Genomic DNA, 102,740 nt, shown 5'->3' with positions numbered 1-102,740 from the left:
GAGCCAGACACTTACACCTATCGGTTATTTGGTTTGTTTAAAGAGCGGTGCTGACTTCGTTTCGTTTGCGTCGTCAGCTGAGGAGGCGAACTATACCCACCCCGCCCTGGGCCGTCAACACTTTCTGCGAGAAAAATCACAAATACTTGCATTTATTTTATAAGTATATGACTTATATGGATGTAAAAAAGCCGCCCATTCGGGCGGCTTGCTAGGAGTAGCCGTTATGGCTAGTGGCCTGCAGCCGGCGCCGCGCTCATACCGGTTGCAGCATTAAAGAAATTACCGGCTTTGGTGAGGGCTGCCAGCTTGGCCGGGTCGGTTTCACCATTGATATTGGTGATGATCAGCTTGCCCTTGCCTTGCTTGAAGTCGTTGCGGAAGTCGTAGAAGGCGCCGATGACGGCCAGCTTGCCGGATTCGACTTCACCACCGAACTTGAGCATGGCAGCGTCTACCTGGTTATTCACGTTCATCAGCGCCCCTTCGTTGACGTTGATGCCTTTAGGGATGTTGATAGTGAGCAGCTCTTTCTGGATCGGGCGTTCCAGTTTGCTGAAGTCACCACTGGCGGCAGCCACGGCACCGCATACGGCATGACCGACAAACATCAGTAACGGCGTGTTGAGGTGCCGCACGCCGTACTCGACCGAACCTTCCGAGGTGGCCAGCTGGTTACCGATATTGCGCACCATGAACAGGTCGTTGACGGCGTCGCCGTGGAAGGCGTTGCTCTGCACGCGCGAGTCGGCACACGTCACCACCATGGCGCGCGGTGTCTGCTTGCTGGCGAACTTGTCGAAGTAGGCGCTGTTATTGCGCTTCATATAGTTGCTGTTGGCCGCCAGCATGGCTTTGACCAGGTTTTGCACCTTGCCAACTTCGCCACCGTGGTCGTGATCGTCATGCGCCGCGTGGCTGCGGTGCACTGCAGCCGGCTTGTGGGGACGTGTCTTGTGACTGGCGGTTTTGTTGCTGCCGTGTGCCGGGGCATGACTGCTGGTACGCACAGGTGCCGCAGCGTGCGCCACCTGCTTACGAAGCGGGTGGATGGAAGGCTGCAGGGTTTCCGGTGTCTTGCTCGCGTGCGTAGTATCTTCTTTGATCGCGGCCGGGCCATGGTTGGCCGCGCTCGCTGGGGCCGGTGCTGCTTTGTGGACAGCGGCAGGGGCATCGCTAGCGATGGCCGTAGTGGCGGCAAGGCTCAGTAATGCAGCCAGCAGCGTGTTTACCATCGCGGGGTATTTCATATGTGTACCTTCCAGGTTAACGGGTCTGTTGTCAGTATCGGCAGCAGAACGAAAAACTCAATTGCCGGATATCAGGCTTTTTCACTTTTACCGCGCCATTGACTGAGCAAGACACCACCCAGTACCAGCAAGCTGGCCAGTGCTTGTACGCCATTGAGACGCTCGTCAAGAAACAGCCAGGCGAGTAACAGCGTAAACAGCGGGATGAGGTTGATGAAAGCGCCAGCCAGCGCCACGGGTACTTTACCGACGGCCCAGGTATACATGCCGTAGGCGCCCAGCGTGATACAGGCCCCGAGGTACACCACCCACAGTACGGCGTCGAGCGGGAAATGCTGCGGCCAACTGGCCCACGGCGTCAGCAGTGCCGCGCCAAACCAGACGCTGCCCATCAGCGTCTGGGTGGCGGTAATGACCAGCGCCGAATAGCGGCTGGACAGTTTCTTGGCGATCAATACGTAGCCGGTGGCGCACACCATGGCCAAGAATTCCAGCAGGTTGCCCAACGCCGGGTTGGGTGCACTGGCGTCGGCCTGGCTGCCGCCGGTCAACAGCAGTACGCCGCCCAGCGACACGCCCAGACCCAGCCATACGGTGCGCGGTTGGCGGTCGCGCAGCAGGAAATGCGCGCCGACGGCCACCAGCAACGGCAGCGTGGCGGTGATCATGCCGGCTTGCGACGCACTGGTATACAGCAACGCCTGCGCCTCGAACAGGAAATACAGGCAGGGCTCGCACAGCCCCATCAGTAGCAACCAGCGCCAGTCACCGGCTTGGTAACGCCAACGTTGGCCGCGGCCTAGCAGAAAGGGCAGCAAGCAGATGCTGGCGATGATCATGCGGCAGAACAGCACGAAGAGCGGGTCGAAGACGGCAAACACCGTCTTCAGCGCGATGAAGGAACTGGACCACAGCAGCATGGCGGCGGTGAGGGCGATATAGGGCAACATGGTGACGCCTGTCATACATGAGGCTGAGCAGTGTGACGCAGCAGCATGCCGGCGTCAAAATGACCGCGGCCAACCCGCCGGGGTTGGCCGCAAGGTGGTACCGCGGTAGCGGTGCTACAGCTTGTAGGCCGATACCGTCTGCTGCATCAAAGCCGCCAGTTCGCGCAAGCGCCCGGCCTGGGCCGACGCCTCGCTGGCGGCCATCGCGTTATCGTTGGCCATGCTGGCCACGGTTTCCACCTGGTGGGCGATGCCGTCGGTGGCGGCCCCTTGCTCGCGAATGGCCAGCGTGATTTCACCCACCAACTCGCAGCTCTGAGACGCGCTGCCCACGATGTCGCCCATCACTTCGCTGGCGCGGCCGGCTTCGGTGACGCCGCTTTCCACCCGCTCCACCGCCGCCTGCATGCGCGCAACAGCACTACCGGACACACTCTGGATGGCGCTGACGCTGGCCGCAATTTCCTGGGTAGACAGCGCGGTGCGCTCGGCAAGCTTGCGTACTTCGTCGGCCACCACGGCAAAACCGCGCCCCATCTCGCCGGCACGGGCCGCCTCGATGGCCGCATTCAGTGCCAGCAGATTGGTCTGGTCGGCCACATCGCGGATCACCGACACCACGCTGGCGATGTCGCGGCTGCGCTCGTCCAGCTGCGCCATATTGCCGGACGCCTCGCCCACGGTAGTGGAAATGGCATGAATGCTGGCCACGGTATTGTCGATCACCTGGCGGCCACCGCTGGCGCTGTTACCGGCGGTGCGCACCAGCTGGTCGGCTTCCTGGGCGCGATCGCCAACATGGTTGATGCTGACTGTAATCTGCTCCAGTGCTGCCGCCATCGCCGCCGCCGATTCCGACTGCGCATCGGACCCGTGTGCTACTTTCTGCGCTGCACCGGCGACGGCCTCGGAAGCCTCGTTGATCTGACGGGCACCATCCATGATGCGACCAAGACTGCCACGCAGGCTGTCGATCAGCTGGTTAAGCGCTCCGAGCATCTGGGCGATCTCGTCATTGCCGCGCACCTCGGCACGACGCGTAAAGTCCAAGTTGGCCGCAATGTCCTGCATCAGTTGACGGGCACCACCCAAACCGCGATCAACCTGGCGATAAACAGCAAAGCCGATCAAGGCCACCAGCAAGGTACCCAACAGCGTCAGGCCGATGGTGATCCCCAGCGACTGATTCTGGATGGCAACCGAGCTGATCTTGTTTTCTTCTACATAGGTGTTGTTGTATTTGGCGTGCTTGTCCAGCGCCTCTACCGCCTGCTTCACAGCCGGCAAATTACTCTCATACTGCTGGCGAGCCTCTTCGCTGCGCTGCTGCGAAGAAAGGGAAATGATATTGTCGTAATAACTCCATACTCGCAGTAACTTCTGACGCTCGTCATCCAGCAAGCGCTGGTCTTCCGGGTCGGCTACCAACGACTCATACGACTTCAGCGCGGCGTCGATCAGCCTGCGCTCTTCTTTCAGCTCGGTTTCTATCGCCTGGCGACGACTGGCATCGGTACTGACCACATGCAGCAGCACCAAACCGTTGTAATCGAGAAAGTTGGCTCGCGCGTCGGCCAGCAGCTGGATGCTGGCAATGGTGGTCTCGGAGTCATCCAGTAACGCCTGGAAGCGTTTCAGCTGCCAGATGGCTCCGCTGCCCAACACCAGCATGCCGATCACGGTGATCAGTACTAGTAAGCCTAGTTTGTGTACGATCTTCATCGCGCGCCCCCCTGCCCGTATTAATTATTGAAACAATGTATGAGTCAATAAATAGTATGCACAAGTCAGCCCGTAGTGAGGTGAAATAGCCGTGATGTCTGTATGTTTTACGATGGCCTGTAGCGCGCAGGTTGAATACCGTAGCGTGCCAGCTTGTCGTACAAGGTTTTGCGGGCAATGCCCAGTGCCTGGGCTGCAGCGCTGACGTCTCCGCCGACGCTCAGTAATACCGATTCGATGGCCCGGGCCTCGAACTGCTCCACCTGCTGCGGTAGGCTGCCACTCGCCGTGGCGGTCAACTCGTCCTCCAGACCCAGCACCCAGCGCTCGGCGGCATGCGCCAGCTCACGGACATTGCCCGGCCAGCGGGCCGCCAGTAAGGCAGCAAGGTTGGCCGAGGCCAGCGCCGGCAGCGGGCGCTGAAAACGCGCTGCGGCGCGCTGGGCAAAATGCAGGAACAAGCGCGGAATGTCTTCGCTACGTTCACGCAGCGGCGGCAAGCGCAGGGTAATCACGTTCAGGCGGTAGTACAGGTCGGCGCGAAAGCGGCCGGCGTCGCTTTCCTGCTTCAGGTCCAGCTTGGTGGCAGCCACCACGCGGCAACGCACCGGCTGGGCGCGGTTACTGCCCAGGCGCTCTACGCTACGGGTTTCCAGTACCCGTAGCAGCTTGGCCTGGAGTGACAGCGGCATGCCTTCGATCTCGTCCAGAAACAGGGTGCCGCCGTCAGCGTGCTCGATCTTGCCGATGCGCCGCTTGCTGGCCCCGGTATAGGCGCCGGGCTCGGCACCGAACATCTCGCTCTCGAACACCGTTTCGGGCAATGCCGCGCAGTTGATGGCCACAAACTCGCCGCGGGCTCCAGGCCCGCTCTGGTGCAGGGCGCGCGCAACCAGCTCCTTGCCGCTACCGGTTTCGCCCAGTACCAGCACATCGGCATCGGTTGCCGCCACCGTTGCCAACCGGGCCTTGAACTGGCGGATAGCCGGCGAGTCGCCCAGCAGCAAACTGTCGATGGTGCCGTGCTCGGCCCGCAAGCGGCGGTTTTCCAGCTGCAGGCGGCGCTGGGCCAGCGCGCGCGACAGCACCTCCAGCAGCCGCTCGCGCTGCCATGGCTTTTCCAGAAAGTCCCACGCACCGTCGCGCATGGCCTGCACGGCCATGCCGACATCGCCGTGCCCGGTGACCAGCGTAACCGGCAGCTCCGGGTCGGCCTGCCGCAATGCGGCCATGAGCTGCAAGCCATCCATGCCGGGCAAGCGCACGTCGGTCAGCACGATGCAGTCGGGGTGGCGGGCAAAGTGCTGCAGTGCCGCTTCGGCACTGTCGCAGGCGTGGACGGCGTAATCGGCCAGCTCCAGCGTCTGACAGCAGGCCTCTCGCACGGAAGGGTCGTCTTCGACCAGCAGGATATAGGGCGTCATGGGCTGGCAGTATCGGCTAGCGGCAGGCGCAGGGTAAAGCAGGCGCCTCCTTGTGGCAGGTTGGCCGTGGCGATCTCGCCACCGGCATCGCGCACGATGCCGGAAACAATGGCCAAGCCCAGCCCCAGGCCCTGGCCATACGACTTGGTGGAGTAAAACGGCTCCAGCACCCGTTGCGGCTGCTCGGCCGGCAAACCGGGGCCGTTGTCGCTGACTTGCAGGATGGCCTGGTCTTGTTGGTAGTACAGCTGTACCGTCACCTGCCGCTCCGGCTGCGCCGCCAGCGCATCAGCGGCATTGCGTAACAGGTTGCCCAGCAGTTGCTCGGCCGCCAGCGGGTCCAGCGGCAGGCTGTCGTCGCTGGCCAGCTGCCAGTGGCAGGCGACACCCCGGCCAAGCAGCATCTCGTCCAGCGCCGGTTGCAGGCTTTGTAGACGACAATGGCCGCGCACCGGGCGGCGGGTAGCAAACAGTTTGAGTTCGGCCGTCATCGCGGCCAGCTTGTCGGTTTCACGCAGGATGCGACCCAGGTTGGCGTCGGCGTCGTCCCAGCGTGATTTGGCCAGAAACAGGCGGGTGTTATCGGCAAAACTGCGCAGTGCGGCCAGCGGCTGGTTCAGTTCGTGGGCAATGCTGGTGGCCATGCGGCCCAGCGCGGCCAACTTGCCGGTACGGATCAGCTCGGCCTGAGTGTCGCGCAGCGCCTGTTCGGCTTGCAATCGCTCGGCCACTTCGTCCTGCAGGCGCAGGTTGGCCGCAGCCAGCTCGGCGGTGCGCTCGGCGACCGTGCGTTCCAGTGTCAGCTGCGCCAGTTGACGTTCGCGCATGCGGCGCCATTGCAGCCGCAGGTACAGCGCGCCCAGCGTCAGTGCCAATAGGGCAAGGCTGGTGACGGCACCGGTTAGCCACGCTTGTTCGCGCAACGGGGCACGATCGCCCAGCAGCAGCATGCGCCAGCCGATGCGGCCCACCGGACGGCTGGCCAGCAGGTAATCCTGCCCGCCGATACCGACCACGTCACGCCCCTGCCAAAGGAAGGGCAGCGTTTGCAGCGGCGAGGTGTAGTACTGGCGGGTGGCGGCCAGACGGCTACGAACCGATTGTGCCAGCGGCCACAAGGTAGCGAACTTCCACGCACTGCTGCCAGCCAGCGTCACCACGCCTTGCTGGTCGGCCACCAGCACCTTTTCACCACTGTGTGCCCACGCCGCTTCCAGCCCGCCCAGATCGATCTTGGCGACCACCACACCCAGGATGCGGCCATCCTGCCTGACCGGTCGGGCAATGAACATGCCCGGTAAACGCGTGGTGGCACCCACACCGTAAAACCGCCCGGTACTGCCTGCCAGCGCGCTGCGGAAGTAGGGGCGAAAAGCGTAATTGTTGCCGACCAGGCTGTCGCTATGCTGCCAGTTGCTGCTCGCCAGGGTCGTGCCATGCACGTCCAGCAGAAACAGCTGGGCGGTGCCGGACTCCTGGTTCACCGCAGCCAGATAGCGGTTGATGGCGGCCTGCAGGCTGCTGTCTTGTGGCCGTTGCAGCAAGCCTGCCACGTTGGGGTCACGCGACACCACGTAAGGCAAGGCTTCAAAGCGGTCCAGCTCGGCGTCCAGGGCGGTGGTGTACAAGGCCAGGCGCTGCGACAAGGCCTCGCGCAACTCGTCTTGCCCCAGACGCCAGGCGTGCCAGCCAGCCAGCACGCCAAGCAGCACCACCCAGCCCAGCCAGAACAGCAGGCGGGCAGTGGTGCGGGACGGCGGTCGCGCGGGCATGGCAGTCACGGTTCAATCCTCGCAGGGCAACATACGGGTAACAGTATCGTCCGCCGGCAGCCAGTGCCACATCGGACGACACGGTTCACCGGGCAGGCACAGGCGGTAGTCGGGTACGTAGCGGCTGCGGGTAAGCAATACCTGTGGCACCGCCAGTTGCGGCTGGTAAGTCCAGGCACCGTCGTGCCAGCGGGCACCGTCGGGCACTTCCATGCCGGCCCCGCTACCGCGGATGGTGGCCGCGGCCAACCACAGGCTGTTTCCCCTTACCTGCCACTGCTCCTGCCAGTCTACCTTTTCGATAGAGTGCGTCCACACCAGCGTGAAGGTGGCCACCGCCAGCTTCACGCTGGCGGTGGCGGTTGCCAGACACAACGCCATCAGGCTTGCTGCAGCAGGGGCTGACGACGGTGGCGGTACAGATGCCACACCACAAACGCGGCACTGCCGGCAAAACCCAGTTCATCGGTCAGCGGCAAGGCCACCACCAGCAAGCAAGCGGCAACAAAGGCCAGCAAGCGCTCGCCCAGCAGCAAGTGACGCTGCCAGTAGCCAATGGCGACCACACCCCACAGCGACACCGCCAGCAGCGCTTTACCAAAGGCATAGCCTGCGGCCAACCAGTCGGCCTCGCCATTGAACTGCAACATCAGCGCCGGGGCATACACCGCCATGTACGGCACGATGAAACCGGCAATGGCGATCTGTACCGCACGAATGCCGATCTTCAGGCCGGACTCCCGCGCGATCGGTGCCGCTGCAAATGCAGCCAGCGCCACCGGCGGTGTCAGGTCGGCCATGATGCCGAAGTAGAACACGAACATGTGCGACACGATCAGCGGCACCCCCAGGTCCAGCAGTGCCGGCGCAGCAATGGCACTGGTAATGATGTAGTTGGGGATGGTGGGAATGCCCATGCCCAGCACCAGGCAAGTGAGCATGGTGAGTACCAGCGACAGGAACAGGCTATGGCTACCCAGCGCCACCACGTAACCGGCAAAAGTGGTAGCGATGCCGGTTAGCGTAATGCTGCCGATGATGACCCCCACCAGCGCGCAAGCCACACCCACCGGCAACGCATGCAGCGCCCCGTCTACCAGCGCGGTGTGCGCCGTCTGCAATACCGGACGGCCATCACGCTGCAACAGCAACAACACCGCCAATACCGCAATCAGCGCCATCGGCACGATGATGCCGCCCTTGGCAAAGCCCGCCGTCAGCAAACCCAGCCCCAGCCAGAAAATGACCCGCAACGCGGTTCCGCGAATGCGCAGCGCCAGTGCCGAGCCGAAGATCAGGATCACCGTCAGCACCAGCCCCATCATGCCGGAGAACAACGGCGTGAAACCGGCAAACAGCAGGTACACCAGGCCCAGTAGCGGCAGCAGCAAGTACCACTGTTCGCGTACCGCTTTCCACGGGTTGGGGCAGTCTTCCTTGGGCAAGCCCACCAACCCGGCGCGGCCAGCCTCCAGGTGCACCATCCAGAACACAGTAAAGAAGTACAATACCGCCGGCAGCAAGGCCGCCTTGCAGATATCCACGTACGGCACGTTGATGGTTTCCGCCATGATGAAAGCCACGGCACCCATCACCGGCGGCATGATCTGGCCCCCCATCGAGCTGGTCGCTTCCACCGCACCGGCAAAGTCGGCCCTGTAGCCAAACTTCTTCATCAGCGGAATGGTGAACTGGCCGGTGGTCACCACATTGGCCACGCCGGAACCGTTAATGGTGCCCATCAGGCCGGACGAGATCACGGCCACCTTGGCCGGGCCGCCACGGGTGTGGCCCACGGTGCCCAGCGCAAAGTCGTTGAACAGGCGGATCATGCCGGCCTGCTCCAGAAAGGCACCGAACAGGATGAACAGGAAGATATAGCCGGACGACACATAAGTAGGCGTGCCATAGATGCCTTCGGTACCGAAGGTCAGCTGGCCAATGATCTGGTCCAGCCCGTAACCGCGATGCGCCAGATCACCGGGCAGGTATTCGCCAAAAGCGGCGTAGCCCAGAAAAGCCAGACAGATCAGCGGCAAGGCCAGCCCCATCACCCGCCGCGCCCCCTCGAACACCAACAACAGGGTCACGATGCCCACGCCCATGTCCAGCGTAGTCATGTCACCGGCACGCTGGATCAGGTCGGCCTCGAATACCCAATGGTAAAAAGACAGCGCAAACGCCAGGCCAGCCAATACAAGGCCGGCCACACCGCCGCCAGCACCGCGCTGGCCACGCGCGTTGTACAGCTGGAACACCAGCAGCAGCAAAAAGCCCACGTGCAGCGCGCGTACCACGCTGCTGGAAATGGGGCTGAACGCGGCGGTAATGATCTGGAACACCGAGAACAGCAGCGCCGTCAGCACGATGCTGCGCGGCAGGCTGCCGTGTTGCGAGGTATCACTCATGAAACCACTCCTGCAAAAACCCGGTGCTGGCACACAGCATGCAACGGCAGGCCAACCCCCGTTGTACCTGCTGCCGCAACACGCTGCGGCCACACCGGCAAGACGTTGAAGCGGCCGCCGCCATTTGCCGCCTGACAATCGACGGCAAACGGGTGGACGCGGACCATGTGGCTTACTTCAGCAGGCCGGCTTCGCGGTAGTACTTTTCGGCGCCCGGGTGCAAAGGCATCGGCAGGCCCTTCAGCGCATTGGCCGGGTTGAAGGCCTTGATGGCGGAGTGGGCGTTGGCCAGCACCGGCAGGTTGGTGAACAGCTGCTTGGTCATCATGTAGACGGTGGCATCCGGCACCTTGTCATGCGTCACCAGCAGGTTGCTGATGGCCACGGTCGGCAGGTCGGCCGGCAGATCGTCATAGGTTTTGGCAGGAATTTTGGCCGGCTGGTAAGCCGGGTCACCAATACGGGCCACCACGTCGGCCGGTACCGGCACGAAAGTCACCTTCAGCGCATTCGCCAGGTCGCGGATGGAAGCCACCCCCAGGCCGGACGACTGCAGCGTGGCATCCAGCTGACGGTTTTTCATCAGCTCCACCGACTCGCCGAACGGCAGGAACTCCACCTTGGCAAAGTCTTTGTAGCTCAAGCCGGCAGCCTTCAGGATGGCGCGGGCATTCAGCTCGGTGCCCGACTTGGGCGCCCCCACCGAAATGCGCTTGCCCTTCAGGTCGGCCAACGTCTTCACCCCCGATTCGCTACTGGCCACGATCTGGATGTAGTTGGGGTAAATCGACGCCACCGCACGCAGCTTTTTCAGCGGCTGGGCAAAACCGGCCTCGGCATCCCCTTTCCAGGCGTCGGCAGCCGCATCAGCCAGCGAGAAAGCGATTTCGCCACGTCCTGCCTGCAACAGGTTCAGGTTTTCCGCCGATGCCTTGGTGGCCTGTACCGATACCTTGGCATTGGGCATGGCTTTGCCGTACAGCTGCGACATCGCCACCCCTACCGGGTAATAGACACCGCTGGTCCCACCAGTCAGGACGTTGATGAATTCTGCACCGTGGGCAAACGGGCTCAGGGCCAGGGCCAGGCCAAGGGTGGCAATGGGCTTTTTCATGTTGTCTCTCTCCTTTGTCGGGCGGCGTTACCGGCCCTGTCGTGTTGTGCAAAAGCGCGACAGACAGAGCAGACCGTGTGCCAGCAGCATCAACAATCTGAAAAATCACATCAAAACAATGATTTAACAAAAAAGCCGGCCACCCCTATACCGCTACCGTGTATGGAAATCCGCACACCACCTGCGCAGCTGTGCGGCCAACCGCACAGGCCGGGTAGCTACGCTTTACCCAAGCGCTGGCAGGCAGTACAAAGCCGGCAAGGAGACCACACCATGGACACAATCGATACCATCGTCATCGGCGCCGGCGTCGTCGGCCTGGCTTGCGCCCGGGCGCTGGCGCAAGCCGGCCGCGACGTGATGCTGGTGGAGCAGGAAACCGCCATCGGCCAGCACACCAGCAGCCGCAACAGCGAAGTCATCCACGCCGGCCTGTATTACGCCGCCGGCAGCCTGAAAGCACGGCTATGCGTGGCCGGGCGCGAGCAGCTGTACCGCTACTGTGCCGAGCGCAACGTGCCGCACCGGCGCATCGGCAAGCTGCTGGTGGCGGTGGACGCCGCCGACGCCGACAGGTTGGCCGCACTGCAGCGCCACGCAGCCGGCAACGGCGTGGCCCTGCACTGGCTGGAGCAGGCTGCGCTGCGCGAACGCGAGCCGGCGCTGCAGGCACACGCCGCGTTGCTATCGCCGGAGACCGGCATTGTCGATAGCCACGCGCTGATGCTGGCGCTGCTGGCCGACGCCGAACAGGCCGGGGCCCAGCTGGCGCTAGCGTCGCCAGTGCAGGCGGGCCGGGTGTGCGCCGACGGCATCGTGCTGCAGCTGGCCGACGGCTACGAGCTGCGGGCACAACGGGTGGTAAACGCGGCCGGCTTGTGGGCGCCCGCGCTGGCTACCGCGCTGCACGGCGTTCCACGTGAAACCGTCCCCGCCCCCTACTTCGCTCGCGGCGTGTACTTTGCGCTGCAAGGGCGCTGCCCGTTCTCGCAGCTGATTTACCCGTTGCCGGAAGCCGGTGGCCTGGGCACACACCTGACGCTGGACCTGGGCGGCCAGGCGCGCTTTGGCCCGGATGTAGAATGGATAGACGGGGTGGATTACACGGTGGACGCTGGCCGCGCAGAACGCTTTTATCGCAGCATCCGCCGCTGGTGGCCGGCGCTGGCAGACGGTGCACTGGCACCCACCTACAGCGGCGTACGGCCGAAGATCGTGCCGCCAGGCGCGCCGGATGGCGACTTTATCGTGCAGGGGCCGGCACAACACGGTGTACCGGGGCTGGTGAACCTGTACGGCATCGAATCGCCGGGGCTGACCGCCAGCCTGGCGCTGGCAGACGAGGTGGCGGCCTTACTGGCCTGAGGATGGCTGCGCGAGCTGCACGCTCAAGGCTGTGGCTCGGCATCGTACTGGCGGAAGATGGCGTTGTAACGGCCATCATTCTTCATCTCGCGGATACGGTAATCAATGCGCTGGCGCAGCGCCGGGTCGCGCCATAACACGGTTGCCTCGCGCGGTGGCAGGATGGCAAACACGTCAACCGGCTGGCGGGCATCGATTTGCACATCGTTACGCAAGCGCTTGCGGTACCAATCCAACACCAGACGGTCGGCCAGAATTACATCGACACGGCCGGCATACAGGCTTTTCACCTGCTGGCGCTGGTCGCCGGTTTCGCGGTAACGGCCGTGCGCCACCGCCTCTACGGTATCGAAGCTGTCGGGCAAGTCATTCTGGGCACCATCCCAGGCAAGAATATTCAGCCCGATCAGGTCCGCCGGTTTGTCCAGTTTGAAGTTGCGCTTTTGCAGCGCCAGCACCAGGTTGTCAAAAGAATGCAGGGGCCGGCCTAGCGTGCCTGGCAGCTTTTCGCGCTTTTGCGTCGTGGCCGACACGTCATACAGCGCGTCCACCTCGTTACGGCGGTAAAGCGCCAAGCGGCGGGCATACGGGTAGAACACCGGCTGTAGCGCCAAGCCCTCGGCCTGCAGTGCCTCTCGCAGCAGGGTGACAGCAATGCCGAGCTTGCTGTCGGCGTTAACCCACGGCGGACTGTGTTCGATAAAAGCGATGCGAATGACGCCTGCTGCCTGGGCTGGCAGCCACTGCACCCCCAGCACCAGCCCCAACCACACAAGTTTGTGCTGAACCATGGTCTTAATCGAATGCCAGCCGGCTTTCCAATACTGTCACCTCATCGCCCACCCGCAGCACGCCGCGGTTGCGCGCCACCAGGTTGACGCCGAAACACACCCCCTCTTCCAGCCGGCGGTAACCGATCAGCGTAGCCAGCGGCTGCTTGTCGGGGTGTGGCACGGCGCTGTCCGGGTCGATGGTGGTAAAGATGCAGCGCGTACAACGGCTGACTACCTCGAACTCCACCTCACCGATGCGGATGCGTTGCCATTCGTCTTCCTCAAAGGCAAACGCATCGTCCACCACCAGGTTGGGGCGGAACTGGCGCATGGAAACCGGGGCGGCCAACCTTTGGTTCAAATCATCCAGCGACGCCTGGCTGATCAACAAAAACGGCGCGCCGTCGGCAAACGACAGCGGCGTTTCGCCGTCCTTGTAACGGCGCGTAGTCTGCCCCAGCCACAGCAGCTGTACCGGCTCGCCCAGCCACTGGCTGAACCAGGCGTCGGCGGCGTCGTCACCGCTCAGTGCGGTGAATTCGCTTTGCCATACCTGGGCACGATGCGGCTGCTGAAAACGGGCGGTATCGGTAGCCAGCAGCGCTTGGCCCGGCGCGCTGAACTGCCAGCTGCCCTCCCCGCTGCCCGCTGCTTCCACCTGCACCAGGCGCGGGTGGGTGCGCGCGGTGATCTGGCTACCGTCGGGGCGTACCACCAGCCAGACGCGGTCGTCGGCCAGGCCTTGCAAGGTCACACTGGCCTCGGCCACGGCTTGGCCGCGACAGGATTTCAGCGGATGAATGAACAGCTGCGTCAGCGCCATGACCGATGCCCTATAAAAAGACGCCCTAGGCTAGCGCCGGGCCATGTAATTGGCAATGTTCTTGAACGGTATCAGTGCCACAGTATTTTTATAGAAATGAATAATACTGGTTAGATGATGGTTATTAAAATGCCAAGCACGCTACGCTGACCTGACCACCCTGGCAGCGGCTTCACCTAAAGAAAGCGCCATGTTCAATACCAAGCTGAAACAAGAAAACGCCCGTCTGCAGGCCGAGCTTGCTCAACACCAGGCTATCGAATCTGCACTGGCGCGTTCCAGCGCCATCGTACGTTTCGATCTGGATGGCAAGGTCATCGACGCTAATGCCAACTTTCTGCGCACCCTAGGCTACAGCAGCCTGGAGCAGATTGCAGGCAAGCCACACAGCACTTTCTGCGACAGCGCCACCGTAGCCAGCACCGAGTACCGGCAATTCTGGGACGCGCTACGACGCGGCGAATACTTCAGCGGCCGCATCAAGCGCATCGGCGCCCAGGGCCAGACCATCTGGCTGGAAGCCACCTATAACCCCATTCTGGACACAACCGGCACGGTGAGCGGCTTCATCAAGTTTGCCACCGACATCACCGCCCGGGTGATTGCTGCGGCACGCGACCGCGCCACACTGGCGGCACTGAACCGCGCCATGGCGGTGATCGAGTTCACCCCCGACGGCCATATCGTGCAGGCCAACGACAATTTCCTGCAAACCATGGGCTACAGGCAAGATGACATCCAGGGCAAACACCACCGCATCTTCTGCGACAGCAGCTTTAGCAACAGCCCCGAATACGAGCAGCTCTGGCGCACGCTGCGCAGCGGCCAGTTTTTCTCCGGCCAGATCGAACGCCTGACCAGCCGTGGCGAACGCCTGTTTCTGGAAGCCAGCTATAACCCGGTGCTGGATGGAGATGGCAACGTCATCAGCATCGTGAAGTTCGCCACCGATATCAGCAGCAACGTGCTGCAAATGCAAAAAGAACGCGATACCGCGCTGTTTGCGCTGAGTACCTCGCAGCAAACCCAGCAGCTTTCCGATAACGGCGTGCAGAATATCCAGCAAAGTGTGGCCGATATCCGCGCCATGGCTGGCAGCATCGAACAAGCCAGCCTCAACATCCAGACGCTGGGTGAACGCTCTCAGGCCATTACTTCCATCGTGCAGACCATCAAGGACATCGCCGACCAGACCAACCTGCTGGCACTGAACGCTGCCATCGAAGCCGCCCGCGCCGGCGAAATGGGCCGTGGTTTTGCCGTCGTGGCCGACGAAGTACGCAAGCTGGCCGAACGTACCTCGTCATCCACCGCCGAAATTGCCGGCATGGTGGGCGATATCCAGCAACAAACCCGCACCGCGGTCAGCAATATGGACCAGTTGCTGGATCAGGCACGGCACAGTGTTGAACTGACGCAAGGCGCCGGCGACACCATGCAACAGATACGCGATGGTGCAGAAAAGGTGGTGCAAGCCATCGGCCAGTTTGCCCACCTGAAAAACTGATTCAACGCGCCGCACCTAAGCCAGATGGCAGCGGCCACATTCCCGACAAAATTAGTCAACAATTTTATCCCCAACACCGCGCAGCGTCTGTCCGGCTGCGACCTGGCTTGTGGATAAGTTGGCCGCCCTGCCCTGCTGGCTAACGAACTCAGATTTCTCTATCACCCGGCTGCGGGTTGGCAAAAAACGCACTGGGTGCCACGCCAAACTGGCGGCGGAACATGGCGGTAAAGGCGCTGGGGCTGGCGTTTGGCTGGCCGACCACGCCGGCATCATCGCCGCACTGCTGCCAGAGCTGCGCAAAGCCCGCTAAACGCCGGTGATAAAAAAACGTTGGCCGCAGCAAGGGCGGCCAACGTTTCACACACCGACAAACTACTCTTCAACATTTACCGTGTGCGGCAAAGCCGGACAACACCACGTAAACTTTTGAATTCGCAGCTTTAGCGCTTATGCGGCTAGGCTTACTTCAGCACTTCCACCAGTTTGACGTCGATTTCCGGGCTTTCCAGAAAGTCTTTTTCCAGCTCGCCACGAATGCGTACCCGTGTTTTGTCATTAATCGGCTGACGCGGGAATACAGCGCTGTCGATCTCGACACGGATTTGCTGCTTGCCATCGGAGAACAGGTATTTGTCGGCAGTAAGCTGGCGCACGATAAAACCGGTCATATCCACTACGGCGTCGTCCTTGGCCGCTGCTGCGGCGGCAACCGACTGTACCGGCGCCTGGGCACCGGGGCCGGTGTACTGCGCCGCCGCCGGCAGCGACAATATGGCCAGCAAGGGCAGCACGATACGGTAAGCCATCTGTTTCTTCATGAAATTGCCTTTCTGTTGAACAAACTCGCAGCCAACACTGCAGGCATCTGGACGGCTGAGCATCGCGCTTGGTTCCCGCCAGCGTGTCTCCGGATAAACCGGTACATCAGACCAGCGCCACCCCGGCCACCAGCATCAGCAGCGCATAGCCTGCCAGCGGCAGCTGCAAAAACCACCAGAGTGCGCGGCGCTGGTTCACCGCAAAGCTGCACGCCGCGCGGTACGACACCACACACGACCACACCGTAAACAGCAACATCAGCACGCCCCAGCCCGCACCGGCCAGGTGCGCAGCCGCAGGCCCGGCGTACAGCGCCGTCTGGCACAGCGCCAACAGCAACAGCGGCAGGCTCTGTACCAGATCCTGATACACGTATACCAGCCGTGCCTCCGCTACCGGCACCTCGCCCGCGCCGCACCAGCGCAGCCGCAGCCGGAACCACCAGCCACCCAGCCAGCGCAGGATCACACCATTAAGCGCCCCCACCGCCAGCACCAGCAGCCAGTACACCACCCACGATTCCGCCAGCCAGCTCGCCAGCGCCGACGCCTTGCCCGCCTCGGCCTGGCCCAGGTACTTACCCACCCGCGCCATGGCGTAGCTGATGCCACACAGCCACGCTGCCAATAACGCCTCCGGCCGCAGATGCAGCCAACCATGGCTGGCGAAAAACGACGTTGGCCGCATGAACAGCACCAGCAAGGCACGCGGCGACAAAGGCGATAGCCGCGTGGCCGCCGGCTGCGGCGTAGCCGACGCCAGCGCATCGCCCAGCTGTGCCAGCGCCGCCTCGGCGTACAGTAGCGCACCGTCCGGCTGGCAATTGAGCAAGCGCGAGCGACTACGGCTGGCGTTGAGGTCCAGCGGGTTCGGCTCCACCACCTCGGACGCCTCCATCAAGCCCATGCCCTGTGCCAGCGCCGCGTCCACCGCCTGCCAGAACACCGCCAGCCGGCCATCGGAAAACCGCTGTTCCAACATGGCGCGCACGTGCGGGTCGCTGTCGGCATCGCGGCGCAAGGCCTGTAGCGAGGCATAAGGCAGGTACACGCCAGCGCAGTAATTGTGCGTAAGCACATTATCAAACTGGCCCTGCCGATACGCTGCTGGCACCAGCGTGCGCCAGTCGCCGATATAGCGCGCCATCACCGGGTCGTCGGCCAGAAAGGAAAACGCGCCGCCACGAATATAGTGATGCGGCCGCAAAAAGCCAGTGACGATGGCCACATAGAACGCGTGCCCGCTATTGAACGGCGCATCCGGCGGCAGGCTTCTGGCCTCGTCCAGCCGCAAAGCCAGGTGCGCGGCGTCCTCCTCGCCCAGCCCGGCCTGCGCCGCCAGCTGTTGCGCCGCCTGCGGGTTGTCCAAGGCGGCGAAATACAGCTCGCTTACGTCGTTTTCACCTAGCGGGTGATAGCTGATATCCCAACCCATGAACTGGCCTTTGCTGAATATGATTGGACAATGCGGCCAACTATTGGCCGGTGGTGGTTAAAAAGCGTGGCCGGGGTAAGCCGGTGGTGCATTCGTGAAACTTGCGGTGAAAAAAGCCAGGGCTTTGCGGCTTTGGATAACAGCCCCGGCTGCGGCTGTGCCTTATCCGGGCGACGGTTTGCGCGCGGTAAACGTTGGCCGCAAGGTGGCCAAGGTGAATATCACTGGCACCCGGTACATCGTCACCCGTAGCCCGGATAAGCCAACGGCGCATCCGGGGAAACTATGCAATAAAAAACAGCCAGCCCATTGCGGCTTTGGATAGTAACCCCGGATGCGGCTACGCCTTATCCGGGCTACGGGCTACGGGCTGACAGGCGCCCCCCCATTGCGTCTATCCAGATCGTATAATCGACAACAGATCACATCTGTGCCGGGAGGCTCCTTGAAACTTATGCTTGCCAAAATCAAATCCGCCGTCAAGCCCCACCATATTTTTGCAGGGTTGTTTTGCATGGTTGTCCTTGCTTGGTCTTGCTATCCCTATATTTTGATGTGGCTGTTTTCTCCCGATGCTACACTGGAGAAGCTTGGCCCATTCGGTGATTTGTATGGTGGGCTTAATACTCTGTTTTCTGGTATGGCGCTGTTGGGTTTGGGGGTGAATATCTATATGCAGGGTGTGCAGATCCAAAAACTGGAAGCAAAAGAGGACCAGAACGAAAAGTTGCTGAAGGCTCAAGTCGAAGCGGTAAGCATCACAACTTTACTTCAGCACATCGATAAGAAAATAACTGATATAGAACCAAAAAAGCTGGCAGCAAAATCTAATTTTGATAAGCTTAATTCCAGACTGAGCGTGTTAGCACAAGAGCTAAGTGCTAGCACACAAAATTTTGAAAATATACGGACTCGACTTGAATCGCACGAAGAGGTGTTCGAAAACCTTAAATCTGAATTAATGGCACTAATCAAGGAAAAACCCGAAGATGCTATAGTAAACACCCAAAACCTTGCCCTATTCAAAGATCTGAATGAACCTACCATAAACCTGTTAAAGCATCAATTTGACGCACTCACATCAAAAATAGAGCATCTGAAAAAAGATAATATTGAACTACATGCGGAGTGCAAGGTTTTTGAGCATCACTACAATGCCTTGAAACTCGAACTTGGCAGAATGATTGAAAGAAGAGACGAATTGATTTATCGACTAGAGCAACTATGTGAATAAAATTAATTTAATCAAAATTGTAGCCCGGTAGGTTGGGTTGAGCGCAGCGAAGCCCAACGTTTACCGCGCCTCACGCCCCTGCCTCTACTCATCCAAACCCAACATCACCGCTGCGCCCGCCCAATCTGCCGGCAATAAACCCTGACGTACGTAACGGTGAAAACTCGAAAACGGCCAATCGGCTACGCACCGGACATAGCCATGCTTCACCGGGTTGAAGTGCAGGTAATCCACATGCGCCTGTAAATCGGCCTCGTCCCTGATCTGGTGTTCCCAATAGCGGCGCTGCCAGATACCGCGTTCGCGCTTGGCAAGGCGGCTATCGCGGATACATTCGGTTTTGGGCAGGCTGCGTGAAAATGTGGACTTGATCAGCGCCCAGCGCCGCGGGTAATCGGCATCCCCAGGCGGTAGCGTCCAGATGGCGTGCAGATGGTCCGGTAACACCACCATGGCAATTATCTCGAACGGATGGTGGCTGCGTGTCTGCCTGACGGCATGTCGCAAAACATCAATATGGCGAGTCAGGTAATCTTCGCGGCGGTCCGCCAGATTGACTGTAAAGAACCAGGTGCCACCCGCTAATGCAGAACGCCGATAACGCATGTCTGCCTCCGTGCTAGGCGCGGTAAACGTTGGGCTTCGCTGCGCTCAGCGCCAACCTACACGATGTGCCCATTCATCATACACACCGCCCATGACAAAAGGGCAAGCCCTCATCAGGCTTGCCCTTGTTCACGTCTGGCTGCGGCCAACCTTGGCCGCATTCCGCTCTCTGCTTACAGCGACGGCAGCAGGCCGGGGATGGCGAAGCGGTTGTACTCGGCGCGCTGGATCAGGGCGCAGGCTTTTTCGATGTCGGGCGCGAAGTAGCGGTCCTTGTCGTAGAAGCTTACCTGTTCCCGCAGCACGGCCTTGGCGTCTTCCAGCGCGTCGGCGGCCTTGTTCGGGGCGCGGAAGTCCACGCCCTGGCAGGCGGCCAGCAGCTCTACCGCCAGGATGCCGGCGGTGTTGTCGGCCATGTCGCGCAGGCGGCGGCCGGCGAAGGTAGCCATCGACACGTGGTCTTCCTGGTTGGCGCTGGTGGGCAGGCTGTCTACCGAGGCCGGGTGGGCCAGCGATTTGTTCTCGGACGCCAGCGCGGCGCCGGTGACCTGGGCGATCATGAAGCCGGAGTTCACGCCGCCGTTGTTCACCAGGAACGGGGGCAGCTTGGACAGGTTGCTGTCGATCAGCAGCGCCATGCGGCGTTCGGACAGCGAACCGATTTCGGCAATGGCCAGCGCCAGGTTGTCGGCGGCAAACGCTACCGGCTCGGCGTGGAAGTTGCCGCCGGACAGGATGTCGTTATCGTCGGCAAACACCAGCGGGTTGTCGGATACCGAGTTGGCTTCCACCAGCAGCACTTCGGACGACTGGCGGATTTGCGTCAGGCAAGCGCCCATCACTTGCGGCTGGCAGCGCAGGCTGTACGGGTCTTGCACCTTGCCGCAGTTGGCGTGGCTGTCGGCGATTTGCGAGCCGGTGCCCAGCAGCGCGCGGTATTGCGCGGCGGCGTCGATCTGGCCTTGGTGGCCGCGTACCTGGTGGATGCGGTCGTCGAACGGGGTGCGGCTGCCCTGGGCGGCTTCTACCGACATGGCACCGGCTACCGAGGCGGCCACGTACAGGTCTTCGGCGGCAAACAGGCCTTCCAGCGCAAAGGCGGTGGACGCCTGGGTGCCGTTCAGCAGGGCCAGGCCTTCTTTCGGGGCCAGGGTAATCGGTTCCAAACCGGCGCTGCGCATGGCCACGGCGCCCGGTACGCGTACGCCGTCTACAAAGGCTTCGCCTTCGCCGATCAGCACCGCGCTCATGTGCGACAGCGGGGCCAGGTCGCCGGAGGCGCCGACGGAGCCCTTCTGCGGGATCACCGGGTAGATGCCCTTGTTGAACAGGGTGATCATCGCGTCCAGCACCAAGCGGCGAATGCCGGAAAAACCACGCGACAGCGAGTTGATCTTCAGTGCCATCACCAGGCGTACGGTGCTGTCCTGCATCGGCTCGCCGATACCGGCGGCGTGCGACAGCACGATGGAGCGCTGCAGCAGCTCCAGTTCGTCGGCGGCGATCTTGGTGTTGGCCAGCAGGCCAAAGCCGGTGTTGATGCCGTATACGGTGCGGTTTTCGGCCAGCACGCGCGCCACGGTGGCGGCGGAGGCGTCGATGGCGGCGTGGGCGGCCGGGTCCAGCGCCAGCTGGGTAGCCGGGTTGCGGGCGATCTGGCGCAGCTGGGCCAGGGTGAGCTTGCCCGGGGTAATGGTGATGGTGGTCATGGTGGTACCTTTTTCTGTCGGCCACGAAAACCACGAAACAGCACGTAAAATCTTTATATTTGCCACGAAAAAACGGAATAGCAACTGACAGCCTCGCTGCCCGCACTCCAGGGGGTCAAGATGGAGGCCGCCTCCTACAAGCTTGGCGGGTTGGATGGGCATCCTGCGCTTTATCCACCCTATCGGCCTGCCACCTATTCGTAGGGTGGGCTAAGGCCTGAAGGCCGTGCCCACCGCAAGCTTGGCGGGTTTGGTGGGCACGCTACGCTTTGCCCACCCTACCGGCTGAAAACCGGTCGGCGGGCAGTATGAAACGATGGCCCGATGCTGCTGTTGCGATGTCCGTGTATGCGGTGTGCTTCCGCGGCTAAAAGATCCTGTACGTGCCCTTTCGTGGTTTCCGTGGCAAAAATTCTGGCCCCTGCGGCCAACGTTGGCCGCAGGGTACGGGTTTACTTGATCATCGGCAGTTTGAGGCCAAAGCGCTTGGCGGCGGCCACGGCTTGCTCGTAACCGGCGTCGGCGTGGCGCATCACACCACTACCGCAGTCGTTCACCAGCACGCGGGCCAGGCGCTCGGCGGCGGCATCGGTGCCGTCAGCCACAATCACCATGCCGGAGTGCTGCGAGTAGCCCATGCCCACGCCGCCACCGTGGTGCAGCGATACCCAGCTGGCGCCGCCGGCGGTGTTGAGCAGCGCGTTCAGCAGCGGCCAGTCGGACACGGCGTCGGTGCCGTCCTTCATGGCTTCGGTTTCGCGGTTCGGGCTGGCGACCGAGCCGGTGTCCAGGTGGTCGCGGCCGATGACGATCGGCGCTTTCAGCTCGCCGTTCTTCACCATTTCGTTAAACGCCAGGCCGGCGAGGTGACGCTCGCCCAGGCCCAGCCAGCAGATGCGCGCCGGCAGGCCCTGGAAGCTGATGCGCTCGCGCGCCATGTCCAGCCAGCGGTGGGTGTGCTTGTTGTCCGGGAACAGTTCCTTGATCTTGGCGTCGGTCTTGTAGATGTCTTCCGGGTCGCCGGACAGCGCTACCCAGCGGAACGGGCCCTTGCCTTCGCAGAACAGCGGGCGGATGTAGGCCGGCACAAAGCCCGGGAAGTCGAAAGCGTTGGCCACGCCCTGGTCGAACGCCACCTGGCGGATGTTGTTGCCGTAATCGACGGTGGGGATGCCCATGGCCTGGAAGTCCAGCATGGCCTGTACGTGTACGGCGCAGCTCTTGGCGGCTTCGGCGGTCAGGCGGGCGTGCAGTTCCGGCTTGGTCTGCGCGTCTTTCCATTGTTCGACGGTCCAGCCCAGCGGCAGGTAACCGTTGATCAGGTCGTGGGCGGAGGTCTGGTCGGTCACCAGATCAGGCTTGATGCCGCCGGCCTGGGCGCGGCGTACCAGCTCCGGCAGTACCTCGGCAGCGTTACCCAGCAGCGCGATGGACACGGCTTCCTTGCGCGCGGTGTGTTCCTTGATCAGTTCCAGCGCGTGGTCGATGTCGCGCGCTTGTTTGTCCACGTAGCGGGTACGCAGGCGGAAGTCGATGCTGCTCTGCTGGCATTCGATGTTCAGCGAGCAGGCACCGGCCAGCGTGGCGGCCAACGGCTGCGCGCCACCCATGCCGCCGAGGCCCGCGGTGAGGATCCAGCGGCCGGACAGGTCGTTGTTGTAGTGCTGGCGGCCGGCTTCGACGAAGGTTTCGAAGGTGCCTTGCACGATGCCCTGGCTACCGATGTAGATCCAGCTGCCGGCGGTCATCTGGCCGTACATGAACAGGCCTTTGCGGTCCAGCTCGTTGAAGTGGTCCCAGTTGGCCCATTTCGGTACCAGGTTGGAGTTGGCAATCAGCACGCGCGGCGCATTGGCGTGGGTCTTGAACACGCCTACCGGCTTGCCGGACTGCACCAGCAGGGTTTCGTCTTCGTTCAGCTCTTTGAGGCTGGCCAGGATCTGGTCGAAGCACTCCCAGTTACGCGCCGCACGGCCGATGCCGCCGTACACCACCAGACCTTGCGGGTTTTCCGCCACGTCCGGGTCCAGGTTGTTCTGGATCATGCGGAAGGCCGCTTCGGCGATCCAGTTCTTGCAATGCAGGTCGCTGCCGTGCGGGGCACGGATAACACGGGAAGCATCAAAACGCGGGTCGTTCATGGGAGTCTCTCCTCTAAAAATCTGTGTTGGCCGCGAAAAAACAGTAAAAGCCTTTTTTAGCCACGAAAGCACACGAAAAACACGAAACTTTTAATAGCTGCCGCGGATTTGCATGCGTACATGGTTTTCTCATCAGGTTTCGTGTTGTTTCGTGGCTTTCGTGGCAAAGGGCTGTTAACTGCTCTCGTGGCTGAAAATCAAATCAACGGCGCAGCTGGCGGGTAATACCCCAGGCCAGGCGGGCGGCGGCTTTGGCGCCGTGGCTGTCCTGGTCGAAAGCGGGGTTGAATTCCACCAGGTCGGCGCCGATCAGCTTGCCGCTGCGGGCCAGTTTGGCCACCAGCGCGTCCACCACGGCGATGTCCACGCCGTAGCCGGCCGGGGCCGACACCGCCGGCATTTGCGCGGCGGGCAGTACGTCCAGGTCGATGGTGAGGTACACCGCGTCCACGCTATCGACGAACTCGGCCAGCTGCTGGCGCGCTTCGGCCAGGTGCCACGGCGTCATGTCGCTGTCCAGCCGCCATTCGGCGCCCAGGCGGGCGGCGGTGTCGAACAGCGCACGGGTGTTGGCGGTTTCGGCCACACCCAGGCACAGGTAGCGGAACGGCTGGCCCAGCGTGTGGCAGGCCGCGGCGATCTGGGCAAACGGCGTGCCGCTGGTGGCGGTGTCGGCCTGGCGCAGGTCGAAATGGGCGTCAAAGTTGACGATGCCGATGCGCTTGCCGGCGTGGGCGCGGGCCAGGCCCAGCCAGTGGCCGTAGGCGGTTTCGTGGCCGCCCCCCAGCACCAGCGGCAGGTGGCCGGCTTGCACGATGGCGCTGACGGCTGCGGCCAAGCTTTCGTGCGCGGCGTCCAGGTCGCCGTCGTCGCAGCGCACGGTGCCGGCGTCGTACAGCGGCAGCGTGGGGTGCCAGGCCAGGTTGGCCAGCGCGCGGCGCAACGCCAGCGGGCCGTCCACGGCGCCGGTACGGCCCTGGTTGCGGCGCACGCCTTCGTCGCAGGCAAAGCCGAGGATGGCAATGCCGGGCGCGGCGCCCGCGGCCAGCGGCTGTACCGCCTGGTGCCAGCGACGGGCGGCGTCGCCTTCGGCGGCATCAACGCGGCCGGTCCACATGCTCATGTCTATCGTCATTTGAAAATCCTTTTTGCCATGAAGGCGTAAAACCTGTTCTGGCCACGAAACCCGCGAAAAAACACGAAAATGATTGAAAACGCTATGGCTCAAGGAAACAGTGGAAAACCCAAGTGCTTTTAAGTGCACGGCGTTGCCATGCTTTTTACTTTTCTTGTTTCCGTGTTTTCCGTGTGTTTCCGTGGCCAAAAATCATTTTATCTTTCGTGTTTTTTCGTGGTTTTCGTGGCAAAAGCGCTGTTGCCTTTTCTAGCCCGGTCTAATCAATGTGCTGCGCCACCCCACGGAACACGCGCTGCTTCAGCGGGTTGGTGCCCAGGCCGTACACGATTTCGGCCGGGTGCTCGATGTCCCACAGCAACAGGTCGGCCACGCAGCCGGCGGCCAGCTTGCCGTGGCTGTGGCCGCGCCCCAGCGCCTGCGCCGCGTGGCGGGTAGCGCCCAGCAGGGCCTCTTCCGGCGTCAGGCCGAACAGCACGCAGGCCTGGTTCATCGCCAGCCGCAGCGAGGCAAACGGGCTGGTGCCGGGGTTGAGGTCGGTGGATACCGCCATCGCCACACCGGCCGCGCGCAGTTTGTCTACCGGCGGTTTCTGCGTTTCGCGCAGGAAGTAGTAGGCCCCGGGCAGCAGTACCGCCACGGTGCCGGCCTGCGCCATGGCGGCCACGCCGGCGTCGTCCAGGTATTCGATATGGTCGGCCGACAAGCCGCCACACTCGGCCACCAGCGCGGCGCCGTGCAGGTTGGACAGCTGCTCGACGTGGCCTTTCAGTTGCAGGCCATGGGCGCGGGCGGCGTCGAACACGCGGCGGGTTTGCGCCGGCGAAAAACCGACCCCTTCGCAGAACACGTCCACCGCTTCGGCCAGGCCTTCGGCAGCGGCAGCCGGCACGATGGTGTGGCACACATGATCGATATAGGCGTCGGCCTGGCCGGCGTACTCCGGCGGCAGCGCGTGCGCCGACAGCAGCGTGGTGGCCACTTCTACCGGCAGCGCGGCGGCCAGGCGGCGTGCGGCGCGCAGTTGCTTCAGCTCGTCGGCCAGCGTCAGGCCGTATCCGGACTTGATCTCGACGGTGGTCACGCCTTCCTTCATCAGCGCTTTCAGGCGCGGCAAGCTGGCCAGCGCCAGCTCGTCTTCGTCCAGGCTGCGGGTGGCGCGCACCGTGGAAATGATGCCGCCGCCTTCGGCCGCGATTTGCTGGTACGGCACGCCGGTGAGGCGTTTTTCCCATTCCGCGGCGCGGTTGCCGCCGTACACCAGGTGGGTGTGGCAATCCACCAGGCCGGGGGTGAGCCAGCGCCCTTGCGCGTCGTGCACGCTACCGGCCTGGCCGAAAGCCTGCAGCGCCTGGGCTTGCGGCAACACGGCGTGGATGCAGCCATCCTTCAGCCATAGTGCGTGGCCTTCCAGCGCACCGTACGGCGCGGGGTTGGCCGCATCGCAGGTGGCGAGGCGGGCGTTGATCCACAAGGACTGGTCGGGCTGGTGCATGGCGGAATCCGGTTGCGCGATTAATTGTATATACATTTAGACCATGCACGCGCTGGCGTCAAGCAGCTTTTATTGCCGCGCCGCAGCAAGACCGGCATGCCAATGCGTAAAAAAACCATAAAAAACAACAGGCCACGTCAAAACGTGGCCTGTGGCGGGGTGTGGCTTAAATGTATATACAATTACGTTTTGCGTACCCGTGTCTGCGAGCGCAGCTTGTACTTGCTGCCGGGGTGCAGCAGGCGGGCAAAGCTGACCAGGTGCTTGCCGGACCAGGTACGGCGCAGCACGCGCAGGCACGGTTCCGGCAGCGCGAGCGCCAGCAGCTGCTGTTCGTCGGCGCCTGGCAGTACCGCTTCTACCGTGTGCTCCACGTCGGTGAGCGGGCAGGTGCGCATCAGGTAGGCGTTGGGGGTTTCCTGCTCGAAGGCCTGCGCCAGGTAGTCCGGCGCCCACTGCGGGTTGACGTAGCGGTCTTCGATCTGGATCGGGCTGTCGTCTTCGTGGTGCACGATCAGCGAGTGGAACACCGTGGCGCCGGCGGCCATGCCCAGGCGCAGCGCCACTTCCTCGCTGGCCGGCTCGGCGCGGGCAAACAGCACCTGGGCGCGGTAGGCGTGACCACGTAGTGCGATTTCTTCGGCGATATTGTTGACGTCGAGCAGCGGCGACTCGGCCTTGCGCTCGGCTACATAGGTGCCGTCACCGGCGTAACGCAGCAGCACGCCAGCCTCGGCCAGGTCGCGGATGGCCTTGTTGACCGTCATGCGCGACACGCCGAACTGGCGCGCCAGCTCCACTTCGGGCGGAATCTTGGCACCGGGGGCGAAGGTGCGCTGCTTGATGCCGTCGAGGATGAAGTCGCGGATACGCAGGTAATGGGGCTTGGCGGCGGGTTTGGGCGTGCTCATGCCGTGATTGTAACGCGGCACTGGTCAAAGCGCTTGGCAGCGGTTAGCTTAGAGCCGAATGGCATGCATGCACGCATGCCTGGCCTGCTTCCCTACCCTTACCGATGGAATCGCCATGAGTCATCCCGTACACCCCGACCTGTTACCCGCTGGCGTACGCGCCATCGAACTGGCCCCCGGCGTACCCGGCCTGGCCTTTACCCACCCGGCGTTCAGCGCCAGCCTCAGCCTGTACGGCGGCCAGTTGCTGGGTTTTACCCCGCACGGCGGCCAACCCCTGTTTTACCTGTCGCCGGCCGCCATACTTCAGCCTGGTAAAGCCATTCGCGGCGGCGTACCGCTGTGCTGGCCGTGGTTCGGCAAGCACGCTAGCGACGCCAGCCTGCCGCAGCACGGCGTGGCGCGTACCGCGCAATGGACGGTGAATGCGGTAGCGCGCAGCGAGCGCGGGTTTCACGTGAAACTGAACGGCCCGCGCTACGGCGAGCTGTCGTCCAGCCTCAGCCTGGTACTGGAAGACAACGGCGTCAGCCTGGCGCTGACCACCCGCAACCACGGCAAAACCAGCGCCAGCGTCAGCGCCGCGCTGCACAGTTACATCGCGGTAGGCGACCTGCGCCAGGTGGCGCTGAGCGGCCTGGAAAACGCCCCCTGCCACGACAAGCTGACCGACACCCATAGCACGCTACCAGCCACGCCGTGGCGTTTCGCGGCGGCCACCGACGCCGTGGTCAGCAGCGGTGCGCCACTACAGTTGCACGATGAAGCCTGGCAACGCACGCTGGCGATCAGCAGCAGCGGCTCGGCCAGCACCGTGGTGTGGACGCCGTGGCAAAGCGGTGCGGCAGCGATGGCCGACTTGCCAGACGACGGCTGGCAGCACTTTTTGTGCGTGGAAGCGGCCAACGCCGGTGCCGACCGCCGCGACATCGCCGCCGGCGACAGCCACACGCTGGCCCAGCATTTGCGCCTGCAGCAGGTATAATCGGCGCTTTACCGCCGCTGTGTTGACGAGTACCGCATGATTCAACCCGACAGACTGGACCGCTTCTTTCCGATCAAGTACCCCAATGGCGCCACGGTCAGCCGTTTTGCCAAGCACTGCCCGCACTGCAAACAGCTGGTGAAGGCATCGTCTATGGAAGGCATGGCGCTGCTGCTGCAGGACAAGGTGTTCGTGCTGGCCGAGGCACGCTGCCCGCACTGCCAGCACGGCTTTACCGTGAAGTGCGTGATCGACGAGCACAAACAGGTGCACCCGGTGGGCCTGCCGGCCTTCCTGTACCGCATGATGCTGCAGTGGGGCGCGCGCAAGCAGGTGCACACCTTCCGCCAGCAAGCCGACTGGCGGATGGCGCAGCAAGCCGCTGACGACGCCGAGGCGGCGCAGCCGGCGGGCACCCAGCTGCCAGACAGCGCGCTGGTGCAGAAGTCGGAAGACATCCTGGGCAATTTCATGGGGCAGCCTATCCACGCCTGGATCCTGCACAACGGCCAGCGGCTGGTGTACGACCGTGCCGTGCCGCCGGGCGGGCAGTTCCGGCTGGCGGCAAACGAGGTGCTGTTCGACAACCGCCTGATTTACCGCCCGGCCTGATCGCCGGCGCAGCAACAAAAAACCCCGTCAGCTTGTGGCGGGGTTTTGTTTTTGGCGCGCTGGTGGCGGGGTCAGTTCAGCCGGATGCGGTACAGGCAGGCGTCGTCGTCGTCACCGCCATCCACCATGCCCAGGCGCTGGCACAAGCGCCTGGCGGCCAGATTGGCCGCGTCGGTGCGGGCAAACACCTCCTGCGCCCCGTACGGGCCGAAAGCCAGGCTCAGCACGCTGTCCATTGCTTCGGTATACAGCCCGATGCCCAGCCAGTCCGGGTGCCCCCAGAACCCCAGCTCCCAGCAGTGTGCGCTGCGCAGATGCAGCTCGGCACAGCCGACGACCTCGTCGCCCAGCCATAACAGCGCGATCTTGTCCTGCCCTTGCGGCCACACCAGCGCCACCCGCTGGCACCAGGCCTCGCTGGCGTGCACATCCTGCGGTGCCTGCGCCCACGGCAAGCTGTCCGGAAAGCGCCGCAACAAGGGCAGGCTGACTTCGATTGCCGCCAGCAAGGCGGCACCGTCGCCCGGCTGCGGCGCGGCCAACCTCAGGCGTGGCGTGTGGTAGCCGTCCAGCAAGGGGTCGGCCAAGGCTAACGGTTTCATGCATCCTCCCGACCCTGATGTACAGGGCAAGGCTACGGGTGGGCGACGGCGGGCTCAGCCGCCGTCCAGCACCGCGGCCACCAGCGTGGCAATGCGTTCGCTGGCGCCTTGGTGGGCGCGGGTAAAGGCCAGGCCGGCCTCACGCATGCGCTGGCGCGCGGCGGTGTCGGCCAGCAGCTGCAAGGCGCTGGCCACCAGCTGCGGCGCGTCGGCCACCTGCTGCGCGGCGCCGGCCTGCAAGGCCAGCGCGCTGGCCTCGGCAAAATTATAGGTGGATGGTCCCAGGAGTACAGGTACGCCGACGCTGGCCGGCTCGATCAGGTTTTGCGCGCCGAAATCCAGCAGCGAACCGCCGACAAAGGCCACGTCAGCGGCGGCGTAGTAGGCAAACAGCTCGCCCATGCTGTCGCCTACCCACACCTGGGTTTCGGCGGCCACCGGCCTCTGGTCGCTGCGGCGCTGCACGGCAAAACCGCGGTCTGCGGCCAACTGTGCCACCTCGGCAAAGCGCTCCGGGTGGCGTGGCACCAACACCAGCAAGGCTGGCTGCGGGCCGGCAGCGCGCCAAGCGTCCAGAATCAGTGCTTCTTCGCCATCGCGGGTGCTGGCGCACACCCACACCGGGCGCTGGCCGATCGCGGCGCGGAACGCCTCGCCCTGCGCCAGCTTGTCGGCCGGCGGCGTGAAATCGTACTTGGTACTGCCGCACACCTGCGGCGCCGGCGTGCCCAATGCGGCCAACCTTGCCGCGTCAGCGGGGCTTTGCGCCGCCACCGCGTTCAGGCGTTGCAGCGCCGGGCGTACCAGGCGGGTAATGCGGCGGTAACCGGCGGCCGATTTTTCCGACAGCCGCGCGTTCACCAGCAGTACCGGCACGCCGGCGTCGCGGCAGGCATGGATCATCGCCGGCCAGATTTCGGTTTCCATCAGCAGCAGGCAAGCCGGCTGCGCGGCGGCAACAAAACGGCGCATCCAGCGCAGGTTGTCGTACGGCAGGTAGTGCACCTGGGCGTCGGGGTACAGCTCCTGGGCGATGGCGCGGCCGGTGGGCGTCATCTGGGTAATCAGCAGGCTGGCCTGTGGATAACGCGCGCGTAGCGCTTTCACCAACGGCAGCGCGGCGCGGGTTTCACCCACCGACACCGCGTGCAGCCAGATCTGCTGCCCGCGTGGCTGCGGCAGGCTGCGGCCGAAGCGCTCGTCCCAATGCGCCAGATACGCCGGCGCCTGGCGGGCGCGTTTTTTCAGGTAACGCTTGATCAGCGGCGTCAGCAGCGGCCACAACGCAGAGTACAGGCGCAGCAGCATCAGGCCGCCCCCCGCACACGCGCCAGCAAGGCCAGCACCGCGTCTACCGGCGGGATCTGCCCTGCCCGGCCGATGTTGGCCGCACGCGCGGTTTCCACCACGCCGGTCAGCGCCGGGTCGGTGTCGGTATAGATGGCCACCAGCGGCACGTCCAGCGCGTTGGCCAAATGGGTCAGGCCGGTATCCACCCCCACCACGGCCGTAGCGTGGCCCAGCAGGGCGGCAGCCTCACGCAGCGGCATGCGCGGTGCCACCAGCGCGCCCGGCATGGCAGCAGCCAGGCGTTGCGCCCGTGCCTGCTCGCTGGCGTTGCCCCACGGCAGTACCGCGTACAAGCCTTGCGCTGCCAGCTCGGCGGCCAGTGCCAGCCAGTGCGGTTCCGGCCACAGCTTGCTGTCGCGGCTGGTGGCGTGCAGCAGCACCACGTAAGGGCCGGCCGGCAGCCAGCCCAGGCGGTGGCCGGCACGGATGCCGAACACCGGCGCACCGGCCACTTCATAACCGAACGCCGCCGCAAACAGGCGGCGGTTGCGTTCGATGGCGGAAAGCTGGCGGCTCACGGCGTAATGCCGTTCGTAAAACCGCGCCGCCAGCGGTTCGCGGATGCTGGCCGCGTCGTAGCCGGCCAGCGGGCCGTTAGCCAGCCAACCGGGCAGCGCACTTTTCAACAAGCCCTGTGCGTCCAGCACCAAGTCCCAACGCGTGCCTTGCAAGGCCTGCTTCAGCGTTGCCATCTGCTGCCAGGTCTCGCGCGCCAGCAAATGCTTGCGCCAGCGGCGCCAGGCGATGGGCAGGGTGGCCTGTACCTGCGGGTGCAGGCCGGGGATATCCACAAAAGCTTCTTCGGCCAGCCAGGTAATGCGGGTGTCGGGCTGGTGTTGCGCCAGCTCGGTCAGTGCCGGCCAGGTGTGGATAAGGTCGCCCATCGACGATGTGCGCAGCAGGAGGACATTTTTCATGCGCGGAATTTTACGGCTGCCCCTGTGGTTAACCAAGTAAAATCGCCGCGACCCGAATGTGGATAAGGCGCTGTGGATAAGCAGGCTGAAAGTTATCCACAATTCGTCCTGTTGCGGCCAGCCCGCTTTGCCATGCAAGCGCACACAAGGCAACACCTTGAAAATAGGTATTTTTTCAAGGTTATCCACAACAATGTGGCCTCTATATCATTGTCTTCAATATAAAAAAGGGTAAACAGGGAAGGTTGGACGAACGACCAAGCGTCTACTGCAAAACCGTCAAAAAAACCGTCTGTAACCACTGCTAAATGGGATGACTGCCGACCGCCACCCTGCTGCAGACCAAACGACGCTACGTCATGCACAGCGACAGAGGTAAACTGGCGGGCAGAATTGTGGACAACCGCCTGTTGGCAAAAAGCGGGATATTTATCCACAAGACGTGCACCCGCTAACAGGGGCGCAGGGCACACGAAGCCATATCTGGCAAAGCATTGAAAAAAAAAGGAAAAGCAAGGTTATCCACAACATGGCCTAGCCTTCATCTGCCCTTATCAATATATAAATGGACAGTCAGGAAAACATGTCTGAACCGATTAGCGTGGTGCTTATCACCAAAAATGCGGCAACACAGCTGGAAAAATGTCTGCAAAGTTGTGCCTTTGCTGACGAGATCGTGGTGGTGGATTCGGGAAGCAGCGACAGGACATTGGCAATAGCTTCTGCCTATAAGGCTAAAGTTATCCACCAGGACTGGCTGGGATTCGGTCCGCAAAAGCAATTTGCGGTGGCACAAGCACGCCACGACTGGGTGTTGTGCCTGGATGCCGACGAGTGGCTATCGCCAGAATTGATACATGAAATCAAGACCTTGATGCAAAAACCCACAGGCCATGCCTGGCGTTTTGCCCGTAGCAACAAGTTCATGGGTCGTTTTCTGAAACACGGCGAGGGCTACCCCGATTACAGCCTGCGCCTGTTTCACCGTCAGCACGCCGGCTGGTCGGACGACCTGGTGCACGAGTACGTGATCGCCGATGGCGAGATCGGTACGCTGAAAGGCGACCTGATGCACGAATCGGGCGAAGACATCGCCCGCTACCTGGAAAAACAGAACCGCTACACCACGCTGCAGGCCGAAGCGCTGTTCCAGCGTGGCAAAAAAGCCGGTATCGGCAAGCTGGTGTTCAGCCCGCTGCTGCGTTTCATCAAGTTTTACCTGGTACGGCAGGGTTTCCGCGATGGTTTGCCCGGCCTGGTGCACATCAGCATTGGTTGCTTCAACAGCTACATCAAATACGCCAAGCTGATCGAGCTGTATCGGCTGGCGGCCAACCGCCACTAAGCGCAGCCAGCGGCAAACGGTAGCGCGGCTGTGGATAACCGCCGCTGCAACAGCGCGTTATCCGCTAGCCGGCAAGATTTTGTCTTGCACCGTGTTTTGCGGTAGTAATGACGCTATCGTGATCTGCCGTTCTGCCCACATGATCCGCTTTCCTCCCCCCTTGCAGCCTGGCGACAGTGTTGCCGTTTGCGCCGTGTCGTCCGGTGTGCCCGAGGTGATGCAGGCGCGGCTGGATGCGTCGCTGCAACAGCTGCGCGACGCCGGCTACCGCGTGCTGGAAGGCGCCACCCTGCGCCGGCAGCAACAGCAGGCCAGCGGTAGCGTGGCCGAGCGCCTGGCCGACCTGAACCGCTTCCTGTACGACCCGGCGGTAAAAGCCATCCTGCCGCCGTGGGGCGGCGAGCTGGCCATGCCGCTATTGGCCGGGCTGGACTGGGCAAGGTTGGCCGCATTACCACCCAAATGGTTGTGCGGCTTTTCCGATGTGTCCACGCTGGCGGTACCGCTGACGCTGCGCGCCGGCTGGGCCACGCTGCACTCGCCCAACCTGTTCGACCTCAGCCACCCGCAACGGCAAGCAGAGATGCAAGCGCTGTGGCACAGCTGGCAACACGGTTTGCCGCCGCCACAGCAGGCCTATACGCAATACTGGGCTGATGGCGACCCCGCTACCCCTGCGGCCAGCCGCGTGCGCGTAGCGGGCGGCGGCAGCGTCAGGCTGCAGGGTTTGTTGCTGGGGGGCTGCCTCGATACGCTGTCGCGGCTGGCGGGGACGCCGTATCTGGATCTGGCACGCTGGCGCGGCCAACCACGGCTGCTGTACCTGGAAAACGCCGAGCTGGCGCCGTGCGAGCTGCTGCGGGCGCTGACCGGCATGCGCCTGGCAGGCAGCTTTGACGGCCTGGCCGGGCTGATCCTGGGCCGTAGCAGCGGCCCGCACGCGCGCCACCCCGACGAGCTGGGCTACGAAGATGCGGTGCTGCAGGCGCTGGACGGCCTGCCCTGCCCGCTGGTGCTGGACGCCGATATCGGCCACGTGCCACCGCAATGGACGCTGATGAACGGCGCCTGGGCCGAGCTGGAGGTTGGCCCAGGCCACGCCCGCTTGCTGCAGCGCCATCCCGATTTCAACCGAGCTGGAGAATGACCATGCAAACCCGTCTTGCCCCGCCGTCGGCGGCTTTTGTCGGCGTATCCTGGCTGGCGCTGTTTGCCGGCATGCTCACCTACCTGATCGGGCTGCGGAACGCCACAATGCCGCTGAACGAGAAAGGCTACTACTGCACCGTGTTGTTGTACGGCCTGTTTGCCGCCGTGGCGGTACAGAAGAACACCCGCGACCAACTGGCCAGCCGTCAGGGCGAGCCGGTATGGCACAACACCAGTGAGGAGGTTTGATGGCCATCCTGCTGCGCGACGCCACCGCCTTTGACGCCGACAGCGTACAGGCGCTGTTGTTCGACCACGGCCCCAACCCGTGGAACTGGCTGCCACCGGAAGGCGTGGCGCTTACCCTGCAACAGCTGGTCGCCGGCTTGTGCCGTGGCGTGCTGGCCGAAGACGGCACCGTGCTGGTGGGCGCCGTGCTGTACCGCCGTGCCGACCCCTACCCCAGCCTGCGCCCGGATGATGTCGACAGCGCGCAGTGCGGCTATATCGTGGAAGCCGTGGTGCACCGCGATTACGCCGGCCACGGCATTGGCGCCCGCCTGTTGCAGGCCGCCTGCCAGCAGCTGGCCAACGATGGCCTGGCCTGGGTGGTGGCCGACCGCCACGAAGAAAACGGCCCGTCGGCCGGCATGATGCGCAAGGCCGGCTTTAGCCAGCTGGGCGTGTACGACGACCCGGCACGCCGCCCCAGCGGCAGCGGGCGTACCGCGGTGTGCGGCCGGCGCCTGTAGCCGCTGAGCGCCGTTAAAAAAACAGCCTCGTCCGGTCATGCCGAACGAGGCTGTTTTGCATCATGCATTCGTTTGCTTTGCTTACACGCTGTAATCGCCCCACACCGTCTGGATGGCACCCACGGCCGCCAGCGCCGCCGTTTCGGTGCGCAGGATGCGCGGGCCCAGCTTCAGCGGCGTCCAGCCGGCGGCAATGGCCTGCTGTTCTTCCGCACCCGACAGCCCGCCTTCTGGCCCGGCCATCAGCCACGCCTGCTGCGGCGTGCGGGCGATGTCTACCAGCTTCTGCGTACCCAGCGGCGACAGCAGCAGGTGGGCGTCGGCCGGCGGCAGGCTGGCCAGCCACTGCTTCAAGCTGAGGATAGGCCGCACCTCGGGCACCGTGTTGCGCCCGCTCTGCTCGCAGGCGGCAATCACGATCTCCTGCCAGCGTTGCACGCGCTTGTCGGCGCGGTCGCCGGCCAGCTTGACGATGCTGCGCTCGGTGGCCAGCGGCTGAAAAGCGCTGACCCCCATTTCCACCCCTTTTTGCAGCGTGAACTCCATGCGGTCGCCGCTGGAGATGGCCTGCGCCAGGCCCAGCCATACCGGCGATTCGCGGCTGGTGTCGTCAAATGCCGTGATCGTGCAGGCAACATCGCGCTTTGCCAGCTCGGTAATGGCAGCCTGGTATTCGCCGCCACGGCCGTTGAACAGGGTAATGGCGTCGCCCTCGCGCAGGCGCAGCACTTGTACGTGGCGCACCACGGTGTCCGGCAGCGCCAGGCTTTGCCCGGCAGCCAGCGCGGCGTCTATAAAAAACCTTGGCATCGTGTGTTGATCGTTCGTGTTGATAACGGTATTTTGCTTGGTTTGCTGCACGTGCAACAACAGAAACATCACACGGTAGCAGCGGGGCCTGCCCGCAACGCGAGAGGAGAGTCGGATGCAAGTGGTCGATCAGGTAATACAGGTCGTACGCGACGTGGCCCGCTACGAGGTCATGCCGCGCTTTTTGCGCGTGGGCAAGACGCGCAAAGAGGACGGCTCGCTGTTTACCGAAGCCGATCTGGCTTGCCAGCAGATGTTGCAGCAGCGTCTGCCTGCCATCCTGCCCTACCCGGTGCTGGGCGAGGAAATGACGCGCGAGGAGCAAGACGCGCTGTGGGACGCCAACCAGGCCGGCCTGTGGGTGGTGGACCCGATCGACGGCACCACCAACTTCGTCAACGGCCTGCCCTACTTTGCCGTATCGGTAGCCTTGATGGTCAACGGCGTCAGCGAGCTGGGGGTGATCTACAACCCGGTGTCCGACGAAATGTTCTACGCCCGCCGCGGCTGCGGGGCCTACCTCAACGGCCAGCGCCTGCCGCTGAAAACGGTGGCCAACAGCATGGGCGACGCCATCGCCGCCGTCGAAATCAAATACCTGCGTTCCGGCAAGCTGGCGGCGCGCATGGGCAGCGTGGCGCCGTTCGGCAGCCAGCGCAGCATGGGCTCCAGCACGCTGGACTGGTGTTTCCTGGCCGCCGGCCGCTACGACATCTACCTGCATGGCGGCCAGCGGCTGTGGGATTACGCCGCCGGTGCGGTGATCCTGGAAGAAGCCGGCGGCCGCATCGCCAGCCTGTACAACGACAATTACTGGGCCGACGCCATCTGGAAGCGCTCCGCCATCGCCGCGCTGAACCCCGAGCTGTTTGCGCAGTGGCACAAGTGGGTACGCGCCAACCAGTAAGCTGCGTCATACAAAAGCCGTGCGGCCAACCTTGCCCAAGGTTGGCCGTTTTGTTTTGTGCTGGGCGTTTAACGCCCCAGCAACAGCACGGTGCCGGCCACGCTAAGGCCTGCACCCAGCCAGCCCAGTAGCGGCGGCGCCTGGCGCGTCACCACCCACAGCATCGGCAGGATCAGCACCGGGCTGAGCGCCGACAGCATGCCCACGGTGGCCACGTTGCCGCCTTGCAGCGCCACCATGATCAGCGTCATGCCCAGCCCCAGTGCCACCAGGCCGTTCAGCGCCAGTTGCCCCAGCATGCGCGGGGTGGGCGGGTTGGCCATGCGCGCCAGCCGGCTGCCGCTGGCCCACAGCAGCCAGTTGGCCGCACAGCCGATCGCCATGCGCAGCGCGCTGGCGGTGAGCGGGTCCAGCCCGCTGGCCATGGCCGGTTTGGCGAAGAAGGTGCCCAGCGCCTGGCACAGCGCGGCGGTCAGGCCCAGCGCCACGCCGGCTTTCAGGCCGTGGCTTTGTTCCCACTGGTGGCTGCTGCCGTCGCGGCGGCCAAACGCCACCGCCACCAGCACACCGCCAAACACCAGCACGCTACCGGCCAGCGCCTGCAGGCTGAGCGCCTCGCCCAGCAGCAGCACGCCCAGTGCTACCGAAAACACCGAGTGGGTGGCAAATAGCAGGCCGGTGCGGCGCGGGCCCAGCCGGTTCATGGCGGCGAACATCAGCGCATCGCCCAGAAAAATGCCGCACAGTGCCGACAGCGTTAGCGGCAGCAGCGCGGCGGCGTGCAGTGTGGCCCAGCCGCCCAGCGCCAGGCTGGCACCGCCCAGCAGTACGGTGAGGAAGCTTAGCCGCAAGCGGCTGAAGGCAAACGGCCCGAAGTGGCGCGCCGGGGTGGCGCCGATAATGCCGCCGGCGGCCCAGCAGGTGGCGGCGCCGACGGCGGCCAGGTCGTACAGCAGCATCAGCGCCCCGCTTTCGTTGCCGGTTCCAGGATGGCCAGCAGCGCGCTCATCGACGCGTCCAGCGCGTCCAGCTGCGCGGCGTCCAGCGGCGCCAGGATGCGCGCCATATTATCCACATGCGCCGCCACCACCTCGTTTACCAGATCCAGCCCTTGCGGCGTCAGCTGCACCAGCAGGCTGCGTGCGTCGTCGGGGTTGGGCAGGCGGCTGACCAGGCCGCGCTCGGCCAGCAGCTGCAGCTGACGCGTCATGGTGCCGGACGACAGCATCAGGCTGGAAAACAGCGCGGTGGGCGCCAGGCAATACGGCGCACCGCTGCGCCGCAGCGTAGCCAGCACGTCGAACTCCCAGTTGCTGATGTCGTACTGGCCAAAGGTGTCGTTCAGCCGTTTTTGCAGCTGGATGCTGCAGCGGCCCAGCCGGCCGATGATGGCCATGTGGCGGGTGTCGAGGTCGGGGCGTTCGCGCTGCCATTGCGCGCGGATGGCGTCGACGGCGTCGGGGGGTTGCGGGGTATCCATGCCGGCTCCAGATAGCTCGTGTTCAAGATAATTATCTTGAGTTAAAGATAAATTATCGATTACGATAATTATATCTTGAATTGGAGATATCGCCGTGACGACTGCTTCCCGCCTGTGGCGCGACACCCTGCTGACTGCCGTGGTGCCGCTGATCTGGGGTTCCACTTACCTGGTGACCACGCAATGGTTGCCACCCGGCCTGCCGTTCAGCGCCGGTGTGCTGCGCGTGCTGCCGGCCGGCCTGCTGTTGCTGCTGTGGACGCGCCACCTGCCGCAACGGCAGGAATGGCCACGCTTGCTGCTGCTGTCGCTGCTGAATATCGGGGCCTTCCAGGCACTGTTGTTCATGGCGGCCTACCGTTTGCCCGGCGGCATTGCGGCGGTGTTGGGGGCGATTCAGCCGCTGCTGATGATGGGCTTGTTATGGCTGCTGGAGCGGCAAACCCCACGGCCGCTGGTGTTGCTGGCGGCGTGCAGTGGCCTGGCCGGCATGGCGGTGCTGCTGAATGCCGGCAACGCGCAGTGGGACACGCTGGGTGTGCTGGCGGCGGCCGGCGGCGCCATCGTGATGGCGCTGGGCATGTACCTGGCACGGCGCTGGGGTAGCAGCCTGCCCTTGCTGGCGCTGACCGGCTGGCAGCTGACACTGGGCGGTGTGATGCTGCTGCCGGCCGCGCTGTGGCTGGACCCGCCGATGCCGGCGCTGTCGGCGGCCAACGTGGCGGGCTATGCTTACCTGTCGCTGGTGGGCGCGCTGCTGGCTTACGGCTTGTGGTTCCGCGGCCTGCGCCTGCTGCCGCCGGTGGCGGTGTCGGCGCTGGGCCTGCTCAGCCCGGTGGCGGCGGTGATCCTGGGCTGGGTGGCGCTGGGGCAAAGCCTGCACGGCTGGACGCTGGCCGGCATGGTGACGGTGCTGGCCAGCGTGCTGTGCGTGCAGCTGGCCAGTAGCCGGCGCCCGGCGCGCAGGCCGGCCTAGCCGGATTAATCGCGCTGGCAGACGCGGATAAGGTGCCCGTCCGGGTCGGCCAGCACAAAGGTCTGGCCGTAGGGTTCTTCGCGTAGCGGGCTGACGATGTTCAGGCGGCTGTCCTGCTGCCAGCGCGCATACAGCGCCGCCACGGTACTGCCATCGGGCAGCATGATGCCGATCTCGCCACGCGGCGCGGCGTGCTGGTCGGGCGCGGTGCCGGACCACAGCGCAAACAGCGCGTCGCCGCTGCCGGCAAAGGCCACGTACTGCGGGCTGGTGAAAACCGGCTTGGCCGCAAACAGCTGCTGGTAGAAGGTGGTGGAACGGGCGATGTCGCTGACGTAGATCAGCTGCAGGTTGGCAACGATGGCGGTGGTCATGGTGGTGTTCCTTACTGGGGGAAACCACAGCCTACGCGCCCCCTGCTGCCAGCCTGCTGTCAGTAGGGAGTCAGTTTTTTTCGGCTTGCTGCCAGCTGGAAAGCGGTAGCGCCGTCATGCGGGCGCGTCGTCCAGCAGCGTGATTTCCACCCGCTCCTTGCCACGGCCCACGTTCTTGCGCTTCAGCGCGATGCGCCCCACCTCGCCGCTGTGGCGCAGATGGGTGCCGCCGCAGGGCACGCGGGCGATGCCGGGCAGCTCCCAGTAACGGCGCCCGCTGGCGGCGTCGGAAAAGGCGCTGGTAATGGCCAGCTTGGCCGCAATCAGCGCGTCGATGCGCGCTTGCAAGGCGGGCAGGTGCGGGGTGATGGCTTGAGGCAGCGCAAAGTCGATACGCGCCTTGTGTTCGGCGATGTGGGCGCCGATTTTTTCCACGTCCGGCAGCGTCTGATAAATCGTTTCCAGCACCAGTTCGGCGGCAAAGTGCAGCCGCATCAGCCGGTAGCGCCGCGGCCAGTCCAGCTGCAGCGTCACCGCCGCGCCGGGCTGCAAGCCGTGTTGCGGTGGCAGCGTGTAGACGATGTCCTGCCCCTCTTTGCGCGCCGCCAGCACCGGCCAGCCGGCTATGCTGCCGTGGTCGCTTTCCTGGCCGCCGCTTTCGGCGTACAGGATGGTGGCGGCCAGCGTGACCTCCGCACCGGCTACGCTGGTCACTGTGGTGTCCAGCGTGCACAGGTAGGGGTCGTCCCAGAATACCTTGCGGGTCATGCCTGGCCCCGCTCTGCGGCCAACCGTTGGTAAATGGCCGGCTCCACTTTTTCCATGATGCGTTCCGGCTTGCCCAGCGCGCCAAAGCCGAACTGCGCGTACAGGCCGTGCGCGTCGGCGGTGGCCAGCATGAAGCGGCGCAGGTTTTGCAGCCGCGGGTGTAGCTGGATGTAGCGCATCAGCGCTTTGCCGATGCCCTGGCTGCGCGCACTGTCGGTGACGAACACGTCGCCCAGATAGGCGAAGGTGGCGTAGTCGGTAATCACGCGGGCAAAGGCCAGCTGTTCGCCGTCGGCGTTGTAGCCGCCGATCACCAGCGAGCCCTGCAGCGACGCCTCGAAGATGTCGCGCGGCAGGCCGGCGGCCCAGTACGACTCGCGGCTGAGGTAGTGGTACACCTGCTCGCGGTCGAGCCGGGCGCAGTCGGTGCTGAACAGCACCACCGGTTGCGGCCCTTGCAGGCGTAGCCAGCGGTGGCCTTCGGCGTCGACGCCCTCGCCTGCCGGCTGCCAGCCATGGCGGCGGTAGAAGGCCAGCACCTGGGCGTTGGCGGCGTAGCACTTCAGCGTGGGGCGGCCGCTGTAGCGGGTTTCGCAGGCTTGCAGCAGCGCGCTGCCCACGCCGTGGCCCTGTTGCTCCGGGCGCACGTACAGGTGGTGGACGAAGTTTTCGCGCGGGTAGACGCCGGCAAAGCCGAGCACGCTGCCGTCGTCGGCCAGTGCTACCAGCAGGCTCTCGTCGGCGGTGTCGCGCTCGAAGTCGGCCAGCTGCATGCTGTGCGGCGGGCGCCAGTGGAAGGCGTGGCGCCGGGTGTCGAGGTAGCACTGCGCAACGGCGTCGCGCAGGTGCGGGGCGTAGGGCTGGATGATCATGCGGTCTCCGCTGGGCGTGGCCACCAGCACAACGAGGCTTCGCTGCTGGCGTGGACGAAACCCAGCTTACGATACAGATCGATGGCGTGGTAGTGGGCATCGGCCACGATCACCAGCCGCGGTACCCGCGCCAGCCCCCATTCCGCCAGCGCGCTGACCAGGCCGCTGGCCAAGCCCAGGCGCCGTGCCGCCGGCGCGGTGGCCACCATCTGGAAGCGCCCCAGCGATTGCCAGGCAAACAGGCCGGCGCTGGCCTGTAGCTGCCCGTCGGCAAACACGCCCCACACATGGCCGTGGCCGTTGTTGTCCAGTTGCTGGTAACGCTGCTGCAGGCCGCCCAGGAAGCGGCGATAGCCTGCCTCATCGTGGCCGGGGTCGCGGCTGGCGGCCAGTAGCGAAGTCCATTGCTGCCAGTCGTCGTCGCTGGCCAGCGGCCGCAGCGTGTAGCCGGCGGGTAGCCGGGTTGGCCGCAGGCTGTCGCGGGTAAGCAGCAGCGCGCAGGTTTCCATGTACTGGTAGCCGGCGTCCAGCCACGGCTGGTAACGCGCGGCGCAGTCTTCGTCTTCCATCGCCCACAGCAGCGTGCGGTGCTGTACGCCGGCGTGGCCGGCGAAAACAGCGTCGAAGCGGGCTTCCCACGCGTCGCGCTGTAGCGGGGCCTGGTCGGGCAGCAGCAGGTTGCCAAAGTAGAAGTCTGGCTGCGTCGGCGTGGCCAGCTGCCAGTAACCGGGGTGACGGCGCAGCTGTGCCGTCTGCCCTAGCAGTTTGCGCTCGCTCAGCACGCCCGGCAGGTCCAGCGACAGCGCCAGGATGTGGCGCTCGCCCTCCTGGCGGCTGGGCACAAAGCCCAGGCGGCGGGCCAGCCGCTGCGCCGGCAGGTTGGCCGCGTGGGTGTCGGCTTCCACGCGGTGCAGGCCCAGCGGGTTGAAGCCGGCGTACAGCAAGGCGGTACTGGCTTCCTGGGCGTAGCCTTGGCCCCAGTAGGCCTGGTCCAGCTCGATGCCGAACTGTGCCTCGCCGGGCAGGCTGCTGTGGCGCAGGCCGACCGAGCCGATCAGCGTGCCGCTGTCGGCCAGGGTGATGGCCAGCTGCCATGCCCGGCGCGGGGTGGCCTGCTGCTGGGCGATGAACTGCTGCAGCAAGCCCTGGCTGAAGCCGGGGCTGAGCTCGTGGGCGGCGTAGTGCCGGCCGAAGGCGCCGCCGCTGCGCAGACGGCAGTAGGCGTCGGCGTCGTCGGCGTGGAAGTCGCGCAGGCGCAGGCGGGGTGTGGCAAGTGGCAGGGTCAGCATCGGTGCGGGCCTTTCTCCAGCAACCAGCGTTGCTGTGACAGCTGGTGGTGTGCGGGCAGGACGGGGCGGGCGCGGGCGTGTAGCAGGCTGCTGGCGTGCTGGCACAGTGCCTGCCACAGGCGATGGTGGTGTTGCGGGGGGAGCTCGTCGGCGAGCACGTCGCGCGCGAGATGGCGCGACAGGGTAAAGAGCGATGCCATGATGGCGTTTCCTTGTAAAGAGCGTGGCCCGCTGCCGCAGCAGGATGGGCCGGTATGCATAAAGATCGAAATGCCGTCCGCGTGGCGGAGGACAGCGGCATTGTGGTGATGGCGCCGTACGGCGTCAATGGCCGAAGGGGCAGACCGTGGCCAGCCCGCGGTGCAAGTGAGGTTTTATCGCCACGGGCAGCGTGAAAGAACAAGGGCAAGCCGCATGGCTTGCCCTTGTGGTGTTGCGGCCAACGTCTGGCCCTAGGCGGCAGCGGCGCGCCGTGCTTTCAGGTAGCCCAGCAGGCCGTGGCCGGAGTACAGCGCCAGCGCCGCCCAGATCAGGCCGAAGCCGATGGCGCGGCTGCTGCCGAACGGCTCGTGGTACAGCCATACGCCCAGCAGTAGCTGGATGGTGGGGCCCAGGTACTGGATCAGCCCCACCGTGGCCAGCTTCAGGCGGCGCGCGCCGCTGGCAAACAGCAGCAGCGGGATGGCGGTGACCACGCCGGCGCCCATCAGCAGCGCGTCGGTGGCCAGGCCCAGCTGGCCGAAGGCGCCGTCGCCGCGCACGGCAAACCACAGCAGCGCGGCCAGCGCCAAGGGCAGCATCAGGAAGGTTTCCAGCGCCAGCCCTTCCAGCGACGGCAGCGGCGCTTTTTTGCGCAGCAGGCCGTACACGCCGAAGGTGGCCGCCAGGCTCAGCGCCACCCACGGCAGCGTGCCTACCGATAGTGTCAGCCACGCCACGCCCAGCGTGGCCAGGCCGATGGCGATGCCCTGGGTGCGTGTCAGCCGTTCGCCCAGAAACAGCCGCCCCAGTAGCACGTTCACCAGCGGGTTGATGAAGTAACCCAGGCTGGCTTCCACCACCCGGTTTTCGTTGACCGCCCAGATGTAGATCAGCCAGTTGAACGACAGCAGCAGCGACGACAGCGCAAACACGCGCAGGCGGGCGCCGTCGCGCAGGCTATCGCCCAGCCAGCGCCAGTTGCGTTGTACCAGTAACACGATGGCGACGAATACCGCCGACCACACAATGCGGTGACACAGGATTTGCAGCGCCGGCACCGCGTGCAGCGGCTTCCAGTACAGCGGGAACAGGCCCCAGATAAAGAACGCGCCGGTGGCGTACAGCACGCCTTTGCCGGTTTCGTTGGGTGTAGATGACATGGATACGTCTCTAAGGTTGGCCGCAGGCCGGCGGGTAGCCGGTGGCGGGAATGACTCAAGGCTGCACTGTAGCGGTGCGGCACTGGCGTGCTCAACCGTGGCGGCAGAACGCAGTGTTTCCACCTGCGGCACGCGTGAACAGCACCATGCCGTGCGGGTAGCGGCGGCGATTTTGCTGCACTGGCACATTTGCCGCACTCGCGTGCGCGCGAGGCGGAAAAAAACGACAAAGCTTTTGACGTTTACGTTTACGTCAACTAGTGTTCGCACAAAGCGGTGGCCACGCCATCAACACACTATAAAGAGACAGAGACATCGCCCGCTGCTTACCGCTGCCGGGCCACATCACCAGGACGGGACGGCTCACAAGGCTTCACCCGACCCGCTGCGACAAGCACACAGATGGAGGAGACACCATGTCGATTCGCCACGTCGAACTGGAAGACAAATACACGGCACCTACCGGGCAGGTATTGCTCAACGGTATCCAGGCGCTGGTACGCCTGCCGATGATGCAGCAGGCGCGCGACCGCGCCGCCGGGCTGAACACCGCCGGCTACGTTACCGGCTACCGCGGCTCGCCGCTGGGCAATGTGGACCAGACCATGCAGAAGGCCAGCAAGCACCTGGCCGCGCACAATGTGGTGTTCCACCCGGGCCTCAACGAGGACCTGGCCGCCACCGCGGTGTGGGGTACGCAGCAGGTGAACATGTTCGAGGGGGCCAAGTACGACGGCGTGTATTCGATGTGGTACGGCAAGGGCCCCGGCGTGGACCGCTCCGGTGACGTGATCAAGCACGGCAACGTGGCCGGCACCAGCAAGTTCGGCGGCGTGCTGCTGATCTGCGGCGACGACCACGCCGCCAAGTCGTCCACCTTCCCGCACCAGTCCGACCACATCCTGGCCGCCAGCATGATTCCGGTGCTCAGCCCGTCCGGCGTGCAAGAGGTGATCGACTACGGCCTGCACGCCTGGGCCATGAGCCGTTATTCCGGCTGCTGGGTGTCGATCAAGGCCATCTCCGACACCATCGAAAGCGCCGCCGTGGTGGACATCAGCCCCGAGCGCGTGCAAACGCTGATCCCCGAAGACTTCCCGCTGCCGCCGGACGGTTTGTCCATCCGCTGGCCGGACACCCCACTGGCGCAGGAAAAGCGCGTGCTGCACCACCGCCTGTACGCGGCGCTGGCCTACGCCCGCGTCAACAAGCTGAACCACGTGACGCTGGATTCACCCAAGGCGCGGCTGGGCATCATCACCTGTGGCAAGAGCTACCTGGACGTGATGCAGGCGCTGGACGACCTGGGCATCGACGAAAAACTGGCCGCCGACATTGGCCTGCGCATTTTCAAGGTGGGCATGGTGTGGCCGCTGGAGCCGGAAGGCGTGCGCCAGTTTGCCGAGGGCCTGGAAGAGATCATGGTGATCGAGGAAAAACGCCAGATCATCGAATACCAGCTGAAAGAACAGCTGTACAACTGGCGCGACGACGTGCGCCCGCGCGTGGTGGGCAAGTTTGCCGAAAAAGGCGAATGGGCGCTGCCGCACGGCGACTGGCTGCTGCCGGCTGCCGGCGAGCTGACCCCGGCCATGATCGCCCGCGCCATCGCCAAGCGCCTGGCCAACCTGTACGACAGCCCGGTGATCCACGATCGCCTGAAGTTTTACGACGACAAGGAAGCCCAGCTGGTAAAACCGCGCGAAGCCATCGCGCGCATTCCGCATTACTGCAGTGGCTGCCCGCACAACACCAGCACCAAGGTGCCGGAAGGCAGCCGCGCCGTGGCCGGCATCGGTTGCCACTACATGGCGCACTGGATCGAAGGCGACACCACCAAGACCTTTACCCAGATGGGCGGCGAAGGCATTACCTGGCTGGGCCAGGCGCCGTTTACCACCACCAAGCACGTGTTCACCAACCTGGGTGACGGCACCTACTTCCACTCCGGCCTGCTGGCCATCCGCGCTGCGGTGGCGGGCAAGGTCAACATCACCTACAAGATCCTGTACAACGACGCGGTGGCGATGACCGGTGGCCAGAACGTGGACGGCTACCTGGACGTGCCGATGATTACCCGCCAGGTGCACGCCGAAGGGGTTGGCCGCATCGTCATCACCAGCGACGACCCGGACAAGTACCGCACCGCGCACGGCCTGAAAGAAGGCCTGGCGCCGGGCGTGGAAGTGTTCCATCGCCGCGAGCTGGACCGCCTGCAAAAAGAACTGCGCGATACCGCCGGCGTCACCATCCTGATTCACGACCAGACCTGTGCCGCCGAGAAGCGCCGCCGCCGCAAACGCAAGGAATTCCCCGATCCGGACCGCCGCGCCTTCATCAACGAACGCGTGTGCGAAGGTTGTGGCGATTGCGGCAAGAAATCCGGCTGCCTGTCGGTACTGCCGGTGGAAACCGCGCTGGGCCGCAAGCGCAAGATTGACCAGAGCAGCTGCAACAAGGACTTCTCCTGCGTGGAAGGCTTCTGCCCCAGCTTTGTGTCGGTCGCCGGCGCCAAGGTGCGCAAGCCCGGCGGTGCCGCCGCCAGCCTGGCCAGCATGCCGGCGCTGCCGCAGCCGCAACTGCCGGGTGTGCACGAGCCGTTCGGCATCATGGTCACCGGCGTCGGCGGTACCGGCGTGGTGACCATCGGCCAGGTACTGGCCATGGCCGCGCACCTGGACAACAAGGGCGTGACGGTGCTGGACATGGCCGGCCTGGCGCAAAAAGGTGGCTCGGTGTGGTCGCACGTACGCATTGCCGACAGCCAGGAAAAACTGCACGCGGTGCGCATTGCCGCCGGTGACGCCAACCTGGTACTGGGCTGCGACCTGGTGGTGACCGCCGCCGAAGAAGCACTGGCCAAGATGCGCGAAGGCTTCAGCCACGTGGTGGTGAACAACTACGAATCGCCAACCAGCGCCTTCCTGAAAAACCCGGACGTACGCTTCCCGGCCAAGGCGATGAAAGACGCCATCGTCGAGTCGGTGGGCAGCCAGCACTTTGCCGAAGTGAACGCCACCCGCATCGCCACCGCGCTGATGGGCGACGCCATTGCGGCCAACATGTTCATGCTGGGTTACGCCTGGCAGCAAGGCCAGGTACCGGTATCGCTGGAAGCCATCATGAAGGCCATCGAGCTGAACGGCGCTGCCGTGCAGTTCAACCAGGACGCCTTCCAGTGGGGCCGCCACGCCGCGCACGACCCGGCGCGTATCGAGACCCTGGTCAGTCCGTCGGCCGTGGTGCAGTTCGTTCCGCGTGAAACGGTGGAAGGCGTGATGCACCACCGCAGCAAGGAGCTGGTGGCCTACCAGGACGACAAGCTGGCCGCCCGCTACAAGGCGCTGGTGGAGCAGGTGAAAGCTGCCGAAGAACGTGCCAAGCCGGGCAGCAGCGCGCTGACGCTGGCGGTAGCCCGTGCCTACTACCACGTGCTGGCCTACAAGGACGAATACGAAGTGGCGCGCCTGTACAGCGACGGCGAGTTCCAGCGGGCGCTGAAAGAGCAGTTCGACGGCGACCTCACCCTCACCTTCCACTTTGGCGCCAGCTGGATGACCGGCCATCAGCCGAAAAAGGTGAACCTGGGGTCGTGGGCGATGAAGGCGCTGGGGGTGATTGCCCGCTTCAAGGGCCTGCGCGGCAGCGCGCTGGACCCGTTCGGCTGGCAGGCCGACCGCCGCCTGGAGCGCGCGATGATCACCGAGTTCGAAAACCTGGTGGCCGAGCTGTGCGGCCGGCTGTCGGCGGCCAACCTGGCCACCGCCACCGAGATGGTGAAACTGTACGAAGGTATTCGCGGCTTCGGCCATGTCAAAGAGGCAGGCTATCAAGCCGCCCAAACACGGCTGGCCGCGTTGCGCAAAGGGTTCGATGCGCCGCCGTCCTCGCAAAAGGGCGCGGCCGCGTAACGGGCATTGTTTGAGGGTGTTTGACGGGCCGCAAGGCCCGTTTTTTTATGCGCTATGCAGATGTTGCATATTGCGTGGAGCACGGTCCAGCCCGCTGCCGTACAGCACCATGGCGCTCCACATTGGCAGCAACAACATCAGTAGAGCCGGTAGCCACAGCGGGGTGGTCGGCCAGCGCAGCAGCATGCCGCCGCACAGCAGGGTGGCCAGCGGTAATGCCACCAGCGCAGCCAGGGTGAGTTCACGGTTCAGCATGTGGGCAACAGTCGGTAAGCGAAGGCGCGACAGCATGCCCGCCCGTTGTGGCAAGGCGATGAAAGCGGGGTGACGGCGGCGTGACAGCCGCTACTGGCTGCATCGGGTAATAAGTGGTATTAAACAGGTTTGAATTATCCACAGGAAAACGCCATGCCTGCCGACATTCTGGTAAAGCTGTACGGTTTGCCACCCTGCCCCGCCGTGCCCGACGGCGTGGTGTTGCGCCACCCGCTACCGCACGAACGCAGCGCGTGGCGCATGTGGATAAGCCAGACGTTTTCTGAAGGCTGGGCCGACGAATTCGATACGGCTTTCCGGCAGCAACCGGCCTCGGCCTGGGTCATGCAGCGGGGTGCGGAACGGTTGGGTTTTGCCTGCTACGACGTGACGGCACGCGGCTTCTTCGGCCCCACGGGTGTCAAGCAAAGCGAGCAAGGTCAAGGCTTTGGACGCATATTGCTGCTGGCGTCGATGCACGCGCTACGCGAACTGGGTTATGGCTACGCCATCATCGGCAGTGCCGGGCCGGTGGACTTCTATTTGCGCACCTTGCCGGCCATGCTGATCCCCGACAGCCACCCCGGAATTTATCCACAACCTGTTGATAAGTAGTGGAAAGCTAGCAATGACAAGGGGAATAGCGGCCATGCCGGCGACCGGTATTCCCCTGCTGTGCTGTTTTGCGGCCAACGTTAAACCAGTAAAATACCAGTTAGTTCAGGACAGCTTGCGCGCAGGAAACAGGCTGAGGCGACGGGCGTCGTCGACGGCTTGTTCCATATCGCTGGTTTCTTGCTGCCATATCCATACCTTGTGCTGCGGGTCGTAGGTTTCCACCAGCCACAGCTTTTTGCCGCTGCCCAGTGCCACCAGGCGGGCGCGGGCGGGTTGCTGGTAGTTGAAGATGACGGCGTCGCTGGTGACGGGGGCTTGTGGCTTGGTAAACAGGCTACGCATGATGATGTCCGGTAGGAGGTATGGTGATGACTGTTGCAAATGCCATGCCAGCTTCAGCTTTGGTCTTTGGCTGTTAGCAGGCGGCGCGATAGCGGCTCGGCCAGCAGCAGCACCATCACCAGCCGGCACAGCTGAAAACCGATGATGGTGGGCACATCCAGCCCCATCGCCTTGGCGGTCAGGCACATTTCGGTAATGCCGCCGGGGGCTAGCGCCAGGATGGCCAGCGGCAGTGGCAGCCCTGCGAGCATGGCCAGCAGGCCGGCACCGGCCACGGCCAATAGCAGCAGGCTACCCAAGCTGGCCAGAAACGCTGCCACAAAGCGCGGTGCGGCCAACATCTGCTGGCGGTCGAAGCGTACGCCCAGCGCAATGCCGATCAGCAGCTGCGCCAGCTCTACCCAACCGACTGGCAGGCGGCCAGTGACGGTTTCGCTGCTGGCCAGTACCAGGCTGATCAGCAGCGGCCCGATGAACCACGGGTTGGGCACACGTCGCCACTGCAACAGCGCACCGAGCGCCAAGGCCGGCAGTAGCCACGGCAGTGCGCTGCTGCCCAGTGGTGCAAGCGTGGTGGCAAACGGTGCAGTGCTGTGCCCGAACAGGGCAAAGGCGCCGGGGTACAGCAGCACCACGATCAGCACGCGCAGGCTCTGGCCCAGCACGATCCATTCGCTTTTTGCGCCACGGCGGGCGCCGATGGCGGTCATTTCCGAAGCACCGCCCGGCAGCGCCACCAGCCAGGCGGTAAGCGGGTCCAGCCCCGGGCACAGCCGGCGCAGCATCTGCATGGCGAGCCAGGCCAGCAAGAAGGCAAATGTCACCGCCAGCGCAATCCATGGTGCCATCGCTACAGTACGCAGCAGCGCCTCGTGGCTAAAGGTGAGCCCCAGCGCCAGCCCGACGATGGCCTGGCCCAGTTCGCGGCTGTAAGGCACGCTCGCCAGCGGCAGCCCCAGCAGGCGGCCCGCCAGCATGGCCAGCAAGGGGCCCAGCAGCCAAGGCAGCGGCCCGCCGGCGGTGTGCCAAAAAAAAACACCAGCGAGACTGATGACGAGTCCGCTGGCGTGTGAGAAGTACAACATCGCTTGTACCGGGAGTACAGGGTGAGCGGCCGCTTCTGACGGTGGCCATCAGCAGGCGGTCAGGCTTGCAGCAGTTTCTGGCGGCGCTTCATCAGCGGCGGCACGAGCAGGATGGCGACGGTCACCAGCAGGATCACCAGCGAGATCGGGTGCGTCACGAACACGGTGAGGTCGCCCTGGTGGATGGACATGGCGCGGCGGAAGTGTTTCTCGGCCATCGGGCCCACGATCAGGCCGACGATCAGCGGCACCACCGGGAAGTCGTAGCGTCGCATCAGGAAGCCCAGCACGCCGATGATGTACAGCAACATCAGGTCGAACCAGCTTTGGCGCAGTGCGTAGGCGCCCATGGTGGCCAGTACCAGGATGCCGCCGTACAGCAGCGGGCGCGGCACTTTCAGGAACTGCACCCACAGGCCAACCAGCGGCAGGTTCAGTACCAGCAGCATCACGTTGCCGATGTACAGCGAGGCGATCAGGCCCCATACCAGCTCGGGGTTGGTGTCGAACAGCAGCGGGCCGGGCACGATGTTGTACTGCTGGAAGGCAGACAGCATGATGGCGGCGGTGGCCGACGTGGGGATACCCAGCGTTAGCAGCGGTACCAGCGTGCCGGTAACGGCGGCGTTGTTGGCCGCTTCCGGGCCGGCCACGCCTTCGATGGCACCCTTGCCGAACTCTTTCTGCACTTCCGGGCTGGCCAGCTTGCGTTCGGCCGAGTACGACAGGAAGGTGGGCATCTCGGTACCGCCGGCCGGCAGGGTGCCGAACGGGAAGCCGATGGCGGTACCGCGCAGCCACGGTTTCCACGAGCGCTTCCAGTCTTCCTTGCTCATCCAGAACTTGCCGCTGAGCGTTTCCAGGCCGGCTTTTACCTTGTTCTCGTAGGTGGCGGTGTACAGCGTTTCCCCCACGGCAAACAGGCCCATGGCGATGACCACGATGTCGATGCCGTCAATCAGCGGCATGACACCGAAGGTAAAGCGGCTTTGGCCAGATTGCGGTTCGATGCCGATCAGGCCAATGGCCAGGCCCAGTAAGAGCGAGATAAAGCCTTTCAGCGGCGAGTTGCCCAGTACGGCAGACACGGCGGCAAAAGTCATCATCATCAGCGAGAAAGTTTCCACCGGACCCAACTGCAGGGCGAAGCCGGCAATGATCGGGGCCAGCAGGGTTAGCAATACGGTAGCAATGGAGCCTGCCACGAAGGAGCCAATGGCGGCGGTAGACAGCGCCGGGCCGGCACGGCCAGCCTTGGCCATGCGGTTGCCTTCCAGTGCCGACACGATGGAGCCGGCTTCACCCGGGGTATTGAGCAGGATGGAGGTGGTAGAGCCACCGAACATGGCGCCATAGTACACACCGGCCAGCATGATCAAGGCGCCGGTCGGGTCAACGCTTTGGGTAACCGGCAATAGCAAGGCCACGGTAACGGCCGGGCCGACGCCAGGCAGTACGCCGATGGCGGTGCCCAAGGTGCAGCCCAGCAGCGCCCACAGCAGGTTGGCCGGGGTCAGCGCGGTGGCAAAGCCCAGAGAAAACAGGGCGTTCAACGATTCCATTTACAGTACTCCCCCGGTGATCAGCGCCGGCAGGTTCAGCCCTAGCCATTTAAAGAGATGGAACAGGCCCAAGGCCAACAGGAAGGACAGCACCAGGTCCAGCAGCGGGCGGCGCGTTTCCAACGCGCGGCAGACGCCGAAGCACAGCAGGGTTCCGGCCAGGGTGAAACCTATCAGGCCGATCAGTGCCATATGGGCAATCAGGCTGCCGCTGGCGATGGCAAACATGCGCCAGTCAGCTTCGCCACGGTTGGCGTCTTCTTCGGCTTCCAGTTGTTCCGCGTCGTTCTCGCCGTCACTCAGCACGGTGTCCGGCCCGTTACGGTGGCGACGCTGCATCAGCAACGCGCCACCGGCAACGATAAGACCGGTAATCACCAGTGACGGGAAGAAGCGCGGTCCGACGCCGGCATAGCCGGCGTCGTTCGAGATGTCCTGCAGTTGCGAGGCCATGAACAGGCCCAGCAGGATGATCCCGAAGGCGAGCCATTGCTCGCCAGATACGCGCTTGATCATGGCTTAGTTACCCAGCTTCAGTTTCTTCACGGTAGCGGCAGTACGCTTGATGTCTTCGTCCAGGAAGGCTTTGAAGCTGTCACCGCTTTGCAGCATGTCCAGCCACTCCATTTTTTCGGCTTTGGCTTTCCAGGTCGGCGACTTGGCGGCGGTTTCTACCATCTTGATCAGCTGGGCACGCTGGGCGGCGTTGATGCCCGGGGGGGCAAACACGCCGCGCCAGTTGTATACCACTACGTCAGTACCCTGTTCGCGGATGGTCGGTACCGGGATATCCGGGTTGCGGGTAGCGGCAGAGATGCCCAGCGCGCGTACCTTGCCGGCCTTGATCAGGTCGGCCAGTTCGCCGTAGCCGCTGATGTAGGCAGCGATCTGGTTACCCAGGATGGCAGCCTTGCCTTCACCACCACCGGCAAACGGGATGTAGTTCAGCTTGTCCGGGTCCACACCGGCACGTTCAGACATCAGGCTGGCCATGATGTGGTCAATACCACCGGCCGAACCGCCACCGATGCTGACAGCACCCGGGTTGGCCTTGTAGGCGGCCATCAGGTCCTTGATGGATTTGTACGGCGAGGAAGCCGGTACCACGATGACGTTGAATTCACCCATCAGGCGTGAAATCGGGGTCACCATGCCGAAGTTCACTGGCGATTTGTTGGTTTCCAGCGCGCCAACGGTCACGGCACCGGCTACCAGCAGCGCGTTGGGGTTGCCTTTTTCATTGTTGACGAACTGCGCCATGCCGATGGCACCACCGGCACCGGCTTTGTTCTCTACCACCACGTTTTTTACCTGGCCGGAAGCTTGCAGCGCTTCGCCCAGGGTGCGAGCGATGGTATCGAAGCCGCCGCCCGGGTTGGCCGGGGCCATGATCTTGAATTGTTCAACTTGCGCCTGGGCAGCGATCGGGGCCAAGGCTACCAGGCAGGAAACCAGCAGGGCTTTCAGTTTCATGAGTCTCTCCAGTGTTGTGGTACAGCAGTGTTGTGGTACTACGCGTAATACGTCCTCGGACGGGACGATGTTTCATTCTTGCGGCCACGCTTCAGTGCGTTGGCCGGTTGCTGGCAGGCAGTTGTTCACGCCAGCGTTTCAAAAACAGGCTCTTCTTGGCCGTATCCAGGTACACCAGCAGGCCGCTGCCTACCTGGATGGGCCGCAAGTTGGCCGCATTGCGTTTCAGGTCGATCTGGCCCAGCTGGCGCGGCAGGTCTTCGCGTATCGGCGGCAGACCGCTGCTTTGCGCCAGCACTTGCTGCCCGTCGCGCGACAGCACGAAATCGGTCCACAAGCGGGCCGCTGCGGTGTGGCGTGCGGCCTTGTGGATCAGCATCAAGCGCGTTACCACCAGCGCGTAGTCCTGCGGCAGCACCCAGCCCACTTGCGGCTGGTGGCGGGCAAAACTCACCGCGTACGGCCCCAGCACGTTGTAAGCGATATCGGCCTCGCCCTGCTGCAGCCGGCGCAATAGCGTCAGGCTGTTGCCTTCCTGGAAGCGCACGCTGCTGCCCAGCGCGGCGGCCAGATCCCAGAACTCGGCGTTGTGGCGCGAGTCCTGGCTGAAAAACAAATAGCCGGCACCGGAGGCTTCCACGTCGTAGGTGGCTACCCGCCAGTGGCTGGCTTGTGCCCGCAGCATGCGGCGCAGCTCGGTATGCGTTTGCGGCATCGTTGCAGGCGGTATCCGCTGGCGGTGGTAGGCAAACACCACCGGCTCGTAGGTGGTGCCGTATACCTCGTCGCGCCACGACGCCCAGTCCGGCAGCGCATCTTTTTGCGCACTGCGGTAGCGCAGCGCGTAGCCGTCGTTCACCAGTTTTACCTGCAGGTCCATCGCCGAACTCCACAGCACGTCACCGCTGTCGGCATTGCCCAGTAGCGCCCGGCGATAGATGTCGGCACTGTTCAGCTCGCGGTACTGCACGCGGATGAACGGATAACGCGCCTGGAACGCTGCCAACAGTGGTGCCACCTGTTCGCGGTCGATGGTGGAGTGCACCAGCAAGGTGCCTTCACGCCGTGCCGCTTCGCTCAGGCCGCTCTGCATGCCGTTGCCGGCGGCCAACAGCGGGCTGAAAGCCAGGCACAGCAAGGTCAGGCACACACGGGACATATACGACTCCTTAGGCTTGCACCCAGTCTAGACAGCGCTAGCTTTCATTTCCCTTTCACTGTCTGACAATGGTGCAAGAATGCTGCAGCCTGCGCCTTAAGGGTGCTTGGCACGGCGGCAGCGGGTGATAGGATGAAAAGACAATACAGCGATAAACGCCCGGCGCCGCCCGACGGCACCGGCAACACAGAGACTGCAATGAGACTGCTGTTAGTAGAAGACAACCACGATATTGCCACCTGGCTGCAGAAGGCGCTCAGCGCCGCCGGCCACGCGGTGGATATTGCCCCCGACGGCGTGCAGGCCGACCAGTTGCTGTCGTACGAGCCGTACGCGCTGGTGATCCTGGATATCGGCCTGCCGCGCATGGATGGTTTCGAGGTACTGAAGCGTCTGCGTCGGCGCGGCAACCGCGTACCGGTGCTGGTGCTGACCGCGCAAACCGGCATCGACGCCCGCGTGCACGGCCTGGACCTGGGCGCCGACGACTACCTGGGCAAGCCGTTCGAGCTGGCCGAGCTGGAAGCGCGCGTGCGCGCCCTGCTGCGCCGGGCGCAAGGCAGCGAGGGCGGCGTGCTGCAGTGTGGCGAGCTGGTGCTCGAGCCGGCACACAAGCGCTTTGCCGTCTGCGGCCAACCTTTGGCGCTGACGCCGCGCGAAATGGCGGTGCTGGAGGTGCTGATCTACCGCCAGGGCAAGCCGGTCAGCAAGGATGTGCTGGCCGACCAGATCGTGCGCCTGGACCAGGACCTTAGCCCCGACGCGATGGAAATCTACGTGCACCGCCTGCGCAAGAAACTGGCCGGTAGCGGCGTGGCCATCCTTACCCTGCGCGGGTTGGGCTATATGCTGGACGTGGCCAGATGAACCTGTCGTTGCGGCGCCAGCTGGTGCAATGGGTGGTACTGCCGCTGATTCCGCTGGCGGCGGCCACGGCGTGGCTGGCGCAGGACAACGCGCGCGAAGCGGCCAATGCCGCCTTCGACCGCACCTTACAGGCGTCGGCGCGCAGCATTGCCGAGCGCATCGTGGTGCAGGACGGCGAGCTGGTGGTGGACATCCCGGTGGCGGCGCTGGAAATGTTCGACCCGCACTTCCAGGACCGCGTGTTCTACCGCATCGGTTTTGCCGGCGGCTCCACCATCACCGGCGACGCCGACCTGCCGCTACCTCCGGCCCTGCCCGCTGCCGGCGAGCTGCGCTTTTACGACGCCAGCTTCCGCGACGAAGCCATCCGCAGCGTGGCGCTGGCGGTGCCGCTGTACTACGCCGGCAGCCAGCGCCTGTTGCTGGTGCAGGTGGGCGAGACCACGCTGTCGCGTGCGTCGCTGGCGCGGCGGCTGTTTACCGAATCGCTGGCGCAGCAGTGGCTGATCGGTGCGGTGGCGGCCATGCTGGTGGCCATCGGCATCAACCGTGCGCTGCGGCCGCTGGGCCGGCTGCGCAGCACGCTGAAAGCCCGCGCCGGCGACCCGTCGCTGCAACTGGACGTGAACAGCGTGCAGCGGGAACTGCAACCGCTGGTGATGGCGCTGAACAATGCCTTGTCGGAGCTGGAAAACCAGCTCGCCATCCGCCAGCGCTTCATTGCCGACGCCGCCCACCAGCTGCGCACGCCGCTGACGCTGCTGAAAACCCAGGCCGAATACACGCAACGGCTGCATGACCCGGCCGAGCAGAAGGCCGGCCTGGCCGCGCTGGTGCACTCCAGCGACCAGACCATCCGCCTGGCCAACCAGCTGCTGGCGCTGTCGCGCGCCGAGCCGGGGCCGGCCAGCCAGGATACCCGCCAGCTGGATATCGCCGAGCTGGCGCGCGAGGTGACCATGGATTTCGTCATGCTGGCGCTGGGCAAGGCGCTGGACCTGGGGTACGAAGGCGACGACAGCGTGATGCTGTGCGGCCAACCGTTGATGTTGCGCGAGATGTTGTCCAACCTGATCGACAACGCGGTGCGCTACACGCCGCCGGGGGGCGAGATCACGGTCTCGGCCTGGCAGCGTGGCCACGAGGTGGAGCTGGTCATCAGCGACAGCGGCCCCGGCATTCCGCCGGAGGAACAGTCGCTGGTGTTCGAACGCTTTTACCGTGGCCAGCAGGCCGGCGGCGACGGTTGCGGCCTGGGGCTGGCCATCGTGCGCGAGATCGTGCGCGGCCACGACGGCCAGATCCGGCTGGAGTCCGGCAGCGTTGGCGGCCTGCGTATCGTCATCACCCTGCCACTGCAGCGCAGCGGCCAGGCGGATGACGGGTTACACTCCGCTTTTGCCTGACGTGATGCTGCCATGTACCGCCCTGCCCGACTCTGTGCCTCGCTGTTGTTGACGGCGCCCTGTTACGCCGCCGGCCAGACCGAGCCCGTGCTGGCGTCCGGCGTGCTCAGCGGTGGCCTGGCCGTGTTGGCCGCCGCGCTGGCGTGGCGGGCATGGCAACGCCAGCGCCACCACCAGCGCCTGCTGCAACAGCACCGCCGCATGCAGGTGCAGCAGGAAACCCTGCTGCAAAGCCTGGGCGAAGGGGTATGGGGCACCGATAACGCTGGCCACTGCATTTTCGTCAACGACGCCGCGCTGGCGATGCTGGGTTATGCGCGCCACGAGCTGGAACACAGCGATGCCCACGCGCTGGTGCACCACCATCACCCCGACGGCCGCCCCTACCCCGAGTACGACTGCCCCATCGTACAAACCCGGCGCGATGGCCAGCCCCGCGCCGGCGAGGATTACCTGATCTGCAAGGACGGCAGCTTCCTGCCGGTGTGGCTGACGGCAACGCCGCTGCGCGAGGAAGGCCGCCAGGTGGGCGTGGTGACCACCTTCCGCAGCATCCGCACCCAGAAAGCCGCCGGCGAGCAGATCCGCCGCCTTAACCAGGCCTATGCCGCGCTGTCGTTTACCAACCAGACCATCGTGCGCGAGCAAGACCCGCAGCGGCTGTTCGAGCGCATTTGCGAGATTGCCGTGCTGCACGGCGGCCAGCGCATGGCGTGGATCGGCCAGCACGACACCGCGCAGCAGTACCTGCGCCCGCTGGCGGTGTACGGTAGCGGTGCCGACTACCTGGACGAGATCACGGTATGGACGCGGCCGGACAAGACCGAAAGCCACGGCGCCGCCTCGCGCGCAGTGCTGGAGCAGCAGCCGGTGGTGATCCCCAGTTTTCGCGCGCTGGCGCGCCAACTGCTGGCTGGCCAGCCGCAGCTGGTCGAGCAATGGGTACAGCGCATCGAACGCTACGGCTGGGGTGCCACCGCGGCGTTTCCGATCCGCCATGCCGGCGAGCATCAGCTGGTACTGGCCGTGTATTACGGTGCCGACTTCGAGTTCGACGAGCAGCTGGTGAACTTGTTCAGCGAAATGGCCAGCGACATCGGCTACGCGCTGGACCGCATCGCCATGCAGCAGGAACAGGTCTACAGCCGGCGCCTGGAAAGCACGCGTGCCTACCTGCTGGAATGCATGAACAGCGACCCGCCGCTGCCGACAGGCCTGCAGCGCATTGCCGACTATCTGCAACCGCTGCTGCGCCGGCGTATCGCCTTCCGCCTGCCCGACGGCGCGCCGCCGCCGTTTGACGGCCTGTGCCTGCCGGTGCGCGGCCTGGACGGCCACCTGCTGGCCGAACTGCACGCCGAGGGCCGCAGCGATGACAGCCTGGACCCGCACGACGAACACCTGCTGCACAGCGTGCTGCACCTGGTGGCGCTGGCCATCGAGCGCAAGCAGGCGGTGTCGCGGCTGCAGTTGGCCGCCACCGTGTTCAGCCACTCCAGCGAAGGCATCATGCTCACCACGCCGCAGGGCCTGATCGTGGACGTGAACCCGGCGTTCAGCCGCATCACCGGCTACCCGCGCGAGGTGGTGCTGGGGCAGAACCCGCGGCTGTTGTCGTCCGGGCGCCAGGACGACGGCTTTTACCAGCAGATGTGGCAAACCCTGCGCGAGCACGGCGTGTGGCAGGGCGAGATCTGGAACCGCCGCCGCGACGGCCAGACCTATCCCGAGCTGCTGACCATCTCGGCCGTTTACGACCAGGCCGGCGCCGTCAGCCATTACCTGGGCGTGTTTTCCGATATTTCGGTACTCAAGCAACAGGAAGCCCGCCTGCAGCGCCTGGCCTACCACGACGCGCTGACCGAGCTGCCTAACCGCGTGCTGCTGGCCGACCGCATGCAGCAGGCGATGGCGCAGGCACGGCGCAGCGAACGGCTGTTGGGCGTGTGCTACCTCGACCTGGACGGTTTCAAGCCGGTGAACGACCAGTATGGCCACCAGATGGGCGACCGCGTGCTGGTGGCGTTGGCCGCCCGCTTGCGCCAGCTGGTGCACGGTGGCGACACCGTGGCGCGGCTAGGGGGTGACGAGTTCGTGGTGCTGTTCACCGAGCTGCACAGCCCCGAGCAATGCGCCCGCGCCTTGCAGGCCTTGCTGCACGAAATCGCCCTGCCGCTGGCGCTGGACGGCATGACGCTGCAGCTTACCGCCAGCATCGGCGCCACCCTCTACCCTTACGACGAGGGCGACGCCGACACCCTGCTGCGTCACGCCGACCAGGCCATGTACCAGGCCAAGCAACGCGGGCGCAATTGTTACCAGCTGTTCGACAGCGAGCAGGCGCGCCAGCAGCGCGACCTCAGCGAGCAGCAGGCGCGGGTGCGCGACGCGCTGGATAGCGGCGAGTTGTGCCTGTATTACCAGCCCAAGGTGGACATGCAGGATGGCCGTGTGGTGGGCGCCGAGGCGCTGCTGCGCTGGCAGCACCCGCAGCTGGGCCTGCTGTCGCCGGCGGCGTTTCTGCCGCTGATCGCCGACAGCCCGCTGATCGTGGCCGTGGGGCAATGGGTGATCGACACCGCCCTGGCGCAGCTGGACCTGTGGCGGCGCCAGGGGCTGGTGCTGACCGTCAGCGTCAACGTGGCCGCCAGCCAGCTGCAGCAGCCCGACTTTGCCGCCCAGCTGGCGCAAAGCCTGGCGCGCTACCCGGCGCTGCCGCCGGCGCAGCTGGCGCTGGAGATTCTGGAAAGCGCGGCGCTGCGCGACATTGGCCAGGTGTCTGCCGTGATGCAGGCCTGCGCGGCGCTCGGCGTCAGCTTTGCGCTGGACGACTTCGGTACCGGCTATTCGTCGCTGACCTACTGCAAGCGCCTGCCGGCTTCCTTGCTGAAAATCGACCAGTCCTTCGTGCGCGACATGCTGGACAACAGCGAAGACCGCGCGCTGGTAGAAGGCGTGATCAGCCTGGCGCGTGCCTTCGGCCGCGAGGTGATTGCCGAAGGCGTGGAAACCATCGCCCATGCCCACGCCTTGCGCGCCATGGGCTGCCGCCTGGGCCAGGGCTACGGCATGGCGCGGCCGATGCCGGCAGCCGCCCTGCCCGGCTGGGTGCAGGCGTGGCCGGCGTCGGCCGAGTGCCAGGCGCTGTTGCAGGGCTGAGCGGGCCTATTAGGTTGGCCGCAAAACAAAACGCCACTGCCGGCCGGCAGTGGCGTTCGTTTTATTGTGGCCGCTGCCGCATCGTGGCGACAGCAGTTTGGTCTATTTCCCTCTGTACGACTTAGCGCACGGCCACCACGATATCCTTGCTGAACACCTTTTCGCAATACTTGCACTTCATTTTGGTGTCGTGCTCGGTCACGCGCACGCTGAAATGGCTCTTCACCGGCTCCACGTGCGACACGCAGTTGGAGTTGGGGCAGGCAAACAGGTCGGTCACTTCGGCCGGAATCGCCAGCTTCTGCTTGCGCACCACCTCGAAGTCCTCGATCACGCTGACGGTGCACTTGGGCGCCAGCAGCGCCAGCTCGTTGGCCTGCTCTTCGGTCAGCACCAGGTTTTCCACCTTGATCAGGTCCTTGCTGCCCATGTGGCCGCTGGACAGGTTGAGGCCCACGGTGACGCGCTCGCCGTAGCGGGTGAGCTCGAACAGGTCGAGGATGCGCAGGCCCATGCCGGCCGGGATGTGGTCGATGACGGTGCCGTTCTTCAGGGCTTCGACATTGCGGGCGTAGACTTTTTCGCTCATGGTTTTTCCTTTCACACCGTTTCGTTCAATACCAGCGACAGCAGCGCCTGGCGGGCGTAGACACCGTTTTTCGCCTGCTCGAAGTAGTAGGCGTGCGGGGTGGCGTCCACGTCGGTGGTGATCTCGTCCACGCGGGGCAGCGGGTGCAGAATCTTCATGTTGGGGCGGGCGTGGCGCAGCATGTCGGCGCGTAGCACAAACTGGCCCTTGATCTTCTGGTACTCTGCCTCGTCGAAGCGCTCGCGCTGTACGCGGGTCATGTACAGGATGTCGATATGCGGGATCACTTCTTCGATGCTGCCGGCGATGGTGTAGCTGATACCGCGTTCGTCCAGCTCTTCGCACAGGTAGTCCGGCATGGCCAGCGCTTCGGGGCCGACAAAGTAGAACTTGGCGCCGAACAGCGACAGCGCCTGCGCCAGCGAGTGCACGGTACGGCCGTACTTCAGGTCGCCGACAAAGGCCACGGTCAGGTTGTCCAGCCGGCCTTGGGTTTCGTGCAGGGTGAACAGGTCGAGCAGGGTTTGCGACGGGTGCTGGTTGGCACCGTCACCGCCGTTGATGATGGGCACGGCGGAGAATTCGCTGGCCACGCGGGCGGCGCCTTCCTTCGGGTGGCGCATCACGATGGCGTCGGTATAGCTGCTGATGATGCGCACGGTATCGGCCAGCGTTTCACCCTTCTTGGTGGAGGTGCTGGCGGCGTCGGAGAAGCCGATCACGGTGCCGCCCAGGCGCTGTACGGCGGTTTCGAACGACAGGCGGGTGCGGGTGGACGGTTCGAAGAAGCAGGTAGCAATCAGGCGATCCTGCAGCAGATCGGCACGCGGGTTGGCTTTCAGGCGTGCGGCGGTTTCCACCACCAGTTCCAGTTCGGCCCGGCTGAAGTCCGGGATGGAGAGGATGTGCTTGCGGTAAAGCGGGTTGGACATGGCGGGTCGCTCCGGCAGATGACAAAAACAGGCTGAAAAAAAAGCCCCTGAGCGATCAGGAGCTTTTTTTGCAAAAACGGTCGGGCCCGGCAGCACGTCGTTCGCGGCCGGAAACGGCATTGCCTTGCGCCTGGGCGGCAAGGAAAGCGGTACGGTAGCGGGAACGGGACATGGTGCGGCTCGCGAACAAAATCGCGGGATTATACGAAATCCGCTGCGGTGTGGGTAGGGGTCAGCTGGTGATCAGCCGTGCGGCCAACAGTACGAAGCCTGCGGCCAACCATGGCCGCCAGCGTGGCCCCAGCAGTGTGGCCGGTGCGCCGAGCAGCAGCAGAGCCAGCCACAGGCTATTGAGCAGGCAGAACAGCAGCCCGGGCAGGATCAAGCCGCTGATGCCGCTGCCGGGCGGCGCAAACGGTGGAAAGAACACGGCAAAGAACAGAATGGCTTTCGGGTTCAGCAGCGTCAGCAGCAGGCTGTGACCAAACGCGTGCCGGTTCGCCTTGGTAGTAACTGCAGTAGCGGGGGTGGTTTGCCACAGGGTAGCGGCCAGCCATAGCAGGTATAGCGCACCGGCCCAGCGCAGCAGGTGCTGGGCGGCAGGCCATTGTTGCAGCACACCGGCCAGGCCGGCAGCGACGGCAATGACCAGAATCAGGTCACCACACGCCAGGCCTGCAATGGCCAACCAGCCCGCGCGTCTGCCACCACGGGCACGTGCCGCCAGTACCGACAGCGTGCCGGCACCCGGGGTCAGGATCAGTGCGGCGCAGGCAAACAGGTAGGCAGGCCAGTCCATGACATTGCTCGCAGGGTGGGGTTCTGCGGATTGTAAGCTGATTCATAGCGCATGAAAAAAGCCACCCGTTTTCGGGTGGCTTTCGAGCGCGGGCCAGCCTTTACAGCCGGAAGTTGCTGACCAGCCGTTCTAGGTTGCCCGACAGCTCGCGCAGCTGCTCTACCTCGCTGCGCACCTCGCGTGCGATGTCGCTGTTGGTGTGCGCCATATTGCTGATGCGCTCCACGTTCTGCGCGATTTCGGTGGTGGCGCTGGATTGCTCGCGGGTAGACGAGGCGATGTCGCCGATGGACAGCACCAGTACCTGGCTCTTCTCCTGTACCGACTGCATGGCCTGGTTGGCCGCATGGGCGATGTCCACGCTGGTGGCTACCAGGTCACGGCTGCGTTGCACTTCGGCCACCGCATCACCGGTTTCGCTGCCAATGGCGCTGACGATGCGGCTGATCTGTACTGTTGCCTCGGCGGTGCGGCCGGCCAGGTTGCGCACCTCGTCCGCTACCACGGCAAAGCCGCGGCCCTGCTCGCCGGCGCGTGCTGCTTCGATGGCCGCGTTCAGTGCCAGCAAGTTGGTTTGATCGGCAATGTCCTTGATTACGTTGACGATGGTGTTCACCTCCTGCGAGCGCGCACCCAGCGCGCCCATGCGGTCGGCCAGCGCCTGCATGCTGCTGGTCATGCGGCGGATTTCGCCGGTGACCTGATCGACGGTGGCCACACTCTGCTCGGTCAACTGGCCGGTATCCTGCACGATCTTCTCGGCATCGCTGGCCGAGTTGGCGATGTGTTGCACGCTGACAGTGACTTCTTCCACGCCGGCGGCGGTGGCACTGGCGGCGTCGGATTGCTGCGCCGAGGCCTGTTCTACCTTGATGGCGCTATCGGCCAGCTGGCTTGCGCTGCGGCTGACGGCCAGGCTTTGCTCGCGCACGTCGATGAACATCTCGCGCAGGCTGTCGATGAAGCGGTTGAAGGCATCGGCGGTGCGGCCGATTTCATCACGGTTATTGACTTTGATGCGTACGGTGAGATCGCCCTTGCCGCTGGCCAGCTGTTCCATGGTGTTAGCCAGGTTGTTCAGCGGGCGGGTCAGCGCGCGTACCACGGCAGCCAGTACCAGCAGGATGATCACCAGTGCTACCACCCCGATGAGGATGGCCATATTGCGCTGGCTGACGGCCGACTCGGTAATGGCGGCGGTCGGAATGGCGACGCCGGCAGACCAGAACTGGCCGGTATTACCCACCTTGATCGGGTAGAAGAAGTGGGTAAAGCCACCATCTTCAAACACGAAGTCCTCGCCCTTGCGGATTTTGTCCTGGTAGTTGCTCAGTACGTCTTCCTTGGCCAGTTGTTTGCCTACCAGTGACGGGTCGGGGTTGACGACGTACATGCCGCCCTCGGACACCATGCGCACGTAGCCGGTTTCGTACAGTTTCACGCTGCCGTATTTTTGCTGCAGTGTGTCCAGTGCCAGATCGGCAGCGGCTACGCCAAGAAATTTGCCGCTACCGTCTTTGATGGCGACGGCCAGCGAGCTTTCCAGCACCTGTTTACCCTGTACTTCATAGAAAAACGGCTCGGTGATGCTGTCGCGGCCACGGGTTTTCGGTACGTAATAAAAGTCGCCCCAGCCGGGCTTGTCGTAGTCGGGCACGTACTCGGTGAGCTTGTCTTTCCATTCCGGAAACTTCTCTACCCGGTCTTTGGACATCATCACGTCCTGCGCGGCCTTACCATTGCCACCACGCGTCATGTACGGGCTGTAGCGGCCGGTGGGGTCGTGTCGCGGCCAGTCCAGACGGAATTCGTCGTCTTTGCCGTCCAGCGCGTTGGGTTCGTACAGCATCCACATGCCGATGATTTGCGGTTCGGCATCCAGCATGTTCAGGATGACATTATCGATCACCTTGCGGTCTACCATGCCGGCGCGTTGCATGCCGCCTACGGCGTCTGCCAAGTGCTTGGGCACGCTGAAGCCGTAGGCAAGATCGGCGGTCACCGCGTCGGCAAAGCGTCCGGCTTGCTCCGAGGCCAGTTTGTAGCCTTGATCTTCGGCTGACTGGTAGCTTTGGCGCGCAATCAGCGCAATCATGCTGCTGAAGCCGATAGCAATAGCCACCCCTGCTACTAGAATGATGCGATTGCCCAGATGACCCCATTGTTTCACTGATGCCATGGTGTAGTCCTGTTTTGGAGGTGGCGATGTACTAGCTTGTACGATAGAAGTTGCCACTCAGTATTTCTACGTATGTCTGGCGATAACCTTACTCGTTGAGTGGTCTATTGCAAAGCAAACATTTACGGTTTATGCAGTGTTTTATAGCATTTCCGATTAAAAACAACAGCAACAACCGTATGCCATTGTAGAGTTTTGTCTGTTGTGATATTCGGTATTGGCGCCTTGACCTATCTGCTTCGATAATGAAGGTCTGACAGTTAGGCTACAGCAAGCCGCTCGCCGTGGCTGTTGCCACGGTCTGCGCTGCCATCCGTAATGTCAGCCCCCACCCACCACCCGCTGTAAGCAAATGTAATGATCAAGTGTATTGACGTCTCTGACCTCAAGGTTGGCATGTTTGTGCATGACCTGAACTGCGACTGGGCCTCGCACCCGTTTTTCCGCAAGCGTTTCCTGCTGAAGAGCGACGAGGAGATTGCCAGGATCGTCGAGGCCGGTATCCACGAGGTGTACATCGATACCCAGAAGGGGTTGGACGTACGTCACGCGCGTACCGAACAGGAGGTACAGCAGACGCTGCAGCAGGAAATGCTGGAGATTGCCAGCAAGGAGCCGCCTCCGGTAATCGCGGTATCGTTTGCCGACGAGATGGGGCGCGCTGCCCGCATCAAGAACCAGGCACAGACGCTGGTGAAGACGGTGATGCAGGACGTGCGGCTGGGCAAGGCGGTGGAGCTGGAGCAGGTGGACCCGATGATCGAGTCCATTACCGAATCGGTACTGCGTAACGGCGGTGCGCTGACCACGCTGCTGCGCATCAAGAACAAGGACGATTACACCTTCCTGCATTCGGTGAGCGTCGGCACGCTGATGATTGCGTTCTGCCGCTCGGTGGGCATGGACCGCGAGGCCATTCGTCAGGCTGGCCTGGGCGGTTTGCTGCACGATACCGGCAAGGCACTGGTGCCGGATGACATCCTCAACAAGCCTGGCCGGCTAACCGACGAAGAATTCGACATCATCCGCCGCCACCCCGGCGATGGTCACGCCATCTTGCAAAAAACGCCGGGCATAGGCGACATCCCGCTGGATATCACGCTGCATCACCACGAGCGGGTGGACGGCAGTGGCTACCCGTACAAGTTGCCGGGCGAGCAGATCAGTACCATGGCCAAGATGGCTGCCATTGTCGACGTGTACGACGCCATTACTGCCGACCGTTGCTACCACAAGGGCATGTCGGCTACCGATGCCCTGCGCAAGCTGTACGAGTGGTCGAAGTACCATTTCGACCCCAAGCTGGTGCAGGCTTTCATGCGCTGCGTCGGTATCTACCCGGTAGGCACGCTGGTGTTGCTGGAGTCTGGAAAGCTGGGGGTGGTGGTGGAGCAGAACGACGGCAATCTGCTGCAGCCGAAGGTGAAAACCTTCTTCAGCACCCGCAGCGGGGTGTATGTGACGCCCGAGGTGGTCGATCTGTCACGTCCGCTGGGTTTTGGCGGCGGCGACAAGATCGTCAGCCATGAAGATCCGGCAAAGTGGCAGGTCAACCCGCTGCGCTTTCTGTAGCGCAGCCGCCCGGACAGCACACAAGACGAAGCGGCCAACCCTGTTGAGGCGTTGGCCGCTTTGCTTTTGCGGTGAGGTGTTTACAACCGCACCAGTTCGCGGTCGTTACCGCCGCGGCGTTTGGCGCGATACATCGCGCTATCTGCCTGGCTGAGAATGTCACGTGGCATCACGCTGCCACTGTTGAACAGGGTAATGCCTACCGACGCCCCTACGCTATTGGGGGCGCTTAGTCCTTCCACTTCTGCGGCGAGTGCCGCGATGATCTTGCTGGCCACGGCGCGGGCGCCGCTTTCATTGGTGTTTTCCAGTAGCACGGCAAATTCGTCACCACCGACACGGATCAGCAGATCGCTGGTACGGACTACGCCACGCAGCCGGTTGGCAATGGACGATAGTACGCGATCGCCGATAGCGTGGCCGTGTACGTCGTTGATGACCTTGAAGCGATCCAGATCCAGAAACAGCAAACCGCATAGCCGGGTGCTGCTGTCCTTGGCCAAGCTGTCCAGTTTCAGTTCCAGATAGCGGCGATTTGCCAAGCCGGTCAACGAGTCGCGGTGTGCCAGTTCGGTCAGATGCCCCTGTAACAACTGCAGGCGTTGCGCTTCCAGACGGCGGGCGGTTACGTCATGGTGGGTTTCCAGCAAGGCATCCAGTTCGCCCTGTGGCGTAAACAAGGGCGCCAGTGTGATTTCGTAGTAACGCTGTTGCCCGAAGCTGTCGGTACAGCTTTGTTCCAGTGTCATCGGCTGGCGCCGCTCCAGCACTTGCTGTCGCGGGCAAGGCGCGTCGCTGTGGCACGGCTCGCTATAACCGTGGATGTACTGGTGACAGGGAGCGTTCTGCGGGTCGCCGTACTGACGGCGTGCTTCTGCATTCGCGTATTCTACGGTGTGATCGGGGCGAAACAGCATGACGGGATGCGGCAGCAAATCGAGAATCTGTTGCAGGCGGCTGGCATCCGCTGTCATCGGGTTGGCAGACGTATTCGGTGAAGAGTCAGGAGGCGTCATGTCCGCTCAAGTAGCTGTACACAAAAAGAAATAGGTTAACAGCTGCTTGAAATCGTCATGACTCAGCTTTGAAGCCAAATGGCAATTTAAAATCATATGGTTTTAAATATTTTTTCATTTCGATAAATTGTATGGCGCCAAAACTCAGCCTTTTGTCATTTATGCAACAACGCCAGCGCGCAGCTGTCCTGCCCCAGTGTATGGCGGCCATGGCTGCTCAGCCCAGTGCGCGGCTGCCGTCGGCCGGGTACTTGCGGGCGTTCTTCTGCAGCTTGTCGGCCACGGCGGCGTTGAGGTCCACGCCTGTCACATCGGCCAGTCGCACCAGGTACATCAGCACGTCGGCCAGCTCTTCCTGCAAGTGGGTGTACTCGGCCGGGTTGGCTGCAAGGTTGGCGGCCTCGGCGTCGGTCTTCCACTGGAAGATCTCGGCCAGCTCGCCCACTTCGCCGGTCAGCGCCAGCATCAGGTTGCGCGGGGTGTGAAACGGTTGCCAGTGGCGGGCGGCGGCAAATTCGCGCTGGGCGGCCAGCAGGCCGTCTACGTTCACAAGGTGGGTCATGCGGGGTCCTTTGTCGGGCGGGTACAAGGCAACACGCCCTGCACAGGCAGGGCGTGTCGGTATCGGGCAAGTTGGCCGCTTACAGCAGGCCTTCTTCCTTCATCGCCTGCTGTACTGCCGGGCGGGCAAAGATGCGGGCGCTGAACGCCTGCAGCGCCGGCCAGGCGTCCAGGGTGCGGCCAACGTATTTGGTCCACGACAGGCACACGAACAGGTAGCCGTCGGCCACGGTGTAGCTGTCGCCCAGCAGGTAGTCCTGCTGGCCCAGTGTGGCGTTGAGCGCGTCAAAGCGGGTGCTCAGGCGCTGCCAGGCAGCCTCTTTGACGGCATCGTCCTGGCTGTAGAACATCGGCGAGAAGCCCTTGTGTACTTCGGTGGAAATGAAGTTCAGCGCTTCTTGCAGGCGGTAGCGTGCCAGCGTGCCGTTGGCCGGGGCCAGGTTTTTTTCCGGCGCCTGGTCGGCAATGTACTGCACCAGCGCCGGGCCTTCGGTGAGGATCTCGCCGTTGTCCAGCTGCAGCGCCGGTACGTAGCCCTTGCTGTTGATGGCGCGGAAGTCGGCGCCGCTTTCGGTGAGGCGCGGCTCGGCGCGCAGGTTCACTTTTTCGAACTGGTACGGCAGGCCGCTCTCGGCCAGGGCAATGTGCGGGGACAGCGAGCAGGCACCGGGGGAGTAGAACAGTTTCATCTTGTATCCTCAACGAAGGGGGCCGTATTGCCCACCCGACCGGGCGGGCAATGGACTAGGGCAGGCCCTAACCCATCATGGTGATGGCCACGGCCGATTTCAAGCCTCGTCCATTTCTACGTGGCGCAGGTCGTGGTACTCGTGTTCGGCCAGGCCCTGCTTCCAGTAGCCCACCAGCCGGGTGCGGGCGCGGCTGCTGCGGCCGGCGGCGATGAAGCGCTCACGGATGGCCTTCACCACGCCGGACTCGGCCGCCGCCCACAGGTAGGCGTCTTGCCACTGGCTGGCCGGCAGCGCGTCCAGTGCCGGCAGCAAGGCGTCTACGGCGTCGGCCACCACCCATTGCACGCTGACGCCGGCCGGGTGCTGCAGCGCGATGATTTCGTCGGCCGCCGGCACCGCCAGCAGCGCGTGGCCGCTGGTGTCGGCGGGCAGGCTTTCCAGCAGCGCGCTGGCGGCGGGCAGCGCGCACAGGTCGGCCAGCAGCAGCACTTGCCGTTCGCCGGCCAGGTCCAGCGGTGCACGCGGGCCCATCACCGCCAGCGGGTCGCCGGGCTGGGCGTGGCGCGCCCACAGCGAGGCGGCGCCGTCTGGCTCGTGCAGCAGGAAGTCGATGTCCAGCTCCAGCGCGTCGCGGCGGAAGTGGCGCACGGTGTAGGCGCGCGAGGCGCGGCCGCCATCGGGCAGCGGGAAGTACAGCTTGATGTTGGGGCCGTTTTCCACGTGGAACACGGCAAGCTCCGGGCAGCTCACCGTGATGCGGCGCATGCGCGGGGTGAGCTGGGTGGCGCGCACTACGCGGGTGTCGAAGTGGTACAGGCGGTCGGTGGGGCGGCTCATGGCGGGCTCCTGGTGCGTTTTTGGCAGGGTGGTTCAGGCGAGGACGCCGTCGATCAGTACATTGAGGCGGCCGCGCGAGCAGGCTTCGACGCGGCTTTGCACGCCGTAGACGCTGGCCAGCGTGGCCGGGGTAATCACCTCGGCAGGTTGGCCGCAGGCCAGCACGGCGCCGTGTTTCAGTAATAGCGCACGGTGGCAGTGGTGCAGCGCGATGTTGAGGTCGTGCAGCACCACCAGCGTCACCATGCGGCGGCGGCGGGTTTCCTCGGCCACCAGCTGCATCACGTGGCACTGGTGGTTGAGGTCCAGCGCCGACAAAGGTTCGTCCAGCAGCAGCACGTCGGGCTGGCGGATCAGCGCCTGCGCCAGGCCCACCAGCTGCTTCTGGCCGCCGGATAGCTCGTCCAGGTAGCGCATGCCCAGCTCGGCAATGCCCAGCCGCGTCAGCAGGGTGTCGATGTCGGCGGCGGCGTGGCGGCTGGCCAGCCCCAGGCCGGTGGCGTTGGCCGCCACCATCACCGATTCCACCACCCGCAGGTGCAGCGCCGGCGGCAGGCTTTGCGGCAGGTACACCACGTGGCGGGCGCGCGCTTCCAGCGGCAGCGCCCCCAGCGCCTTGCCATCCAGCGTTACGCTGCCGTGCAGCGGCAAGAGGCCGGCCAGCGTTTTCAGCAGCGTGGACTTGCCACAGCCATTGGGGCCGAGCACCGCGGCCACTTCGCCGCGCGGCAGCGGCGGGCAGCTGATGTCGCTCAGGATCTGGCGGCGGCCGTAGCTGGCGGCCACGCCTTGCAGTAACAGGCCGTCGTTCATGCGCGTTCTCCGTGGCGGAACACCACCGATACGAAAAAGGGAATGCCCACCAGCGCGGTGACCACGCCCACCGGGATGATGATGCCGGGCAGCAGGTTTTTCGACGCCAGCGACGCCCACGACAGCACCGCGCCGCCGATCAGCATCGACGCCGGCAGGTAAAAGCGGTGATCTTCGCCGAACAGGCGGCGGGCGATGTGCGGGGCGATCAGGCCGATAAAGCCGATGGTGCCGGCAAAGGCCACCGCCAGGCCGGTGAGCAGGCTGACGCGCAGCAGGCTGGCCAGGCGCAGGCGGCGCACGTCGATGCCGAAACTCTGCGCCCGGTCTTCGCCCAGCCGCAGCGCGGTCAGGCGCCAGGCGCTACGCAGCGACAGCGGCAGCACCAGCAGCAGCGCGGCGGCCACCAGGCCCAGTACCGGCCAGTTGGCGCGCGACAGGCTGCCCATGGTCCAGAACACCATGCTTTGCAGCGCCTCCGGGCTGGCCACGAACTGCAGCAGCGATACCAGCGCATTGAAGCTGAACAGCATGGCAATGCCCAACAGCACCACGCCGTTGCCGGACAGCCGCGCGCGGCGCGCCACCGCGTCCAGCAGCAGCGCGCTGCCCATGGCAAACACGAAGGCGTTGGCCGACACCATCCACGGCCCGCTGACGCCGGGCAGGCTGGCCTGCAGCACGATGGCCAGCGACGCGCCCAGCGCCGCCGCCTGGTCCAGCCCCAGCGTGAACGGGCTGGCCAGCGGGTTGTGCAGTACGGTCTGCGTTTCGGCGCCGGCCAGGCCCAGCGCCATGCCCACCAGCACCGCCATCAGCGCGTACGGCAGGCGGATGTCCCACACGATGATGTGATTGGTCACGTCGCCTTGCTGCCACAGCGCCTGCCACAGCTCGCCCAGGCTTAGCGCGGCCGGCCCCAGCGTAAAGTCGGCCAGCAGCGACAGCACGATGACGCCGGCCCAGAGTGCCAGCCACAGCAGGCGCTGCCACTGCAGCGCCTGGTAGGCCGGTGCGTGCCCGGCCAGGCTTGCCTGCCCTGCCCTCATCGGCTGCCCACCCAGTAGGTGCCGGCCGGGGTGAAGGCGGCAAAGCGCTGGTGCATGTCCTGCCAGCTGCGCGCCGGGTCTACGTCCTTGAACTGCGCCGGGTGCAGCCACTTGGCCATCGCCTCGGCCAGGATGATGTGCTGCGGCATGATGTAGAACATGTGCCAGCCGGCAAAGGTGTTGCCGTTACGCGCGGCAGGCAGGCCCTTGAGCTGTTCGCGCTGGCCCATGGCGGCCAGCGACGCCAGCGCATCGGCACGGCTGACCGCGGCGCCGAACTTCACGCCAGTCTTGTCGCCGGGGCCGGCGGCACCGGAGGCAAAGTAATGCGTGGGCTTCTGTACCAGCACGTGTTCGGGGTTCACCTGGCCCAGCGGCGCGTCCAGCAGTGCGCTGCCCAGGTTGCGGCCGCCGGCCAGGGTGATCAGCTCGCCAAAGCTGCCTTTGCCGGCGGTAGTCAGTTCTTCGATGGTGCCGGCGCGCACGTCGGCAAACACCAGCGGGCGCTGCGCGGCTGGTACTGCTGCCAGGCGGCGCTGGATGGTGTTGCGCTTGTCTTCATAGAAGCGGATGAAGCTTTCTGCCTGCTGGCTGCGCCCCAGCGCCTTGCCCATCAGGCGCAGGCTGGGCACGGTGTGCTCCAGCGGTTTGTCGCGAAAATCGACAAAAATCACCGCCACGCCAGCCTGGGTGAGCTGCTGCACGATAGGGTTGTCCAGGCCCGGCCCGTGGCCGGAGGTGCTGAAAATGGCCAGATCCGGGCGCAGGGTCAGCACTTTTTCCGGGCTGATGCTGGCTTCGCTGGTTTTGCCGATCAGCGGGATCTTGTCGATCTCGGGAAAGTGCTGGCGGTACTCGGCGTAGCCTTGCGGGTCCAGCATGCGGAAGTCGCCCTGCCAGCCGGCAATGCGCGCCAGCGGCTTTTTGCCTTCCAGCAGCGAGTAGGCATAAAACAGCCGCCCTTCGCCCAGCAGCACCCGCTCGACTTTGTCCGGCACGTTGACGCTGCGGCCGGCGATGTCTTTGACCACCACGGCGGCGGCGTGCTGGCTGGCCAGCACGGCCAGCAGGGAAAGCCCAAGGCGGGCGGGGCGGGGTAAGGAGGCGATCATGGCTCGTTCCTGAGAATGATTTGCAACAAAGCGGCAGTATTTCACTGCCGCCAGGGGGGAGCGTTTGCGAAACGCGCAATCTGCTTTGTGCTGGCGGCAAGTTGTGCGGCCAACCTTGCCGTGCTGGCCAAGGTTGGCCGCAGCGCTTACCAGCGGTAGGCCAGCGACGCCTTCATGGCGCGGCCAAAGCCCGGCGCGCAGAAGGTGCCGTCGCACAGCGTCAGGTACTGCTGGTCAAACACGTTGCTGACGTTCAGCGCGGCACGCCAGCTGCGGTTTTCCCATGCCAGCATGGCGTCGGTCAGCGTGTAGGCGTCGTTGTGGCTGGCGCCGCCACCTTGCGACGCGGCGGCGTGGCGCACGCCAACGGCGGTGCTGAGGCCTTGCAGCGCGCCGGCAAAGCGGTATTTGGCCCACAGTGCTGCTTGCCAGTCGGGCACCATTTCCACGCGGCGGCCCACTTCATTGGCCTTGTTGCTGCGGGTAATGGCGGTATCGGTATGGCTTAGCGCGGCCAGCACGTCCCACTGCCGCGCCAGGCGCAGGCTGGCTTCCAGCTCCACGCCACGGGCGCGCACCTGGCCGGTCTGCACGTTGCCGCTGAACGGGGCCGGCGCGGTGGTGGTGACGTTGTCGCGTACCAGTTCGTACACGCTCGCTGCCAGCGTGGTGTCGCTGTCTTCCGGTTGGTAGCGCACGCCGGCTTCCCACTGCTCGCCCTGCTCCGGTTTCATGCGCTGGCCGTAGGCGTCGTTGCCGCTGATGGCCTGGAACGAGGTGCTGTAGCTGAGGTACGGCGCCAGGCCGTTGGCAGCCAGGTACACCACGCCCAGGCGGCCGGTGGTGGCGCTGCTGTGGTCGGTGGTGGTGAGCTTGGCGACCAGCTGCTCGTTGGTGTCACGCACCTTGTCGTGGCGCAGGCCGGCGGTGAACGCCCAGCGCTCGCCCAGCTTGATCTGGTCTTGCAGGTAGAAACCCAGCTGGCGCGAGGTGTCCTTGTCGTCCCACAGCAGCGGCAGGCTTTGCCAGGCCGGTACGGTGAATGCCGGCTTGAAGATGTCTACCGGGTTGGCCGCACCACGATAGGTGGGGTGGCGGAAGGTGCTGCGGCGCCAGTCCACGCCGGCCAGCAGCGTGTGCTGCACGTCGCCGTGCTGCAGCCGGCTTTCCAGCTGGGTGTCGGCGGCCAGCGAGGTTTCCTGGTTCAGGCGGTACCAGGCGCGGCGGCTGAGGGTGCGGCCGTCGGCGGCCAGCGCCAGCGGGCGGACCTCGCGCCGGGTGTTGTCGCCGTCCAGGTAGCGCACGTTCTGGCGCAGCATCAGCGCCGGGCTGAAGACGTGGCTGAACTGGTAGCCCAGCATGCTGCCTTTCTTGTCGTGCAGCGTGTCCGGGCCTTGCAGGTTGGTGCTGGCGTCCGGCTGGCCGAGGGCGCCGGGGTTGACCAGCTGGTTGGGCACGGCCCAGCCGTTTTCGTCGTGCTGGTACTGCGCTTGCAGCAGCAGGCTGGTGGCGTCGCTGGGTTGCCAGCTCAGTGCCGCCGCCAGGTAGCGGCGGTTGTCGGGCAGGTATTGCCACTGGGTATCGCTGTCGCGGCCCAGCGCGGTGACGCGGTAGCGCAGCGTGCCGGCGTCGTCCAGTTGGCCGCCGATGTCTGCGGCCAGCTGGCGGTGGCCGTCGCTGCCGCCTTCCACCACCACTTCGTTCTGCATGCCGGCGCGCGGCTGCTTGCTCACCATGTTCACCATGCCGCCGGGGGTGGCGCGGCCGTACAGCACCGAGGCCGGGCCGCGTACCACTTCCACCCGCTCCAGGCCGTATGGCTCGCTGCGGCTGATGAAGGCGTTGTGGTACAGGCGCAGGCCGTCGCGGTACAGGCCGTCTTTGGAGATGCCAAAGCCGCGCAGGATCACATCGTCGTCGGTGAGTGCGGTGGGGTAGACCGCCACGCCGGGGGTGTAGCTCACCGCCTCGGCCACGGTGGCGGCGCGCTGGTCTTGCAGCTGCAGTGCGTTCACTACGCTGACCGCCTGCGGCACTTCTACCAGCGGGGTGCGGGTCTTGCTGCCGCTGCGGGCGGCGCGGTTCTGGTAGCTGGCCGGCAGGCCGGGGTTGGCCGCCGTGTCGGCGGTCACCTGCACTGTGGGCAGCGTGGTGGCGGTTTGCGCGGCGCGCGCGGCGGGCAGCACGGTGACGGTATTGCCGTCCACGCGCAGTTGCAGCCCGCTGCCGGCCAGCAGCTGTTGCAGGGCGGCCTGCCAGCTCATCTGGCCTTTCAGCGCCGGGGCTTGCTTGCCGGCCAGCAGGCTGCTGTCCACGATCAGGGTGATGCCGGCCTGGCGGGCCAGTTGTTGCAGGCTGTTGGCCAGCGGTTGACGGGCTTGGTCCAGTTGCAGGTCGGCGGCGTGTGTGCTGGCGAAGGCGGCGGCCAGCGCGGCCGCCAGCAGGGTGTGGCGAGGGGTCATGCGTGTGCTCCGTTCAGGGTGGGGCACCTGATGGCGGCGGCTACAGGTGGCTGTCCTGTGTCTGACGTTTGGCCTGCGCATTTCCCTGATGTGTCGCCGGCAATTTTTTTAACGGCGCGGGCGCAGTACGGTGGCGCTGTCGGTGTCGGTTACCACCACGGGCAGTACTTGCGGCAGGCGCTGCAGGAAGGCGGACAGGTCGCGCAGCTGCACCACGGCGGTAAGGCGCAGCGAGGCGTTGCCTTCCACCCGCAGCGGTTTGCGGCGGTACGGCGTTAGCGTGGCGGCCACTTGCTGCAGGCTGGCGTTGTGGAAGGCCAGCGTGCCCTGCGCCCACAGGAAGGGGTCTACCGCCGGCGCCGGTGTGCGCTCGGCCCCGGCCGGCCCCAGCGTCAGGTAGTCGCCGGCTTGCAGCACGGCCAGGTTGTCGCCGGCGTGGCGGCCAACCTGCACCCGGCCGCTGGCCACCGCCACGTGCAGCTGCTGGCCGTCCAGCTGCACGGCGAAGCGGGTGCCCAGCACGGTGACCTGGCCTAGCGGGGTGCTGACTACAAACGGCCGCGCGCTGTCGCGCTGCACGTCGAACAACGCTTGGCCGGCGTCCAGTTGCACGTGGCGCATGGCGGCCAGGTAGCGCACGCTGGCACGGCTGGCGGCGCTCACGGTGAGCACGCTGCCGTCGGGCAGCGTTTGCCGCAGCGGCGCCTGCTGGCTGGCGAGCCGGGTTTGCCACTGCGGCTGCGCCTCGCGCCAGGCCCACAGGCGCCAGCCGGCCACGCCCAGCAGCAAGCTGGCGGCGCTGCCCTTCAGCAACTGGCGGCGTTGCTGGCGGCGGGTTTCGGCGGCACGGGCCAGCTGCTGCAGGGTGTCGTGCCGATCCAGCCCGTGCCACAGGCTGTCGAACTGGCGGTATTCGTGGCCGTGGCGCGGGTCGGCCAGCAGCCAGGCTTCGAAGCGGGTACGCAGGCTGTCGTCGTCGGGGCGGTCTTGCAGGCGCAGGAACCAGCGCGCCGCTTCTTCGCGCAGCCGGCTCATGCGCCCTGCTCTTGCAGCGCGCGCAGGTCCAGCATGGCGCGGATCAGGTGGCGTTCCACCATATTGAGGCTGATGCCCAGCGCGGCGGCGACGTGCGGCTGGCTGTCGCCTTCCACCCGTACGCGCCAGAACACCTCGCGGCAGCGCGGCGGCAGGGTGTCGATCACTTGCTGTAGCAGCGCCAGGCGCTGGCGCAGCGCGGCCAGATCGGCGGTATCGGGGGCGACGGGGAGCCGTTGTTCGTCGGGCTCGGCTTCGAACACGTAGTGCTGATCGCGCCGCAGCTGGTCGCTGAGCACGCTTTGCGCCACGCGGCGCAGGTAGGCCTGCGGCTCGGCCACCTGGCTGCGGTGCTGCAACAGCGCGTAGCGCAGCAAGGCGTCGTGCAGCACGTCTTTGGCGCGTTGCGGGCAGCCGCATTGGCGGCGCAGCGCCGACAGCAGCTCGGCGTAAGCCCAGCGCAGGTCAATGCCGAACCAGTGTAGTGACGGGGTGGCAGGCGGGAGCAAGGCGGCAGTCATCACAACACGCTTAACTATTGATAATGGTTATCAATAGTAATGTATCGGCTGTGTAGCTGTCATGCGTGTTGTTGGCAACATCTGCCGTGGCTGGCGCAAGTGTTGGCATGCCACGTTAAAAAGCACGGGCATGCCGCACACCCTGCTCAGTGCTGGTCGTCTGACGGTTTGCGGCCGAACAGCACGCGCGGGGCGTTGCCGTGGCCGGTTTGCGAACGCGGCGGGCGCGCCGGTTTCGGGGTTTTCAGCTGGATGTACAGCGCTTCCACTTCGGCGCGTGCCCACGGGGTGCGGCGCAGGAAGGTAAGGCTGGACTTGATGCTGGGGTCGCTGTTGAAGCAGCGGATTTTCACCAGACGGCCCAGTTGCGGCCAACCGTAGTGCGCCACCAGTTCGTTCAGCAGTGCTTCCAGGGTAACGCCTTGCAGCGGGTCTTTGCGGGCGGGGGTGTCGCTCATCCGTTGCTCCTGCGGCCGTGGTTGGGGTTCTTGGTGTAGGCGCAGTAGCCGGGGCGCGGGCCTACCTTGGGGTGGTTGCGGCAGGTGTTGGGCCGTTGTTCGTAGATGGTGCACAGCCGCGTTTTCTGGTCCAGGTACATGCAGTCGCCGTTGGCGCGGCGGCTGAGGGTGAATACCTCGTACTTGAAGTTGAAGTGCTGGATGACGCGCTGTTTTTCCAGACGTTTGGCGATGTTCTTCACCGGCTCTTGCAGTTCGAACTCGTCCACGATGCCCATGCGCACCAGGTCGGGCAGCTTCACTTCCACCGGCATGCTGCAACAGGACGCCATGCAGTCGCTGCACAGCCCGTTCTTGTATTTCACCCAGGTATCCAGGCGCTCGATATCCGCCACAACTCACCCTTAACGTATTGAATCCACAAAACTTTCCGCCGCTTTGGCGAAGGGTGCGCATTCTACGGGCTGGGCCTGGGGGTGGCAAGGGGGCAGAAAGCCCTGGTTATTATCAGGGATAAACACTATCCATTATGATATATTCTTATGTGCTTTTATTTTTTACATACATATTTATTTGTGCTTGAGCGTGCTGGGTAATAGTGCGCCAGCCAAGAGCGTGACAACACGGCGTCATGTTCTGCTGTCGATATCTTCCAAGGTGGTGCAATGAAAATTGTTTCAAAACTGATCGTGGCTTTTGTCTGTAGTGCCGTGGTGGTGGTGGTAGTGGGACTAGCCGGTGTCAGCAAGCTGAATCAGGCTGATCAGCGCTTCAATGCGTTTACCAGCAATATCCTGCCCAGTGTAGAGCTGCTGGCCCAGACCCAGAACCAGACCTGGGCAGCACGCAACGAGGTGTGGAAGCACTTGGCCCAGCCCGACGCAGCCGGCAAGCTGGCTTCGGAGCAGATCATCAGCAAGCGTCTGGATGAAGTGGAGAAGTCGTTGCGGGCTTACGAACCCATGGTGGTGGATGCCGAAGACAAGCGTCTGCTGGATCAGTCAAAGCAGCGCTTGCGCGAATACCGTGAAGGTTTGCCCGAGACCCTGGCCCTGTCGCGCCAGGGTGATCAAGCCGGGGCCGTTCAACGCACGTTACAAGGCCGAGGTAACCGGCTGGTTGCCGCCATGGACGAGCACGTACTGTATAACCGCAAGCTGGCTGAACAGCTGCAGCAAGCCAACCATGATGCCGCCCGCGCCGCCTTGATCCAGCTGGCGCTGGTACTGGCGGTGGTGCTTGTGGCGATGGCAGCCGGCGGCACCCTGCTGTGCCGCGCCATTTCGCAGGGCTTGCGCCAGATGCAGCAGGCCATGACCGTGATCAGCAGCGACCTGGATTTCACCCGCCGCGTAGCGGTAATGCAGCAGGACGAGATCGGTGTGACCACTACGGCCTTCAATGCCTTGCTGGACAGGCTGCAGCACAGTTTGCAAGACATGAAGCGCGGCATTGTAGAGGTCACGTCCACCGTACAGCAGCTACAACTTGCTTCTGGCCGCGTGGCAGAAAGCTCGGTACAGCAAAGTAACGCCTCGGCCCATATGGCGGCGGCGATAGAACAGATGACCGTAAGCCTTAGCCATGTGGCAGACCGTGCGCACAAGGCGCATAGCCTGTCTGCCGAAGGTGCCGGCCAAGCCAGTCTGGGGCAGCAGGCTATCGGGCAGGTGGTAGCCGATATCGGAGAGATTGCCAGGACGGTAACGGATACGGCACATGAGATCGGCCAGCTGGCCGAGCGTAGCCAGAGCATCGAGTCGGTAGTGAATGTGATCCGCGAGGTGGCCGAGCAAACCAACCTGCTGGCGCTGAATGCTGCCATCGAGGCTGCACGTGCTGGCGAAAGCGGCCGTGGCTTTGCAGTGGTGGCTGACGAGGTGCGCAAGCTGGCCGAACGCACGGCGGCGTCTACCCAGGAAATCGGCAAGATCATTACGGCTATCCAGCAGGTAACGGGCAATGTGGTTAGCCGTATGGAACAAGCGGTAGGCCAGGTGACGAGTGGTCAGCAAGGTGTCAGCGCTGCGCAGCAGAATATCGCGCAGCTGCTGGCCGGCGCGCAGGCTAGTGCCAGCGTGGTGCAAGAGATCTCCGCGGCCATTCGTGAACAAAGCATGGCCACCAGCAGCATTGCGCAGCAAGTGGAAACCGTGGCACAGGGTGCCGAGGCAAACAGCAGTGCGGCGGCGCATGCGGCCAATATGGCTACGACGCTGGAGCAGGTGGCGGCCAGCATGCAGCAGGAAGTACGCGCCTACCGGGTGTAAACGGGGGCAACAAAAAAGCCGGCACGGGATGCCGGCTTTTTTGTGCGCGTGGTCTAGGGCTGGGGGCCGTCGGCAATCAGCCGCTTGCCCAGGCTGACTGCTTCGTCCTGCGCGTAGCCCAGCTGGTGGTGGAAGGCCAGTACGGCGGTATTGCTGCTGCGTACCTGCAGGTTGAGCTTGGGGCTGCCGCGCGCCAGCAAGGCGGCTTCGATATGCGCCATCAGCGCCCGGCCGTAGCCCAGGCCCTGTGCGCCGGGCTGTACGGCCAGGTAGTTTACCCAGCCCTGGTGGCCGTCGTAGCTGGCCATCCATCTTTCAAGCCTGCTCAGTCGTCGCGCGTCAGCACGCTCAGTAGCTCGATCTCGAACAGCAGGTTGCTGTTGGGCGGGATCATGTCGCCCACCTGGCGCTCGCCGTAGGCCAGTGCTGCCGGTACCCACAGCTTGCGTTTGCCGCCCACGCGCATGCCGGCCAGGCCGAGGATCCAGCCCTGGATCACGCGCTTGTTGCTGAGAATGCACTCGAACGGCTGGCCCTTGCGGTGCGAGCTGTCGAACTCGGTGCCGTCTTCCAGCCAGCCGGTGTAGTGCGCGGTGATCAGGGCGCCGCGCTCGGCAGCCTTGCCCTCGCCCACGATGATGTCTTCGATGGTTACGCTGTCGCTCATGGCAGCCTCCCGCTAAGTAAAGGCGGCATTTTAGGCGCAGTTGGCCGCGCTTTCACCTGCCGCCGCCGTGTTCGCCGCGCGCCTCGCGTTCGAACGGGTTGTCCAGATAGGGGCGCTTGCCCCGCAGCCACAGCCACAGGCTGGCCGCCGGGTAGGCCAGCAGCATCAGCCCGCCCCAGCGCTCGTACTGCCGTACGTGGACATGTTCGTGTTGCCGCCACTGGGCCAGCACGGCGGGGCTGACGCCCAGCACCACGTGGCCCAGCGTGATGGCACAAAACGGCAGCCGGGCCAGGTGGCGCCACGGCGGTGCCGCTACCTCCAGCACCCCGGCGCAGCGTTGCGCACGGCCACCGGCCAACCATAAGGGCAACGCCAGCAGCAGGCCGACGGCGCTGGCCGGCGCGGCCCACAGGTAGCGCAGCGGGTGGCGCATGCTCAGTAGCGTTCCACCGCTACCAGCCGTGGCGGCGGGCTGTAGTCTTCCGGCCACCAGTCGTCGATGCGCCAAATGAGGCCGTCTTTCAGCGTGAAAAAAGCGATGCCGGTCAGCGTGTGCGGTTCCACGTGGAACGCGGTGGTGGTGACGGCGCTGTCGCCGTCGGCGATCAGCCGGGTGACGGTGACCGTCCAGTCGCCCGGGTAGGTGGCGTAAAAGGCCACAAAGGCGTCGATGCCGCGAATCAGCTCGCGGGTTTGCGGCACGCGGTATTCGATGTCCGGGTGCAGTGTGCCGGCAAACGCCGGCCAGTCGCGGGCATTGGCCAGCGCCCAGTGGCGGGTAATCAGGTCGTGGATGTGACGCATCTGTGCTCCGTGAAAGCTTGGCCGCCGCGGGCGGCGTCTGCCCTAATCGACAATAAACAGCGTGGCGCCCAGCGGGGTGGACGAGCGGTGCGGCTCGGCGTTGTCGGCCACCTGATAGCTGGTGCCCGGCGTCAGCACGAAGCGGCGGCCGTCGGCCAGCTCGGTATGCAGCTCGCCGCTGAGGCACAGCAGGATGTGGCCCTTGTGGCACCAGTGGTCGGCCAGGTAGCCGGGGCTGTACTCCACCATGCGTACGCGGACGGTGCCGAACTGGCAGGTACGCCACCAGGCGGTGCCGCTGTCGCCGGGGTGTTCGGTGCGCGGGATGGCGGCCCAGTCGGTGGTGCCAAACGGAATGTCGTTCAGTTGCATGTGGGCTCCTGGCTGGCTTGTGCGGCGTGGTTTTCGCGCAGGTGGAAGATGTTGCCTTCCGGGTCGTGGCCGTTGCACACGGTAAAGCCCGGCCCCTGGTAGCGTTCGCGGTACAGCGCACCGCCCTGGGCGGCGATCAGCTGGGCGGCGTCGGCCAGGCTGGGCACGGTAAAGAACAGCTTGATCGCTTGTTCGCTACGCGGCTGTGGCGGGGTATCGATGTGCACGTTGGCCGCAAGGTGCGGCGGTATCGCGTGCACGATCAGCTGGAAATCGGCGTTGGCCAGCACCTGGTGTTCGGCGTCGCCGTGCAGCAGCTGCATGCCGAGCAGCTGCTGGTAGAAGGCGGCCAACCTGGTGAGGTGGCGGGCGTAAATCAAGGCGCCAGCGCGGGCGGGACCGGTCATGGCAAGCTCCTGTCATGGGCAAGACGCTACCTTACGCCTGCGCGCCGGCTTTGTCGCGGCGAGTGTCCTGCCGGTCAGGTTCAGGCCGCCACGCTGCCGGCGGTGGGCAGCGGCAGCCGGTAACCCAGCGGCGCGTCGAGGTCGAACAGCCACACCGCCAGCATCAACAGCAGCAGCACGAGCAGCATTTGCAGCGGCCAGCGCGTGGCCGGGTCGCGCCACAGGCGTCGCCATAGCTTGCGCATCACGGCACCGGCTTCAGCGCTGGCAGGCCGGCCAGCCAGCGGGCGGGCAAGCGCGGCAGCAAGGCGCTGCGGCAGCGTTGCCAGAAGGCGGACAAGGTGAGCAGGCCGCCGCCGATCAGCAAGCCGGCTACGGCAAAGCCGGCGCCTTCCAGCCCGGCGGTCTGCAGCAGCTGGCTGAAGGCGTACAGCACGTAGGCCAGCGCCGACACCATCAGCGCGCGGCGGTCGATGGCCAGCGACAGCACGGCAAACAGCGCGTACAGCGCCAGCACGACGACCAGTGCCGGCAAGCTGGCACTGCCTTGCAGGATGCCCAGCATGTCGAAGAACGGGTGCACCAGCAGCGGTGCGGCCAACAGGTGCAGCCAGAACGCCACGTCCGACTGCCGCTGCTGGCGCGCCGGGTCCTGGCGGTCCCAGTGCATGGCCAGCACGAAGCAGACGCTGCCACCGGCCAGCAGCAACGCGTTGGTGTAGGCGTCCAGCGCCGGCCACAGCGCCAGCAACAAGGCGATGACCATGCCCAGCGCGGCAGCGGCGCCGGCGGCCACCGTCAGCGGCACCCGGAAGCGGCGCCAGTGCAGCCAGGCTGCCACGCCGGCGGCGCTGCTGGCGGCCAGCAGTACCAGCTCGTCCTGGCGCGATTGTTCGCCCAGTGCGATCAGCGTGGCGACGGCGCAGGCACCGACAAAGGCGGCCAGCAGCGCGATGGCCGGCAGCGCCATGCGCCGTTGCCGCACGAAAAACTCGGCCAGCCCCCAGGCGCTGGCGGCCACGCCGACCGCGCCCAGCAGCGGTGCCACGCTACCGGCCAGCCACGCCACCGAGCCCAGCAACAACACGCAGGCAATCACCACAAAGATATCGTTGAAGCCGGACAGTAGCCGGAAGTGTTCCTCGTCGGCCAGCAGCGTGTGCTGGCGCTGCGCCACCAGCGTGCGAAACGCTTGCGCGGTGTCGGCGTCGAAAATGCCGGCATCGACGGCGGCGTTGAGGTCATCATCGCTATACATGGCTGCCTCCTGAGGGCATGAGCATGCGGCCATTATTTTCCCGGCATGTCCGGGTGGCAAGTGCTAGGGCAGCACGCCGGCCAGCTCCAGCAGAATGGTCAGGCTTACCAGGCCAAACAGCACGCCGCTGGCCAGGTTCACCAGCCGCTGGCTGCCGGCCAAGCGTGCCTGCACTCGCTGTGACGACAGGCACCACGCCAGCGCGCCGAACCACAGCAGTGACAGCACGAACAGCTCGCCGGCCAGCAGCGTGCGGGCGGCCAGGCCCACCTGCGGCGACACCATGGCCGCCAGCAGGCCGACAAAGTACAGCAGCGCCTTGGGGTTCAGCAGATTGGTGGCCAGCCCCTGGCGTATGCCCTGCCCCACGCTGCCGTGTGCACTGCCGCTTACCAGCTTGGCCGCGTTAGCCGGCAGGCGGGCGGCGCGCAGCGCGCCCAGCGCCAGCCAGCCCAGGTACAGCGCGCCCAGCAGCTTCAGCAGCGCAAACAGGCCCGGTGCGGCGGCCAGCAACACGCTGATACCGGTCAGGCTGAGCAGGCTATGCAGCAGGATGGCCAGCGCAATGCCCAGCGCCGCACCCAGCGCCAGCGGGCGGTGGTGGCTGCTGCGCAGCACCAGCGCAAAATCGGGGCCGGGGCTGGCCAGCATCACCACGTGCAGCAGGCCCAGGGTAAGAAACAGTTCGGTCGGCATGGCAAGGCTCCGTATCGATAGACAAGGCGGCCAGTGTGGCGTGCCGGCAGGCGGCGTGGCTTGTAAACGATTGCAGGCGGCGCATGTACGGTTTTGTGGCAACAGGGTTACCAGCCGGACATGGTGTGGATAAATGCGGCTGCCACACTGGCTATCGTCAGCTGTTGCCGGAACACGTCATGAAGGCCGTCTCTCCCCTGCTTTGCCTGCTGCTTGCCGCCTGCGCCACGCCGCTGCCGCCGCCCGCCGTCACCGGGCCGACAGTGAGCGTGATGCCGGGCAAGAAAACCACCTTCGAACAGTTTTTGCTGGACGACCAGCGCTGCCGACGTCACGCGGCCAGCCTGGATACGGGGAATAGTGCAGACGAAGTGGCGGCCAACAGCGTGCTCGCCGGTGTTGCCACCGGGGCAGCAGCTGGCGCCTTGCTGGGCGGTAACAGCCACGCCGCCGCCCAGGGTGCCGGCATCGGCTTGCTGGCGGGGGTATTGGGCGGCCAGCAGTCGGCGCAGGCCACGCAGGCGCAGCGCCAGTACCGCTACAACCTGGCTTACCAGCAGTGCATGGTGGCCAAGGGCCACACCGCCGAAACCGCGTCCAGTGCCGCCTGGCGCAGCGGCCAGCCACCGGCCTGGCATACCGAACGCGAACCGGCCTGGGTGCTGGTGCCGGCCTGGCCCGGCGGCCCGGGCCACCCGCCGCACTGATCGCGGCGCTGCCATAAAACCACCCCCCTGCCGGCACGCTGGCAGGGGGTATTGCTTTGCTATGCCGCGGGTGGCCTGCTCAGCGCAGCATCTGCTGGCGGAACTGCGCCGGCGTCAGCCCGTAGGCCTGACGAAAACCGTGGTGGAAATGGCTCTGGTCGAAAAAGCCCACTGCCAGCGCCACGTCGCTGATGCCCTGCCCGTCCGCCAGCAGCTTCTTGCCCTGCTCCAATCGCAAGCGTTTCAGCCAGGCGTACGGCGTGATGCCGGTGCGCTGCTTGAACTGGCGCAGGAAGGCAAAACGCGTCAGTCCCACCACCTGCCCCAGGTCTTCCAGCGTGTGGCGCGCGTCCAGCGTGGCCATCAGGTAGTCGCGTAGCACGCGCAGCTGCGGGTCGCCCAGCGCGTGGCTGTGCCCCGGCAAGGCGAACAGGGTGGCCAGCAGCCGCAGCGTTTCTTCTTCCACTTGCAGCGGGTCGCTGTGCGGCTGTTCCAGCCAGGCGTGCAGGCGGGCAAAGCCGGCGTACAGGTCGGGCCGCGCCAGCAAGGGGCTGGCAAAGAAACGGCCGTCGGCCTGCGGCAACAGTGCGGCCAACTGTGCCGGCGGCAGCGAGAACACGCGCACTTCGTAACCTTCCGGCAGCAGGCTCAGGCCGTCGTGCACTTCGTCCGGATTCACCGTGGACAGCGTGCCGGCCACCAGCGCGTGGCTGCTGCCCTTGTGGATGAAGCGCTGGCCGCCGTACTGCACCAGGCCGATGTGGTAGTCCAGATGCACGTGGCGGCCGTAGCTGAAGTCCAGGTGGCGCGCGCGGCACAGCTCCACGCCGGGTAACAGCGGGGTTTGCCAGTAGCGGATGGTGGAGGCGGCGCTCATGCCTTACTGATAGCGCAAATGGCCGCCGCGCGCTTGTAGATTATTGCGGCTACGCCGCAGGCCGTCGCTCAGCTTACCTGCGCCTACGTGAGCGGACTGTATTGCACCGTTGAGGGTGAGGGAATGGCCTTCGACTACGTACGCCGCGTGGTTTACAGCGCCGGAATCATCAGCAGGGAACGCACCAGGTCTTGCTGGCGGCGCTCGCCGGTTTTGTCCAGTACCTGGCGCAGCTGGCTGCGCACGGTGTTGACCGACACACAGTTGGCCGCCGCGTAGTCATCCAGCGAGCTGCCGCCGGCCAATGCATGCGCCAGCCGCGCTTCGGCCGGGCTGAGGTCGAACAGCTCGCGCAGCTGGCTGGCCGGCGCCACCCGGTGCTGGCGGCTGTCGTTAAGGATCAACAGGTAGCGGGTGCGCTGCGTGAGCAGGGTGTCGTCCGGTAGCCAGCCGACATGGCGGCTGACCGGCAGCAGCAGGCAGTGCAGGCTGCCTTGCGGCAAGGGCTGGCGAAAGCTGGCCGCCCGGCCATGCGATTGGCACTGTTGCAGCAGGGTGTACAAGCGACCGTGGCGTCGCAGGCCGCCTGGCTGCACGTCGGCCGGTAGCAGGGCAAGCAGGGTCTCGGCACGCCGGTTGGCGTAATGCAGGCTGCCGTCTTCGCCCAGGCCGGTCACGCCGTATTGCAGGTGGTCCAGCGCTTGCAGGCCGATGGCAGCCTGTTCGCGCAACGACAAGGTGTGGTCACGTAGCTGCAGCATCTGTACGAAATGCGGCAATAGTTGGCGTACGACGGCCATCTTGTCGTGATCGAACGGTTCACGCCCGTGAAAGTGGTGGAACGCCAGGTGACCGTTCTTGCCGGCATCGCGTTGCACGCAACCGCCACTGACGTATCGGCCGCCGTTGGGGATGAGCCAGTCCTGGAAGAACTCGCTACGCGAGACGTAGCCGGAATCAAAGAACTCGGAGCAGCGGAAGCTCTCGCCCACGCTGTGTTGCTGCAGCACGGTTTTGCGCGGGTCCAGTATCGAATAGTGATCACGGTAGCTTTGCGCGGCGGGCAGGAAGGCATCGTTGCTGTAAATCTGGAAGAACATGTGGCGCTGGTCGTGGCTGTTCACCACCAGGTGGATGAGGTCCACTTGCAGCGCCTGCTCCAGTCGCTGCAGCACAGCGGGCAAGGCGGCAGGCGTGACGATGCTGGCATAAAGCTCGGCAATCAGCGGTGCTAACTGGGTTTGGTCGAGTTTTTTCATGGCAGCGACAGAACGAAGATGGCTGCCAGATTAGGTGAACCTGATTTTTTTATAAATATTACCTATGCAAAACAGTACATTACTTATACATATTTGTTGCAATTGTCGCACGCAAAGTCACTAAGCATGCCAATGGTCTGAAATGGCATGTGCTGATGCAATGCGCTTTGCTGTCGGGGGGCCTTACAGTGCCGGAATCATCAGCAGGGAGCGCACCAGGTCTTGCTGGCGGCTCTCCCCGGTTTTGGCCAGTACTTGGCGCAGCTGGCTGCGCACGGTGTTCACCGATACACAGTTGGCCGCAGCGTAATCATCCAGCGTGCAGCCAGAGGCTAGCGCGTGCGCCAGCCGCGCTTCGGCCGGGCTGAGGTCGAACAGCTCGCGCAGCTGGCTGGCTGGTGCTACCCGCAGTTGGCGGCTGTCGTTGAGGATCAACAGGTAGCGGGTATATGTGCTTTCCCAACTGGCATCGGGCAGCCACAGCAAGCTACGGCTTAGTGGCAACAGCAGGCAGTACAGGGTGCCGTCGGTCTGCTGCTGGCGGTAGCTGACGGCGTGGCCGCCAAGCCGGCATTGCTGCAGCAGGCTGTATAGCCTGCCATGACGTTGCAGCCCCCTGGCTTGTATTTCGCCGCCCAGCTGCGCCAGCAGCTGCTCGGCTCGGCGGTTGGCATAGCATAGCTCGCCATCATCACCCAAGCCGGCCACGCCGTATTGCAGGTGATCCAGTGCGTGCATGCCAATGGCGGCTTGTTCGCGCAGGGTGGCAGTTTGTTCGCGCAATTGCAGCAGCTGTACGAAGTGCGGCAGCAACAGGCGGATGATCGCCATTTTGTCGTTATCTATTGGCTTGCGACCCAGAAAGTGGTGGAAAGCCAGGTGAGCATTCTGTCGCGAGGTGCGCATGATGCAACCACCACCGACATAGCGGCCACCGTGCGGCAGTAACCATTCCTGGAAAAAGGCATTACCCGAGACAAATTGGTCATCGAAGTAGTCGGCACATCGGTAGCTCTCGCCTACCGGTTTGTCTTTCAGCAGGATCTTGCGCGGGTCCAGTGTGGAATAGTGTTCGCCATAGCTCTGTGCCGCCGGCAGGAAGGCATCGTTGGTATACACCTGAAACAGCGTCTGGCGCTGGTCGTGGCTGTTTACCATCAGGTGGATCAGGTCGACATCCAGCAGATGCTCCAGTCGACGCAGTGCCAGCGGCAGGGCGGTCGGGCTGGCGACGCTGGCGTAGATTTCGGCAATCAGTGGAGACAGCTGTTCAACTGCAAAATGGCTCATGGCTGCGGCAGGCGTAGACAATACACCTCATATTAGGCCATTTGCATTTCATTTGTAATTCAATATGTCAAATTGAATACGATTTGTATAGATTGCCGCCACTAACTCAGAAACAAGGCCGTGCCGCACACACTGCAGCAGTGCAGCTGTTTGCCGGTATGGTGTTCTCTTCGATGCTGGTGCGAGCAATGGCAGCGGTAGCAATGCACCAGCCCGTCGCGCACCGCCCCCGGGTAGCGCCAGGCGTAGCTGCTACGGTCCGGCACCTGCTGCGCGTTGCGTTGACAAAGGCAGCGCACGCTGTACAGCACCAGCAGCAGCAGTAGCAGGCAAGGTACAGAAAACAGCAGCAGCAAAGACGCCAGGCTCATCGTGCGGGCCTCGCCAAAAACAGCAAACTGGGCATGTCACAGGCTCATTCTGGTTGAGAGCCATGATGCTATAAGGCTGTTTCTGGCACGACATCATCCATTTTGATGATTGTGCACTGCAAGGCTGGCGGGCTGCCCTGACTAAGCTATCCCGTGCTGCTGCAGGAAGCCGCACACCCCGGCCAGCACCGCCTGCGGCAGCTCGCGGTGCGGTACGTGGCCGCAGTGGTCCAGCAACAGCAGCTGCGACGGCCCGGCCACCTCGGCCGCGATACGGCGCGGGAAGGCGTGCGAACCGAACTCGTCCTGGTCGCCGTGTATCGCCAGCACCGGGCAGCGCACCCACGCCAGCCAAGGCGACAGCGACCAGTCGTCAAACAGCGGCAGCAGCCAGGTTTCCGTCCATGCATCCAACACCCAGCGCGCCCGTTCGCCGTGCCAGCGCGTCAGCCGTGCAAACTGCGCCGCCTCGGCAAAGCCGGCCTTGGCCGCCACAATGCCCTCGCGCGTGCGCGGCTCCACAAACGCCTGCGCCGATTCCGACACCACTGCCACACAGCCTGCCGCCTGCGCCGCGTGCGTCAGCGCCATGCCGCCGCCCACGCTGTGGCCAAACAGCACGTAGCGCGTCAGCCCCAGCGCGGCCAACAGCGCCGGCAGCAGCGTGTTTGCTTCCTGCTCGATGAAGTCCGGCTGCGCCGGCGCCAGGCGCGGGCTGGACTGGCCATAACCCAGCCGGTCGTAGGCGATGACGTCGCGCCCGCTGGCCGCCGCCAGCTGCGCCGGAAAATCCCGCCACAGCGCCACGCAGCCCAGCGAATCGTGCAGCAGCACAATCGGCGCCAGCGTGCTGCCGGCGACCGGCCAGTGGCGGACAAAAACCTGGCCGTCGGCCAGCGCAATCAGGCGATCGATAGGTGTCATGCGGTAGGGGTGTGATGGGGAACGCGACGCGGCATGGTAGCAGCTTGCCCTGCGGCCAACGTTGGCCGCAGGCCTGGTTTACGATGCCGGGCGCTGCTTGAAGAAGGTGATCGGCGCGGTGGCGGGGATCTCGCTGGGGGGCGGCGACTTCAGCACGTGCTTTTTCATCTTGCCCATCACGTGCATTTCGCACGGGCGGCATTCGAATTTCAGCGTGTAGGTTTCATCGCCCGATTTCAGCACCATCGGGTCGGCGCGTACCTGGCCCATCACGCCTTTGACACCCTTGGCTTGCTTGGGGCACAGGTTGTACGAGAAGCGCAGGCAGTGCTTGGTGATCATCAGCGATACTTCGCCTTCTTCCTGATGCGCTTCGTAGGCCGGCTCGATGACTTCCACGCCGTGCTGTTTGTAGAAGTCCCACGCCAGCGCGTTGTACACGTTGGCCAGGTAGCTGAGGCTGGTTTCCGGGAAGCGCGGCTTGGGCTGGGCCTCGGCCTTGCGCGGCGGGCGTACCCAGGCGGCCAGACGGGCGGCTTCCAGTTGCGCTACCGCGTCGCGGCGCAGGCCGTTGATGACCGAGGCCGGCACGAACCACGGCTGTGCCAGCTGCAGCGCCACGTCGTGGGCGTAGAACAGGGTGTTGCCCAGTTTGGCTACGGCGTCGCGCAGGCTGCTTTCGGCGCGGGCGGCGTCCTTGGCCGGCTCCAGTGCCAGCTCGGCCGTCGCGGTGGCGCTACAGCCGTCGGCGTCGGTCAGCGTCAGTGTCAGGCCGTCTGCGGTGTCGGCCAGCGTGGCCCATACGCCGATGCGGCGCTCGGCGGATTTCTTCAGCAGCGCCAGTTCCCAGGCGTGGTCGCGGTTGCGGCTGATGTCGGTGCCGGGCTTCAGGCCGGTAAGCGTAGCCGGGTCGTTGGGTACGCAGCGCCACAGCTTGTCGCCGCCCGGCACGTGGCCGATCTGCTTGACGGTGTTGAGCTGCATGCCCACCACGTCGCGCTTTTTCATGAAGTTGATGCCGTCGCCGTTGCTCATCTGCTCGGCGGTGGCGATGTCCACCCAGCCGTCGCCTACCTGGTGCACGGTGCCCAGCTGTACGCCCACGAACTTGGGCGAGTCAAACGCGCCGATGTCCTGCTTGCGGCCGGTGGCAAAGTAGTCGGTGGCGCCACGGTGGAAGGTTTTGTCCGGGTCGGGCGTGAAGAAGATTTCGCTGTTGCCGCTGGCGGCCGGGGCCAGCTCGGGGCGGCGCTCGAAGATTTCGTCCAGCAGCAGGCGGTAGTGGGCGGTGATGTTCTTCACGTAGCTCACGTCCTTGTAGCGGCCTTCGATCTTCAGCGAGCGTACGCCGGCGTCCAGCAGCGCTTCCAGGTTGGCGCTCTGGTTGTTGTCTTTCATCGACAGCAGGTGCTTGTCGAAGGCCACTACGCCGCCTTTTTCGTCGGTCAGCGTGTACGGCAGGCGACAGGCCTGCGAGCAGTCGCCACGGTTGGCGCTGCGGCCGGTGTCGGCGTGGCTGATGTAGCACTGGCCGGAAAACGCCACACACAGTGCGCCGTGGATGAAGTATTCGATGGCGGCCGGGTCGGCGCCTTCGGCCACCACTTGCGAGATCTTGGCGATCTGCGGAATGGTCAGCTCGCGCGCCAGCACGATCTGGCTGAAGCCGGCGTCGGACAGGAAGCGGGCTTTTTCCGGGGTGCGGATGTCGCACTGGGTGGACGCGTGCAGCTGGATCGGCGGCAGGTCCATCTGCAGGATGCCCATATCCTGCACGATCAGCGCGTCTACGCCGGCGTCGTACAGTTGCCAGATCAGCGTGCGGGCGGCGTCCAGCTCGGCGTCGTGCAGGATGGTGTTCAGCGTGGTGAAGATGCGCGCGTGGTAGCGGTGGGCAAACTGCACCAGCTCGGCGATCTCGGCCACGCTGTTACAGGCGTTGTGCCGCGCGCCAAAGCTGGGGCCGCCGATGTACACGGCGTCGGCGCCGTGCAGGATGGCTTCGCGGCCGATGTCGATGTTTTTGGCGGGCGAGAGCAGCTCGACCTGGTGCGGCAACAGACTCATCTGGTACTTCCTGCGGTGGGTGGTGTGGCAAGGGGCGGAAGTATAGCGGAATCAGTCACTTGCGCAAATGCACTCAGGCCTGCTGCAAGCGGGCGGCCAGCGTGTCCACCAGCTCGGCCCAATCGGCGTCGTCGTCCAGCGCCTGTTTGAGGAAGGCGGCCTGGGCGGCGTTCCAGAACGGCGCGTCCTCGATGGCGGTGTCGGCTGGCAACGGGTGGCTGGCGATGAAGGCGCGGATGTCGGCCGGGCTGTCCGGCAGGCCCAGCTGGGCAAACAGGGTGCACAGGGTGTGAAGGCTGGTATCCATGAGCAATACTCCGGTGAGTGAAATGCCAGCATACATGTTTGCAGGCCGGAACTGTGGCCGGTAGCCGCACTCTTATAAATGGCTGCAGGTGCAGCTTTTGACAAACAGGAGACAGCAATGCGCAAGGTTTGGATTGTGCTGGCAGCCAGTGCCGGCTTGGTGGCGTGTAGTGCCGAGCAGGCCAGCAAGTTGCAGCAGCAGGCGTCGGCGGCTATCGGCACCGCGCATCAGGTAGTGCAGGACAGCAGCGCGCCGCTGGGCGAGCTGAAACAGCAGGCTAGTGCGGCGATGGGTAGTGCCGGCAAGCTGAAAGAACAAGCCAGCGCTGCGCTAGGCGTAGCGCAGCGTGTGGGCGCGGCGGCGGCCATCCTGAACCCGGAGCTGGGCCAGCAGATCGACGAGGCCAAGCAGCAAGTGGACACCGTGAAACAGGCGGCAGACGCGCTGCAGGGCAAGTAAGCCTGAGCCAGTGGCGTGATGGGGCGCAGGCACTACACCACGTCCGCTACAAGGCGCTACCGCGACTGGCCAAGCTGTTTGACGCCCGGATGCAAAACCACTGCGTGGTACGGAAAAAGCAAACCCGCGTTGCGCTGCAAAGAGCTTTGTCGTCGCGCTTGGCACAAGGCTCCGCATGCGGGTAATGCCAGTCAGTTAACGCTGACTGGCGTTTTTTTGGTTAGGGGTTTGTTGCGCTGAAGTACGCTAGTGTGTCCGCTATGCGGACGATGTTTACATGCCGGTTCTGCCCGTGACCGAGCGAGGCAAGCGCAGCGTCGCGAGGGAATAAGACGGGAAAGGGGGCGGATTGCCGCCCCCTTTTCTATCGCTGAGCGAATCAAAGATTCGCACGCAGACCCCGCAACCCGGGGCTGCTCGAAACCCCGGCTAAAACGGCACGCCCCAGGCGCCGCCGAACGCGCATCGCTGAGCAAATCAAAGATTTGCACGCAGATCGCTAACGGCTCGGGGCTCAAACAAATCGGCGTCTTGCGCGTGCGTATCTTCGATTCGCTCAGCACAACCCTGGGGCGCACCATGTTGACCGGCTCGCGCCAACGGGATGGAGCGCTTTACTCACACCCTCCTGCTTGAAGGCCAAGCATATTCGCGTAACTGAATGGCATTGCCGCATGCGGGGTCTTGCGTCGTGTCAGGGTGCGACAGCTTTGCTGCTGCTGGCATGCTGCGTGGTATCCGGTGGTAGCAGTTGTTGTGCCAGTTGCGCATAGCGCCCGTTCTGTCGCAGTTGTTGCAAGCCACGGTTAAAGGCAGCTAGCCTGGCGGTGGCCTGTGGCCGGCTGCGCGACAGCATGACCCGGAATGACACGGTTTCCAGTGCGGTAGGCAGTATGGTTAGCAAGCGCTGCTCGTCTGCGCTCAGATACTGCCTGCGCAGTTGGCGATACACGCTTTCGGCCAGCGTCATTGCCTGCACACGGCCGGCCAGAATCATGCGCAGGCCGTTTTGCGGGCTTTCTACCCGCAGGTACTCCACTCGTCCCTGGCGCTCCAGCCGAACCAGCTCATGAAAGGTACGCGAACCCAGCGGCAGTGCCAGTGTGACCGATTGCCAGTTGTGGCGTTGTGGCCAGTCCGGCAGGGCCAGGTCGGTACGGTGAATGACCACTTCGCGGTCGCTGAAGATGGGGTCGCTGAATACGGCAAAGTTGTCGCGCAGCGGTGTGCTGCTCCAGACCAGTGAGCCGTCGATATGACCGTTGCGCACCATTTCTTCGGCTCGGCGCCATGGGTAGAAGTCGTAGCGCACGCGAATGCCTGCCAGTGAGGCAGCCTCGCTGACAACTGCCGACGCAAAACCGTACCGTGGCAGGCTGGCCGACTGGTACGGCGGCCACTCTCCGTTGGCCAGCTGCCACTGCGTGTGGGCTGCGGCGTGCTCGCCAGCGAGCACGCAACACAGTGAAAGCACGATCGATTTCATATTGTCCGACAATTTTGGCCAAGCGGCAGTATAAGCAGGTTTTATCTAGCCGGTGCCAGTATTGCGCACATAATCTGCCAATAAAAAGCGGTAGCTAGATAGCTACCGCTCTTTCTATTGATATAAATTATCGAAATACTAGTATTCGCGGTCGGGTACCAGCACGGTGCGGTTGCCGTTGCTTTCCATGGCCGACACGATGCCGGCCGCTTCCATGTCCTCGATCAGCCGCGCGGCGCGGTTGTAGCCGATACGCAGCTGGCGCTGCACCGACGAAATGGACGCCTTGCGCGTTTTCAGCACGATGGCCACCGCCTCGTCGTACAGCGGGTCGGCTTCGCTGCCGGCTGCCGCGCGGCCCTTGGCGTCGGCCTGGTCATCGTCGGCCACCGATTCGCCGGTAAGCAGGCCTTCCACGTAGTCCGGCTCGCCCCACTGCTTCAGGTCTTCCACGATGGCGTGCACTTCCTCGTCGGTCACGAACGCCCCGTGCACGCGCTGCGGGTAGCCGGTGCCCGGCGGCAGGAACAGCATGTCGCCCTGCCCCAGCAGGCTTTCGGCGCCCATCTGGTCGAGGATGGTGCGGCTGTCGATCTTGCTCGATACCTGGAACGCGATGCGGGTGGGGATGTTGGCCTTGATCAGGCCGGTAATCACGTCCACCGACGGCCGCTGTGTGGCCAGGATCAAATGGATGCCGGCGGCGCGGGCCTTCTGCGCCAGGCGGGCGATCAGCTCCTCGATCTTCTTGCCGGCCACCATCATCAGGTCGGCAAACTCGTCGACCACCACCACGATGAACGGCAGCGTGGACAGCGGCTCCGGCGTTTCCGGCGTCAGGCTGAACGGGTTGACCAAACGTTGGCCGCGCGCCTCGGCGGCGCGGACCTTGTCGTTGTAACCGGCCAGATTGCGCACGCCCAGGTGGCTCATCAGGCGGTAGCGTTTTTCCATTTCGCCCACACACCAGTTCAGCGCGTTGGCGGCCAGCTTCATGTCGGTCACCACCGGCGCCAAGAGGTGCGGGATGTCGTTGTACACCGACAGCTCCAGCATCTTGGGGTCGATCATGATGAAGCGCACTTCGTCCGGCGTGGCCTTGTACAGCATGGACAGGATCATCGCGTTGACGCCCACCGACTTGCCGGAGCCGGTAGTACCGGCCACCAGCAGGTGCGGGGCCTTGGCCAGGTCGGTCACCACCGGCGCGCCGGTGATGTCGTGGCCAAGCGCCAGCGTCAGCTTGGACGCCGACTGCTGGAACACGTCGGCGCCGAAGATTTCCGACAGCCGGATCATCTGCCGCTGCGGGTTGGGCAGCTCCAGCCCCATGCAGGTTTTGCCGGGGATGGTTTCCACCACGCGGATGGACGCCAGGCCCAGCGCCCGCGACAGGTCCTTGGCCAGGTTCACTACCTGGCTGCCGCGCACGCCGACGGCAGGTTCTACTTCGTAACGGGTAATCACCGGGCCGGCGTAGGCGTCCACTACCGCCACTTTCACCTTGAACTCGGCGCATTTTTCTTCGATCAGAATGCCGCGCTCGATCAGGTAGTCCTCGCTCTGCACCGCCTTGTGCACTTCGGGCGGGCGTAGCAGGTCCAGCGACGGCAGGCAGGCGTCGCCGTACACCACCGGGATGTGCGGGCGCGCCGGCGTGGCCAGCGCCAGGCTGGCTTGCGGTTCGGCGGCGCTGCTGGCCCACGGGGCGGTAGCAGCAGCCGGTGTCGCGGTGGCCGGTGCGGCGGGTTCGTCGATCAGCTGCCACACCAGGCCGGGGTTGGCCGCCGCCGGGGCCGCTCTGGGCGGCGGCGGCGCGGTGTCGGGTTCGTCGTCCAGCAGGTGCCAGACGATGTCGCCGCGCTGGATGCCGTGTTCAACGGCCGCGGACGGCACGGCGGTACCGCTGGCAGCGGCGGGGATGGCGGCTGCGGCAGCCGGCGCGGCGGGCGGGTTGGCCGCAACCGTTGCCGTGGTGTCTGCCGTGTGGTCACGCGCAGGGGTGACCGGCTGCTCGGGCGCGGCCACCGTTTGGCGCAGGGTCACGCCCTGCCATACCGGCGCGGCAGCAGGCACTGCCACCGGCTGGCGTAGTTGCTGCCAGCGCGGCGAGGCGGCCAGGCCATGGGGGGCCGCCGGGGCCGGCGCCGGGCTGGTTACCGCTGCCGGGGCTACGTCGGGAGCGGGTGCCGCCGGTTCGGCGCTGTACGGTTCCGGCGCGGCGTCCAGCGTGAAATCGTCGTCCAGCACGAAGTCGTCGGTGGCGGGCGTGTGGTGCTCGGGCCAGGCGGCGGCCAACGTGTCGTCGGCGTCTGCGGGGCCCTGCGTGGCCGGCTGCGCAGCGGCGGCCGGTGTCAGCAGCGCCGGTGGCGCACCGGCGGCACGGGCTTCGGCGGCGTGGCTGGCGCCGCGCCAGTCGGCCTGGATGTCGGCGGGCGGGCGCGGGGTAGCGAGCGGCTGGGCCGGGTGGCTGTCGGCGGCGGGCGCGGCCTGGCGTTGGGCCAGCGCGTCGGCTTTGGCCTGGGCAAAGCTGGATTGCGGGCCAAACAAGGCGGCGGCGGCGCGTTCGCGTTCCTGCTGTGCCAGCGGCGACGGCGGTGGCGGCGTCGGGTGGCTGGCCTTTTTCATCACCGGTGTCGGTTGCAGGATGACCGGTGGCAACGGCGGCGGCGGCGGTGCCTGGCGGCCGCTGTGCAGTTGCTGCACGCTGGCGCGTACTTCGCGCGGGTCGATCAGCGGCAGGTCGCGTACTTGCGGTACCGGCTTGCCGTCGTAGGCGGCGATTTTTTCGCGGCGGGTCAGGTCGCGGCGCAGGTTGCGCTGCACGTCGTCCAGGCCGATGACCGGCAGCTTGGGGGTGCTGCCCTTGTGGCTGGCGGGCGCAGGCTTGGGCTGGCGCTGGTAGCGTGGCAACTCGCGCGGCAGCTTGTCGATGATCTCGGCGCGGGCGGCCGGTTTGGGCTCGGCTGCCCGCGGTGCGGTTGCGGCGGGCGGCTTGGCCGGGTTGGCCGCCGTCGGCGGCACCGTGGGGGGCGCCTCGGCCGGGGCACCCAGCGTGCGGCGCGGCGGACGCGGCGTGATGGCCACGGGGGCGGGTTCGGGCTGGTCGGGGGCGGCCGTCTGGCCGTCATCGTGCTCGGGCGCGTCTTCGTGCAGCACGTGCTTGAGCTTGGTCAGCAGTTTGGAAAACTTCTCCATGGCATCACTCTTCCGCGTTAGCGGGTCTTGTTCCAGCCGGCGATGGCGTCTTTCTTGTTGTCGGCTTGCGGGCCGATGGCGCTGCAGGTGCCTTGCCCGGCGTAGCGGGTGCACTGCACCCAGAAGCGGCGCGAGCCGGCTTTGACCACTTCGGCCGGGGCGCCGCATTTGTTGCAGGGTTTCAGGCTGGTGCTATCGCTCATCTCGGTATTCCGCGCAGTTAATCCACGGATGATACCGCAATTGGCAGCCCCCGGCGCCGCGCTGTCGGGCGCCTGCGCTGCCCGGCAGGCTCAGTCCAGAAAGAATTCCACCGGCAGGGTGACGGTGACGCTGTCGGGGCGGTCGGCCGGCAGGCGCGGCAGCGGCGCGGCGCGCTGTACGGTGTCGAGTGCGGCTTGGTCCAGGCTGGTGTGGCCGCTGCTGTCCAATAGCTGCAGCGCCAGGATCTGGCCGTCGCGGCCAACCTTCAGTTGCAGGTAAACGACGCCTTCGTGGCCCTGGGCGCGGGCGCCGGCCGGGTAGCGGCGAAAGCGTTCCAGCCGCGCCAGCACCTGGGCTTCCCAGCTGCGGCTATTGCCACCGCCGGCCTGGCCGGGCGGCAGCGACGGGCTGGGCGGCGCTGCGGCCACGCTGTCGTGACGGGCGGCGGGGGCGGGGGTAGCCTGCGGCGCGGGGCTGGCCGTGGCATCGGCGGTTGCGGTTGCGGGTGCTGGCTTGGCTACGCTGGTAATGGCTTGCTGGCGGGCGGCGGGCTGCGTGGTGTGCAGCAGCGGCGTGGCTTTGGCCTGACGGATGGGGGCCGGCTGGCGGCGGCTGTCGGGGCGTGCTGCGGTGGCGGTGCGCGTGGCCAGCGGCTGCGGCACGCTGGTCAGCGTCATCACCGGGGCCGGGTTGGCCGCTAGCGTCAGGGTGGGCGGCGCGGGCGGGTGCCACAGCAGGCTGCCGATGACTGCCAGATGCGCCAGCACGCTGAGTGTGGCGGCCACACGGCTGGCTGGCCAGCGCGGTTGCCAGCGCGTGTCGCCGGGGCGTGACGGCTGGCAAAGCAGCCAGCCGGCGACGGCCAATTCCAGCACGGCAGCGGCCAGCAACCAGCCCAGGCCGGGCTGGCGGCTGGCCAGCACCACGAAGCCCAGCGCCATGCCGCTGCAGGCCAGCACCTTGCCGCGCACCGGCACCACGCCGTGTTGCTGCCAGCGCTGCAACGGCGGCCCCAGCTGCGGGTGCGCCAGCAGGCGGGCCGCCCATTGCGGGGAGCTGCGGCCAAAGCAGGCCAGCGCCAGCAACAGGAACACGGTGGTGGGCATTAGCGGCAGCACGGCGCCCAGCACGCCCAGCGCCAGCATCAGGCAGCCGGCGGCCTGCCATGCCCAGCGTGCCGGCGCAGCGGGGCTTACGCGCATCCGTACACCTGGTCCAGATGCTGGTTCATCAGCGTGAACGCGGCCTTGGCGCCGGCGCTGACGCGGGCTTCGGCGTCCGGGTCCAGCGTCAGCGCGTCCAGCGCGCGGGTGAAATCGCGCCAGTGGCGGGCGCGGCCGTCGGGGTGGCCGCCCAGGTGGCGGGCGCCTTTTTCTTCGTTCAGGCCCAGCGCATGCGCCATTTTCAGCAGGATGGCGGCGCCCAACTTGCTGCCTTCCACCACGTACAGCCAGCCCATGGCGGTAGCCACGTCCAGCTGGCTGTCGATGGGGGCGCTGCTGGCCGGCGCCGGCAGCGGGCAGCCCAGGTCGTCCAGGTCGGCGGCGATCAGGTGCTGGCGGCGGCGCTCGGCCAGGTCGGCAAACAGCGCGGCCAGGCCCGGGTTGTCGTACAGCGCGTCGGCGTCACGCAGGAACAGGTACTGCGCCTGCAGGAAGCGGCGGTAGTGGGCGTGGCTGCTGAACGGGCGGTAGGCCATGATGCGCTGGTCCAGCGCGTCGTGGGTGGCGTGGGTGGCGGCTTTCAGGTGTTGGGTGCGGCTGAGCGGGGTGTCGGTAACGTGCATGTCTGGCTTTCTGTTGATCAGGGTTGGCCGCACGTGGCGGCCAGGGGTAACGATGGCTGGCTAGAAGCGCGCGCTGAAGGCGGCGCGGTAGGTGCGACCCGGCGCCGGCATCAGGCTGAGGGTGAGCGGGTCGAGGTAAAAGCGGTTGGTGAGGTTGTCTACTGCCAGCTCCAGCTTGGCGTGGCGCGTCAGCTGGTAGCTGGCAAACAGGTCCACCACGGTGAACGGCCGGGTCAGCACCTGGTTGGCAGTGCCGTTGTAGCTTTCCCAGTCGCGGCCGCTGGCGGCTTGCTCGGCGGTGGGGCCGCTGGTGTACAGCACGCGGGTGCCGGCGCTGAGGGTGTCGTTCAGCCAGCGTCCGCCCAGCGTCAGGTTGGCGCTGAGGCGCGGCGGCACGTGGTTGCGTACGTAGGCGGTGGAAAAACCGGTGGGCGAGCAGTTGCCCAGTGCCGTGTACGGGTAGACGGTGTGGAAGGTGCCGCTGTCTTCGTCGTAGACGTCGTAATGCATGGCGCGGAAGTAGTCGGCGGTCTGGCGGTCGCAGATCTCCACCTGGCGGTGGTAGGTGGCCGACAGTTCGCCGAAGAAACCGCCGTTGTCGTAGCCGGTTTGCAGCTCCAGGCCCTTGATCTGGTAGCGGTCCATATTGGCGATGGTGAAGTTCTGCATGCCGGGCAAGCCCTTGAACGGGCGGCGCGTCAGGTAGCCGTCGCTGCGGTTGTCGAAGTAGGCCAGGCGCGCGCGCAGCTTGTCGCCGGGTGTGAGCCAGTCGTCGCGCAGCAGGCTGACGCCGACTTCACGGTTCTTGCTGCGCTCCGGCGCCAGCGGGTTGAGGTAGGGCGCGGACGAGCCGAGGGTGGACTCCATCAGGCTGGGCATGCGCAGCCCTTCGCTGTAACGGGCGTAGGCGCTGACGCCGCCGCCCAACTGCAGGGTGACGCCGGCCAGCGGCGCGAAGCCGCTGTCCTGGCGGCGGAACGGCGGCGCGTATTCGTAACGGGTGGACAGGATGTCGCTGTACTCGTTGTATTCGTTCACTTCGGTACGGCTGGCTTGCGCCGGCTGGAAGGTGGCCGGTTGCGCGCCCCACAGGTACAGCGAGGTTTGCGCTTGCTGCCGCGGGTCGGTGGCGGCGCTGTATTCGCCGTTGGCGTCCGGCAGCCATTTCAGGTAACCGACGTATTTTTCGTTGTCGCCTTCGCCCTGGTACACGTCGATGGTGCGGTAGCGCTGCTCGGTGTGGTGGGCGGTGGCCTGTACGTTGTGGTCACGGCTGGCAAAGCGGGTGTAGCGGCCGCCCAGCTCCAGGCTCAGCCAGTCGTTGGCTGCCCAGTCCAGCTTGAAGAAGGCGCTGTGTTCGTCGCGCTGGCCGCTGCGCACGGTGCGGTTGTGGTTGATGTCGTCCAGGTCCACCACCATGCCCTTGCCGGGACCAGTGCGCTCGCGTTGCAGCGACACGCCGTAGTCCAGCTTGAAGGCGCCGGCGGCGGTGCGCAGCAGGCTGCTGTTGCTGATGTCGGCGCCGCTGCGGGTGGCGGCGGTCTTGACGCGGTAGCGGGCGTCCAGCCAGGCGGGGTCGTTTTCGTCCCAGCCCGGTTGCGGCTTGCCTTGCTGCGGGTTGCGGAACACGTCGCCGTTCATGGCATCGCCTTGCATGTCGGTATGCCACACATTGGCTTTCAGCCGGATCAGCGGCTGCGCGGCCGGTGCCCACTGGTAGCGGGCGCTGTAGCTGTCCAGTAGCACGTGGCTGCCCGGCCATTGCATGATGTAACCGCTGTCGTTGCGCAGGATCTGCGACGGCATGATCTCGCCGTAGTGGCTGTCGTAACGGCGCCAGGCCAGCTCCAGCGCGCTGTCGTCGTCGGGGCGCAGCGTGCCTTTCAGCAGCAGCGAATCGCTGCGGTTGGCGGTATTGGTCACCTCTTCGCCCGGCCGGTACACGGTGGTCACGCCGGCTTCTACCACCGGGTTGGTGCCGCCGAAGTTCATCCAGTTGTTGTACACGCGCAGCTTGTTGTAGCCGTGCTTGCCGGCAAAGTAGTTGCCCTGCTCGCGGTGGGCGTAGGCGGCCACCAGCTCGTAGTGGTCCTGGCGGGTGGCCAGCGCCACGCTGCCGGCGCCGGCGCGGCCATCCAGCCCCGGCGCGTGCTGGCGCGGCGGGGTCTTGATGCTGGCCTGTGGCGTGGCGGTGTTGCTTTGCAGGCTGCCGCGCAGGCGCACGCCGACGCGCTCGCCGGGCAGCAGCACGTCGGCCGCTTTCAGGGTATCCATCTGCACCAGGCCGCCGACGGCCCCGGCACCCTGGGCCGACAGGCTGGGGCCTTTTTCGATGGTGACGCGGCTGATCAGGTCCGGGTCCAGGTAGCTGCGGTCGGCGGCGCCGGCGTAGCCGCGGTACACGCTGATGGCCTGCTGGCTGCCATCAATCACCACCGGCACCCTGCCCTGCCCTTGCATGCCGCGTACGTTGACATCGACCGCACCGCTGTTGCGGCCGTCGCCCACCTGCACGCCGGGGGTGCCCTTGAACATGTCCGCCACCGAGGTACCGCGGAAGCGCTCGATCTGTTGCTGGTCGATTACCGCGCGCGAGCCGGCCTTGACGTAGGGCTGGTCGGCCAGCGCGATGTCGTCGTCGTGCAGCAGGCCGGCCGCGCGGCTGCCACCGTTGACCTGCAGGGTGGACAAGGCGGCGCTGGATGCCGCCGCTTTCAGCGTGATGGTGCCGTCGCGCAGTTCGGCTTGCAGGCCGCTGCCGGCCAGCAGCCGGCGCAGCGCGTCGCGCGGGGTGAGCTGGCCGCTGATGGCGGGGGCCTGGCGCTGTTGCAGCAGGCTGGCGTCGGCCAGCAATACCAGGCCGGCCTGGCGCGCCAGCTCGTTGAGGGCGCTGCCCAGTGGCTGGGCCGCGATGTGGAAGGCTACCGGCAGGTTGGCCGGTGCGGCCAGCAGCAGCGGCGGGGTGAGCGCCAGGCTGAGCGCCAGCACCAGCGGGCGAAGCGGAACGACGGAAGGACGTGGCATGTCAGGTATGTTTCAGGTTTGTATGAAAATCATTCTCAATTGTGAAAACGATGCAAACCGGTAAAACCTGACATCGACAATCAAAAAATTTTTCTGGCGGGCCGCGCCGGGCGCCTAGCGCGGGCTGATGCGCCAGCCACGGCCTTGCGCGGTGACCTGCAACGGCAGCACCGCCGGTAACGCCGCGGCGAACTGCGCGGGCGCGGTGGCCGGGAAGCTGCCGGTGAGGCGCAGCTGGCCGCTGGCAGGGTGCTGCAGCGTGAGGCCGCTATCGCCGTAGCGGTTGAATTCGGCAATGACGTCGGCCAGCGGCACGTTGTCGAACACCAGACGGCCATCGCGCCACGGCGCCACCGCTTCGGCTTGCATGCGCACCGGTGGCTGCAGCTGCTGGCCGTTGCCGGCAATCTGCTGCCCGGCCTGCAGGATGGCTTGTTGCAGCGGCGTGTTGTCGGCGGCGGCCTGGGCCGCGTCGCGGTATTGCTGCACCCGCACCCTGCCCTCGGCCACCGCCACCTGGTAGCTGCGGCCAACCTGGCGCACGCTGAAGCGGGTGCCCAGCACGGTGACGCGGTTGCTGCCGGCCAGCACGTGGAACGGGCGTTGCCGGTCGTGCGCGACGCTGAACAAGGCCTGGCCTTGCAGCAGCGTGGTGTCGCGGTGCTGGCGGTACAGGCTGACCTGCAGCCGGCTGGCGCTGTCCAGCAGCACCTGGCTGCCATCCGGCAGCGTGACGTTGCGCTGTTCGCCGCGGGCGGTGGCGAAGGTTTGCTGGTACAGCGGCTGCTGTTGCTGCCACTGTTGCCAGGCCAGGGTACCGCCGATGACGGCGCACAGACAGGCGGCCGCCGCCAGCGGCGCGCGCTGCCGGCTGCGGCGGGCCTGGGCCGGCTGCGGCGCTGGCGTGTGGGCGCTGACCGGCTGCAGCAAGGGCGGCAGGCCGGCGCGCAAGGCGTCGCGCTGCGCGGGGCTGGCGCGGGTGAGCAGGGTGTCGGCGGCCTGCAGGCTGGCCAGCGCCCGGCCGTGGGCGGGGTTGGCCGCCAGCCAGGCTTGCAGCTGGGCGTGTTGTGCCGGGCTGAGGCCTTGCAGCTGGCGCAGCAGCCAGGTGGCGGCCTGGGTATCGATAGCCTGTTCGGGAGCGGAATGGGCGGTCATCGGGCGTCCTGGTCGGTCATGGCCTGTTTGCAGGCCAGCATGCCGTTGATGATGTGCTTTTCCACCATATTGACGGAAATGCCCATTTTTTCGGCGATATCGGCGCTGGAAAGGCCGTCGAACTTGTACAGCACGAAGGCTTGCCGGCAGCGCGGGGGCAGCTGGCTGACGGCGTGCAGCAGGCGGTCCAGTTGCTGCTGGGCGGCGACGGTGCGTTCCGGTTCGCAGCCGGGGGCCGCCGCGTGGCTGTCTTCGTCCAGCTCGGTCTGCTCCGGCTGGCGCGCCTGCTGGCGGTACTGGTCCACCAGCAGGTTGCGCGCGGTGGCGTACAGCAGCGCACGCGGCTGCGCCGGCAGCGTGCTGCCGTGGCTGGCCAGTACCCTGGCGTAGCTTTCCTGCACCACGTCCTGGGCGCGTTCACGGCAGCCGGTACGGCCTGCGATGAAGTTCAGAAGTTCGTGGTAATAGCGCTCGAACACGGCCACAACCTGCCTGCAAAAAGGCGGATGGTAGCATTATTGCAAACAGGAATCACTATTGTTTGGGCGCGCTTGCCAAACGGACACAGTTGCGGCCGGCGGCTTTGGCCTGGTACATGGCGGCGTCTGCGCGGGCGATCAGGGTGTCGGTGTGTTCGCCGTCCGGGTGCAGGGTGGCCACGCCGATGCTGCAGGTCAGCGCCAGCGGCTCGTCGTGCCATACCGGGGCCAGGCCTGCCAGTGTGCGGCACAGGCGCTCGGCCAGCAGCAGCGCCGGCTGTTCGGTTTCCTGCGGCAGCAGGATGCAGAACTCCTCGCCGCCCCAGCGCGCGATGATGTCGATTTCACGCAGCTGCTCGCGCAGCATGCGGCCAACCTCTTTCAGCACGTGGTCGCCGGCCGGGTGGCCGAAGTGGTCGTTGAGCGCCTTGAAGTGGTCGAGATCCAGCATCAGCAGGCTGAAGCGTTGCCGGTAGCGGGCAAAGCGTTGCTGGCTGTACTGGCAGCGCTCCAGGAAGGCGCGGCGGTTCAGCAGGCCGGTGAGCGGGTCCAGCGTGGCCTGGCGGGCCAGTTCGGCTTCGGCGGCCTGGCGCGCCAGTTCCAGCTCGCGCACGTGCAGCAGGGTACCGATGCTGTCGGACAGGGTGGTGAGGTGCTCGACGATTTCTTCGTCGAAGCCTTCCGCCCGGTTGGCCAGCACCAGCACGCCCAGCACCGACAGGTGGAAGAAGCACGGGATCACCAGCAGGTTTTGCAGCGGCTGCAGGCTGCCGCCGGGGTCGTATAGCGCGGGGCGGCGGATGACCAGCGGTTCGCCGTTGGCGATGGCCTGGCCGAAAACGTGGTCCAGCCCGTACAGGTGGTAGCCGCTGGGTTGCGGCACCAGTTGCCGCATCAGCCATTGCAGCGCGTCCTGCTGCTGGTGGGCAATACTGGGGATGGCCAGGTAGGGGGTGTCGCTGTCGTTGACCTGGCAACTGGCGATGAAGCCCAGCGTGCAGTGGCTCATGTCCAGTAGCGACTGGGTAATGGTGCTGCAGGCCGCGCCCAGGTCGCGGTCCA

The 102,740-nt window shown here is 65.0% G+C and carries 98 protein-coding genes and 2 pseudogenes (1 of these 100 running past the window's edge); 20 read left to right on the top strand and 80 right to left on the bottom strand.

All coding sequences use genetic code 11. From position 1 onward, the window contains the following. Positions 1-230 precede the first annotated feature (230 nt). The 10 genes and pseudogenes from ACK4FZ_RS11110 to ACK4FZ_RS11065 all read right to left on the bottom strand — a co-directional run bounded on the left by ACK4FZ_RS11110 (position 231) and on the right by ACK4FZ_RS11065 (position 10,640). Complete coding sequence (locus tag ACK4FZ_RS11110) at positions 231-1,250, bottom strand: carbonic anhydrase (protein WP_409820837.1); 1,020 nt, start codon at positions 1,248-1,250, stop codon at positions 231-233. 71 nt (positions 1,251-1,321) lie between these two features. Continuing rightward, entirely contained in the window at positions 1,322-2,200 is an 879-nt protein-coding gene (locus tag ACK4FZ_RS11105; RefSeq protein ID WP_409820835.1) for a DMT family transporter, read from the bottom strand. A 114-nt stretch (positions 2,201-2,314) separates the two neighbouring features. Further along, positions 2,315-2,956, bottom strand: a pseudogene (locus ACK4FZ_RS11100) (methyl-accepting chemotaxis protein); the annotation flags it as partial. Then, positions 2,923-3,066: a hypothetical protein gene (locus tag ACK4FZ_RS11095; protein ID WP_409820853.1), complete on the bottom strand. Its 144-nt coding sequence runs from the start codon at positions 3,064-3,066 to the stop codon at positions 2,923-2,925. The gene ACK4FZ_RS11095 and the pseudogene ACK4FZ_RS11100, both read right to left, overlap by 34 nt. Positions 3,067-3,172: 106 nt before the next feature. Continuing rightward, positions 3,173-3,922, bottom strand: a pseudogene (locus tag ACK4FZ_RS11090) (MCP four helix bundle domain-containing protein); the annotation flags it as partial. Between the two features lie 107 nt (positions 3,923-4,029). Beyond that, the gene (locus ACK4FZ_RS11085) at positions 4,030-5,346 is read right to left on the bottom strand and encodes a sigma-54-dependent transcriptional regulator (protein ID WP_409820833.1); all 1,317 of its coding nucleotides are present in this window, start codon (positions 5,344-5,346) and stop codon (positions 4,030-4,032) included. Then, positions 5,343-7,118 (bottom strand): ATP-binding protein, encoded by a 1,776-nt coding sequence (locus ACK4FZ_RS11080; protein ID WP_409820851.1) that lies wholly within the window; start codon positions 7,116-7,118, stop codon positions 5,343-5,345. The genes ACK4FZ_RS11085 and ACK4FZ_RS11080 overlap by 4 nt, the downstream gene beginning before the upstream one ends. A 12-nt stretch (positions 7,119-7,130) precedes the next feature. Beyond that, positions 7,131-7,499 (bottom strand): DUF1850 domain-containing protein, encoded by a 369-nt coding sequence (locus ACK4FZ_RS11075; RefSeq protein ID WP_409820831.1) that lies wholly within the window; start codon positions 7,497-7,499, stop codon positions 7,131-7,133. Then, complete coding sequence (locus ACK4FZ_RS11070) at positions 7,499-9,526, bottom strand: TRAP transporter permease (protein ID WP_409820829.1); 2,028 nt, start codon at positions 9,524-9,526, stop codon at positions 7,499-7,501. Before ACK4FZ_RS11070 ends, ACK4FZ_RS11075 begins: the two co-directional genes overlap by 1 nt. Positions 9,527-9,698: 172 nt before the next feature. Then, the gene (locus ACK4FZ_RS11065) at positions 9,699-10,640 is read right to left on the bottom strand and encodes a TAXI family TRAP transporter solute-binding subunit (RefSeq protein ID WP_409820827.1); all 942 of its coding nucleotides are present in this window, start codon (positions 10,638-10,640) and stop codon (positions 9,699-9,701) included. Positions 10,641-10,913: 273 nt separating this feature from the next. Between ACK4FZ_RS11065 and ACK4FZ_RS11060 the strand changes: the two genes are divergently transcribed. After that, entirely contained in the window at positions 10,914-12,005 is a 1,092-nt protein-coding gene (locus ACK4FZ_RS11060) for an NAD(P)/FAD-dependent oxidoreductase (RefSeq protein WP_409820825.1), read from the top strand. Between the two features lie 23 nt (positions 12,006-12,028). Here ACK4FZ_RS11060 and ACK4FZ_RS11055 read toward each other — a convergent pair whose 3' ends face one another. Next, on the bottom strand, positions 12,029-12,796 hold the full coding sequence (locus tag ACK4FZ_RS11055) for a substrate-binding periplasmic protein (RefSeq protein WP_409820823.1): 768 nt from the start codon (positions 12,794-12,796) through the stop codon (positions 12,029-12,031). 4 nt (positions 12,797-12,800) lie between these two features. Then, positions 12,801-13,601 (bottom strand): MOSC domain-containing protein, encoded by an 801-nt coding sequence (locus ACK4FZ_RS11050; protein WP_409820821.1) that lies wholly within the window; start codon positions 13,599-13,601, stop codon positions 12,801-12,803. Between the two features lie 190 nt (positions 13,602-13,791). Between ACK4FZ_RS11050 and ACK4FZ_RS11045 the strand changes: the two genes are divergently transcribed. Further along, on the top strand, positions 13,792-15,108 hold the full coding sequence (locus tag ACK4FZ_RS11045) for a methyl-accepting chemotaxis protein (protein ID WP_409820818.1): 1,317 nt from the start codon (positions 13,792-13,794) through the stop codon (positions 15,106-15,108). Between the two features lie 464 nt (positions 15,109-15,572). Here ACK4FZ_RS11045 and ACK4FZ_RS11040 read toward each other — a convergent pair whose 3' ends face one another. Next, on the bottom strand, positions 15,573-15,929 hold the full coding sequence (locus ACK4FZ_RS11040) for a YgiW/YdeI family stress tolerance OB fold protein (protein ID WP_409820816.1): 357 nt from the start codon (positions 15,927-15,929) through the stop codon (positions 15,573-15,575). A gap of 106 nt (positions 15,930-16,035) precedes the next feature. Further along, entirely contained in the window at positions 16,036-17,364 is a 1,329-nt protein-coding gene (locus ACK4FZ_RS11035) for a hypothetical protein (protein ID WP_409820813.1), read from the bottom strand. Between the two features lie 445 nt (positions 17,365-17,809). Here ACK4FZ_RS11035 and ACK4FZ_RS11030 point away from each other — a divergent pair, with 445 nt between their 5' ends. Continuing rightward, positions 17,810-18,598 (top strand): hypothetical protein, encoded by a 789-nt coding sequence (locus ACK4FZ_RS11030; protein ID WP_409820811.1) that lies wholly within the window; start codon positions 17,810-17,812, stop codon positions 18,596-18,598. A gap of 84 nt (positions 18,599-18,682) precedes the next feature. Here the strand turns inward: ACK4FZ_RS11030 and ACK4FZ_RS11025 are convergent, their stop codons facing one another. From ACK4FZ_RS11025 to hutC, 6 genes are all read right to left on the bottom strand, one after another. Beyond that, complete coding sequence (locus ACK4FZ_RS11025) at positions 18,683-19,204, bottom strand: REP-associated tyrosine transposase (protein ID WP_409820809.1); 522 nt, start codon at positions 19,202-19,204, stop codon at positions 18,683-18,685. Between the two features lie 173 nt (positions 19,205-19,377). Further along, a complete protein-coding gene (hutH, locus tag ACK4FZ_RS11020) occupies positions 19,378-20,913 on the bottom strand; it encodes a histidine ammonia-lyase (protein ID WP_409820806.1) in 1,536 nt (511 codons plus the stop codon). Between the two features lie 452 nt (positions 20,914-21,365). Continuing rightward, positions 21,366-23,054: a urocanate hydratase gene (hutU, locus tag ACK4FZ_RS11015; protein ID WP_409820804.1), complete on the bottom strand. Its 1,689-nt coding sequence runs from the start codon at positions 23,052-23,054 to the stop codon at positions 21,366-21,368. A gap of 202 nt (positions 23,055-23,256) precedes the next feature. Further along, positions 23,257-24,189, bottom strand: coding sequence for a formimidoylglutamase (gene hutG, locus ACK4FZ_RS11010; protein WP_409820802.1), 933 nt, complete (start codon positions 24,187-24,189; stop codon positions 23,257-23,259). A 259-nt stretch (positions 24,190-24,448) separates the two neighbouring features. Beyond that, positions 24,449-25,684, bottom strand: a complete 1,236-nt coding sequence (gene hutI, locus ACK4FZ_RS11005) for an imidazolonepropionase (RefSeq protein WP_409820800.1) — start codon at positions 25,682-25,684, stop codon at positions 24,449-24,451. Positions 25,685-25,866: 182 nt separating this feature from the next. Then, positions 25,867-26,595 (bottom strand): histidine utilization repressor, encoded by a 729-nt coding sequence (hutC, locus tag ACK4FZ_RS11000; protein WP_409820799.1) that lies wholly within the window; start codon positions 26,593-26,595, stop codon positions 25,867-25,869. A 115-nt stretch (positions 26,596-26,710) separates the two neighbouring features. Between hutC and ACK4FZ_RS10995 the strand changes: the two genes are divergently transcribed. Next, positions 26,711-27,580 carry a D-hexose-6-phosphate mutarotase gene (locus tag ACK4FZ_RS10995; RefSeq protein WP_409820797.1) on the top strand — a complete coding sequence of 290 codons (870 nt, stop codon included), beginning with the start codon at positions 26,711-26,713 and terminating at the stop codon, positions 27,578-27,580. A 36-nt stretch (positions 27,581-27,616) separates the two neighbouring features. Further along, a complete protein-coding gene (locus tag ACK4FZ_RS10990; protein ID WP_409820795.1) occupies positions 27,617-28,192 on the top strand; it encodes a hypothetical protein in 576 nt (191 codons plus the stop codon). 71 nt (positions 28,193-28,263) lie between these two features. Here the strand turns inward: ACK4FZ_RS10990 and ACK4FZ_RS10985 are convergent, their stop codons facing one another. The 3 genes from ACK4FZ_RS10985 to waaC are packed head-to-tail and all read right to left on the bottom strand — an operon-like array spanning position 28,264 to position 31,061. After that, positions 28,264-28,794 carry a GNAT family N-acetyltransferase gene (locus tag ACK4FZ_RS10985; RefSeq protein ID WP_409820794.1) on the bottom strand — a complete coding sequence of 177 codons (531 nt, stop codon included), beginning with the start codon at positions 28,792-28,794 and terminating at the stop codon, positions 28,264-28,266. Positions 28,795-28,848: 54 nt separating this feature from the next. After that, positions 28,849-30,102 carry a lipid IV(A) 3-deoxy-D-manno-octulosonic acid transferase gene (waaA, locus tag ACK4FZ_RS10980; protein WP_409820793.1) on the bottom strand — a complete coding sequence of 418 codons (1,254 nt, stop codon included), beginning with the start codon at positions 30,100-30,102 and terminating at the stop codon, positions 28,849-28,851. Further along, entirely contained in the window at positions 30,102-31,061 is a 960-nt protein-coding gene (gene waaC / locus ACK4FZ_RS10975) for a lipopolysaccharide heptosyltransferase I (protein ID WP_409820791.1), read from the bottom strand. The genes waaA and waaC overlap by 1 nt, the downstream gene beginning before the upstream one ends. A gap of 583 nt (positions 31,062-31,644) precedes the next feature. On the opposite strand from waaC, the gene ACK4FZ_RS10970 reads away from it, so the two are divergent. From ACK4FZ_RS10970 to ACK4FZ_RS10955, 4 genes are all read left to right on the top strand, one after another. Beyond that, the gene (locus tag ACK4FZ_RS10970) at positions 31,645-32,406 is read left to right on the top strand and encodes a glycosyltransferase family 2 protein (RefSeq protein ID WP_409820789.1); all 762 of its coding nucleotides are present in this window, start codon (positions 31,645-31,647) and stop codon (positions 32,404-32,406) included. 118 nt (positions 32,407-32,524) lie between these two features. Further along, on the top strand, positions 32,525-33,553 hold the full coding sequence (locus tag ACK4FZ_RS10965; RefSeq protein WP_409820787.1) for a S66 peptidase family protein: 1,029 nt from the start codon (positions 32,525-32,527) through the stop codon (positions 33,551-33,553). Between the two features lie 2 nt (positions 33,554-33,555). Next, positions 33,556-33,804 carry a YiaA/YiaB family inner membrane protein gene (locus ACK4FZ_RS10960; protein ID WP_409820785.1) on the top strand — a complete coding sequence of 83 codons (249 nt, stop codon included), beginning with the start codon at positions 33,556-33,558 and terminating at the stop codon, positions 33,802-33,804. After that, complete coding sequence (locus ACK4FZ_RS10955; protein ID WP_409820783.1) at positions 33,804-34,307, top strand: N-acetyltransferase family protein; 504 nt, start codon at positions 33,804-33,806, stop codon at positions 34,305-34,307. The genes ACK4FZ_RS10960 and ACK4FZ_RS10955 overlap by 1 nt, the downstream gene beginning before the upstream one ends. An 81-nt stretch (positions 34,308-34,388) precedes the next feature. Here ACK4FZ_RS10955 and ACK4FZ_RS10950 read toward each other — a convergent pair whose 3' ends face one another. Next, positions 34,389-35,117 carry a 16S rRNA (uracil(1498)-N(3))-methyltransferase gene (locus ACK4FZ_RS10950; protein ID WP_409820781.1) on the bottom strand — a complete coding sequence of 243 codons (729 nt, stop codon included), beginning with the start codon at positions 35,115-35,117 and terminating at the stop codon, positions 34,389-34,391. Between the two features lie 121 nt (positions 35,118-35,238). On the opposite strand from ACK4FZ_RS10950, the gene ACK4FZ_RS10945 reads away from it, so the two are divergent. Next, positions 35,239-36,024 (top strand): inositol monophosphatase family protein, encoded by a 786-nt coding sequence (locus tag ACK4FZ_RS10945; protein WP_409820849.1) that lies wholly within the window; start codon positions 35,239-35,241, stop codon positions 36,022-36,024. Between the two features lie 68 nt (positions 36,025-36,092). Here ACK4FZ_RS10945 and ACK4FZ_RS10940 read toward each other — a convergent pair whose 3' ends face one another. Continuing rightward, positions 36,093-36,983: a DMT family transporter gene (locus tag ACK4FZ_RS10940; protein ID WP_409820778.1), complete on the bottom strand. Its 891-nt coding sequence runs from the start codon at positions 36,981-36,983 to the stop codon at positions 36,093-36,095. Continuing rightward, positions 36,983-37,504, bottom strand: coding sequence for a MarR family winged helix-turn-helix transcriptional regulator (locus tag ACK4FZ_RS10935; RefSeq protein WP_409820775.1), 522 nt, complete (start codon positions 37,502-37,504; stop codon positions 36,983-36,985). Before ACK4FZ_RS10935 ends, ACK4FZ_RS10940 begins: the two co-directional genes overlap by 1 nt. Before the next feature lie 88 nt (positions 37,505-37,592). On the opposite strand from ACK4FZ_RS10935, the gene ACK4FZ_RS10930 reads away from it, so the two are divergent. Further along, entirely contained in the window at positions 37,593-38,480 is an 888-nt protein-coding gene (locus ACK4FZ_RS10930; RefSeq protein ID WP_409820847.1) for a carboxylate/amino acid/amine transporter, read from the top strand. A gap of 5 nt (positions 38,481-38,485) precedes the next feature. Here the strand turns inward: ACK4FZ_RS10930 and ACK4FZ_RS10925 are convergent, their stop codons facing one another. The 6 genes from ACK4FZ_RS10925 to rarD form a co-directional block, all read right to left on the bottom strand. Continuing rightward, a complete protein-coding gene (locus ACK4FZ_RS10925; RefSeq protein ID WP_409820773.1) occupies positions 38,486-38,854 on the bottom strand; it encodes a VOC family protein in 369 nt (122 codons plus the stop codon). Positions 38,855-38,968: 114 nt separating this feature from the next. Further along, a complete protein-coding gene (locus tag ACK4FZ_RS10920) occupies positions 38,969-39,622 on the bottom strand; it encodes an alanyl-tRNA editing protein (RefSeq protein WP_409820771.1) in 654 nt (217 codons plus the stop codon). Continuing rightward, positions 39,619-40,494, bottom strand: coding sequence for a GNAT family N-acetyltransferase (locus ACK4FZ_RS10915; RefSeq protein WP_409820769.1), 876 nt, complete (start codon positions 40,492-40,494; stop codon positions 39,619-39,621). Before ACK4FZ_RS10915 ends, ACK4FZ_RS10920 begins: the two co-directional genes overlap by 4 nt. Next, on the bottom strand, positions 40,491-41,783 hold the full coding sequence (locus ACK4FZ_RS10910; RefSeq protein WP_409820767.1) for a GNAT family N-acetyltransferase: 1,293 nt from the start codon (positions 41,781-41,783) through the stop codon (positions 40,491-40,493). The genes ACK4FZ_RS10915 and ACK4FZ_RS10910 overlap by 4 nt, the downstream gene beginning before the upstream one ends. Beyond that, a complete protein-coding gene (locus ACK4FZ_RS10905) occupies positions 41,777-41,983 on the bottom strand; it encodes a hypothetical protein (RefSeq protein ID WP_144370574.1) in 207 nt (68 codons plus the stop codon). The genes ACK4FZ_RS10910 and ACK4FZ_RS10905 overlap by 7 nt, the downstream gene beginning before the upstream one ends. A gap of 252 nt (positions 41,984-42,235) precedes the next feature. After that, a complete protein-coding gene (gene rarD, locus ACK4FZ_RS10900) occupies positions 42,236-43,144 on the bottom strand; it encodes an EamA family transporter RarD (protein ID WP_409820763.1) in 909 nt (302 codons plus the stop codon). Positions 43,145-43,560: 416 nt separating this feature from the next. Here rarD and ACK4FZ_RS10895 point away from each other — a divergent pair, with 416 nt between their 5' ends. Further along, on the top strand, positions 43,561-47,055 hold the full coding sequence (locus tag ACK4FZ_RS10895) for an indolepyruvate ferredoxin oxidoreductase family protein (protein WP_409820761.1): 3,495 nt from the start codon (positions 43,561-43,563) through the stop codon (positions 47,053-47,055). 45 nt (positions 47,056-47,100) lie between these two features. On the opposite strand, the gene ACK4FZ_RS10890 is transcribed toward ACK4FZ_RS10895, so the two are convergent. Next, positions 47,101-47,310 (bottom strand): hypothetical protein, encoded by a 210-nt coding sequence (locus ACK4FZ_RS10890; RefSeq protein WP_409820759.1) that lies wholly within the window; start codon positions 47,308-47,310, stop codon positions 47,101-47,103. 153 nt (positions 47,311-47,463) lie between these two features. On the opposite strand from ACK4FZ_RS10890, the gene ACK4FZ_RS10885 reads away from it, so the two are divergent. After that, positions 47,464-47,925 (top strand): GNAT family N-acetyltransferase, encoded by a 462-nt coding sequence (locus tag ACK4FZ_RS10885; protein WP_144370578.1) that lies wholly within the window; start codon positions 47,464-47,466, stop codon positions 47,923-47,925. Between the two features lie 105 nt (positions 47,926-48,030). On the opposite strand, the gene ACK4FZ_RS10880 is transcribed toward ACK4FZ_RS10885, so the two are convergent. The 6 genes from ACK4FZ_RS10880 to ACK4FZ_RS10855 form a co-directional block, all read right to left on the bottom strand. After that, positions 48,031-48,270, bottom strand: a complete 240-nt coding sequence (locus tag ACK4FZ_RS10880) for a hypothetical protein (RefSeq protein WP_409820757.1) — start codon at positions 48,268-48,270, stop codon at positions 48,031-48,033. A 53-nt stretch (positions 48,271-48,323) separates the two neighbouring features. Continuing rightward, a complete protein-coding gene (locus ACK4FZ_RS10875) occupies positions 48,324-49,355 on the bottom strand; it encodes an AbrB family transcriptional regulator (protein ID WP_409820754.1) in 1,032 nt (343 codons plus the stop codon). Between the two features lie 59 nt (positions 49,356-49,414). Next, on the bottom strand, positions 49,415-50,917 hold the full coding sequence (locus tag ACK4FZ_RS10870) for a tripartite tricarboxylate transporter permease (protein WP_409820752.1): 1,503 nt from the start codon (positions 50,915-50,917) through the stop codon (positions 49,415-49,417). Then, positions 50,918-51,433 (bottom strand): tripartite tricarboxylate transporter TctB family protein, encoded by a 516-nt coding sequence (locus tag ACK4FZ_RS10865; protein WP_409820749.1) that lies wholly within the window; start codon positions 51,431-51,433, stop codon positions 50,918-50,920. It lies immediately after the preceding gene. Positions 51,434-51,436: 3 nt separating this feature from the next. Beyond that, positions 51,437-52,390 carry a Bug family tripartite tricarboxylate transporter substrate binding protein gene (locus ACK4FZ_RS10860; protein ID WP_409820747.1) on the bottom strand — a complete coding sequence of 318 codons (954 nt, stop codon included), beginning with the start codon at positions 52,388-52,390 and terminating at the stop codon, positions 51,437-51,439. Positions 52,391-52,481: 91 nt separating this feature from the next. Continuing rightward, complete coding sequence (locus ACK4FZ_RS10855) at positions 52,482-53,549, bottom strand: ABC transporter substrate-binding protein (protein WP_409820745.1); 1,068 nt, start codon at positions 53,547-53,549, stop codon at positions 52,482-52,484. 198 nt (positions 53,550-53,747) lie between these two features. Here ACK4FZ_RS10855 and ACK4FZ_RS10850 point away from each other — a divergent pair, with 198 nt between their 5' ends. From ACK4FZ_RS10850 to ACK4FZ_RS10840, 3 genes are read left to right on the top strand one after another with little or no spacing between them, the layout of a single operon-like run. Beyond that, positions 53,748-54,416 carry a response regulator gene (locus ACK4FZ_RS10850; protein WP_409820742.1) on the top strand — a complete coding sequence of 223 codons (669 nt, stop codon included), beginning with the start codon at positions 53,748-53,750 and terminating at the stop codon, positions 54,414-54,416. Next, positions 54,413-55,822: a sensor histidine kinase gene (locus ACK4FZ_RS10845; RefSeq protein ID WP_409820740.1), complete on the top strand. Its 1,410-nt coding sequence runs from the start codon at positions 54,413-54,415 to the stop codon at positions 55,820-55,822. Before ACK4FZ_RS10850 ends, ACK4FZ_RS10845 begins: the two co-directional genes overlap by 4 nt. Before the next feature lie 12 nt (positions 55,823-55,834). Then, on the top strand, positions 55,835-58,981 hold the full coding sequence (locus ACK4FZ_RS10840) for an EAL domain-containing protein (protein ID WP_409820738.1): 3,147 nt from the start codon (positions 55,835-55,837) through the stop codon (positions 58,979-58,981). Positions 58,982-59,102: 121 nt separating this feature from the next. On the opposite strand, the gene pyrI is transcribed toward ACK4FZ_RS10840, so the two are convergent. The 4 genes from pyrI to ACK4FZ_RS10820 form a co-directional block, all read right to left on the bottom strand. After that, the gene (gene pyrI / locus ACK4FZ_RS10835; RefSeq protein WP_144370588.1) at positions 59,103-59,570 is read right to left on the bottom strand and encodes an aspartate carbamoyltransferase regulatory subunit; all 468 of its coding nucleotides are present in this window, start codon (positions 59,568-59,570) and stop codon (positions 59,103-59,105) included. A gap of 11 nt (positions 59,571-59,581) precedes the next feature. After that, positions 59,582-60,502, bottom strand: a complete 921-nt coding sequence (gene pyrB / locus ACK4FZ_RS10830; protein WP_409820737.1) for an aspartate carbamoyltransferase — start codon at positions 60,500-60,502, stop codon at positions 59,582-59,584. A 232-nt stretch (positions 60,503-60,734) separates the two neighbouring features. After that, complete coding sequence (locus ACK4FZ_RS10825) at positions 60,735-61,301, bottom strand: LysE family translocator (protein ID WP_409820735.1); 567 nt, start codon at positions 61,299-61,301, stop codon at positions 60,735-60,737. Between the two features lie 100 nt (positions 61,302-61,401). After that, entirely contained in the window at positions 61,402-63,480 is a 2,079-nt protein-coding gene (locus ACK4FZ_RS10820; protein ID WP_409820733.1) for a methyl-accepting chemotaxis protein, read from the bottom strand. 357 nt (positions 63,481-63,837) lie between these two features. Between ACK4FZ_RS10820 and ACK4FZ_RS10815 the strand changes: the two genes are divergently transcribed. After that, a complete protein-coding gene (locus ACK4FZ_RS10815; RefSeq protein WP_409820730.1) occupies positions 63,838-65,052 on the top strand; it encodes an HD-GYP domain-containing protein in 1,215 nt (404 codons plus the stop codon). 80 nt (positions 65,053-65,132) lie between these two features. On the opposite strand, the gene ACK4FZ_RS10810 is transcribed toward ACK4FZ_RS10815, so the two are convergent. The 12 genes from ACK4FZ_RS10810 to ACK4FZ_RS10755 form a co-directional block, all read right to left on the bottom strand. Then, entirely contained in the window at positions 65,133-66,068 is a 936-nt protein-coding gene (locus ACK4FZ_RS10810) for a diguanylate cyclase domain-containing protein (protein ID WP_409820729.1), read from the bottom strand. Positions 66,069-66,285: 217 nt separating this feature from the next. Next, positions 66,286-66,630 carry a nucleotide pyrophosphohydrolase gene (locus ACK4FZ_RS10805; RefSeq protein ID WP_409820727.1) on the bottom strand — a complete coding sequence of 115 codons (345 nt, stop codon included), beginning with the start codon at positions 66,628-66,630 and terminating at the stop codon, positions 66,286-66,288. Between the two features lie 79 nt (positions 66,631-66,709). Then, entirely contained in the window at positions 66,710-67,318 is a 609-nt protein-coding gene (gene gstA / locus ACK4FZ_RS10800; protein ID WP_409820725.1) for a glutathione transferase GstA, read from the bottom strand. 99 nt (positions 67,319-67,417) lie between these two features. Further along, a complete protein-coding gene (locus ACK4FZ_RS10795) occupies positions 67,418-68,158 on the bottom strand; it encodes a siderophore-interacting protein (RefSeq protein ID WP_409820723.1) in 741 nt (246 codons plus the stop codon). A gap of 33 nt (positions 68,159-68,191) precedes the next feature. Then, positions 68,192-68,971: an ABC transporter ATP-binding protein gene (locus ACK4FZ_RS10790; protein WP_409820721.1), complete on the bottom strand. Its 780-nt coding sequence runs from the start codon at positions 68,969-68,971 to the stop codon at positions 68,192-68,194. Next, positions 68,968-70,020 (bottom strand): FecCD family ABC transporter permease, encoded by a 1,053-nt coding sequence (locus ACK4FZ_RS10785; RefSeq protein WP_144370598.1) that lies wholly within the window; start codon positions 70,018-70,020, stop codon positions 68,968-68,970. The genes ACK4FZ_RS10790 and ACK4FZ_RS10785 overlap by 4 nt, the downstream gene beginning before the upstream one ends. Further along, the gene (locus tag ACK4FZ_RS10780) at positions 70,017-71,132 is read right to left on the bottom strand and encodes an ABC transporter substrate-binding protein (RefSeq protein ID WP_409820719.1); all 1,116 of its coding nucleotides are present in this window, start codon (positions 71,130-71,132) and stop codon (positions 70,017-70,019) included. The genes ACK4FZ_RS10785 and ACK4FZ_RS10780 overlap by 4 nt, the downstream gene beginning before the upstream one ends. A gap of 146 nt (positions 71,133-71,278) precedes the next feature. Next, positions 71,279-73,594 carry a TonB-dependent siderophore receptor gene (locus ACK4FZ_RS10775; RefSeq protein ID WP_409820717.1) on the bottom strand — a complete coding sequence of 772 codons (2,316 nt, stop codon included), beginning with the start codon at positions 73,592-73,594 and terminating at the stop codon, positions 71,279-71,281. Between the two features lie 108 nt (positions 73,595-73,702). After that, a complete protein-coding gene (locus tag ACK4FZ_RS10770; RefSeq protein ID WP_409820715.1) occupies positions 73,703-74,629 on the bottom strand; it encodes a FecR family protein in 927 nt (308 codons plus the stop codon). Then, the gene (locus ACK4FZ_RS10765) at positions 74,626-75,150 is read right to left on the bottom strand and encodes an RNA polymerase sigma factor (RefSeq protein ID WP_409820713.1); all 525 of its coding nucleotides are present in this window, start codon (positions 75,148-75,150) and stop codon (positions 74,626-74,628) included. Before ACK4FZ_RS10765 ends, ACK4FZ_RS10770 begins: the two co-directional genes overlap by 4 nt. A 146-nt stretch (positions 75,151-75,296) precedes the next feature. Next, positions 75,297-75,608, bottom strand: a complete 312-nt coding sequence (locus ACK4FZ_RS10760; RefSeq protein ID WP_409820711.1) for a VF530 family DNA-binding protein — start codon at positions 75,606-75,608, stop codon at positions 75,297-75,299. Beyond that, on the bottom strand, positions 75,605-75,940 hold the full coding sequence (locus ACK4FZ_RS10755) for a YkgJ family cysteine cluster protein (protein WP_409820845.1): 336 nt from the start codon (positions 75,938-75,940) through the stop codon (positions 75,605-75,607). The genes ACK4FZ_RS10760 and ACK4FZ_RS10755 overlap by 4 nt, the downstream gene beginning before the upstream one ends. 333 nt (positions 75,941-76,273) lie before the next feature. Here ACK4FZ_RS10755 and ACK4FZ_RS10750 point away from each other — a divergent pair, with 333 nt between their 5' ends. After that, entirely contained in the window at positions 76,274-77,878 is a 1,605-nt protein-coding gene (locus ACK4FZ_RS10750; RefSeq protein ID WP_409820708.1) for a methyl-accepting chemotaxis protein, read from the top strand. A 53-nt stretch (positions 77,879-77,931) separates the two neighbouring features. Here the strand turns inward: ACK4FZ_RS10750 and ACK4FZ_RS10745 are convergent, their stop codons facing one another. From ACK4FZ_RS10745 to ACK4FZ_RS10705, 9 genes are all read right to left on the bottom strand, one after another. Then, positions 77,932-78,186, bottom strand: coding sequence for a GNAT family N-acetyltransferase (locus ACK4FZ_RS10745; protein WP_409820705.1), 255 nt, complete (start codon positions 78,184-78,186; stop codon positions 77,932-77,934). Positions 78,187-78,203: 17 nt separating this feature from the next. Next, positions 78,204-78,545, bottom strand: coding sequence for an FKBP-type peptidyl-prolyl cis-trans isomerase (locus ACK4FZ_RS10740; protein ID WP_409820703.1), 342 nt, complete (start codon positions 78,543-78,545; stop codon positions 78,204-78,206). Between the two features lie 52 nt (positions 78,546-78,597). After that, a complete protein-coding gene (locus ACK4FZ_RS10735; RefSeq protein ID WP_409820700.1) occupies positions 78,598-78,981 on the bottom strand; it encodes a hypothetical protein in 384 nt (127 codons plus the stop codon). A gap of 2 nt (positions 78,982-78,983) precedes the next feature. After that, the gene (locus ACK4FZ_RS10730) at positions 78,984-79,352 is read right to left on the bottom strand and encodes a nuclear transport factor 2 family protein (RefSeq protein WP_409820697.1); all 369 of its coding nucleotides are present in this window, start codon (positions 79,350-79,352) and stop codon (positions 78,984-78,986) included. 42 nt (positions 79,353-79,394) lie between these two features. Beyond that, positions 79,395-79,724: a DHCW motif cupin fold protein gene (locus ACK4FZ_RS10725; RefSeq protein ID WP_409820695.1), complete on the bottom strand. Its 330-nt coding sequence runs from the start codon at positions 79,722-79,724 to the stop codon at positions 79,395-79,397. Then, the gene (locus tag ACK4FZ_RS10720) at positions 79,715-80,131 is read right to left on the bottom strand and encodes a VOC family protein (RefSeq protein ID WP_144370614.1); all 417 of its coding nucleotides are present in this window, start codon (positions 80,129-80,131) and stop codon (positions 79,715-79,717) included. The genes ACK4FZ_RS10725 and ACK4FZ_RS10720 overlap by 10 nt, the downstream gene beginning before the upstream one ends. An 80-nt stretch (positions 80,132-80,211) precedes the next feature. Next, on the bottom strand, positions 80,212-80,376 hold the full coding sequence (locus ACK4FZ_RS10715) for a hypothetical protein (protein WP_409820693.1): 165 nt from the start codon (positions 80,374-80,376) through the stop codon (positions 80,212-80,214). Continuing rightward, complete coding sequence (locus ACK4FZ_RS10710) at positions 80,376-81,389, bottom strand: hypothetical protein (RefSeq protein WP_144370615.1); 1,014 nt, start codon at positions 81,387-81,389, stop codon at positions 80,376-80,378. The genes ACK4FZ_RS10715 and ACK4FZ_RS10710 overlap by 1 nt, the downstream gene beginning before the upstream one ends. 63 nt (positions 81,390-81,452) lie before the next feature. Then, the gene (locus tag ACK4FZ_RS10705; protein WP_409820691.1) at positions 81,453-82,085 is read right to left on the bottom strand and encodes a LysE family transporter; all 633 of its coding nucleotides are present in this window, start codon (positions 82,083-82,085) and stop codon (positions 81,453-81,455) included. 179 nt (positions 82,086-82,264) lie between these two features. Here ACK4FZ_RS10705 and ACK4FZ_RS10700 point away from each other — a divergent pair, with 179 nt between their 5' ends. Then, entirely contained in the window at positions 82,265-82,792 is a 528-nt protein-coding gene (locus ACK4FZ_RS10700) for a glycine zipper family protein (protein WP_409820689.1), read from the top strand. A 79-nt stretch (positions 82,793-82,871) separates the two neighbouring features. Here the strand turns inward: ACK4FZ_RS10700 and ACK4FZ_RS10695 are convergent, their stop codons facing one another. The 7 genes from ACK4FZ_RS10695 to ACK4FZ_RS10665 all read right to left on the bottom strand — a co-directional run bounded on the left by ACK4FZ_RS10695 (position 82,872) and on the right by ACK4FZ_RS10665 (position 89,887). After that, positions 82,872-83,669, bottom strand: coding sequence for an AraC family transcriptional regulator (locus ACK4FZ_RS10695; protein WP_409820686.1), 798 nt, complete (start codon positions 83,667-83,669; stop codon positions 82,872-82,874). A gap of 152 nt (positions 83,670-83,821) precedes the next feature. Then, positions 83,822-84,928: a helix-turn-helix transcriptional regulator gene (locus ACK4FZ_RS10690; RefSeq protein ID WP_409820684.1), complete on the bottom strand. Its 1,107-nt coding sequence runs from the start codon at positions 84,926-84,928 to the stop codon at positions 83,822-83,824. A 183-nt stretch (positions 84,929-85,111) separates the two neighbouring features. After that, positions 85,112-86,218 carry a hypothetical protein gene (locus ACK4FZ_RS10685; RefSeq protein ID WP_409820682.1) on the bottom strand — a complete coding sequence of 369 codons (1,107 nt, stop codon included), beginning with the start codon at positions 86,216-86,218 and terminating at the stop codon, positions 85,112-85,114. A gap of 101 nt (positions 86,219-86,319) precedes the next feature. After that, a complete protein-coding gene (locus ACK4FZ_RS10680; protein ID WP_409820680.1) occupies positions 86,320-86,589 on the bottom strand; it encodes a hypothetical protein in 270 nt (89 codons plus the stop codon). Positions 86,590-86,730: 141 nt separating this feature from the next. Continuing rightward, on the bottom strand, positions 86,731-87,513 hold the full coding sequence (locus tag ACK4FZ_RS10675) for an alpha/beta fold hydrolase (RefSeq protein WP_409820677.1): 783 nt from the start codon (positions 87,511-87,513) through the stop codon (positions 86,731-86,733). A 78-nt stretch (positions 87,514-87,591) separates the two neighbouring features. After that, on the bottom strand, positions 87,592-89,580 hold the full coding sequence (locus ACK4FZ_RS10670; RefSeq protein ID WP_409820675.1) for a peptidase U32 family protein: 1,989 nt from the start codon (positions 89,578-89,580) through the stop codon (positions 87,592-87,594). Between the two features lie 73 nt (positions 89,581-89,653). Continuing rightward, on the bottom strand, positions 89,654-89,887 hold the full coding sequence (locus ACK4FZ_RS10665; RefSeq protein ID WP_409820673.1) for a DUF2789 domain-containing protein: 234 nt from the start codon (positions 89,885-89,887) through the stop codon (positions 89,654-89,656). Between the two features lie 117 nt (positions 89,888-90,004). Here ACK4FZ_RS10665 and ACK4FZ_RS10660 point away from each other — a divergent pair, with 117 nt between their 5' ends. After that, positions 90,005-90,346, top strand: a complete 342-nt coding sequence (locus tag ACK4FZ_RS10660; protein WP_409820671.1) for a hypothetical protein — start codon at positions 90,005-90,007, stop codon at positions 90,344-90,346. A 694-nt stretch (positions 90,347-91,040) separates the two neighbouring features. Here the strand turns inward: ACK4FZ_RS10660 and ACK4FZ_RS10655 are convergent. From ACK4FZ_RS10655 to ACK4FZ_RS10615, 9 genes are all read right to left on the bottom strand, one after another. Then, the gene (locus ACK4FZ_RS10655) at positions 91,041-91,820 is read right to left on the bottom strand and encodes a substrate-binding periplasmic protein (protein WP_409820669.1); all 780 of its coding nucleotides are present in this window, start codon (positions 91,818-91,820) and stop codon (positions 91,041-91,043) included. Between the two features lie 150 nt (positions 91,821-91,970). Next, entirely contained in the window at positions 91,971-95,030 is a 3,060-nt protein-coding gene (locus tag ACK4FZ_RS10650) for a DNA translocase FtsK (RefSeq protein WP_409820666.1), read from the bottom strand. Positions 95,031-95,047: 17 nt separating this feature from the next. Then, positions 95,048-95,233, bottom strand: coding sequence for a Lar family restriction alleviation protein (locus ACK4FZ_RS10645; RefSeq protein ID WP_144370633.1), 186 nt, complete (start codon positions 95,231-95,233; stop codon positions 95,048-95,050). 90 nt (positions 95,234-95,323) lie between these two features. After that, on the bottom strand, positions 95,324-96,436 hold the full coding sequence (locus tag ACK4FZ_RS10640; protein ID WP_409820663.1) for a TonB family protein: 1,113 nt from the start codon (positions 96,434-96,436) through the stop codon (positions 95,324-95,326). After that, positions 96,427-97,020 carry a biliverdin-producing heme oxygenase gene (locus tag ACK4FZ_RS10635; RefSeq protein ID WP_409820661.1) on the bottom strand — a complete coding sequence of 198 codons (594 nt, stop codon included), beginning with the start codon at positions 97,018-97,020 and terminating at the stop codon, positions 96,427-96,429. Before ACK4FZ_RS10635 ends, ACK4FZ_RS10640 begins: the two co-directional genes overlap by 10 nt. A gap of 60 nt (positions 97,021-97,080) precedes the next feature. Continuing rightward, entirely contained in the window at positions 97,081-100,044 is a 2,964-nt protein-coding gene (locus ACK4FZ_RS10630; protein ID WP_409820658.1) for a TonB-dependent receptor domain-containing protein, read from the bottom strand. A 114-nt stretch (positions 100,045-100,158) separates the two neighbouring features. Next, on the bottom strand, positions 100,159-101,199 hold the full coding sequence (locus ACK4FZ_RS10625; RefSeq protein ID WP_409820655.1) for a FecR family protein: 1,041 nt from the start codon (positions 101,197-101,199) through the stop codon (positions 100,159-100,161). Beyond that, positions 101,196-101,678, bottom strand: coding sequence for a sigma-70 family RNA polymerase sigma factor (locus ACK4FZ_RS10620; RefSeq protein WP_409820653.1), 483 nt, complete (start codon positions 101,676-101,678; stop codon positions 101,196-101,198). The genes ACK4FZ_RS10625 and ACK4FZ_RS10620 overlap by 4 nt, the downstream gene beginning before the upstream one ends. A 55-nt stretch (positions 101,679-101,733) precedes the next feature. Next, on the bottom strand, positions 101,734-102,740 hold the 3' portion of the coding sequence (locus ACK4FZ_RS10615) for a diguanylate cyclase (RefSeq protein WP_409820651.1). Its footprint extends 556 nt past the window's final position; the window shows 1,007 of its 1,563 coding nt (coding positions 557-1,563); the start codon falls outside the window, past its right edge — the gene reads right to left on this strand; it ends in the stop codon at positions 101,734-101,736.

Source organism: Vogesella sp., from assembly GCF_046297735.1.
Lineage (GTDB): Bacteria > Pseudomonadota > Gammaproteobacteria > Burkholderiales > Chromobacteriaceae > Vogesella > Vogesella urethralis.
The sequence above is the reverse complement of the archived record's forward strand: the minus strand, read 5'-3'. Positions and strand labels throughout refer to the sequence as shown.

Coding starts and splice junctions, on each gene's coding strand:
- ACK4FZ_RS10775 (WP_409820717.1), bottom strand. CDS start 73,594: ATGACCCCTCGCCACACCCTGCTGGCGGCCGCGCTGGCCGCCGCCTTC.
- ACK4FZ_RS10670 (WP_409820675.1), bottom strand. CDS start 89,580: ATGAGTCTGTTGCCGCACCAGGTCGAGCTGCTCTCGCCCGCCAAAAAC.
- ACK4FZ_RS10985 (WP_409820794.1), bottom strand. CDS start 28,794: ATGAAACCGTTAGCCTTGGCCGACCCCTTGCTGGACGGCTACCACACG.
- ACK4FZ_RS10815 (WP_409820730.1), top strand. CDS start 63,838: ATGATCAAGTGTATTGACGTCTCTGACCTCAAGGTTGGCATGTTTGTG.
- ACK4FZ_RS11065 (WP_409820827.1), bottom strand. CDS start 10,640: ATGAAAAAGCCCATTGCCACCCTTGGCCTGGCCCTGGCCCTGAGCCCG.
- ACK4FZ_RS10690 (WP_409820684.1), bottom strand. CDS start 84,928: ATGAAAAAACTCGACCAAACCCAGTTAGCACCGCTGATTGCCGAGCTT.
- rarD (WP_409820763.1), bottom strand. CDS start 43,144: ATGTCATCTACACCCAACGAAACCGGCAAAGGCGTGCTGTACGCCACC.
- ACK4FZ_RS10955 (WP_409820783.1), top strand. CDS start 33,804: ATGGCCATCCTGCTGCGCGACGCCACCGCCTTTGACGCCGACAGCGTA.
- ACK4FZ_RS10650 (WP_409820666.1), bottom strand. CDS start 95,030: ATGGAGAAGTTTTCCAAACTGCTGACCAAGCTCAAGCACGTGCTGCAC.
- ACK4FZ_RS11080 (WP_409820851.1), bottom strand. CDS start 7,118: ATGCCCGCGCGACCGCCGTCCCGCACCACTGCCCGCCTGCTGTTCTGG.
- ACK4FZ_RS11050 (WP_409820821.1), bottom strand. CDS start 13,601: ATGGCGCTGACGCAGCTGTTCATTCATCCGCTGAAATCCTGTCGCGGC.
- ACK4FZ_RS10915 (WP_409820769.1), bottom strand. CDS start 40,494: ATGATCATCCAGCCCTACGCCCCGCACCTGCGCGACGCCGTTGCGCAG.
- hutC (WP_409820799.1), bottom strand. CDS start 26,595: ATGAGCACGCCCAAACCCGCCGCCAAGCCCCATTACCTGCGTATCCGC.
- ACK4FZ_RS10740 (WP_409820703.1), bottom strand. CDS start 78,545: ATGAGCGACAGCGTAACCATCGAAGACATCATCGTGGGCGAGGGCAAG.
- ACK4FZ_RS10765 (WP_409820713.1), bottom strand. CDS start 75,150: ATGACTGCCGCCTTGCTCCCGCCTGCCACCCCGTCACTACACTGGTTC.
- ACK4FZ_RS10755 (WP_409820845.1), bottom strand. CDS start 75,940: ATGGCGTCCTGTTGCAGCATGCCGGTGGAAGTGAAGCTGCCCGACCTG.
- ACK4FZ_RS10730 (WP_409820697.1), bottom strand. CDS start 79,352: ATGCGTCACATCCACGACCTGATTACCCGCCACTGGGCGCTGGCCAAT.
- ACK4FZ_RS10995 (WP_409820797.1), top strand. CDS start 26,711: ATGAGTCATCCCGTACACCCCGACCTGTTACCCGCTGGCGTACGCGCC.
- ACK4FZ_RS10870 (WP_409820752.1), bottom strand. CDS start 50,917: ATGGAATCGTTGAACGCCCTGTTTTCTCTGGGCTTTGCCACCGCGCTG.
- hutH (WP_409820806.1), bottom strand. CDS start 20,913: ATGACCACCATCACCATTACCCCGGGCAAGCTCACCCTGGCCCAGCTG.
- ACK4FZ_RS10880 (WP_409820757.1), bottom strand. CDS start 48,270: ATGCGTAGCCTGTTTACCAAGCCACAAGCCCCCGTCACCAGCGACGCC.
- ACK4FZ_RS10890 (WP_409820759.1), bottom strand. CDS start 47,310: ATGCTGAACCGTGAACTCACCCTGGCTGCGCTGGTGGCATTACCGCTG.
- ACK4FZ_RS10905 (WP_144370574.1), bottom strand. CDS start 41,983: ATGGCATCGCTCTTTACCCTGTCGCGCCATCTCGCGCGCGACGTGCTC.
- ACK4FZ_RS10640 (WP_409820663.1), bottom strand. CDS start 96,436: ATGCGCGTAAGCCCCGCTGCGCCGGCACGCTGGGCATGGCAGGCCGCC.
- ACK4FZ_RS10770 (WP_409820715.1), bottom strand. CDS start 74,629: ATGAGCCGGCTGCGCGAAGAAGCGGCGCGCTGGTTCCTGCGCCTGCAA.
- pyrI (WP_144370588.1), bottom strand. CDS start 59,570: ATGAGCGAAAAAGTCTACGCCCGCAATGTCGAAGCCCTGAAGAACGGC.
- ACK4FZ_RS10685 (WP_409820682.1), bottom strand. CDS start 86,218: ATGAGCCATTTTGCAGTTGAACAGCTGTCTCCACTGATTGCCGAAATC.
- ACK4FZ_RS10720 (WP_144370614.1), bottom strand. CDS start 80,131: ATGACCGGTCCCGCCCGCGCTGGCGCCTTGATTTACGCCCGCCACCTC.
- gstA (WP_409820725.1), bottom strand. CDS start 67,318: ATGAAACTGTTCTACTCCCCCGGTGCCTGCTCGCTGTCCCCGCACATT.
- ACK4FZ_RS11105 (WP_409820835.1), bottom strand. CDS start 2,200: ATGTTGCCCTATATCGCCCTCACCGCCGCCATGCTGCTGTGGTCCAGT.
- ACK4FZ_RS10790 (WP_409820721.1), bottom strand. CDS start 68,971: ATGAACGACGGCCTGTTACTGCAAGGCGTGGCCGCCAGCTACGGCCGC.
- ACK4FZ_RS10840 (WP_409820738.1), top strand. CDS start 55,835: ATGTACCGCCCTGCCCGACTCTGTGCCTCGCTGTTGTTGACGGCGCCC.
- ACK4FZ_RS10625 (WP_409820655.1), bottom strand. CDS start 101,199: ATGACCGCCCATTCCGCTCCCGAACAGGCTATCGATACCCAGGCCGCC.
- ACK4FZ_RS10745 (WP_409820705.1), bottom strand. CDS start 78,186: ATGGCCAGCTACGACGGCCACCAGGGCTGGGTAAACTACCTGGCCGTA.
- ACK4FZ_RS10645 (WP_144370633.1), bottom strand. CDS start 95,233: ATGAGCGATAGCACCAGCCTGAAACCCTGCAACAAATGCGGCGCCCCG.
- ACK4FZ_RS10845 (WP_409820740.1), top strand. CDS start 54,413: ATGAACCTGTCGTTGCGGCGCCAGCTGGTGCAATGGGTGGTACTGCCG.
- ACK4FZ_RS10630 (WP_409820658.1), bottom strand. CDS start 100,044: ATGCCACGTCCTTCCGTCGTTCCGCTTCGCCCGCTGGTGCTGGCGCTC.
- ACK4FZ_RS10715 (WP_409820693.1), bottom strand. CDS start 80,376: ATGCGCAAGCTATGGCGACGCCTGTGGCGCGACCCGGCCACGCGCTGG.
- ACK4FZ_RS10910 (WP_409820767.1), bottom strand. CDS start 41,783: ATGCTGACCCTGCCACTTGCCACACCCCGCCTGCGCCTGCGCGACTTC.
- ACK4FZ_RS11025 (WP_409820809.1), bottom strand. CDS start 19,204: ATGCGTTATCGGCGTTCTGCATTAGCGGGTGGCACCTGGTTCTTTACA.
- ACK4FZ_RS10660 (WP_409820671.1), top strand. CDS start 90,005: ATGCGCAAGGTTTGGATTGTGCTGGCAGCCAGTGCCGGCTTGGTGGCG.
- hutI (WP_409820800.1), bottom strand. CDS start 25,684: ATGCACCAGCCCGACCAGTCCTTGTGGATCAACGCCCGCCTCGCCACC.
- ACK4FZ_RS10860 (WP_409820747.1), bottom strand. CDS start 52,390: ATGAAACTGAAAGCCCTGCTGGTTTCCTGCCTGGTAGCCTTGGCCCCG.
- ACK4FZ_RS10970 (WP_409820789.1), top strand. CDS start 31,645: ATGTCTGAACCGATTAGCGTGGTGCTTATCACCAAAAATGCGGCAACA.
- ACK4FZ_RS10920 (WP_409820771.1), bottom strand. CDS start 39,622: ATGACCCGCAAGGTATTCTGGGACGACCCCTACCTGTGCACGCTGGAC.
- ACK4FZ_RS10885 (WP_144370578.1), top strand. CDS start 47,464: ATGCCTGCCGACATTCTGGTAAAGCTGTACGGTTTGCCACCCTGCCCC.
- ACK4FZ_RS11040 (WP_409820816.1), bottom strand. CDS start 15,929: ATGAAGAAACAGATGGCTTACCGTATCGTGCTGCCCTTGCTGGCCATA.
- ACK4FZ_RS10935 (WP_409820775.1), bottom strand. CDS start 37,504: ATGGATACCCCGCAACCCCCCGACGCCGTCGACGCCATCCGCGCGCAA.
- pyrB (WP_409820737.1), bottom strand. CDS start 60,502: ATGTCCAACCCGCTTTACCGCAAGCACATCCTCTCCATCCCGGACTTC.
- ACK4FZ_RS10665 (WP_409820673.1), bottom strand. CDS start 89,887: ATGGATACCAGCCTTCACACCCTGTGCACCCTGTTTGCCCAGCTGGGC.
- ACK4FZ_RS10850 (WP_409820742.1), top strand. CDS start 53,748: ATGAGACTGCTGTTAGTAGAAGACAACCACGATATTGCCACCTGGCTG.
- ACK4FZ_RS10760 (WP_409820711.1), bottom strand. CDS start 75,608: ATGAGCGACACCCCCGCCCGCAAAGACCCGCTGCAAGGCGTTACCCTG.
- ACK4FZ_RS11055 (WP_409820823.1), bottom strand. CDS start 12,796: ATGGTTCAGCACAAACTTGTGTGGTTGGGGCTGGTGCTGGGGGTGCAG.
- ACK4FZ_RS10710 (WP_144370615.1), bottom strand. CDS start 81,389: ATGTATAGCGATGATGACCTCAACGCCGCCGTCGATGCCGGCATTTTC.
- ACK4FZ_RS11095 (WP_409820853.1), bottom strand. CDS start 3,066: ATGCGCAGTCGGAATCGGCGGCGGCGATGGCGGCAGCACTGGAGCAGA.
- waaA (WP_409820793.1), bottom strand. CDS start 30,102: ATGCTGCTGCGCCTGTACTCTGCGTTGTGGCCGCTGCTGACGCCGCTG.
- ACK4FZ_RS10875 (WP_409820754.1), bottom strand. CDS start 49,355: ATGTTGTACTTCTCACACGCCAGCGGACTCGTCATCAGTCTCGCTGGT.
- ACK4FZ_RS11060 (WP_409820825.1), top strand. CDS start 10,914: ATGGACACAATCGATACCATCGTCATCGGCGCCGGCGTCGTCGGCCTG.
- ACK4FZ_RS10705 (WP_409820691.1), bottom strand. CDS start 82,085: ATGCCGACCGAACTGTTTCTTACCCTGGGCCTGCTGCACGTGGTGATG.
- ACK4FZ_RS10925 (WP_409820773.1), bottom strand. CDS start 38,854: ATGACCACCGCCATCGTTGCCAACCTGCAGCTGATCTACGTCAGCGAC.
- ACK4FZ_RS10810 (WP_409820729.1), bottom strand. CDS start 66,068: ATGACGCCTCCTGACTCTTCACCGAATACGTCTGCCAACCCGATGACA.
- ACK4FZ_RS10865 (WP_409820749.1), bottom strand. CDS start 51,433: ATGATCAAGCGCGTATCTGGCGAGCAATGGCTCGCCTTCGGGATCATC.
- ACK4FZ_RS10940 (WP_409820778.1), bottom strand. CDS start 36,983: ATGCTGCTGTACGACCTGGCCGCCGTCGGCGCCGCCACCTGCTGGGCC.
- ACK4FZ_RS11045 (WP_409820818.1), top strand. CDS start 13,792: ATGTTCAATACCAAGCTGAAACAAGAAAACGCCCGTCTGCAGGCCGAG.
- ACK4FZ_RS10700 (WP_409820689.1), top strand. CDS start 82,265: ATGAAGGCCGTCTCTCCCCTGCTTTGCCTGCTGCTTGCCGCCTGCGCC.
- ACK4FZ_RS10855 (WP_409820745.1), bottom strand. CDS start 53,549: ATGTCCCGTGTGTGCCTGACCTTGCTGTGCCTGGCTTTCAGCCCGCTG.
- waaC (WP_409820791.1), bottom strand. CDS start 31,061: ATGAAAAATGTCCTCCTGCTGCGCACATCGTCGATGGGCGACCTTATC.
- ACK4FZ_RS10820 (WP_409820733.1), bottom strand. CDS start 63,480: ATGGCATCAGTGAAACAATGGGGTCATCTGGGCAATCGCATCATTCTA.
- ACK4FZ_RS11110 (WP_409820837.1), bottom strand. CDS start 1,250: ATGAAATACCCCGCGATGGTAAACACGCTGCTGGCTGCATTACTGAGC.
- ACK4FZ_RS10695 (WP_409820686.1), bottom strand. CDS start 83,669: ATGAGCGCCGCCTCCACCATCCGCTACTGGCAAACCCCGCTGTTACCC.
- ACK4FZ_RS10960 (WP_409820785.1), top strand. CDS start 33,556: ATGCAAACCCGTCTTGCCCCGCCGTCGGCGGCTTTTGTCGGCGTATCC.
- ACK4FZ_RS10735 (WP_409820700.1), bottom strand. CDS start 78,981: ATGCGCCACCCGCTGCGCTACCTGTGGGCCGCGCCGGCCAGCGCCGTC.
- ACK4FZ_RS11070 (WP_409820829.1), bottom strand. CDS start 9,526: ATGAGTGATACCTCGCAACACGGCAGCCTGCCGCGCAGCATCGTGCTG.
- ACK4FZ_RS10895 (WP_409820761.1), top strand. CDS start 43,561: ATGTCGATTCGCCACGTCGAACTGGAAGACAAATACACGGCACCTACC.
- ACK4FZ_RS11085 (WP_409820833.1), bottom strand. CDS start 5,346: ATGACGCCCTATATCCTGCTGGTCGAAGACGACCCTTCCGTGCGAGAG.
- ACK4FZ_RS10825 (WP_409820735.1), bottom strand. CDS start 61,301: ATGGACTGGCCTGCCTACCTGTTTGCCTGCGCCGCACTGATCCTGACC.
- ACK4FZ_RS10635 (WP_409820661.1), bottom strand. CDS start 97,020: ATGCACGTTACCGACACCCCGCTCAGCCGCACCCAACACCTGAAAGCC.
- ACK4FZ_RS10780 (WP_409820719.1), bottom strand. CDS start 71,132: ATGATCGCCTCCTTACCCCGCCCCGCCCGCCTTGGGCTTTCCCTGCTG.
- ACK4FZ_RS11035 (WP_409820813.1), bottom strand. CDS start 17,364: ATGGGTTGGGATATCAGCTATCACCCGCTAGGTGAAAACGACGTAAGC.
- ACK4FZ_RS10675 (WP_409820677.1), bottom strand. CDS start 87,513: ATGACACCTATCGATCGCCTGATTGCGCTGGCCGACGGCCAGGTTTTT.
- ACK4FZ_RS10950 (WP_409820781.1), bottom strand. CDS start 35,117: ATGCCAAGGTTTTTTATAGACGCCGCGCTGGCTGCCGGGCAAAGCCTG.
- ACK4FZ_RS10750 (WP_409820708.1), top strand. CDS start 76,274: ATGAAAATTGTTTCAAAACTGATCGTGGCTTTTGTCTGTAGTGCCGTG.
- ACK4FZ_RS10680 (WP_409820680.1), bottom strand. CDS start 86,589: ATGAGCCTGGCGTCTTTGCTGCTGCTGTTTTCTGTACCTTGCCTGCTA.
- ACK4FZ_RS10795 (WP_409820723.1), bottom strand. CDS start 68,158: ATGAGCCGCCCCACCGACCGCCTGTACCACTTCGACACCCGCGTAGTG.
- hutG (WP_409820802.1), bottom strand. CDS start 24,189: ATGACGATAGACATGAGCATGTGGACCGGCCGCGTTGATGCCGCCGAA.
- ACK4FZ_RS10785 (WP_144370598.1), bottom strand. CDS start 70,020: ATGAGGGCAGGGCAGGCAAGCCTGGCCGGGCACGCACCGGCCTACCAG.
- ACK4FZ_RS11075 (WP_409820831.1), bottom strand. CDS start 7,499: ATGGCGTTGTGTCTGGCAACCGCCACCGCCAGCGTGAAGCTGGCGGTG.
- ACK4FZ_RS10990 (WP_409820795.1), top strand. CDS start 27,617: ATGATTCAACCCGACAGACTGGACCGCTTCTTTCCGATCAAGTACCCC.
- ACK4FZ_RS10725 (WP_409820695.1), bottom strand. CDS start 79,724: ATGCAACTGAACGACATTCCGTTTGGCACCACCGACTGGGCCGCCATC.
- hutU (WP_409820804.1), bottom strand. CDS start 23,054: ATGAACGACCCGCGTTTTGATGCTTCCCGTGTTATCCGTGCCCCGCAC.
- ACK4FZ_RS10805 (WP_409820727.1), bottom strand. CDS start 66,630: ATGACCCACCTTGTGAACGTAGACGGCCTGCTGGCCGCCCAGCGCGAA.